General features: G+C 67.9%; 80 protein-coding genes. 55 read left to right on the plus strand and 25 right to left on the minus strand.

Annotated features, from left to right (window positions below; all coding sequences use genetic code 11):
• Positions 1 to 619: 619 nt before the first annotated feature.
• The 6 genes from wecB (at position 620) to E9536_RS13850 (ending at position 9128) form a co-directional block, all read left to right on the plus strand.
• The gene (gene wecB / locus E9536_RS13825) at positions 620 to 1837 is read left to right on the plus strand and encodes a UDP-N-acetylglucosamine 2-epimerase (non-hydrolyzing) (RefSeq protein ID WP_059695625.1); all 1218 of its coding nucleotides are present in this window, start codon (positions 620 to 622) and stop codon (positions 1835 to 1837) included.
• 605 nt (positions 1838 to 2442) lie between these two features.
• Positions 2443 to 2904, plus strand: a complete 462-nt coding sequence (locus E9536_RS13830) for a (2Fe-2S)-binding protein (RefSeq protein WP_021157241.1) — start codon at positions 2443 to 2445, stop codon at positions 2902 to 2904.
• A complete protein-coding gene (locus E9536_RS13835; protein WP_136469984.1) occupies positions 2901 to 5225 on the plus strand; it encodes a xanthine dehydrogenase family protein molybdopterin-binding subunit in 2325 nt (774 codons plus the stop codon). Before E9536_RS13830 ends, E9536_RS13835 begins: the two co-directional genes overlap by 4 nt.
• A gap of 68 nt (positions 5226 to 5293) precedes the next feature.
• On the plus strand, positions 5294 to 6061 hold the full coding sequence (locus E9536_RS13840; protein WP_136469985.1) for a class II aldolase/adducin family protein: 768 nt from the start codon (positions 5294 to 5296) through the stop codon (positions 6059 to 6061).
• 108 nt (positions 6062 to 6169) lie between these two features.
• Positions 6170 to 7999, plus strand: coding sequence for an acyl-CoA dehydrogenase (locus tag E9536_RS13845; protein ID WP_136469986.1), 1830 nt, complete (start codon positions 6170 to 6172; stop codon positions 7997 to 7999).
• A 148-nt stretch (positions 8000 to 8147) separates the two neighbouring features.
• Entirely contained in the window at positions 8148 to 9128 is a 981-nt protein-coding gene (locus E9536_RS13850; RefSeq protein ID WP_059695633.1) for an NADPH:quinone oxidoreductase family protein, read from the plus strand.
• 100 nt (positions 9129 to 9228) lie between these two features.
• On the opposite strand, the gene E9536_RS13855 is transcribed toward E9536_RS13850, so the two are convergent.
• A complete protein-coding gene (locus E9536_RS13855; RefSeq protein WP_021157238.1) occupies positions 9229 to 9765 on the minus strand; it encodes a PadR family transcriptional regulator in 537 nt (178 codons plus the stop codon).
• Between the two features lie 150 nt (positions 9766 to 9915).
• Between E9536_RS13855 and E9536_RS13860 the strand changes: the two genes are divergently transcribed.
• Together E9536_RS13860 and E9536_RS13865 are read left to right on the plus strand one after the other, a co-directional pair.
• Entirely contained in the window at positions 9916 to 11940 is a 2025-nt protein-coding gene (locus E9536_RS13860) for an NADPH-dependent 2,4-dienoyl-CoA reductase (protein WP_136469987.1), read from the plus strand.
• 44 nt (positions 11941 to 11984) lie between these two features.
• Positions 11985 to 12425 carry a nuclear transport factor 2 family protein gene (locus E9536_RS13865; RefSeq protein ID WP_136469988.1) on the plus strand — a complete coding sequence of 147 codons (441 nt, stop codon included), beginning with the start codon at positions 11985 to 11987 and terminating at the stop codon, positions 12423 to 12425.
• Between the two features lie 183 nt (positions 12426 to 12608).
• Here the strand turns inward: E9536_RS13865 and E9536_RS13870 are convergent, their stop codons facing one another.
• From E9536_RS13870 to E9536_RS13890, 5 genes are read right to left on the minus strand one after another with little or no spacing between them, the layout of a single operon-like run.
• Complete coding sequence (locus E9536_RS13870; protein ID WP_136469989.1) at positions 12609 to 13685, minus strand: alpha/beta hydrolase; 1077 nt, start codon at positions 13683 to 13685, stop codon at positions 12609 to 12611.
• 13 nt (positions 13686 to 13698) lie between these two features.
• Entirely contained in the window at positions 13699 to 15375 is a 1677-nt protein-coding gene (locus E9536_RS13875; RefSeq protein ID WP_136469990.1) for a bifunctional 3-(3-hydroxy-phenyl)propionate/3-hydroxycinnamic acid hydroxylase, read from the minus strand.
• A gap of 50 nt (positions 15376 to 15425) precedes the next feature.
• Entirely contained in the window at positions 15426 to 16493 is a 1068-nt protein-coding gene (locus E9536_RS13880; protein ID WP_136469991.1) for a maleylacetate reductase, read from the minus strand.
• Positions 16494 to 16500: 7 nt separating this feature from the next.
• Complete coding sequence (locus E9536_RS13885; RefSeq protein ID WP_136469992.1) at positions 16501 to 16803, minus strand: Dabb family protein; 303 nt, start codon at positions 16801 to 16803, stop codon at positions 16501 to 16503.
• The gene (locus E9536_RS13890; protein ID WP_027787833.1) at positions 16800 to 17681 is read right to left on the minus strand and encodes an intradiol ring-cleavage dioxygenase; all 882 of its coding nucleotides are present in this window, start codon (positions 17679 to 17681) and stop codon (positions 16800 to 16802) included. The genes E9536_RS13885 and E9536_RS13890 overlap by 4 nt, the downstream gene beginning before the upstream one ends.
• A 117-nt stretch (positions 17682 to 17798) precedes the next feature.
• Between E9536_RS13890 and E9536_RS13895 the strand changes: the two genes are divergently transcribed.
• The 6 genes from E9536_RS13895 (at position 17799) to E9536_RS13920 (ending at position 25438) form a co-directional block, all read left to right on the plus strand.
• The gene (locus E9536_RS13895) at positions 17799 to 18722 is read left to right on the plus strand and encodes a LysR family transcriptional regulator (protein WP_136469993.1); all 924 of its coding nucleotides are present in this window, start codon (positions 17799 to 17801) and stop codon (positions 18720 to 18722) included.
• A gap of 162 nt (positions 18723 to 18884) precedes the next feature.
• Entirely contained in the window at positions 18885 to 19793 is a 909-nt protein-coding gene (locus E9536_RS13900; RefSeq protein ID WP_136469994.1) for a transporter, read from the plus strand.
• A 713-nt stretch (positions 19794 to 20506) separates the two neighbouring features.
• Positions 20507 to 22591, plus strand: coding sequence for a TonB-dependent receptor (locus E9536_RS13905; protein ID WP_136469995.1), 2085 nt, complete (start codon positions 20507 to 20509; stop codon positions 22589 to 22591).
• 29 nt (positions 22592 to 22620) lie between these two features.
• On the plus strand, positions 22621 to 23388 hold the full coding sequence (locus E9536_RS13910; protein ID WP_081080575.1) for an ABC transporter ATP-binding protein: 768 nt from the start codon (positions 22621 to 22623) through the stop codon (positions 23386 to 23388).
• Positions 23385 to 24401: an ABC transporter substrate-binding protein gene (locus tag E9536_RS13915; RefSeq protein WP_136469996.1), complete on the plus strand. Its 1017-nt coding sequence runs from the start codon at positions 23385 to 23387 to the stop codon at positions 24399 to 24401. The genes E9536_RS13910 and E9536_RS13915 overlap by 4 nt, the downstream gene beginning before the upstream one ends.
• The gene (locus E9536_RS13920; RefSeq protein ID WP_168799525.1) at positions 24398 to 25438 is read left to right on the plus strand and encodes an iron ABC transporter permease; all 1041 of its coding nucleotides are present in this window, start codon (positions 24398 to 24400) and stop codon (positions 25436 to 25438) included. The genes E9536_RS13915 and E9536_RS13920 overlap by 4 nt, the downstream gene beginning before the upstream one ends.
• A 54-nt stretch (positions 25439 to 25492) precedes the next feature.
• Here the strand turns inward: E9536_RS13920 and E9536_RS13925 are convergent, their stop codons facing one another.
• Together E9536_RS13925 and E9536_RS13930 are read right to left on the minus strand one after the other, a co-directional pair.
• Entirely contained in the window at positions 25493 to 26869 is a 1377-nt protein-coding gene (locus E9536_RS13925) for an ATP-binding protein (protein WP_136469997.1), read from the minus strand.
• A complete protein-coding gene (locus E9536_RS13930; RefSeq protein WP_136469998.1) occupies positions 26870 to 27595 on the minus strand; it encodes a response regulator in 726 nt (241 codons plus the stop codon). It abuts the gene before it with no gap.
• Between the two features lie 246 nt (positions 27596 to 27841).
• On the opposite strand from E9536_RS13930, the gene E9536_RS13935 reads away from it, so the two are divergent.
• From E9536_RS13935 to E9536_RS13945, 3 genes are all read left to right on the plus strand, one after another.
• Positions 27842 to 28588: a MipA/OmpV family protein gene (locus E9536_RS13935; protein WP_060173834.1), complete on the plus strand. Its 747-nt coding sequence runs from the start codon at positions 27842 to 27844 to the stop codon at positions 28586 to 28588.
• Positions 28589 to 28863: 275 nt separating this feature from the next.
• Positions 28864 to 29199, plus strand: coding sequence for a hypothetical protein (locus E9536_RS13940; RefSeq protein WP_119336608.1), 336 nt, complete (start codon positions 28864 to 28866; stop codon positions 29197 to 29199).
• 47 nt (positions 29200 to 29246) lie between these two features.
• Positions 29247 to 29774, plus strand: a complete 528-nt coding sequence (locus tag E9536_RS13945) for a hypothetical protein (RefSeq protein WP_247873438.1) — start codon at positions 29247 to 29249, stop codon at positions 29772 to 29774.
• Positions 29775 to 29805: 31 nt separating this feature from the next.
• Here E9536_RS13945 and E9536_RS13950 read toward each other — a convergent pair whose 3' ends face one another.
• The 3 genes from E9536_RS13950 to E9536_RS13955 form a co-directional block, all read right to left on the minus strand.
• Positions 29806 to 31029 carry a transglycosylase SLT domain-containing protein gene (locus E9536_RS13950; protein ID WP_136469999.1) on the minus strand — a complete coding sequence of 408 codons (1224 nt, stop codon included), beginning with the start codon at positions 31027 to 31029 and terminating at the stop codon, positions 29806 to 29808.
• Between the two features lie 237 nt (positions 31030 to 31266).
• Positions 31267 to 31443, minus strand: coding sequence for a hypothetical protein (locus tag E9536_RS41415; protein ID WP_155647913.1), 177 nt, complete (start codon positions 31441 to 31443; stop codon positions 31267 to 31269).
• Entirely contained in the window at positions 31443 to 32603 is a 1161-nt protein-coding gene (locus tag E9536_RS13955) for a porin (RefSeq protein ID WP_136470000.1), read from the minus strand. The genes E9536_RS41415 and E9536_RS13955 overlap by 1 nt, the downstream gene beginning before the upstream one ends.
• Before the next feature lie 473 nt (positions 32604 to 33076).
• On the opposite strand from E9536_RS13955, the gene E9536_RS13960 reads away from it, so the two are divergent.
• The 4 genes from E9536_RS13960 to E9536_RS13975 are packed head-to-tail and all read left to right on the plus strand — an operon-like array spanning position 33077 to position 38051.
• Complete coding sequence (locus E9536_RS13960; protein ID WP_136470001.1) at positions 33077 to 33586, plus strand: sigma-70 family RNA polymerase sigma factor; 510 nt, start codon at positions 33077 to 33079, stop codon at positions 33584 to 33586.
• 3 nt (positions 33587 to 33589) lie between these two features.
• Positions 33590 to 34576, plus strand: a complete 987-nt coding sequence (locus E9536_RS13965; RefSeq protein ID WP_136470002.1) for a FecR domain-containing protein — start codon at positions 33590 to 33592, stop codon at positions 34574 to 34576.
• A gap of 54 nt (positions 34577 to 34630) precedes the next feature.
• Positions 34631 to 37207: a TonB-dependent receptor gene (locus E9536_RS13970; RefSeq protein WP_136470003.1), complete on the plus strand. Its 2577-nt coding sequence runs from the start codon at positions 34631 to 34633 to the stop codon at positions 37205 to 37207.
• A gap of 55 nt (positions 37208 to 37262) precedes the next feature.
• Entirely contained in the window at positions 37263 to 38051 is a 789-nt protein-coding gene (locus E9536_RS13975; protein WP_060372213.1) for a hypothetical protein, read from the plus strand.
• Positions 38052 to 38066: 15 nt separating this feature from the next.
• On the opposite strand, the gene E9536_RS13980 is transcribed toward E9536_RS13975, so the two are convergent.
• The gene (locus E9536_RS13980; protein WP_136470004.1) at positions 38067 to 38957 is read right to left on the minus strand and encodes a LysR family transcriptional regulator; all 891 of its coding nucleotides are present in this window, start codon (positions 38955 to 38957) and stop codon (positions 38067 to 38069) included.
• A 112-nt stretch (positions 38958 to 39069) separates the two neighbouring features.
• Between E9536_RS13980 and E9536_RS13985 the strand changes: the two genes are divergently transcribed.
• Positions 39070 to 39495, plus strand: coding sequence for a VOC family protein (locus E9536_RS13985; RefSeq protein WP_059695678.1), 426 nt, complete (start codon positions 39070 to 39072; stop codon positions 39493 to 39495).
• Between the two features lie 134 nt (positions 39496 to 39629).
• Positions 39630 to 40214 carry a flavin reductase family protein gene (locus E9536_RS13990; protein WP_027787800.1) on the plus strand — a complete coding sequence of 195 codons (585 nt, stop codon included), beginning with the start codon at positions 39630 to 39632 and terminating at the stop codon, positions 40212 to 40214.
• Positions 40215 to 40263: 49 nt separating this feature from the next.
• On the opposite strand, the gene E9536_RS13995 is transcribed toward E9536_RS13990, so the two are convergent.
• A complete protein-coding gene (locus tag E9536_RS13995) occupies positions 40264 to 41160 on the minus strand; it encodes a LysR family transcriptional regulator (RefSeq protein ID WP_027787799.1) in 897 nt (298 codons plus the stop codon).
• Positions 41161 to 41257: 97 nt separating this feature from the next.
• Here E9536_RS13995 and E9536_RS14000 point away from each other — a divergent pair, with 97 nt between their 5' ends.
• The 3 genes from E9536_RS14000 to E9536_RS14010 are packed head-to-tail and all read left to right on the plus strand — an operon-like array spanning position 41258 to position 44268.
• A complete protein-coding gene (locus E9536_RS14000; RefSeq protein ID WP_136470005.1) occupies positions 41258 to 42556 on the plus strand; it encodes a citrate:proton symporter in 1299 nt (432 codons plus the stop codon).
• A 42-nt stretch (positions 42557 to 42598) separates the two neighbouring features.
• On the plus strand, positions 42599 to 43957 hold the full coding sequence (locus E9536_RS14005) for an acyclic terpene utilization AtuA family protein (protein ID WP_136470006.1): 1359 nt from the start codon (positions 42599 to 42601) through the stop codon (positions 43955 to 43957).
• Complete coding sequence (locus E9536_RS14010) at positions 43957 to 44268, plus strand: hypothetical protein (RefSeq protein WP_027787796.1); 312 nt, start codon at positions 43957 to 43959, stop codon at positions 44266 to 44268. Before E9536_RS14005 ends, E9536_RS14010 begins: the two co-directional genes overlap by 1 nt.
• Positions 44269 to 44307: 39 nt before the next feature.
• Here E9536_RS14010 and E9536_RS14015 read toward each other — a convergent pair whose 3' ends face one another.
• Entirely contained in the window at positions 44308 to 45129 is an 822-nt protein-coding gene (locus tag E9536_RS14015) for a carbon-nitrogen hydrolase family protein (protein ID WP_136470007.1), read from the minus strand.
• A 273-nt stretch (positions 45130 to 45402) separates the two neighbouring features.
• On the opposite strand from E9536_RS14015, the gene E9536_RS14020 reads away from it, so the two are divergent.
• The gene (locus tag E9536_RS14020) at positions 45403 to 47238 is read left to right on the plus strand and encodes a methyl-accepting chemotaxis protein (RefSeq protein ID WP_124815657.1); all 1836 of its coding nucleotides are present in this window, start codon (positions 45403 to 45405) and stop codon (positions 47236 to 47238) included.
• A gap of 71 nt (positions 47239 to 47309) precedes the next feature.
• Here E9536_RS14020 and E9536_RS14025 read toward each other — a convergent pair whose 3' ends face one another.
• Positions 47310 to 48101, minus strand: coding sequence for a LuxR C-terminal-related transcriptional regulator (locus tag E9536_RS14025; protein WP_136470008.1), 792 nt, complete (start codon positions 48099 to 48101; stop codon positions 47310 to 47312).
• A 72-nt stretch (positions 48102 to 48173) separates the two neighbouring features.
• Between E9536_RS14025 and E9536_RS14030 the strand changes: the two genes are divergently transcribed.
• From E9536_RS14030 to E9536_RS14045, 4 genes are read left to right on the plus strand one after another with little or no spacing between them, the layout of a single operon-like run.
• Positions 48174 to 50672 (plus strand): hypothetical protein, encoded by a 2499-nt coding sequence (locus tag E9536_RS14030; protein WP_136470009.1) that lies wholly within the window; start codon positions 48174 to 48176, stop codon positions 50670 to 50672.
• The gene (locus E9536_RS14035; RefSeq protein ID WP_136470010.1) at positions 50669 to 51889 is read left to right on the plus strand and encodes a hypothetical protein; all 1221 of its coding nucleotides are present in this window, start codon (positions 50669 to 50671) and stop codon (positions 51887 to 51889) included. The genes E9536_RS14030 and E9536_RS14035 overlap by 4 nt, the downstream gene beginning before the upstream one ends.
• Before the next feature lie 13 nt (positions 51890 to 51902).
• Positions 51903 to 52574: a DUF1266 domain-containing protein gene (locus E9536_RS14040; RefSeq protein ID WP_136470011.1), complete on the plus strand. Its 672-nt coding sequence runs from the start codon at positions 51903 to 51905 to the stop codon at positions 52572 to 52574.
• A 60-nt stretch (positions 52575 to 52634) separates the two neighbouring features.
• Positions 52635 to 53441: a topoisomerase IV gene (locus E9536_RS14045; protein ID WP_136470012.1), complete on the plus strand. Its 807-nt coding sequence runs from the start codon at positions 52635 to 52637 to the stop codon at positions 53439 to 53441.
• Between the two features lie 42 nt (positions 53442 to 53483).
• Here E9536_RS14045 and E9536_RS14050 read toward each other — a convergent pair whose 3' ends face one another.
• The 3 genes from E9536_RS14050 to E9536_RS41420 form a co-directional block, all read right to left on the minus strand.
• Positions 53484 to 54413 (minus strand): phosphatidate cytidylyltransferase, encoded by a 930-nt coding sequence (locus tag E9536_RS14050; protein ID WP_059695701.1) that lies wholly within the window; start codon positions 54411 to 54413, stop codon positions 53484 to 53486.
• Between the two features lie 37 nt (positions 54414 to 54450).
• A complete protein-coding gene (locus E9536_RS14055; protein ID WP_059682194.1) occupies positions 54451 to 55083 on the minus strand; it encodes a lysophospholipid acyltransferase family protein in 633 nt (210 codons plus the stop codon).
• Positions 55084 to 55185: 102 nt separating this feature from the next.
• Positions 55186 to 55416 (minus strand): hypothetical protein, encoded by a 231-nt coding sequence (locus E9536_RS41420; RefSeq protein WP_155253126.1) that lies wholly within the window; start codon positions 55414 to 55416, stop codon positions 55186 to 55188.
• 134 nt (positions 55417 to 55550) lie between these two features.
• On the opposite strand from E9536_RS41420, the gene E9536_RS14065 reads away from it, so the two are divergent.
• The 11 genes from E9536_RS14065 to E9536_RS14115 all read left to right on the plus strand — a co-directional run bounded on the left by E9536_RS14065 (position 55551) and on the right by E9536_RS14115 (position 69013).
• Entirely contained in the window at positions 55551 to 56156 is a 606-nt protein-coding gene (locus E9536_RS14065) for a CDP-alcohol phosphatidyltransferase family protein (RefSeq protein ID WP_027787786.1), read from the plus strand.
• 91 nt (positions 56157 to 56247) lie between these two features.
• On the plus strand, positions 56248 to 58017 hold the full coding sequence (locus E9536_RS14070; protein WP_059682197.1) for a bifunctional alpha/beta hydrolase/class I SAM-dependent methyltransferase: 1770 nt from the start codon (positions 56248 to 56250) through the stop codon (positions 58015 to 58017).
• Positions 58014 to 59420 (plus strand): phosphatase PAP2/dual specificity phosphatase family protein, encoded by a 1407-nt coding sequence (locus tag E9536_RS14075; protein WP_060357300.1) that lies wholly within the window; start codon positions 58014 to 58016, stop codon positions 59418 to 59420. The genes E9536_RS14070 and E9536_RS14075 overlap by 4 nt, the downstream gene beginning before the upstream one ends.
• A complete protein-coding gene (locus E9536_RS14080) occupies positions 59420 to 59872 on the plus strand; it encodes a hypothetical protein (RefSeq protein WP_060173851.1) in 453 nt (150 codons plus the stop codon). Before E9536_RS14075 ends, E9536_RS14080 begins: the two co-directional genes overlap by 1 nt.
• Positions 59873 to 60109: 237 nt before the next feature.
• A complete protein-coding gene (locus E9536_RS14085) occupies positions 60110 to 62641 on the plus strand; it encodes a type VI secretion system Vgr family protein (protein ID WP_060173852.1) in 2532 nt (843 codons plus the stop codon).
• Positions 62642 to 62646: 5 nt separating this feature from the next.
• Positions 62647 to 63666: a DUF4123 domain-containing protein gene (locus tag E9536_RS14090; protein WP_060372241.1), complete on the plus strand. Its 1020-nt coding sequence runs from the start codon at positions 62647 to 62649 to the stop codon at positions 63664 to 63666.
• A 5-nt stretch (positions 63667 to 63671) separates the two neighbouring features.
• Positions 63672 to 66503 carry a T6SS effector BTH_I2691 family protein gene (locus E9536_RS14095; RefSeq protein ID WP_136470013.1) on the plus strand — a complete coding sequence of 944 codons (2832 nt, stop codon included), beginning with the start codon at positions 63672 to 63674 and terminating at the stop codon, positions 66501 to 66503.
• Positions 66504 to 66508: 5 nt separating this feature from the next.
• Positions 66509 to 67240, plus strand: coding sequence for a putative type VI secretion system effector (locus tag E9536_RS14100; RefSeq protein WP_136470035.1), 732 nt, complete (start codon positions 66509 to 66511; stop codon positions 67238 to 67240).
• A 10-nt stretch (positions 67241 to 67250) separates the two neighbouring features.
• Entirely contained in the window at positions 67251 to 67979 is a 729-nt protein-coding gene (locus E9536_RS14105; RefSeq protein WP_136470014.1) for a putative type VI secretion system effector, read from the plus strand.
• Between the two features lie 10 nt (positions 67980 to 67989).
• Positions 67990 to 68718, plus strand: coding sequence for a putative type VI secretion system effector (locus E9536_RS14110; protein WP_136470036.1), 729 nt, complete (start codon positions 67990 to 67992; stop codon positions 68716 to 68718).
• A 43-nt stretch (positions 68719 to 68761) separates the two neighbouring features.
• Positions 68762 to 69013, plus strand: coding sequence for a PAAR domain-containing protein (locus E9536_RS14115; protein ID WP_048025910.1), 252 nt, complete (start codon positions 68762 to 68764; stop codon positions 69011 to 69013).
• A gap of 52 nt (positions 69014 to 69065) precedes the next feature.
• Here the strand turns inward: E9536_RS14115 and tssF are convergent, their stop codons facing one another.
• The gene (tssF, locus tag E9536_RS14120; protein WP_136470015.1) at positions 69066 to 70877 is read right to left on the minus strand and encodes a type VI secretion system baseplate subunit TssF; all 1812 of its coding nucleotides are present in this window, start codon (positions 70875 to 70877) and stop codon (positions 69066 to 69068) included.
• Between the two features lie 194 nt (positions 70878 to 71071).
• The gene (locus E9536_RS14125) at positions 71072 to 72268 is read right to left on the minus strand and encodes a sensor domain-containing diguanylate cyclase (protein WP_136470016.1); all 1197 of its coding nucleotides are present in this window, start codon (positions 72266 to 72268) and stop codon (positions 71072 to 71074) included.
• A 307-nt stretch (positions 72269 to 72575) separates the two neighbouring features.
• Between E9536_RS14125 and bcsB the strand changes: the two genes are divergently transcribed.
• Genes bcsB through E9536_RS14170 form a run of 9 tightly spaced genes read left to right on the plus strand, consistent with a single transcriptional unit; the run spans position 72576 to position 87283 of the window.
• Positions 72576 to 74900, plus strand: a complete 2325-nt coding sequence (gene bcsB, locus E9536_RS14130) for a cellulose biosynthesis cyclic di-GMP-binding regulatory protein BcsB (protein WP_124840085.1) — start codon at positions 72576 to 72578, stop codon at positions 74898 to 74900.
• Positions 74901 to 74903: 3 nt separating this feature from the next.
• Complete coding sequence (gene bcsZ, locus E9536_RS14135; RefSeq protein ID WP_059695715.1) at positions 74904 to 76127, plus strand: cellulose synthase complex periplasmic endoglucanase BcsZ; 1224 nt, start codon at positions 74904 to 74906, stop codon at positions 76125 to 76127.
• A complete protein-coding gene (locus E9536_RS14140; RefSeq protein ID WP_136470017.1) occupies positions 76112 to 79993 on the plus strand; it encodes a cellulose synthase subunit BcsC-related outer membrane protein in 3882 nt (1293 codons plus the stop codon). The genes bcsZ and E9536_RS14140 overlap by 16 nt, the downstream gene beginning before the upstream one ends.
• Positions 79994 to 80004: 11 nt before the next feature.
• On the plus strand, positions 80005 to 81978 hold the full coding sequence (gene bcsE / locus E9536_RS14145; protein WP_136470018.1) for a cellulose biosynthesis protein BcsE: 1974 nt from the start codon (positions 80005 to 80007) through the stop codon (positions 81976 to 81978).
• A complete protein-coding gene (locus E9536_RS14150; protein WP_027787777.1) occupies positions 81975 to 82208 on the plus strand; it encodes a hypothetical protein in 234 nt (77 codons plus the stop codon). Before bcsE ends, E9536_RS14150 begins: the two co-directional genes overlap by 4 nt.
• Complete coding sequence (gene bcsQ / locus E9536_RS14155) at positions 82205 to 82981, plus strand: cellulose biosynthesis protein BcsQ (RefSeq protein ID WP_027787776.1); 777 nt, start codon at positions 82205 to 82207, stop codon at positions 82979 to 82981. Before E9536_RS14150 ends, bcsQ begins: the two co-directional genes overlap by 4 nt.
• Positions 82978 to 85515 carry a UDP-forming cellulose synthase catalytic subunit gene (bcsA, locus tag E9536_RS14160; protein WP_136470019.1) on the plus strand — a complete coding sequence of 846 codons (2538 nt, stop codon included), beginning with the start codon at positions 82978 to 82980 and terminating at the stop codon, positions 85513 to 85515. The genes bcsQ and bcsA overlap by 4 nt, the downstream gene beginning before the upstream one ends.
• Before the next feature lie 26 nt (positions 85516 to 85541).
• A complete protein-coding gene (gene bcsG / locus E9536_RS14165; protein ID WP_136470020.1) occupies positions 85542 to 87098 on the plus strand; it encodes a cellulose biosynthesis protein BcsG in 1557 nt (518 codons plus the stop codon).
• Positions 87080 to 87283, plus strand: a complete 204-nt coding sequence (locus E9536_RS14170) for a hypothetical protein (RefSeq protein ID WP_027787773.1) — start codon at positions 87080 to 87082, stop codon at positions 87281 to 87283. The genes bcsG and E9536_RS14170 overlap by 19 nt, the downstream gene beginning before the upstream one ends.
• Before the next feature lie 60 nt (positions 87284 to 87343).
• On the opposite strand, the gene E9536_RS14175 is transcribed toward E9536_RS14170, so the two are convergent.
• The 4 genes from E9536_RS14175 to E9536_RS14190 are packed head-to-tail and all read right to left on the minus strand — an operon-like array spanning position 87344 to position 90560.
• On the minus strand, positions 87344 to 88237 hold the full coding sequence (locus tag E9536_RS14175; RefSeq protein ID WP_027787772.1) for a pirin family protein: 894 nt from the start codon (positions 88235 to 88237) through the stop codon (positions 87344 to 87346).
• A gap of 32 nt (positions 88238 to 88269) precedes the next feature.
• Positions 88270 to 88662 carry an OsmC family protein gene (locus E9536_RS14180; protein ID WP_021160831.1) on the minus strand — a complete coding sequence of 131 codons (393 nt, stop codon included), beginning with the start codon at positions 88660 to 88662 and terminating at the stop codon, positions 88270 to 88272.
• Between the two features lie 46 nt (positions 88663 to 88708).
• Complete coding sequence (locus E9536_RS14185) at positions 88709 to 90289, minus strand: sodium:proton antiporter (RefSeq protein ID WP_136470021.1); 1581 nt, start codon at positions 90287 to 90289, stop codon at positions 88709 to 88711.
• A 10-nt stretch (positions 90290 to 90299) separates the two neighbouring features.
• A complete protein-coding gene (locus E9536_RS14190) occupies positions 90300 to 90560 on the minus strand; it encodes a DUF1427 family protein (protein WP_027787770.1) in 261 nt (86 codons plus the stop codon).
• On the opposite strand from E9536_RS14190, the gene E9536_RS14195 reads away from it, so the two are divergent.
• Entirely contained in the window at positions 90559 to 90834 is a 276-nt protein-coding gene (locus E9536_RS14195; protein ID WP_124546985.1) for a hypothetical protein, read from the plus strand. The genes E9536_RS14190 and E9536_RS14195 overlap by 2 nt on opposite strands.
• Before the next feature lie 8 nt (positions 90835 to 90842).
• Positions 90843 to 91529, plus strand: coding sequence for a hydrolase (locus E9536_RS14200; RefSeq protein WP_060193818.1), 687 nt, complete (start codon positions 90843 to 90845; stop codon positions 91527 to 91529).
• Between the two features lie 22 nt (positions 91530 to 91551).
• Here E9536_RS14200 and E9536_RS14205 read toward each other — a convergent pair whose 3' ends face one another.
• The gene (locus E9536_RS14205) at positions 91552 to 92475 is read right to left on the minus strand and encodes a LysR family transcriptional regulator (protein ID WP_027787768.1); all 924 of its coding nucleotides are present in this window, start codon (positions 92473 to 92475) and stop codon (positions 91552 to 91554) included.
• A gap of 117 nt (positions 92476 to 92592) precedes the next feature.
• Between E9536_RS14205 and E9536_RS14210 the strand changes: the two genes are divergently transcribed.
• Entirely contained in the window at positions 92593 to 92760 is a 168-nt protein-coding gene (locus E9536_RS14210) for a DUF1427 family protein (RefSeq protein ID WP_136470022.1), read from the plus strand.
• 19 nt (positions 92761 to 92779) lie between these two features.
• Positions 92780 to 93635: amidohydrolase (locus tag E9536_RS14215; RefSeq protein ID WP_136470023.1), on the plus strand; the 856-nt coding region annotated here is incomplete at its 3' end.

The following is a 93635-nucleotide window of genomic DNA, read 5'->3' on the forward strand; positions in this document are numbered from 1 at the left end:
CATGCATCGATTCGTGCGACGTGAACGACGTTGCATGTCGGGTAAATCCCTCGTGCGGGATCGCGGCCGAGCGGCCGATTGCGCCGCCCGCTGCACAGACAAAAGTGGCGGATCGAGTAAACGCAACGCGCTTCGACAGATCCGCGAGATCCGATGCGAAACGAATGCGCGACACGCGTCCGCGATTCGTCGGACGACGCCGCTGAAGGGGCCATGAAACTGCCCGGATTTTTGCCTGTATCGCGCTTGACCGGCGATGCGGCACGCGTAGCAGTTGTGAAACATTTCATCGTGCACCGCGTGTGCACGGTGCATGCGGTGTGAACCGGACACGGCCGCAGTGCGACTGGTTTGAATATTGCTGTAGTGGAGGGGGACGTGACGAACGGACGTGACGCCTGGCCAAGCGAGGAACGACTCATGACGTGACTGATCAAGTGCAACGAGACGCCGGTAGTACGACGATTCGCGTGGCGCAGACCACGTGGACAGGGCGGCGCGCTCGCTCCGCGACACTGCAGCGTGTCGATCGCGTGCGAGTACGGAAGGTGCCGTCTGATTACATGCTTCGCGCCACGAGCAGGGTCATTCAGCGCGATATGGGTCAACGAGGATAACGATGAAAAAGATTTTGCTTGTGTTCGGGACTCGGCCGGAGGCCATCAAGATGGCACCGCTGGTGCGTGCATTAAAAGCACAGGCGGGTGTCGACGCCAGGGTATGCGTGACCGCGCAGCACCGCGAAATGCTCGATCAGGTGCTGACGCTTTTCGACATCAAGCCCGACTACGATCTCAACGTGATGCGGCAAAGCCAGACGCTGACCGACGTGACGACCGGCATTCTGCAGGCAATCGGCGTCGTCTTCGACGAGTTGCGCCCGGACGTCGTGCTGGTGCACGGCGATACGACGACCACGCTCGCGGTCAGTCTTGCGGCGTTCTACCGCTATTTGCCGGTCGGGCATGTGGAGGCCGGCTTGCGCAGCGGCGACATCTGGTCGCCGTGGCCGGAGGAGTTGAACCGCCGCGTGACCGACGCGGTATCGTCGTGGCATTTCGCGCCGACCGGGCAGGCACGCGACAACCTGCTCAGCGAGGGCGTGCCGGGCGCGGCGGTCGTGCTGACCGGCAATACCGTGATCGATGCGCTGCACGAGGTCAAGCGCATGCTGGATTGCACGACGGCGCTGACGGAGAAGGTCGCGGGACAGTTTCCGTTTCTCGAGCCGTCGCGGCGCATGGTGCTGATCACGGGCCATCGCCGCGAAAGTTTCGGCGAGCCGTTCCAGAATTTCTGCGATGCGCTGTGCGCGCTCGCGAAGCGCTATCCCGACGCCCAGTTCGTCTATCCGCTGCACATGAATCCGAACGTGCGGGAGCCGGCGCGCGCCCGGCTCGGTAACCTGCCGAACATCTACCTGATCGAGCCGCAGGAATATCTGTCGTTCGTATTCCTGATGTCGCGTGCGCATTTCATCATCACCGATTCGGGCGGCATTCAGGAAGAAGGGCCCGCGTTGGGCAAGCCGGTGCTCGTCACGCGCGAGACAACGGAGCGGCCCGAGGCGATCCAGGCCGGTACCGCGCGGCTCGTCGGTACCGATCAGGAGCGGATCGTGTGGGAAGCGTCGCGGCTGTTCGACAGCGAGAGCGCTTACGGGGAGATGGCGCGCGCGAGCAATCCGTACGGCGACGGTCATGCGAGCGAGCGGATCGTTCACGCGCTGATGCGGAACTCGGGCGTACCCACGAAGGCGACGAGCTTTTCGATGGGGGCGGCGGAAATGCCGTTCAACGCGCTCACGCTGGGGTTGCAGGCGTTGAGGTCGCGGTGAGCATCGCGGCGCGCTAGCGTCCGAACCGCTCGTTGCAATCGCGGGATGATCCGGTCCGGCCGGGAGGCCGGCCGGACGTTTGCGTTTGCGCGATCGATCATTTCCGGTTTCTCGGCCCGCTGATTGCACAGGGCGGGTCTGGTCGTTCGGCTTTGCTACCGCGGCACCGCAGCGCCCGGCGAACGTGGCCAGTCGCCGTGCAAGAACGAGAGCGAACCACCTGCGGTCGTGCATCGAAACATCGAAATCTGAATCGCCAGCCCACCTTTCCGGCAAGCGTGACCGGTCGCGGCACGCCATCTCCGGGCAAATTTCCCGCTCCGATTATCTGAAACGCCCGAATCCCCCCGATCCGACGGCAAATCCGAAATGGTTCGATAATGCGGATCGGCGATCCATGCGGACGAGCGAGCGGCCGGGAAATCGTTGCCATGTTGCGCAGGCAACCGGGCCGCAGCATCGTTTGCAGCATCTGCCGGGCCGTGCCTGCAGGCAACGCGGCCTACGACACGGCGCCCTGCCTGGTTGTTCGGAATGTGCGCCGCGCCGTTCGAATCCCCACCCGATGCCTGCCCGAAGCGGGCATCGCAACCAGGAGGTGAACGATGATCACGCTGACCGTCAACGGTAGCGAGCAACACTTCGACGGCAATCCCGACATGCCGTTGCTCTGGTATCTGCGCGATGTTCTCGGCCACACCGGCACCAAGTTCGGCTGCGGGATGGCACTGTGCGGCGCGTGCACCGTGCACGTCGACGGCGTCGCGATCCGGTCGTGCATCACCCCGGTCGCGGCTGCTTCCGGCAAGCGCGTGACGACGATCGAGGGACTGTCGACCGATCTGACCCATCCGCTGCAGCAGGCGTGGCAGGAACTGAACGTCGCGCAGTGCGGCTATTGCCAGTCCGGGCAGATCATGCAGGCCGCGTCGTTGCTGAAGACGAATCCCCATCCGACCGACGCCGACATCGACGATGCGATGTCCGGCAACATCTGCCGCTGCGGCACCTACACGCGCATACGCGCGGCGATCCGTCTGGCCGTGCGCCGCGGAGGTGCCGCATGAGTGCGCCCGAACTCTCCGTCCATAACGAAAGCCGTCGCGCGCTGCTGCTCGGCTTCGCGTCCGGCGGGTTGCTGCTCGCGTTCGGCGTGCCGTCGCTCGTGCGCGCGGCCGTGCCGAGCCAGCCGCCCGTCAGTGCCGATCCGCGATATGGCGGCGCGGGAATGCCGCACGGGTTGCGAGACGATCCGCACCTGTTCGTCGCGATCGCACCCGATGGCGCGGTCACCGTGACCTGCATCCGCTCCGAGATGGGGCAGGGGGTGCGCACGAGCGTCGCGCTCGTGGTGGCGGACGAGCTGGGCGCGGACTGGGCGCGCGTGAAGGTCGCACAGGCCGTCGGCGACGAGCCGCGCTACGGCAACCAGAATACAGACGGCTCGCGCAGCTTGCGCCAGAGCTTCGCCGCGTTGCGTCGCGCGGGCGCGGCGGCGCGCACGATGCTCGAACAGGCTGCCGCCGCGGCGTGGGGCGTCGACGCGCGGCAGGTCAAGGCAACCGTGCATGAGGTCGTCGACACGAAGAGCGGACGCAAGCTCGGCTTCGGCGAACTGGCGGCGAAAGCGGCCGCGTTGCCGGTACCCGATCCGGCAACCGTACCGCTGAAAGCGCCAGCCGAATTCCGCTATATCGGCAAGGGCCAAACGGCATTGATCGACGGACGCGACATCGTCGCGGGCCGTGCGCACTACGGGATCGACACGCGGCTCGACGGCATGCTGTACGCGGTCGTCGCGCGCCCGCCGGCCTACGGGGACACGGTGGCGTCGTTCGACGCGTCGGCGGCGGAGAAGCTGCCGGGTGTCGTCAAGGTCGTGCCGCTTACGCCGACGCCGCTGCCGTCCGGCTTCCAGCCGCTCGGCGGCGTGGCCGTCGTCGCGCGCGACACGTGGACGGCGATCCAGGCGCGCGCGCAACTGAAGATCGACTGGAAGCACGGGCCCAATGCGAACTATGACTCGGCCGCGTATCGGAAGACGCTCGAAGCGGCTGCCGCGCAACCGGGCGACGTGATCCGCAACGACGGCGACGCGGCGGCGGCGCTGGCCGGCGCGGCGAAACGCGTGCGTGCGACCTACTACATCCCGCATCTCGCGCACGCGACGATGGAGCCGCCCGCGGCCGTCGCGCGCGTGGCGGACGGCCAATGCGAAGTGTGGACCTGCACGCAGGCGCCGCAGACCACGCGCGACGAGGTCGCGAAGGCGCTCGGGTTGCCGGGCGAGCGCGTGACGGTCAACGTGACGCTGCTCGGCGGCGGTTTCGGCCGCAAGTCGAAGCCCGACTACGTGGTGGAGGCGGCGCTGCTGTCGAAGGCGGTCGGCGCGCCCGTCAAGCTGACGTTCACGCGCGAGGACGACCTCGCGCACGACTACTTCCATGCCGTGTCGCTCGAAGCGTTCGACGGCGGGATCGATGCGTCGGGGAAAGTGGTCGCGTGGCAGCATCGCACGGTTGCGCCGTCGATCCAGTCGACCTTCAGGGCCGGCATCGTGCACGAGCAGCCGGGCGAGCTCGCGCAGGGGATCGCGGACCTGCCGTTCGCGATCCCGAACGTGCGGATCGAGAACCCGGCCGCGCAGGCGCACACGCGGATCGGCTGGTTCCGCTCGGTCTACAACATCCCGCATGCGTTCGGAATCCAGAGTTTCGTGTCGGAGCTGGCGCACGCGGCCGGCCGCGACCCGAAGGATTTCCTGCTCGAGCTGATCGGGCCCGCGCGGCGTTTCGAGCCGCACATCACGGTGAAGAACGTGAACTACGGCGAGGATCCGGCGCTGTATCCGGTCGACACCGGGCGGCTGCGGCGCGTGGTCGAGACGGTCGCGCGCGAGGCGGGCTGGGGGCGCAAGCTGCCGAAGGGGCACGGGCTCGGGATCGCCGCGCATCGCAGCTTCGTGTCGTATACGGCGGCGGTGTGCGAGGTGCAGGTCGATGCCGACGGCAAGATCACGGTGCCGCGGGTCGACATCGCGATCGATTGCGGGCCGCAGGTCAATCCGGAGCGCGTACGCTCGCAGCTCGAGGGAGCGGTGGTGATGGGGCTCGGCATTGCGCTGCACGGCGAGATCACGTTCAAGGACGGCCATCCGGAGCAGAGCAACTTCAACGGGTTCCAGGTGCTGAGAATGAACGAGGCGCCGCGTGAAATCCGCGTGCATCTCGTCGCGCCCGACGATTTCGCGACACCGCTCGGCGGCGTGGGCGAGCCGGGCCTGCCGCCCGTCGCGCCCGCGCTGACCAATGCGATCTTCGCGGCGACCGGCACGCGCATCCGCAGCCTGCCGGTTGCCGATCAGCTCGCGAAGCCCCGCGCGGGGTGATGCAGTCCCCAGGCCGGGCCGTATCGTGCGGCCCGGTACGCATCCATCCTTGAACAAGGAGTGTCGACATGGCCTCGTCCGATGTCAGCGTGAAGCAGGCGGTTTCCCCCACCGAATGGGACGCGCGAGTCAACCTGGCGGCGGCTTACCGCCTCACCGCGCTGTTCGGCTGGGACGATCTCGTGTTCACCCATATTTCCGCGCGCATCCCCGGCCCGGAGCATCATTTCCTGATCAACCCGTACGGCATGATGTTCGACGAGATCACGGCATCGTCGCTGGTGAAGGTGGATCTCGAAGGACGCAAGGTGTCCGAATCGCCGTACGAGATCAACCCGGCCGGCTTCACCATCCACAGCGCGGTGCACGCGGCCCGCGACGACGCGCTGTGCGTGATGCATACGCATTCGATCAACGGCGTCGCCGTGTCGGCGCAGGAGGGCGGGTTGCTGCCGCTGTCGCAGCAGTCGCTCGGCGTGCTGGCGTCGCTCGGCTATCACGACTACGAGGGCATTGCGCTCAACGAAGGCGAAAAGGCGCGCCTCGTGCGCGACCTCGGCGCCCACACGAACCTGATGCTGCGCAACCACGGCCTGCTGACCGTCGGAGCGACGCCGGCAGACGCGTTCGTCGCGATGTACTTCTTCGAAGCGGCCTGCATGATCCAGGTGCGCGCGCAGGCCGGCGGCACTGCGCTGTTGCCGGTCGCACAGCCGATTCTCGACGGCATCAAGCAGCAGATCGCCGCGGTGACCCGCGGCATGGGGGCCGGCGCGCTCGTCTGGCCCGGGCTGCTGCGCCGGCTCGATCGACGCAATCCGGGGTACGCCGACTAGCTCATCGGTCGTTGTTGTTTGCGAACGACCGTGCTAAATTCCTGCCAGCATTCGCAATCACGGAACCCTTCATTCGGCTGACGAAGCCGGCCCCCGGGAGGCAGCACGATGAGCTTGTTGATGTCGCGACGCGATCTCGCGTTCCTGTTGTACGACTGGCTCGATGCGGAGGCGCTCGTCGCGCTGCCGCGCTACGCGGAGCACAGTCGCGAGACCTTCGACGCGGTGCTCGATACCAGCGAGCGGATTGCCGAAGACCTGTTCGCGCCGCATGCGGCACGAGGCGATCGCGAGGAACCGCACTTCGACGGCGAGCGCGTGACGCTGATCCCCGACGTCGAACCGGCCGTGCGCACCTTCGCGGACGCCGGGCTGATCGCCGCGGGCCACGACGAAGCGCTCGGCGGCATGCGCTTGCCGAAGCTGGTCGAAGCCGCGTCGTTCCTGTTCTTCCAGGCCGCGAACATCGCGACCGCCGCCTATCCGTTCCTGACCGTCGCCAACGCGAACCTGCTCGTCGCGCATGGCACCCCCGCGCAGATCGACGCGTTCGCGCGCCCGGAGCTGGAAGGGCGCTACTTCGGCACCATGTGCCTGTCCGAGCCGCAAGCCGGGTCGTCGCTGTCCGACATCGCGACGCGCGCGGATTTCGAGTGCGACTCGCCGCTCGGCCCGCGCTACCGGCTGACCGGCAACAAGATGTGGATCTCGGGCGGCGAACACGAGTTGACGGAGAACATCGTCCACCTCGTGCTCGCGAAGATTCCCGACGAACACGGCCGGCTGCTGCCCGGCACGCGCGGCATCTCGCTGTTCATCGTGCCCAAGTACCTGCCCGGTACCGACGGCGCCGCGCAGGGCGAGCACAACGACGTGGTGCTCGCCGGGCTGAACCACAAGATGGGCTACCGCGGCACCACCAACTGCCTGCTGAACTTCGGCGAAGGCACGCGCTACCGGCCGGAAGGGCGGGAGGGTGCGATCGGTTATCTGGTCGGCCGGCCGAACCACGGCCTCGCGTACATGTTCCACATGATGAACGAGGCGCGCATCGGTGTCGGCGCGGGCGCGGTGGCGCTCGGCTACACCGGTTATCTGCATGCGCTCGACTACGCGCGGAACCGGCCTCAAGGGCGTCCGCTGGGGCCGGCGGGCAAGGATGCCGCCGCGCCGCAGGCGCCGATCGTCGAGCATCCGGACGTGCGGCGCATGCTGCTCGCGCAGAAGGCCTATGTCGAAGGCGGTCTTGCGCTGATCCTGTACTGCGCGAAGCTGGTCGACGAAGCGCGCGCGCACGACGACGCGACCGTGCGCGCCCAGGCCGAGCGGCTACTCGACATCCTGACGCCGATCGCGAAAAGCTGGCCGTCGCAGTGGTGTCTCGCGGCGAACGACCTCGCGATCCAGGTGCACGGCGGCTACGGCTACACGCGCGATTACGCGGTCGAGCGGCTCTATCGCGACAATCGGCTCAACCCGATACACGAAGGCACGCACGGAATCCAGGCGCTCGACCTGCTGGGCCGCAAGGTCGCACAGGACGACGGCGCACTGCTGCACGCGCTCGACGGGAGAATCGGTGCGAGCGTCGAACGCGCGCGGGCGCTCGACGCGGGCCTGCGAGAGCAGGCCGATGCGCTGGCGCAGCGCTGGTCGCGGCTGCTCGACGTCACTCGACAGCTCGGCGCGATCGGCGATCAGCAGGCGCGGCTCGCGAACGCGAGTGTCTATCTGGAAGCGTTCGGCCATCTCGTCGTCGCGTGGCTGTGGCTCGACGTGACGCTCGCCGCGCACGGGCAAACCGGCGATTTCCACGACGGCAAGCGTGCGGCCGCCCGCTACTTCTTCCGCTGGGAATTGCCGAAAGTGGACGCACAGCTCGATCTGCTGTCGAGCGTCGACACGACGACGCTCGACATGCGCGACGCGTGGTTCTGAACGTAGCCGTACCAACATCCTGGAATACTGACGATGTCGCGAAGGCCGGCTCGGATGGCCATCGCACATGCGTCTTGAACCGGCCGCGCGGGAGTACCCCGCAGGCCGCATCGATGCGCGGTCGCGCCGCGCAAGGAGAGAGAAGCGCATGAAAGCCCTGTTGTGCACCGCATTTGGCCCGATCGACAGCCTGCGCATCGAAGACGTCGAGATTCCCGAACCGGCGGCCGGCCAGGTCCGGGTCCGGGTGAAGGCCGCGTCGCTCAATTTCCCCGACGCGCTGATCGTCCAGGGGTTGTATCAGGTGAAGCCGGCACTGCCGTTTTCGCCGGGCGCCGAGTTTGCCGGCGTGATCGACGCGGTCGGCGAGGGCGTTACCGCGTGGCGGCCCGGCGATTCGGTGGTCGCGTTCACGGGGCACGGCGGGTTCGCGCAGCAGTGTGTGGCCGATGCGCACCAGATCGCTCCGTTGCCGCCGGGGATGACGTTCGAGCAGGGCGCGGCGCTCGTGCTCGCATACGGCACGTCGCTGCATGCGTTGCAGCAGCGCGCGCGGCTGCAGGCGGGCGAGACGCTGCTCGTCCTGGGCGCGGCGGGCGGGGTCGGGCTCGCCGCGATCGAGATCGCGAAGGCGCTCGGCGCGCGCGTGATCGCGGCGGCGTCGAGCGCGGACAAGCTCGCGCTGTGCCGTGATGCCGGCGCGGACGAGACGATCGACTATGCGACCGAAGACCTGCGCCGCCGTGTGGACGAGCTGACCGGCGGGCGCGGCGCCGACGTCGTCTACGATCCGGTGGGCGGCGCATACAGCGAGGCGGCGCTGCGCGCGACCGCGTGGCGCGGCCGGTTCCTCGTCGTTGGGTTCGCGGCCGGCGAGATTCCGAAGATCGCGCTGAACCTCGCGCTGCTCAAGGAGCGCGACATCCTCGGCGTGTTCTGGGGCGACGCGGTGCGCCGCGACCCGGCGCAGCATGTCGCGAACATGCGCTTGCTGGCCGAATGGTTCGCGGCCGGCAAGGTGCGGCCCGCGATCACCGAGCGCGTGTCGCTGGCCGGCGCGACCGATGCGATCGCGCGGATGGCAAACCGGCAGGTGAAGGGCAAGGTGGTGATTCTGCCGGACGCGTGACTACGGTATGGCGCGTCGCGGCGCAATGCGCGCCGCGACGGCCGCGTGCGCCGGTGCGACGCTGGTGCAGCCGTGCCGGTGGCCGCCGCGCGAACCCGGTTCAGTCCTTCGGCAGGCGCAGCGTGTCGAGCGCATGCTGCGAAAACTCGACCCAGAACCGCTCGTTCGCAATGCCGGCCTGCAGCACCAGATGCTGCAGGCGCTTCGTGCGTGAATCGTCGGGCGTCGAAAAATCGCGCGCCTCGATCTGCAGATACAGGTCGAGCTTTTCCTGGTGAAGCGCGATGCGCCGCCTGATTTCGTCCTCGAGGCCGGCCGGCCCGAGCACCGCTTCCGCGCGCAGGCGCACCATCAACGCTTCGCGCAGCGGCGTCGGATCTTCCGGTTCGGCGATCCAGCGCCGAAGTTCCTTTTTGCCGGCCGGCAGGATCCGGTACGCGCGCTTGCGGCCGCGCCCCGATTCGGCGGGCAGCGATTCGATCCAGCCCGTTTCCTCGAGGCGCCCCAGTTCGCGGTAGATCTGCTGGTGCGTGGCCTGCCAGAAATAGCCGATCGAGCGATCGAAGCGGTCGGCGAGCTCGGACCCCGAACCGGGACGTTCGGCGAGCGCGGTGAGGAGTGCGTGAGGCAGGGACATGTCGGATCGGCGGAGGCTGCGGAATGAACCGCATCTTGCCATATCGGGGCCACAGTACAAGCCACGGGTCATGTTTATGCAACTTGTTGCGTAAACGAACGCGCTGAACTACCATCTGTGCAACTTGTTGCATAAAAATGGAGACACTCGATGGCATCCCGCTATCCGCATTTGACGACCCCGCTCGAACTGGGCTTCACGTCGCTCAGGAACCGCGTCCTGATGGGGTCGATGCACGTCGGCCTCGAGGAAGCGCCGCACGGATTCGAGCGAATGGCGGCGTTCTATGCGGAGCGCGCGCGAGGCGAGGCCGGCCTGATCGTCACGGGTGGCTTCGCGCCGAACGAACGCGGCCGCCCGGCGCCGGGCGGCGCGATGCTGACGACCGAAGCGGAAGCCGAACGCCATCGCGTCGTGACGCGCGCGGTGCATGCGGAGGGCGGCAGGATCGCGCTGCAGATCCTCCACTTCGGGCGCTACGCATATCACCCGGCGCTCGCCGCGCCCAGTGCGCTGAAAGCGCCGATCAACCGGTTCACGCCGCATGCGTTGAGTGGCGACGAAGTCGACGAGACGATCGCCGATTTCGTCCGATGCGCGGCGCTTGCGCAGCATGCGGGCTACGACGGTGTCGAGATCATGGGGTCCGAGGGCTACCTGATCAACGAGTTCATTGCCGCGCGCACGAACCACCGCGACGACGCGTGGGGCGGCGCCTACGAGAATCGCATCCGTTTCGCGGTCGAGATCGTGCGGCGCGTGCGTGAGCGGGTGGGCACGAACTTCATCGTCATCTACCGGCTGTCGATGCTCGATCTCGTCGAAGGCGGCTCGACGCTCGACGAGGTGATCCGGCTCGCGCAGGCGATCGAGGCGGCCGGTGCGACGATCCTCAATACCGGCATCGGCTGGCACGAGGCGCGTATTCCGACGATCGCGACCAAGGTGCCGCGCGCCGCGTACGCATGGGTCACGCGGCAATTGATGGGCAAGGTCGGCATCCCGCTCGTGGCGACCAACCGGATCAACACGCCGGAAGTCGCCGAACAGCTGCTCGCCGACGGCTATTGCGACATGGTGTCGATGGCGCGGCCATTCCTCGCCGACGCCGAATTCGTGCGCAAGGCGCGGGAAGGGCGCGCGGACGAAATCAACACGTGCATCGGCTGCAACCAGGCGTGCCTCGACCATACGTTCAGCGGCAGGATCACGTCTTGCCTCGTGAATCCGCGCGCCTGCCACGAAACCGAGCTCGTAATCCGCCCCGCACGGCAGCGCAAGCGTATCGCGGTGGTCGGCGCCGGTCCGGCGGGCCTCGGTTTCGCGGTCACGGCGGCCGAGCGCGGTCACGCGGTGACGCTGTACGAAGCGGGTGCCGAGATCGGCGGCCAGTTCAACATCGCGAAGAAGGTGCCCGGCAAGGAGGAGTTCAACGAAACGCTGCGTTACTTCCGCCGGCAGATCGAGTTGCGCGGGATCACACTGCATGTCAATACGCGCGCGAGCGCCGAGATGCTGCTGCGGGGCGAATTCGACGAGGTGGTGATCGCGACGGGCATTGTGCCGCGCACGCCGCCGATCGACGGCGTCGGGCATCCGAAGACGCTCGGTTATCTCGACGTGCTGCGCGACGACAAGGCCGTGGGTCGCAGCGTTGCGATCGTCGGCGCCGGCGGCATCGGTTTCGACGTCGCGGAATATCTGGTTCATCGCGATGGCGGCGAACAGGTGGACGCGGACCGGTTCTTCAACGAATGGGGCGTCGATCGATCGTATGCGGGTGCCGGCGGGCTGGGCCGTGCGCAACCCGAGCCGGCCGCGCGGCAGGTGCATCTGCTGCAGCGCAAGGCATCGAAGATCGGCGACGGGCTCGGCAAGACCACCGGGTGGATCCACCGCACGGCGCTGAAGGCGCGCGGCGTCGGCATGTCGTCGGCGGTGACGTACCGTCGCATCGACGACGAAGGATTGCACGTGACGATCGACGGCGTCGAACAGACGCTGCCGGTGGACAACGTGGTGATCTGCGCGGGGCAGGAGCCGTCGCGCGAACTGGCGGAGCAACTGCAGGCCGCCGGATGCCGCGTGCATCTGATCGGCGGCGCACACGAGGCCGCCGAACTCGATGCGAAGCGCGCGATTCACCAGGGCACGACGCTGGCCGCGACGCTTTGACGCCGATTCGTTTCTTTTCCGTCCGATGAGTCAGGAGACTTCTGATGACACACTCACCGCTGCAAGTTCATCCCACTGTCGCGAAATCGCTCGACGTGTGGCACGCGATGATCGACAACAAGGATTTCAGTGCGCTCGAATCGATCGTTCACCCGGATGCGGTGTTCCGTTCGCCGATGGCGTTCAAGCCGTACGGGCCGGCGCCCGCGCTGTTGATGGCGCTGCGCACGGTGATCACGATCCTCGAGAATTTCGTCTATTACCGCCAGTTCGTCACCGACGACGGCCTGAGCGTGGTGCTGGAATTCAGCGCGAGCGTCGGCGACAAGGCGCTGAAGGGGATCGACATGATCCGCTTCGACGAAGAAGGGCGGATCGTGGAATTCGAAGTGATGGTCCGGCCGTTCAATGCGCTGCAGGCGCTCGGTACGGAAATGGGGGCGCGGCTCGGGCAGCAGTTGCCGGCGTTCAAGGTTGGCGGTTGAAGCGAACGATGACCGCGCAACTGCGCGCGTGTCCCGGTTCGGCCGGCCATCGTGAGCGGATGGCGAAGTACGGCTTCACGCACGTGGAAATCGACGGCGTCGCGGCAGGCGGCGGTGCGACGTCGTCATGCCTGATGCCACGCGCGGTGTCGACCGTCGGCACGGCCGGCACCGCATGCGTGTTCACACAGCTGCCGCTCGCGCCAGCCGCTCGGCGAACCAGTCGCAGACGAGCGCGGTGCGCTCGGACGCGTGGTTGTAGATCGTGTGCTCGCCGTCCGGCCAGACCTTGAGCGTCGCATCGCCGGACGTCGCGGCATCGAGAAACGGCTGTTGATCGTCGATCCGGATCAGCGGATCTTCGCCGCCGTGCAGCACCAGCAGCGGACACGCGATACGGTTGCGTTCGGACGAGAAACGCATCCGCGCGAAGTTCGCCGCCACGGCATCGGGATCGTCGTTGCCGAGCATCGCCGCGGCCTGCTCGACGAACGTGCGGAACGGCAGCAGCGTCGGCGCCGCGAGCGCGCCGTTCACGCAACAGGCCGCGATCCGTCGGTCACTCGCGGCAGTCGACGCCGCCCACAACCCGCCGATGCTGTTCCCCCAGATACCGATCGGCCCGGGCACACGATCGGCGACGTGATCGACGAAGCGCCGATAGGCGGCGCTCATGTCGACATCGACGAAGATCCGCTGTTCGAGCCGCGTCTCGCCCTGGCCCGGCCCCTCGGCGAGCAGCGTGGCGAGGCCGCGTGCCGCGAGTGCGCGCGCGATCGGCCAGTACGCGAAGCCCCAGCCGCTCTGGCCGCCGAACACGATCACGGTGCCGCGTACGCGCTCCGCCGGCGGCCGCACCAGCCAGCCGATCAGGCGCGCATCGCCGAACGGCACTTCGACGCGTTCGATGCGCTTGTCGGACCAGCGCGCGAGGCCGTGCGACGCGTCGACGAGCCGCGCATAGAGCGCGCGCTTGCGCGGCACGTCGTGGTTGAACGCCATCTGCGCGAACAGCAGGTTCGCGATGGCCATCGCCTGCGCGTCGGCGGCCGTGACCAGGTGGCCGGCATCCGCCGCCTGCGCGGCGCGCGCGAGCTGCGCGTCGGCCAGCGCTTCGGCCGCGACGTCCCACGGCTCGCCGTTGGACGTGCGGGCGTGCAGCGCGGTTGCGTCCGCGTAGTCCATCCCGCAATCGAGCAGGCGCGTGACGGGCATCGCGCGCTGCAGCGACAGCGCGAACGGTGACAGTTCGGTCGTCATGCGTCGGTCTCCTTCACGAAGCGTGGGTGACGGCTGCCGAAGCCGCCGAAGCTGCCGAAGCCGCGGCAGGCTCGTTCGAAACGGCGGACCAGTGCAGTGCGGCGCGCAGCGCGTCGACGAGCGCGCCGAGATCGCGCAGGTCCGTCACCGAACCGAACACGATGAAATCGGGCCGCTTGATATACGCGGCGATGCCGTGCGCGTGCATGAACGCGTGCTGCTCGCCGTCGAGATCGACCACGGCATCCGGCGCGCACACGTCGTCGGCCAGCACGGCCACGTGACAGCCGAGCTGCGCGAGGAATGCGCGCTGCGCGTCGTCGAGATGGCGGGCAGGGTGCTCGCGCGTGACGAGCTGGAAACCCTGGCCGACCACGTCGTCGAAACGGCCCTCGGCCGCGCCGCGCCGTGCGCGGCCTTGCGGGGCCGGTGCGCCCGTCGACGGCAGCAGCGTGCCGTCGGCTTGCGCGTGCACGATGCCGTGGCCGAGCTTCGGGAACGGCGGCATCGGCGGCATGTTGCCGGAGCGGAACGCCGCGTCGCGCTCGGCGACCTTGCGCGGATCGTCCTCGTTGACGACCTGCCCGAGAAACAGCGACATCTGCGTGATCGCCGTCACGTGCGGGCGGCGCTCGGCTTCATAGGTGTCGAGCAGGTCGGCGGACGCGCGCCCGGTCAGCACCAGGTCGAGCTTCCACGCGAGGTTGATGCCGTCGCGCATGCCGGAGCACGCGCCTTGTCCCATGTACGGCATCATCGTGTGCGCCGCGTCGCCCGCGAGCAGCACGCGGCCGTCGCGCCAGCGTTCGGCCATGCGCGTCTCGAACGTGTAGACGACGTGCCGCAGCAGCTTCAGGTCGTCCGGGCCGTAGCCGTAGTGGTCGTTGAGCCACTTCCAGCCGGCTTCTTCCGTTTCCCATTCGGCCGTCGATTCGTTCGGCAGCACGCGCAGCTCGAAACGCGTGCGCTTCGTGCCGATCGGCATGTGCATGTACGCTCGCGCCGGATCGCAGTAGATCGTCGTGTGCGCGCAGCCGTCGCCGAGATCGCGCTTGTTTTCCGAATCGAGATTGAGCCAGCGTTCGTTGCAGCCGAAATCGGAGCGTTCGATGCCGAGCGTGCGGCGCACGAGGCTGTTCGCGCCGTCGGCGCCGATCACGTAGCGCGCGCGAATGACGCGCGGCCTGTCGGTCCATTGCGCGTCCTGGCCGCAGCGGGACGGATGCGCGGTCAGCGTCACGCCGTCGTCGTCCTGCCGCAGCGCGTCGACTTCCCAGCCGCGCAGGATCGTCACGTTCCTGAAGGCACTGGCGCGCGCATCGATCGCGTCCTCGATGTCGGGCTGGTAGATCGAGATGTGCGCGGGATAGCCGCATGCGCGGCCGGTCCAGTTCAGTTCGAGCAGCAGGTCGCCGTTCGCGTCGCAGTAATGGTAGGTGTCGACGGCCTTCGCGTTGCGCAGCGCGTGATCGACGTCGGCACTGGCCTGCACGATGCGCGCGGTTTCGCCGTCGATGTGCGTGAGGCGCGGCAGGCCGTAGGGCGTCGGCCAGCGTTCGAGGACGATCACGCGATGGCCGGCGCGGCCCAGCATCGATGCTGCGACGAGGCCGGTCGGGCCGTAGCCGACGATCGCGACGTCGCAGTGTTCGGCGGTGCTGTCGCCGTGCGCGCTCGATTCGGTATTCATGTGGGGTGTCTCCATGACGGTGGTATTTGTTGGTTTGTCGTGTGTTCGATTCAGCGCGCGGTCGAGCCGGGCAGGTTGCCGTCGAACGCGTCCTGCAGCAGCGCGCGCAGGCCGTCGCGTTCGATCGGGCGAGGGTTCCAGTACGGATTGGCGGCCGCGAGATCGGCCGCGCGATCGAGGTCGGCTTCCTGCATGCCGATCGCCTTCAACGAGACGGGCGCGCCGTTGTCGAGCGCCAGTGCGTAGAGGCCGCGCGCCGCGTCGTTCGTGCCGATCGCGCGGGCGATGCGCTGCATCGCGTCCGGCGCATGCGCCGCGTTGTACGCGAGCGCATGCGGCAGCACGACCGTATGGGTCGGCGCGTGCGGCAGGTTGAAGCTGCCGCCGAGCGTATGACAGAGCTTGTGATGCAGCGCCATGCCGACATTGCCGAGCACCATCCCGCACAGCCATGCGCCGTAAAGCGCGTCGCTGCGTGCGCCGAGATCGGCGGTGTTGCGGCGCACGCCGGGCAGGCCGCGCGCCAGCGCGCGAATCCCTTCTTCGGCGACGAGGCTCATCACCGGGTTCGCGTTGTTCGCGTAGAGGCCTTCCGCGGCGTGCGCGATCGCATTGAGCCCGCTCGTCACGGACAGCTCGACGGGCAGCGTGACGGTGAGCGCGGGATCGTAGATCACCGTTTTCGGCAGGACGCGCGCGTCGGAGCCCGTGCGCTTGATGCCGCCTTCCGTCAGGCCGTAGATCGGGGTCATCTCGCTGCCCGCATACGTCGTCGGGATGGCGAGGATAGGCAGGCTGCTTTCGAGCGCGATCGCCTTGCCGAGGCCGATCGTGGAGCCGCCGCCGATCGCGATCGCGCAATCCGCACCGCACGACCGGGCGAACGCCTGCGCATCGCGGGCGATTTCGATCGGCACGTGCATCGTCGCGCGATCGTACAACCCGGCCGCGCGCGCGCCGAGCCGCTCGACGATGTGTTGCGCGAGGTCGCGCTGCTCCGGCGTGCAGAGCACGAACGCACGCTGCGCGCCCAGTTCCAGCACTTCGCGTTCGAGATGGTCGAGGCTGCCTGCGCCGAAGATCACGCGTGCGGGGCGTGCCTGGTAAATGAAATTCATGTCGTCGTCACTCCATTGCGTAGTCGACCTGGTGGCGCGCGATGCGCAGGCCGGCCAATGAGTCGCGTACGCGTGCGTGTTCAGGATGCGTCGCGTATCCGTCGAGCGCTTCGCGCGACTCGAATTCGGCGATGAGAATCAGGTCGCACGCGTAATCGGCCGCGCTGAAATCCGCGCCGACCTCGAGGTGCGTCATGCCTGGAATCCGGCCGCGCAGGCTTTCGAATGCACGCTTCACGCTGGCGCGTGCCGCCGCGCGTTCGCTGTCGGTTTCGCCTGCGACGTTCCACATCACGACGTGCCGGATCACGCGCCGCGCCCTGCGGGATTGAGCACGAAGTCGTAATCGAGCGTGTAGAACGGCGTGTCCATGCGCGAACCGTCCGGCGCGATGCCGGGCGCGTGCCGCACCCAGTCGGCGACGAGCGTCGACCGTACGCCGAATACCGCGTCGGAGTCGAGATAACGGTCGCCGTCGCGAAACACGTGCGTGATCAGCGTTTCGTAACCGCGCGCCGCGATCATGAAATGCAGGTGAGCGGGGCGCCACGGATGGCGGCCGAGCGCGTCGAGCATGGCGCCGACGGGGCCGTCGTGCGGAATCGGATACGGTTCGGCGAGGATCGAGCGGAACGCGTAACGGCCGTCGGCGCCGGTGCGCAGCCGGCCGCGCGCGCGATGCGTGACCGAACCGTCGTCGGCCGGAAGCTGGACGTCGTAGTGCCCGTCCTCGTCGGCTTGCCAGACTTCCAGCGACGCGTGCGCGACCGGCATGCCGTCGATGCCGCGCACGTGGCCGGATACGAAACAGGGCTCGCCGCATGCGCCGTTCGCGATGTCGTCGAACATCGCGAACTCGGGGCTGCCGTCGACATAGAACGGGCCGAATACGGTCGCTTCCGTGCAGCCGGCCGGTTTCGCATGGTTCTGCGCGGTGACGAGGGTCGACAGCCCGAGCACGTCGGAAAGCAGGATGAATTCCTGGCGCTTGTCGTCGGTGATGTGCCCGACCGCGGTCAGGAAGCCGATCGCGGCCTGCCATTCGGCCTCGGTGAGTCGGGTCTCCCGCGCAAACGAATGCAGGTGCTGGACGAGACTGGTCATGACCGTGCGCAGCCGCTCGTCGCGACAGCCGGAGAGCGATGCGATCACGGCCTGCGTGATGGTGTCTTCGTTGAGATTGCGCATGGGGTTGTCTCCTGATGTCGTTGGATGGCGCGTTGACGTAACATTAATTCCTCCCCGGATCGTAAAAAAGATGGTTTGGAGGAGTTTTGTTCTCCGCCAAGTGGAAGAATCCAACGCATGGACAAGTGGACGCAGATCGAATTTTTCGTGCAGGTCGCCGAGTTGGGGGGCCTGTCGAAGGCCGCCGAGCGGCTCGGCATGTCGAGCGCGGCGGCGAGCCGCTGCCTGAATGCGCTGGAGGAACGGCTGGGGGCGCGGCTCGTCGAGCGGACCACGCGCCGCCTGTGGCTGACCGACGCGGGGCACGAATACCACCGGCGCTGCGTCGCGATCCTGACGGAGCTGTCGGAGGCCGATGCGGCGGTCAACGAAACGAGCGTCAATCCGGCCGGCACGCTGCGCGTGACCGCTTCCGTATCGTTCGCGTCGATCTATATCGCGCCGGCGTTGCCGGAGTTTCACCGGCGCTATCCGAACCTGAACGTGCAGATCATCGCGGCGAACCGCTACCCGGATTTCATCGAGGCGGGCATCGACGTGGCGATCCGCACGCGCGAGCATGAAGCGGATTCGGGCATCACTGTGCGCAAGCTCGCCGAGACACGGCGCGTGCTGGCCGCGTCGCCCGGGTATCTGGCGAAGCACGGCGCGCCGGCGACGCCCGATGCGCTGTGCGACCACCGGATGCTGGTCTACAACCTCGCGAACGATCCGTACGTGCTGCATTTCCGCCGCGGCGCGAAGAAGCAGTCGGTCACGATCAGGAGCGTGCTCGATGCGAACGAAGGGCAGGTGATCCGCGCGGCGGCGCTTGCCGGGCTCGGCATCCTGATCCAGCCGCTCTACATCATCCACGAGGATATCGTCGCGGGAAAGCTGGTGCCGGTGCTCACCGACTGGCAACTGCCGGCGCTCACCGTCAACATCGCGTACCAGAGCCGTCGTCACCAGCCGGCGAAGATCCGCGTCTTCACCGAGTTCCTGATCGAGCGTTTCGAACGCCTCGGGCTCGCGCGCAAATGGAAGGAGGTCGGCCGCTGATCGCGGGCCGTCGCCGCACCGCCGCGCATTTCTCCGTGTAACGAAGAACTGTTCTCCTGAAGGTCGTCTTTTTCGCCGCTGTCGTGCGCTTTACATTGCGTCTCCCCGGGCCTGCGATGCCCGGCACGCGATGACACGATAACAATCCGGTCTGGAGACGACATGAAATTCACCTTGCGACGGGTACCCTTGGCATTCCTGATCGCCGGCGCCATGCAGGTTCCGGCGTCGGCCACGGAGAACGGGCAGGTCAGCTATCCGTTCGGCGTCAACACCGTGCTGAACGGGCTGCTTCCGCCGCCCGGCAACACGCAGTACTTCAACTACGCGCTGTACTCGGTATCGAACCGGTTTGCCGGGCCGGACGGCGGCAGCGCGGTGCCGGGGTTTCACCTGAGCGTCGTCGCGGAAACGCCGCGCGTGGTCCATACCTGGGGCGCGACGTTCGGGCCGTTCTCGCTGTCGAGCAGCGCGATCGTGCCGATCGTGCACCTGCATCTGTCGACGCCGGGCGGTACGGGAAACCGCACGTCGCTCGGTGACGTGATCCTCGAGCCGTTCATGATCAACTACGCGAACGCATCGAAGACCTTCTTCGCGTTCTTCTCGCCGTCGTTCGCGGTGCCGAGCGGCGCGTATGCGGCGAACCGGATCGCGAACACGGGATTGAACACGTATGCGTTCCTGCCGTACGTCAGCACGACCTGGTTTCCGGGCCGCGACTGGGAGATCTCGACGACCACGCTGCTGGAGCTGAATTCGCCGAACCATGCGACGCGGTACCACTCGGGTGCGGTGGCCGTGCTCGATTACCTGGTCGGCTATTCGATCGACCGGCGCGTGCAGGTCGGCGTGCAGGGCACGTTCCTGAAGCAGTTCACCGACGATACGCAGGACGGCATCAAGGTCGCGTCGGACGGTTTTCGCGGGCAGTCGGTCGCGATCGGCCCGCAGCTGCGTTACATGTGGGGGCCGGCGTCGGGCGTGGTCGTGAAATACCAGCACGAGTTCGCGGTGCGCAACCGGCCGCAGGGCGACAAGCTGTGGGTGCAGTTCAGTTTTCCGATCTAGGCGGCGAAGTTGCGCCGGCCGGTCGCGGCGCGCGTCATGGGCGCGGCGGCGGGTCGTAGCGGTCGTCTGCGTGTGCGAAGTCGCAATCCCGACGGAGACGCTTGGCACTCGGCGTGGCCGCGATCCGGCGGATGTCGGCGCGACCGCCGGCCAGGATATCGGCCAGGGCGCCACGATCGAATGCGAACAGCGCATCGGCCGATAGCCGTTTCCCCAGTGCGACCGGGACGTAATGCAACGGGACGGTTGTCGCGTATTCGCGAGTGGCAGGTCGACGAGGGCCGGTGTGCTTTTGCGATTGCGTTTGCACCGCGGCGTCGAAAGCGACATGCCTCGGGCGGACTGGCTTCCCGGGGGCCGACGCGGTCGTATCGTCGACACGTGAGCCGGAGTACCGGCCGATTTATTGAGGGATGCTGCCGCGGCGACCCGTCGCGGGTTCCAGCCGCGAGCCGGGCGTACTGACCCACGAATCCTGACAAAACCCTGACGGGATAAATTGATATAACGTATCATCCGACGTTTGGATCGACGGCCGTCCGACGCTGTTGGGCAAGCCACGTGCGACGACACCACACGAAGACCGATACGAAGTGACGAAGACGAAACACAGGCGGGCGCGCGACGCGCGGCTGCACGCCGGCTCGCGCCGGTACGACGGGGGATGGCGCTCGCGTGCCGCGTATGGTTGCGCAACCTGGGTGGGGTGCGCGATGGCGACGTCCGCCGCGCTTGCCTCAGAAGCGGCCGCACCCGACGACCGCCATGCGCTGCCGGCGATCAACGTCAGCGCGCGATCCGCACCGGCCGCCCCGCTGACGCAACCGCTCGAAACGGGCTCGCGGCTCGGGCTCGCGAGTCTCGACACCCCCGCGAGCGTCGAGTCGGTCACGGCCGGCACGATCGAGGCGCGCGGCGATCGCACGGTGCTCGATGCGGTGACGCGCACCGCGGGGTTCGCGAGCGCGATGGCGCCCGGCACCGGCGGCACCGCATTGAGCGTGCGCGGCTTCAGCGGGCAGGAATCGGTGATGACGCTGCTCGACGGCGTGCGGCTGATGCCGGCGGCCGGCACGATCACCTTCCCGTTCGACACGTGGTCGGTCGAGCGCATTGAGGTGCTGCGCGGCCCGGCGTCGGTGCTGTATGGCGAGGGGGCGATCGGCGGCGTCGTCAACGTGGTGCCGAAGCGGCCGCAGCGTGTGCGAGAGACGACGCTGCAGGCCGGTGTCGGCGCCGACGGCGCGAAGCGCTTTGCGTTCGATACGACGGGCGCGCTCGGCCCGAGGCTGTCGTATCGCTTCTACGCGAGCGATGCACGCGCGAACGGCCTCGCCGAGCGGGCCGATACGCATACGACGGCCGTCGGCGGCGCGCTGAAGTTCGATGTGAGCCCGAAGCTCACGCTGACGCTCGACTTCGACTACGGTCGCCAGATGCCGGCGACCTACCATGGCGTGCCGGCACCGAACGGCGTGCTCGATCCGTCGCTGCGCAAGCTCAACTACAACGTCGGCGATGCGACGATTGCCTACTACGACCAGTGGACGCGCCTGTCGGCCCGCTACCGGCCGACGGCCGGCGTGACGATCGACAACCAGCTCTACTACCTGACGTCGAACCGCCACTGGCGCAATGCCGAATCGTATGCGCTCGACACCGCGACGGGTCTCGTCACGCGCGGCGACTATCTGGACATCGGCCATCACCAGCGGCAGATCGGCGATCGGCTGAGCGCACGCTTCGACGGTACGCTGTTCGGCCGCGCGAACCGCTTCGTCGTCGGCACGGAATTCAGCCAGGTCACGTTCAGTGGTACCAACAATTCGCCGTATGGTGGCGAATCGACGGTGCCCGCGCACGGTTTCGATCCCGGCGTGTTCACGAGCCCCGACCCGACGGTGCCGCAGTTCAGCACGCGGGCACGGCAGGCGGCGGTGTTCGCCGAGAACCGGCTCGACGTGCTGCCGCGGCTCGCGTGGGTGAGCGGCCTGCGCTACGACCACATCGCGTTCAGCCGCGAGCAGGCGGCGAGCGGCGCCGGCTTCGACAAGCGCTTCGCGAACGTCGGCTGGCGCACGGGCTTCGTGTTCGAAGTCGCGCCGACGCTCAGCGCGTATGCGCAGTACACGACGGGCGCGGAAGGGCTCGGCTCGCTCGTGACGCTGTCCGCGTCGCAGGCGAACTACCGGCTCGCCACCGGCGAACAGTGGGAGGCCGGCGTCAAGCAGACGCTGGTCGACGGCCGCGCCTACTGGACCTTCGCGGTGTACGACATCACGAAGCGCAACCTGCTCAGCACCGATCCGTTCAATCCTGCGCTGCGCCGGCAGGTCGGCCGGCAATCGTCGCGCGGCATCGAGCTGACGGGCGGCGCGCGGCTGCCGCACGGCTGGACGGTCGACGCGAACGTCGCGCTGCTGCGCGCGCGCTATGACGAGTTCAACGAGAAGGTCGGCAGCGCGACGGTGTCGCGCGCCGGCAATGCGCCGGCCAACGTCCCGCAGCAGACGGCGAACCTGTGGCTCGGCTGGGCGTTTGCCGAGCGCTGGCAGGCGAATGCGGGCATGCGTTACGTCGGCGCGACGTACGGCGACGACGCGAACCGCATACAGGTGCCGTCGTACACGGTGTTCGATGCGTCGCTGCGCTGGCAGCCGACGTCGCGCACCGAGCTCGCGCTGTACCTGCGCAATCTCGCGAACCGCACGTACGCGGTGACGACGTCGAACGGCGGCGAGCAATGGCTGCTCGGCCCGTCGCGCTCGGCGGAGCTCGTCGCGACGATGCGCTTCTAGTGCGGCGCGGCGAGCCTCCCGTGGCGCACATGCTCGACATCGAACGCGTGAGCTGGTCTCCCGGCGGCGCGATCGCCGTGCTCGATTCGGTGACGCTGAGCGTGGCCGACGGCGAGTTCGTCGGGCTGGTCGGCCCGAACGGCAGCGGCAAGACGAGCCTGCTGCGCTGCGTGTTCCGTTACGCGCGGCCCGATGCGGGCCGTGTCGCGCTCGACGCGCAGGACGTGTGGCGCATGCGGCCGCGCGCGGTCGCGCAGCGCATCGCGGTGCTGCAGCAGGAGACGCCCGACGATTTCGGGCTGACGGTCGACGAACTGGTCGGCATGGGGCGCACGCCGCACAAGCGGCCGTTCGACGCGGAGACGGCGGACGATCGCCGGATCGTCGAATCCGCACTGCACGACGTCGGCCTCGTCGAGCGCCGCGCGCAACGCTTCGCGTCGCTGTCGGGCGGCGAGAAGCAACGCGCGCTGCTGGCTCGTGCGCTTGCGCAGCAGCCCGAACTGCTGCTGCTCGACGAACCCACCAACCATCTCGACCTGCGCCATCAGCTCGAACTGCTCGCGCGCGTGCGGCGCCTCGGCATCGCGACGCTCGCCACGATTCACGATCTCAATCTCGCGGCCGCGTATTGCGACCGGCTCCACGTGCTCGCGCGCGGCAGGGTCGTCGCATCGGGCGCGCCGGCCGACGTGCTGACCGAAGCGCTGCTGCGCGACGTGTTCGGCGTCGTCGCGCTCGTCGATCGCCATCCGGTCACGGGCCGGCCGCGCATCACGCCGCTTCATCCGGAATGACCGCCATGCCGTTTCCTGTCCTGCCCTCCGTGTTGCAGTCTGCGTCGTCGTCCGCATTCCGCCGGCTGGTTGCCGCGATCCTGCTCGGCTGCGCGGCCGCGCATGCGGGTGCCTATCCCGTCACCGTGCGCAGTTGCGATCGCGACGTGACGTTCGACCGCGCGCCGACGCGCGCGGTGAGCAACGACGTGAACCTGACCGAGATGATGCTCGTGCTCGGCCTGAAGGACCGGCTCGTCGGCTACACCGGCATCGGCGGCTGGAAGACGGGCACCGCGCGCGTGCGCGACGCGCTGCGCGGCGTGCCCGAACTCGCGAGCCAGTATCCGTCGCTCGAGGTGCTGGCGGCCGCGCGTGCCGACTTCTATCTCGCGGGCTGGAACTACGGGATGCATGTCGGTGGCGCGGTGACGCCGGCAACCCTCGCGCCGTTCGGTATCCGGACGTACGAGCTGACCGAATCGTGCTCGCACGTGATGAAGCAGACGGCCGCGTCGTTCGACGACGTGTTCCGCGACCTGAACAATCTCGGCCGGATCTTCGGTGTCGACGCGCGCGCCGCGCAGGTCGTGGCTGCGATGCGCGCGCGTCTCGCGGCGGTGTCGAGCGCGATCGGGCGTCCGGCGCCGCTGCGCGTGTTCGTCTACGACAGCGGCACCGACAAGCCGATGACGGCCGGCGCGCTCGCGATGCCGACCGCGCTGCTGACGGCGGCCGGGGCGCGCAACGTGATGGCCGACCTGCCGCGCAGCTGGACACAGGTGAGCTGGGAAAGCGTGGTCGCGCGCGATCCGCAGGTGATCGTGATCGTCGACTATTCGGCCGTGACGGCCGCGCAGAAGCAGCAGTTCCTGCTGAGCCAGCCGTCGCTCGCGCGCGTGGCCGCCATTCGCGACCGGCGCTTCGTCGTGATTCCCTACGATGCGGCGACGCCGGGCCCCGAGAACGTCGCGGCCGTCGAGACGCTGGCGCGCGCGCTGTATCCGGCCGCGTTCGCCGGGCCAGCGCGATGAGCGGGCACGTGCGTGCGTCGCGGCCCGGCATGCGCACGGTGCTGCCGGCGCTGGCGCTGCTGCTGGTCGTGTCGATCGTCGTATCGGCCGCGTTCGGTCCGGCGCCGATCGCGATGCCGGCGGCGGTGCGGATCGTCGCCACGCACATCGTGCCGGCGTTCGGCGAGGCCGGCGCGTTCGCGGCGGGGGCGGGCGACGACAGCATCGTCTGGCTGATCCGGATGCCGCGCGCGCTGCTCGCCGCGATCGTTGGCGCGACGCTGGCAGCGGTCGGCGTCGCGTTGCAGGCGGCGACCGCGAACCGCCTGGCCGATCCGCACCTGCTCGGCGTGAGCGCGGGCGCGATGCTCGGCGCCGTCGCGGTCACCGTGCTGGCCGGCGCGGCACTCGGCCCGTTCACGCTGTCGGCTGCCGCCTTCGCGGGCGCGCTTGCGGCGACGGCCTGCGTCATCGCGCTCGCTTACCGGCGCGGCCGGCTCGAATCGGACCGGCTGCTGCTCGCGGGCGTATCGGTGTCGTTCATGATGGCCGCGTTCGGCAACCTGCTGCTGTATCTCGGCGATCAGCGCGCCGCGTCGTCGGTGCTGTTCTGGATGCTCGGCGGCGTCGGGCTCGCGCGCTGGGATCTGCTGCCGGTGCCGGCCGCATGCGCGGTGCTTGCCGGCGGCGCGCTGTACGCGCGCCGGCGCGAACTGAATGCGCTGATGTCGGGCGACGTGGCCGCGGCCGCGCTCGGGGTGCCGAGCGCGCGGATGCGGCGCGAGGTGTTCGTCGTCGCGTCGTTCGCGACCGGTGCGATGGTGGCGGTGAGCGGGGCGATCGGCTTCGTCGGGCTCGTGACGCCGCATCTGTGCCGCCGCGTCGTCGGTGCCGAGCACGGCAGGCTGCTGCCGGTTTCCGCGCTGACCGGCGCGATCCTGCTCGTGTGGGCCGATGTGGCCGCCCGCACGCTCGCGGCGCCGGAGGATCTGCCGATCGGGATCGTGACCGCGATGTTCGGCAGCCTGTTCTTCGTCGCGCTGTTGCGCCGCCGCTGAGCGACGCGTGTGCACCGGCGGCGGGCGCTCAGGCGAGGGCGCCTGCCGCGCGCGTCATTGCCGCGGGATGGCCATGCCCGTGCCGCGGCCGAATGCGTCGCCCTGCGCGAGGGTATCCGGCACGTCGAACAGGTTGTCCGGCAGCGTTCGCACGGGCAGCGTGATCACGAAGCGTGCGCCGCCGAGCGGTGAATCCTCGAGCCGCACGTCGCCGCCGTGCACCTGCGCGACGCGCCTCACGATCGCGAGCCCGAGCCCGAAGCCGCCGGTTTGCCGGTCGCGGCTGGAGTCGAGCCGCTGGAACGGTTCGAACACGCGGGCGCGTTCGGCGGCCGGAATGCCGGGGCCGTCGTCGTCGACGCTCAGCACGAGTGCGCCGGACGCGTCGCGTGCGGCGGCGAGCAGCACGGTGCGCGATGCATAGCGTGCGCCGTTGCGGATCAGGTTAAGCAACGCGCGGGCAACCAGCTTCGGGTCGCACACGTGGGTCGTGGGGGCACCGAGCGTCGATACGTCGAGCGAGATGCCGCGATCGGCTATATCGTTCGAGACGTTGCCGGCCACGCTGTCGATCAACGCGTCGACGACGACTTCCATCGGCGCGAGCTGGCTCGCGCCCTGTTCGAGCCGGCCGATCGTCAGCAGCTCGGTGACGAGCTCGTCGAGTTCGCGCACGTCGCGGCGCAGCGCGTCGCGGCGTTCGCGCATCCGGCCCGTTTCATCCGGCTCGGCGAGCAGCGCGAGCCCGAACTCGAGCCGCGCGAGCGGCGTCTTCAGTTCGTGCGAGATGCCGTGCATCATTTCGCGCTGCTGCTTGATCGATGCCTCGATGCGCTCGGCCATGTCGTTGAACTGTTGCGACAGTTCGTCGATGTTCGACTTGCCCGACAGCTTCACGCGCGTCGACAGCGTGCCGGCGCCGAATGCGCGTGCGGCGTCCTGCAGCTTGCGCAGGTCGCGCCAGTGATAGTGAACCCACAGCACCACCGCGAGCAGTGCGCTGAGCGCGAGCAGCATGTATGCATAGATCTTGATGTCGAGGCTGAATGCTTCGATCGGCCGCGCATGCAGTACCGAACCATCTGCAAGCGGCATGTAGTAATCCTTGTGGTCGTAGCTGATCGAGATTCGGCCGGCGTCGAGATCGCGCAGCGGCTCGCCGCTCAATTGCGCGCGGGCGGTGGCCATCGGCATGAAGTCGAACCTTTCGTTGCCGTGTTTCGCGAGCTCGCGCAGCGCGAACTTGCGCTGCTCGCCCGGGTGGCGTTCGAGGTAATCGTTGAGCACGAACGCGTAGGTCGTCAACGACTCCCGCTCCGCCTGCGCGGTGCGATCGTAGAAGATCCGGTCGAACGACAGCTGGACGAAGATGATCGACGCGGCGACGAACAGGATCACGACGAGGTACAGCCTGATCAACGGGCGCAGCATTTATTCGTCCCACGCAGAAGGGCTGAACAGGTAGCCGCGGCCCCAGATCGTCTTGATCTTGTGCGGCTCCGACGACGCATCCTCGAAGCGGCGGCGCAGCTTCGAGATGCCGGAATCGACCGAGCGGTCGAGTCCGTCGAACTCGATCCCGCGCAGCTGCTTCAGGATGTCGTCGCGGCTCAGCACGGTGCCGGCCGCGCGCGCGAGAATCAGCAGCAGGTTGAACTCGGCAGTCTTGAGGTCGACCGGCTCGCCGCGCCAGGTCACGGTGCGGTTCGGCGGCGAGATCGCCAGCTCGCCGAATACGAGCGCTTCGGGTGCGGCCACGGGCGCGTCGGCGGCGGCCGGCTGCGCACGGCGCAGCAGCGCGCGGGCGCGCGCGACCAGCACGCGCGGCTCGATCGGCTTCGTCACGTAGTCGTCGGCGCCCGTCTCGAGGCCCGCGACCTGGTCGTAGACGTCCAGGCGCGCGGTCAGGATCAGCACGGGGACGTTGGTGAACGCGCGGATGCGCCGGCAGACTTCCATCCCGTCGAGGTTCGGCAGCATCAGGTCGAGTATCACGAGGGCCGGCTGGTGCTCGCGCACCGCCGCGACGGCGAGGTCGCCGCGTCGGACGACCGTCACCGCGAATTCATAGCTGTCGAGGTATTCGCGGACGAGCTGCGCGAGGCGGTCGTCGTCCTCGATCAGCAGTACGCGGTATTTGAGCGGATCTTCGTTCATGGTCTCCTCAGGATGCGCGCGCCATCTCACGCCGTGGCAAGCCGGGGTGCGGCGCGGCCCGCAGATTCTATCCGGCGCACCGAACGCCGGGGGAGCCGTACGACAATCTCGAACAATCAAACACAATTGAGCACAGATTCTCCGAAGATTCAGGACAGTCTCGGCGCAGGGCGGCACCTAGACTGCGGGCTCCGTCACTTTTATCTCAATATTGTGCGCCCAATACTTCGCCGCTACCGCTATTGCATGCCGCTCGCCGGCCTGACCCTCGCCGCCGCCGCCCACGCGGAAAACCAGTATTCGCTGTCGCTTGGCGGCGGTTTCGCACCGCGCTACCCGGGCAGCAACCAGTACCGCGGCGTCGTTGCGCCGGGGCTTTCCGCGAAGTTCGGTAACGGCTTCTTCATCGACAGCACCGAGGGCGCCGGCTACCGGCTCGACCTGCCGCACGGTGTGTTCCTGTCGGCGGCCGTGAGCTACGACGCGGGCCGTGCGGACGAGAACCGCTTCGACATGCCGGGCTCCGACTACCTGAAGGGCATGGGCCGGATTCCGGGCTCGGTGCTCGTGGGCGTGCGCGCGGGCGTGACGCTCTTCAACGCGGCGGAGCTGAGCGTCACGATCGACACCCCGGTGACGCACACGTCGCGCGGCGTGTCGGGGCACGTGGATCTCGCGGTGCCCGTGTTCAAGACCTCGCAGCACGAGATCATCGTGACGGGAACCGTGCACGGGGGCTCGGGGCGCTACACGCAGACGTTCTACGGCGTGACCGACGCACAGTCGATGACGAGCCGGTTCCGGCCGTATTCGACGAGCGGCGGGATCGACAGCGCGTCGATGGCGATCGCGTGGAACTGGACGCTGTCGCAGCACTGGTCTGTGCTCGCGACGGGTGGCGTGACGCGCTTGCTTGGCCGCTACGGTGACAGTCCAATCGTCCAGTCGCGCAGCAACTATTACGGCATCGCGGGCGTGACCTACAAGTTCTGAGTGAGTTGCCGGCGCGCGCATGCCGCACGCGTCGGCGTCGGTGTTGCAGCCGTCGCGGCGAATCGCGTGCGGTAACATGCAGGCGGGTCCGGCGCCGTGCCGGACTTGCGACCCGGTTCGCCGCCACGGCCGGACCGTATCGCGTCACCGCCGACATGCGCCGGCCGGCCTTCGTCGAGGAACGGTCGGCGGCGCGCGTCACCGATCATTCATGCGACGCCGGGCCGTGCACGAAGGCCGTACACGGCGCACCGGGGCGCGACAGGGAGAAACCGATGAAGAACACGATCGCGATACTCGTTGCACTCGTTGCGAGCGCAACCTTTGCAGGATGTGCGGACATGAACACGAAGCACCCCAACGCCACCGCCGGCGGCGCGGTGATGAACCCCGCGCCGTCGGGCGCCACGAGCGCGTGCAAGGCGGACGCCGCGCCGGACGACGCGCTGGTCGGAAAAACCGAGGCCGATGCGGCCGCGCTGCTCGACGGCTGCCTGTGGCGCGTGCTCGAGCGCGACGGCAAATCGCTGCCGGGCACGATGGACTATCGCCAGGAGCGACGCGACCTCGGCATTCGTGACGGCAAGGTGATCTGGGTGCGGCGCGGGTGAGGGGGCTTGCCGGTGGCGATAGGGGTGCGCGAGCGTGGGTCGTCGGCATGCGTGCCGTGCCCGGGATCGCCGCGTCTGCGAGGCTGTCGATGATGGCCCGGGCAGGGGCCCGCGCGCTGACACTGGCGGCGCTGGGTGTGCTGGCCGGATGCGGACGACATGATGGCACTGCATCCGGGCCGCGCACCGTATGCATCACCGGCTATAACGAGTACACGCGAAAGCTTCACGAGTTCTGGCTCGACAACGAGCACAAGTCGGGATGCTTCGGCAATCCTTCGGCACGCGAGGCGGGCGAGGCGGGCGAGGCCTTCGGCGGCGGCGGCGGGTTTGCGTGCGGCTGCCGGGTCACGCCGGGGAAAACGGCGAAGCTCACATGGGTGTTCGCGCAACCGCTGGCCGAGATCCGGCGTGGCGCCCAGGCGGAACACAAGGCGATCGACGTGACGATTCCGCAGCCGGAATCGTCGACGTCGCGCTATCTGCGCGTGTATTTCAGGAAGAACGGCACGGCCGAACTGCAATGGGTGGACGACATGAACGCGCCCGAACTGCCGCCGACCGTGGAGAAATGATCGCCGTGCTACGCGGGCGATCCCGGATGCGTTACTTCGAGATGTACCACAGCGCATCCGTGCTGACGCGCGAAGGCTGAGCGGCCGCAGCCGGCACCTGGGCCGGCGCGGGCGGCGGCGTGTTCGACGTGATGGCCGTCGGCAGCGTGGCCGGAATGTTCGCGGTGGACGGCGACGCTGCCGTCGTTCCCGACGTCGAAGGCGTATTCACGTACCAGAGCGCATCGGCCGATGCCGTGCGTTTTGTCGTCGCTGCCGCCGCCGGACCGGCTGCCGTATTCGTCGCGGCATTCGCCGGCTTCTTCGAGGATACGGCCGTCGTCGCCGGGCTCGCCGTACCGGCCTGCGCAGTCATGCCTGCGCCGCCGGCTCCGCCACGCTGCGCACGCGCCTCGAACGGCCCGAGCTGGAAGATTAACGTTTGCGCGGGACGCGTCAGGACGGCATACGGGAACTGCAGCTCCCACGACATCAGCACGCGGCCCGACGACGTTTCGGTGAAGATCGCCGGCAGGTGCTTCATGTCGCTGAACTGCACGTAGACCCGCGCGCCGTCGTCGAACACCTGGGTCGGCTTGGCCTGGTCCGCCCCGGTGACCGTCCAGCCGAAGTTGTACGTGCCGGCCGGGCCGGCGGGGCCGCCCTGCGGGGGCGCTGGCGGCGGAGCCGACGAGATCGTGCGCGGGCGCGTGACCTGCTGCGGGGCGGACACGCTCAGGCTCGCGAACGGGTTGTACGCCTGGGCCTGTTGCGGCGGCGTAAAGGACGGTGGAAGGATGGGCATGGGAGTATCCGGCGAATCCGGCATGGTCCGGATTGCATCATAGACCTTGCGCGCATACGCGAGGCGCTTGTCGGGCGACGCGGAGTTGTACGCGCCGATCGCGTTCCAGTTGGCGCCGAGCTGGCGGATGTTCTGCGACAGGATCCACGCGCCGACATACGCGTTCGTGCACGCATCGAACAGGCTCTCCCGCGTGATGCCTTCGCGTGCGAGCGTCGGCAGCCAGGTGCTGTTGATCTGCATCAGCCCGATGTCGACCGTGCCGTTCGTGTTGGTGTTGACGGCGTTCGGGTTCATGCCCGACTCGACCTGCGCGATGCCGCGCATCAGGCTGACGCTCACGTGCTGGAACGCGGCCGCGTCGTCGAGGCAATCGGCCCGCGCGACACCGTGCAGCGCGCACGACAGCGCAATCGTCGAGGCGATTTTCAGCGTTTCTCGGCTGATCGAACGGGTGGTCTGACGCGGCATGGCAGGATGGGGCGGAATCCGGGCGCCCGGTGCAAGGAAATTACGCGAGACGCGAAGTGTGCCATAGCGAGCAGGCAAATGGCTCGCGTCAAACTTTCCTTTGCATTTGCCCATGCGCCCGACACGCCTTTTTATCGTGTCCGATCGCGGCGTGCGGCGAAGCATTATCGGTAAATATGGCCGGATTTCACGGTGAATGCCGGGGCAATGGCGGCGCCGGAATACTGACGCATCGCGTCATTCGTTCCAGGAAATCGGTGCTGAATCAAACCGGATGAAAATCGGCAGGCAGCCGATATCCGGGGTGAAATGGGCGATGAAAAGGCGATCGGGAAACACGCCGGCGGCCGGTGCCGCCGTATCGGTCGATGCGGATTCGGCCGGCCGCACGGCGGACAGCCGGCCGTTTTGCATCAGAAGCGGTGACGCAGGCCGAGGTTGACCATCGTCTGCGAGCTCGTGCCCGCGTAGCCGTACGAACCGATCGACGCCTGCGCGCCCATCGAGCCGCCGTTGCCGTCGCCGGTCTGGCCGCTTGCGTGCTGGTACGCGGCGGTCAGGTAGACGTCGGTGCGCTTCGACAGGTTGTAGTCCGCGCCGGCCGATACCTGGTGATAGGTGGCCGACGTGTCGCCGCCCGAGCGCGTATAGCTGTAGCCGACGCCGACCAGCAGCGCGTTCGTCGCCTGGTAGTTCACGAAGCCTTGCCCGGTGTTGTAGTGCTCGTTCGAGTTGAATACCGAGCTCGCATCGCGGCGGTACTGCGCGTTGCTGTAGCCGAGGCCGAACGTGAACGGGCCGGCGACGTACTGGCCCGCAATGCGTGCGATGCCGATCGAATGCGCGCTCGCATAGCCGTTGTTGATCGGGCCGTCGAAGGTGCCGTCCGACGAGCTGGTCCAGCCGTTGCGCAGCCCGTTCGACGCAGGGCTGTTGGTCGCGTGGAAGTACCCGCCCGCGACGCCGAACGGCCCGTTGTTGTACGACACGGCGGCCGAATACGATTGCGCGGCGCCGGTGCTGCCGGCGATGCCGCCGAACGAATACATCGCGGAGAACTGCAGGCCCGCATAGACGGCCGACGTGTACTTCACCGCGTTGTCGACGCGGAAGCTGTTGTCGTAGTTGTCGACGTCGCCGGGCGTCGCGAACACGCTGCCGAGATAATTGTCGGCGGTGATGCCCTGCACGAGATCGACGAGCGGATCGTACTGGCGGCCGAACGTGAGCGTGCCGTAGCGATCGCTCGTCAGGCCGACGAACGCCTGCCGGCCGAACATGCGGCCGCCCTGGCCCTGCCGGCCGTTGCTCGGGTCGAAGCCGTTCTCGAGCTGGAACAGCGCCTTCAGCCCACCGCCGAGATCCTCGGTGCCTTTCACGCCGAAGCGGCTGCCGGCCAGGTTGCCCGCGCTGCTGTTGCCGAGCATCCACGCGTTGTCCTTGCCCTGCGCATGGTTCACGTAGGTGATCGACGTGTCGATCACGCCATACAGCGTGACGCTCGACTGCGCGTGCGCGACGGGTATCGCCGCGAATGACGCGATGGAAATCAGCGAGAGGGTCGTGCGTTTCATTTCATCTCCTTGCGCATTGGCTTGTATTCGTGATCCGGAATGGCAGGAGACTACCGAGTGCGATTAAAACGGAAAAACGGAATTCTCTTTTGTGGCTTGAGGCAGACAGGGATGTGCTCCAGTCTCGACGATCGAGGGATTTGAATTATTGAAAATTGCGTATCAATTGATTGTCATTTCGCAATTTGGCCATTCCGGCTTGCATATCTCGCGATAATCTCGATCGATTTGACGGGGCGTCGAGGCGGCCCGGATATTGTTATCGATCCGTCAAATAACTATTTAATGAATCGATTTGGCCGCGGTGTAATGAATGTGTTAACGACGCGTCGGGCGACGGCATCGCGGCGGCGTCTCCCTTCCTGTCGCGTTGTCGTTGCGCGCGTGGCACGCCGGTCGTCGATCCGGTCTTGTATATAATAATCATTCTCATTTACAAGATCGTTGACGCCTGCGCACCCCGGAACCCGGCCATGTCTGCTGACCAGCTGTCCCTCCATCGAGAAATCGACGCCCTCTATACCGGCCACCACGCGTGGCTGCGCGGCTGGTTGAGCCGGAAGCTCGGTTGCGCGCACCGCGCGGCCGATCTGGCGCACGACACCTTCATGCGCCTGCTCGCACGCGACGAGCCGATCGCCGCCGACGAGCCGCGCGCGTTCCTCACCACGGTCGCGCAGCGCGTGCTGAGCAACCACTGGCGGCGCGAGCAGATCGAGCGCGCGTATCTCGATGCGCTCGCGCAGCGCCCCGAAGCGCATGCGCCGTCGCCGGAGGAGCGGGCCGTCGTGTTCGAGACGCTGCTCGAAATCGACCGGCTGCTCGACGGCCTGCCGCTCGCGGCGAAGCGTGCGTTCCTGCTCGCGCAACTCGACGGGCTCACGCAGGCCGAGATCGCGCGCGAACTCGGCGTGTCGCTCGCGACGGTGAAGCGTTATCTCGTGAAGGCCGGCACGCAGTGTTTCTTCGCGATGGCGGCCTGACCGATGGCCGCCCCGGGAGCGCCGGCGGTGCCGCCGCAGGTTGCGCGTCGCGCGGTCGAATGGTGGGTTGACCGGCAGGCCGGCCGCACCGGCGAAGCGTTCGACGCCGCGCTCGCGCGCTGGCGCGCGGAGGATCCGGCGCACGACGCGGCATGGCGCCATATCGAAACGATGCAGCACAGGTTGGGCGGGCTCACGGCCGGGCTCGACCCGCAGGCCGCGCACGCGGCGCTGCTGTCGCCGCGTGCGGGCCGCCGCCGCGCGGCCGTGAAGGCGCTGGCCGTCCTGCTGTTCGCGGGCGGCGCCGCATGGATGGCCGAGCCCGCGCGGCGCGCGGCGATCTGGCCGGCAGACCTGCGAACGGCGGTCGGCGAGCGGCGCACGGTGACGCTCGCGGATCGCACGGTCGTCGTCCTCGATACCGACACGGCGCTCGACGTGCGCTTCGACGCCGCCGCGCGCGGCCTGCGCCTGCTGCGCGGCACGATCATGGTGACGAGCGGCCACGACGATCGCGTGCCCGCGCGGCCGCTCGTCGTCGCGACCGCGCAAGGCGAGTTGCGGCCGCTCGGTACACGCTTCGCGGTGCGGCAGCGCGAAGGCGCGACGCGGGTCGAAGTGTTCGCCGGTGCCGTGCGCGTGCAACCGGACGATGCGGCGGCAGGCGCGCGCGTGATCGCGGCCGGGGAGGGCGCGGATTTCACGCGCGATGCGATCGGCGTGCAGGCACCGCTCGATGCGTATGCGTCCGCGTGGACGGGCGGCATGCTGGTCGCGTCGCGCATGCGGCTGGCCGACCTCGTCGCCGAGCTCGACCGTTATCGCCGCGGCAGCCTGCGCTGCGATGCGGCCGTGGCCGACCTGCGCGTGTCGGGCACCTATCCGCTCGACGATCCCGCGCGTGTGCTCGACACGTTGAAGGCGACATTGCCGATCGATGTGCACTACCTGACGCGCTACTGGGCGACGGTCGTGCCGGCCCGTTCCTGAGCGTGTCGAAAAAAATTTCCGCCGACCTGAGCTGTTTCTCGATGTTCGCGTGACATGGGTAATGAAAGCAGCACTGGCTCATCGTCCACCGACTTCCCGATCATGGTTTCCATCCGTCTCACGTATCGGCGCCGTCCGGCGCCCGACCGACATCTGCCGCGCGCCGCGCGCCCGGCCGCACCTGCCGCGCCCGGGCACCTCGCGCGCCGGCTCGCCGGTGCCGTCCTGGTGTCCGCGCTGCTGCCGCTGCCCGCGCTGGCCGACACCGGCACCGATGCGGCGCCGGCCGCGCAGCGCGCGGCACGCCGTGCGTTCGACATTCCGGCCGGGCCGCTCGAAGCGGCGCTGAACCGGTTCGGCCGCGACGCGGGCATCCTGCTCGCGTTTCCGGCCGAGCTGACGGCCGGCCTGACGAGCGGCGGCGTGCAGGGCCGCTTCGACGTCGACGGGGCGCTCGACCGCCTGCTGGCAGGCACGGGGCTCGTCGCGTTGCGGCAGTCCGGCGGCGGCTACACGCTGAAGCGCGCGGACGGCACGGTCGCACGACCCGTGGCGGCCGGCGTGGCCGCGGGCGCCGAGTTGCCGGCGATCACGGTGCGCGACAGCGCGCTGCGCGCCGAAAGCTATCGCGCGCCGAAGGAGGCGGGCGTGCTGCGTTCCGACATCCCGCTGCTCGACACCGCGCAGGCCGTCAACATCGTGCCGGCGCAGGTGCTGCGCGACCAGCGTCCGCGCAATCTGGACGACGCGCTCGGCAACGTCAGCGGCATCACGCAGGGCAACACGCTCGCGGGCACGCAGGACACGATCATGAAGCGCGGCTTCGGCGGCAATCGCGACGGCTCGGTCATGCAGAACGGGATGCCGCTCGTGCAGGGGCGCGCGTTCAACGCGGCGGTCGACAGCGTCGAGGTGCTGAAGGGGCCGACGTCGCTGCTGTACGGGCTGATGGATCCGGGCGGCGTGGTCAACGTCGTCACGAAACAGCCGCAGCTCGTGCGCTACAACGCGATCTCGCTCGGCGCGTCGACGTTCGGGCACGGCAAGAACGGCGGCAGCGCGACCTTCGATTCGACGGGGCCGCTCGGCGATTCGCGGCTCGCGTACCGGCTGATCGTCGATCAATCGAACGAGCAGTACTGGCGCAACTTCGGCGAATACCGGCAGACCTTCGTCGCCCCCTCGCTCGCGTGGTACGGCCGCGATACGCAGGTCGTGGTGTCCTACCAGTACCGGACCTTCCATTCGCCGTTCGATCGCGGCACGGCGCTCGATCCGCGTACCAACGCGCCGCTCGACATCCCCGCGCGGCGGCGCCTCGACGAGCCGTTCAACAACATGGACGGCGAATCGCACCTCGCGCAGCTGAGCGTCGATCACCAGTTCAACGCGGACTGGAGCGCGCATCTCGGCTACAGCTACAACCGCGAGACCTACGACGCGAACCAGTTGCGCACGACGGGCGTCGATCCGGTGAAGGGCACGCTGTCGCGCAGCAACGATGCGACGCACGGCTCGCTCAGCACCGACAGCTACGGGATCGGCTACGTGAACGGCAAGCTGGTGCTCGGCGGGATGCGGCACGACGTGCAGGTCGGCTTCGATACCGAATACCGTCGCATCTACCGCAAGGACATGCTGCGGCAGGCCGTGAAGACGCCGTTCAGCTATGTCGATCCCGTCTACGGGCTGCTGCCGCCGTCGAGCACGGTGTCCGCGAGCGACAGCGACCAGACCGACACGCTGCACGATGCGTCCGCGTTCGTGCAGGACACGATCCACCTGACCGACAAGTGGATCGTGTCGGGCGGGCTGCGCTACATCACGTACAACCAGGTCGCGGGGCGCGGCCGGCCGTTCACCGCGAACACCGATCTCAGCGGCTCGAAGTGGCTGCCGCGCGCGGGCGTCGTCTACAAGTGGACCGATACGTTCTCGCTGTACGGCAGCTATTCGCAGTCGCTGAAGCCGTCTTCGTCGATCGCGCCGATGACGGGCTACATCATCGACGGCGCGACGCCGCCCGAGGAAGCGACCGCGTGGGAAGTGGGCGGCAAGCTCGACCTGCCGGGCGGGATGACGGGCACGCTGGCACTCTTCAACATCGACAAGAAGAACGTGCTCGTGTCGCAATACAACGACGCGACCAAGCTGACCGACTGGCGCACGTCGGGCAAGGCGCGCTCGCGCGGGATCGAGCTCGACGTGTCGGGCCGGATCGGCGAGCGCGTGAACGTGATCGCGAGCTACGCGTACATCGACGCGAAGACGACCGAGGATCCGCTTTACGCGGGCAACCAGCTGTGGAACGTCGCGCGCCATACGGCGTCGCTCGCGGCCGTCTACGATGTCGGCACGCTGGCCGGCGGCGACAACCTGCGCATCGGCGCGGACGTGCGCTACGTCGGCGCGCGGCCCGGCGATTCGGCGAACAGCTTCACGCTGCCGTCGTACGTGCTCGCCGACGCGTTCGCGACCTACGACACGCGGATCGGCAAGCAGAAGCTGTCGTTCCAGCTCAACGTGAAGAACCTCTTCAACCGCACCTATTACCCGTCGAGCGCGAACCGCTATTTCGTCGCGATCGGCGATGCGCGACAGGTGTCGCTGCTCACCACGCTGCAGTTCTGACCACGCAATCGCCGCGCGGCCGTCACGGCGGCGCGCGGCTTCGGAGAAGATCCAGATGAACCGGAACATGAAGGCCGGCGCCGTGCGCGCCATTGCCACCGGTGCCGCCGGTGCGCGGCGCCGCGCCTTGCGCGCGATCGCGGGCTCGGTGCTCGCGATCGGCGCGGGCCTGGGCCTCGGGGCAGGGGTGGCTGCGCCCGCGCGGGCGGCCGATGCACCGCAGGCCGTCACGCGCGTCGCGATGCTCGTGCAGCTGCGCGGCCCGAACCTGAAGGTCGACGAACGCATCGGCCAGCATCTCGGCGAACGCGGCTACGCGGTGCGCCTGATCGACGAGTCCTCGACGCCCGACGCGGCGCGCGACGCCGACCTCGTCGTGATCTCGTCGACGGTGTCGTCGAAGAACGTGCGGCCCGGCTGGCGCACGCTCGACAAGCCGCTCGTCACGTGGGAAAACGACCTGCTCGACGATCTCGCGATGACGGGCAAGCGTCACGACGTCGACTTCGGCGAAACGGGCAAGGAACGCTACCTGTGGCTCGTCAATGCGCCGCACCCGATCTCGGCCGGGCTGCCGGCCGGCGCGACCAGCGTGTACGGCAAGCAGGCGCCGATGAGCTGGGGCAAGCCGGGGCTCGGCGCGATCACGATCGCGACCGTGTACGGCCAACCCGACAAGGCCGCGATCTTCGCGTACGAGAAGGGCGCGACGATGGACTATGAAGCGCTCGCGCCGGCGCGCCGCGTGATGTTCTTCCTCGACAACGACACGTTCGCGAACTTGTCGCCGGCCGGCGTCGCGCTGTTCGATGCGGCGGTCGACTGGGCGGCCGGGCGGCGCTGACCGACGACGTCGGCGCTATGCCGCCTGCGGCGGCGCGCGCCGTCGTGACGCCGCTTCGATCAGTTGCGCGAGCTGCTGCGCCGGCTCCGACATCGTCCGCCGCGCGCGGTGCACGAGCCCGATGTCGCGGTGGAATGTATGGTGCCCGAGGTCGATCGCGCGCACGCCGGCCGGCCAGCGGCGATAGACGGCGGTCTGCGGGACGATCGCGACGCCGACGCCGTTCCCGACCAGCTTGACGATCGCGTCGAGTTCGTCGAGCTCACACGTGTCGCGCACCGCGAGGTGCATCTTTTTCAGGAAACGATCGACCTGGCGTCCGCCGAACGATGCGCGGTCGTAGCGCACGAACGGTTCGCGCGCGAGCAGTTCGGCCCAGTCCTTGCCTTTCACGCCACGCGGCACGATCAGCCGGAACGGCTCCTGCGCGAGCGTCGTCCAGTGCAGGTCGCTCTGCAGCGAAAACGGCGGCCGGATGATCGCGGCCATGTCGATCTCGCCCGCGTCGACCCGGTTGACCAGCTCGATCGACAGCCCCGGTATCACGCGCGTGCGGCACGCGGGATGCCGGCGATGGAAATCGGCGAGCGCGGCCGGCAGCAGCGCGCTCTGCACCGACGCGATCGCGCCGATCGTCACGCGCACCGCGGCCGGCGAGCCGGGGGCCGTCGAGCTCAGGTTCTCATACATGCCGAGCAGCGCCTGCGCCTGGCCGAGCACGTGATGGCCCATTTCGTTGAGCCGCGCCGACCGGCCCTGCCGGTCGAACAGCGCGAAGCCGAGCTCGGCTTCGAGACGCTGCATCTGCGCGCTGACGGCCGCCTGCGTGAGCCCGATACGGTGGCCTGCCGCGGCGAACGTGCCTTCCCGGGCGACGGCGACGAGGGTTCTCAGTTCGCGGATCATTCATCAATTCCGTTTGTGAATGACGAAACTATATATTGATTTGATTTTCGATCGACCTTGACTACCATGGTGCCGTCCTCGCGCCACGCGAGCGTTCCATCACGAGGCAACCATGAGTCTTTCCCCGTTTCACCTGGCGATCCCGGTCTACGACCTGGCGGCCGCGCGCGATTTCTACGGCCGTGTGTTCGGGCTGGCGGAGGGGCGGTCGAGCGCGCAGTGGGTCGACTTCGACTTCTACGGGCATCAGCTCGTGATCCACGCGCATCCGAAGACCGCATCGCAGGAAAGCGCGCATACGAACGCGGTCGACGGTCACGACGTGCCGGTGCCGCATTTCGGGATCGTGCTCGACTGGGCGAGCTGGGAAGCGCTGGCCGAGCGGCTGAGATCGTTCGGCGTGACCTTCGTGATCGAGCCGTATGTGCGCTTCCAGGGGCAGGTCGGCGAACAGGCGACGATGTTCCTGTTCGATCCGTGCGGCAATGCACTCGAATTCAAGGCGTTCCGCGATATCGGCCAGTTGTTCGCGAAGTGACCGGCGGCGTTGTCGGCACCGATTGAAATTGGGTGCGAGAATGCGGCCTTCGGCGCGGCTGCGCACCTGCGCACCGGCCGGCGCCGCGCGCCGCACGGCATCCGTCCGTGCGCGCCGTTCTCCAGGGAATCCGTATGGACAGTCACATCGCTCCGGTGGAGCTGAAGAAAGCCTACCGTCTCCTCAACCACGGCCCGACCGTGCTCGTGTCGGCCCGCCACGACGGCGTCGACAACGTGATGGCCGCCGCGTGGGCGTGCGCGCTGGACTTCCTGCCGCCGAAGCTGACGGTCGTGCTCGACAAGTCCGCGAAGACGCGCGAGCTCGTCGAGCGCAGCGGCACGTTCGTGATCCAGGTGCCGACGGCCGCGCAACTGCAGCTCACGCACGCGGTCGGCAGCCACAGTCTCGCGGAGCGTCCGGACAAGCTGCGCGAGGCGGGCGTCACGCTGTTCGACGTAGAAGGCCACGACTTGCCGTTCGTCGCCGGCTGCTCGGGCTGGCTCGCGTGCAGGCTGGTTCCCGAGCCGCACAATCAGCAGACCTACGACCTGTTCATCGGCGAGGTGGTCGCGGCGTGGTCCGACACGCGCGTGTTCCGCGACGGTCACTGGTATTTCGAATCGGCCGATCCGGCACTGCGCAGCCTGCACTACATCGCGGGCGGCAATTTCTATGCGATCGGCGAATCGCTGCACGTCGATCCGGACGTGAAGTAAGCCGAACCCGGCATCACCCGGGCGGGCTGTCCCGATCCGGGCGCGCGGTTCACGCGCGCTTTTTCAATTCCGTCAGCATGGTTTCCGCGAACGCCTGCGCGACGCGCGGCAGCGTGCGGCCGCGCTTCGTGACGAGCGCGATTGGCCGCACGAACGCGGGATCGTCGATCGGCTTCGCCACCAGCTCGGGCTCGGCGCGCACCTCGCGCGCGGTCGCCGGCAGGATCGTCACGCCGAGCCCGCCGCGCACCATCGCGACGGCCGTCATCATGTAGGTCGGCTCGCACGCGATGTCGGGCGTGCAGCCGGCCGCGTCCAGCGCGGCATCGACGACGCTGCGCACGCTCGTGCCCTGCGCGGTGAGCACGAGCGGCACGGCCGCGACATCGGCGGTGCTCACGCGGCGCTTGCGCGCGAGCGGATGATCCTTCGGGCACACGGCGACGAGCCGGTCGGCGCCCGCATACAGTACCTCCAGCGACGCATCGAACGTGTCGCCGCCCGTCAGTCCGAGATCGGCTTCCTCGTTGCGCACGAGCGCGGTGACGAGGCTCGCGACGCCGTCGCGGATCTCGAAGCCCGCGCGCGGCACGTCGCGCCGGAACGACTGGATCAGCTCCGGCAGCACGCTGGACGCGAAGGTCGGCAGGCACGCGAGCCGCACCGTGCCGCTCGTGCCTTCGCCGAGCGCGCGCGCGTCGCGCAGCACGCGCTCCATGTCGTCGAGCGAACGCTGCAGCAGCGGCAGCAGCTCGCGCCCGGTCTGCGTGAGCGCGACGCTGCGGCTGTTGCGGTCGAACAGGCGCGCGCCGACGATTTCCTCGAGCCGGCGGATCTGCACGGTCAGCGCCGGCTGCGACAGGTGCAGCCGCGCGGCGGCGCGCGTGAAGTTGCCGGCGTGCGCGACGGTGACGAACGCGCGAATGTCGCGAAGATTCAGATCCATAACGGTTCGTGATTGCTGCGATCAAATCATTTCAATTGTGCTATCGCTGCGCCGACCTTACGCTCGTCTCCAACAAAAGACAAGGTAGGAGACACGGATGCTGCCGTTACTCGGGCTTGGCACGATCGTCGTGCTGCTGGCCGCGATTCTGTCGAAGCGGATGTCGCCGCTCGTCGCGCTGATCATCGTGCCGATCGCCGCATCGCTGATCGGCGGCTTCGGGCTGCACACCAGCAAGTTCGTCGTCGACGGGCTGAAGGGCCTCGCGCCCGTGGTCGGCATGTTCGTGTTCGCGATCCTCTATTTCGGCACGATCACCGACGCCGGCACGCTCGACCCGATCATCGACCGGATCCTGCGCGCGGTCGGCACGCGGCCGACGCGCATCGTGATGGGCACGACGCTGCTCGCGCTGCTGATCCACCTCGACGGCTCGGGCGCCGTGTGTTTCCTCGTGACGATTCCGGCCGTGCTGCCGCTGTACGACCGGCTGAAGATGGACCGGCGCGTGCTGGCCGCCGCGGTGTCGATGGCCGCGGGCATCAACTTCCTGCCGTGGACGGGGCCGATGATCCGCGCGTCCGCTTCGCTGCATCTGCCCGTGTCGGCGCTGTTCAATCCGCTGATCCCGGTGCAGGCGATCGGGCTCGTGTTCGTGTTCGGCGTCGCGTACTGGCTCGGGCGGCGCGAGGAGACGCGGCTCGGCCTGTCGCGCGACGATGCGACGATTCCGTTGCCGACCCGCGAGCTGACGCCCGACGAGCAGGCGCTGCGCCGGCCGCACCTGTTCTGGTTCAACCTCGTGCTGACGCTCGTCGTGCTCGGCACGATGGTCGTGATGGGCGAGAAGATCCCGCCGGCGATCATGTTCATGGTCGGGCTGTGCATCGCGCTGATGGTGAACTACCCGGACGTCGACATGCAGAGGAAGCGCATCGACGCGCATGCGCGCGCGGCGCTGATGATGGCCGGCATCCTGCTCGCGGCCGGCGTGTTCACGGGGATCATGCAGGGCAGCGGGATGCTGAAGGCGATGGCGCAGGCGGCGGTCGGCTTCGTGCCGCCGTCGATGGCCGGCCACATCCCGGTCGCGCTCGGCCTCGCGTCGATGCCGCTCAGCATGCTGTTCGATCCCGATTCGTTCTACTTCGGCGTGCTGCCCGTGATCGCGGAGGTGGCCGGCCAGCTCGGCGTACCGGCCGTGCAGGTCGGGCAGGCCGCGCTGCTCGGCCAGATGACCACCGGTTTCCCGGTCAGCCCGCTGACGCCGGCGACCTTCCTCGTCGTCGGCCTGTGCGGCATCGAGCTGGCCGAGCACCAGAAGTTCACGTTTCCGCTGCTGTTCGGCGCGTCGATCGTGATGACGATCGCGTGCGTCGTGCTGGGCATCTTTTGATTTTCACCGGCGGCGCACCCGCCGGACGACGACGGTATGGACATGACAGCAAAGCAACCTGAACGGCGCGTGCGCATCGGCGCGGGCGCCGGCTACTCGGGCGACCGGATCGAGCCCGCGGTCGAGCTGGCCGAACACGGGCAGCTCGACTATCTCGTCTTCGAATGCCTGGCCGAGCGCACGATCGCGATCGCGCAGCAGGCGCGGCGCCAGGACCCGTCGCTCGGCTACGACCCGCTGCTGGAGGCGCGGATGCGCGCCGTGCTGCCGGTTGCCGTGCCGAACGGCGTGCGCATCGTGTCGAACATGGGCGCGGCGAATCCGCGGGCGGCCGCACGGCGCACCGCACGGATCGCGCAATCGCTCGGCGTCGCCGGGCTGAAGGTCGCGGCCGTCGAAGGCGACGACGTGCTCGACGTCGTACTGCGCGGCGCGTTTCGCTTCGAGGAATCGGGCGACGACGTCGCCGCGTATCGCGACCGCATCGTGTCCGCGAACGCGTATCTCGGCGCCGCGCCGATCGTCGACGCGCTCGCGGCCGGCGCGGACGTCGTGCTGACCGGGCGCGTCGCCGATCCGTCGCTGTTCGCCGCACCGCTGATCCACGCGTTCGGCTGGCGGATGGACGACTGGGACACGCTCGGGGCGGCGACGGTCGTCGGCCACCTGCTCGAATGCGCGGGGCAGGTGACGGGCGGTTATTTCGCCGACCCCGGCTATAAGGACGTGCCGAACCTCGAGCGGCTCGGGTTTCCGATCGGCGAAGTCGCGGCGGACGGCTCGGTCGTGATCACCAAGGTGCCGCACGCGGGCGGCCGCGTGAGCGCGGCGACCTGCAAGGAACAGCTGCTCTACGAGATACACGATCCGGCGCGGTACCTGCAGCCCGACGTCGTCGCGGATTTCACGCACGTCACCGTCGCCGAGGAGGCGGCGGACCGCGTGCGCGTGACGGGCGGGCGCGGCACGGCGCGGCCCGACACGCTCAAGGTGTCGGTGGCGTATGTCGACGGCTGGATCGGCGAAGGCCAGATCTCGTACGGCGGCCCGGGCGCGCTCGAACGCGCGCGTCTCGCGCTCGGGATCGTCCGCGAGCGGCTGGCGTTGACCGGCGTCGCCGCGACCGAGCTGCGCTTCGACCTGATCGGCGTCGATGCGCTGTATGGCGACGCGACGCCGGCCGTGCGCGGCGAGCCGGCCGAGGTGCGTGTGCGGGTGGCCGGCCGCGCGGCGAGCGCCGGCGAAGCGGCGCGGATCGGCAATGAAGTCGAGACGCTCTATACGAACGGGCCGGCCGGCGGCGGCGGGGCGTTCAAGTCGACGCGCGAGGTGATCGCCGTGCAGTCGGTGCTGCTGCCGCGCGCGGCCGTGACGCCGTCGTTTTCATTCGTGGAGGCATGATGCAACTGCGTGAACTGGCGCATGCGCGCACCGGCGACAAGGGCAATACGCTGAACGTGTCGGTGATTTGCCGCGATCCGCGCCATTACGATCATCTGCGCACGCATCTGGGTGCCGATGCGGTGAAGGCGTGGCTCGCGGGTATCGTGCACGGCGACGTCGTGCGGTACGAACTGCCGGCGCTCGGGGCATTCAATTTCGTGCTGCGCGATGCGCTCGGTGGCGGCGTCACGCGCTCGCTCGCGCTCGACGCGCACGGCAAGTCGGTCAGTTCGGCGCTGCTGGCGATCGAGGTGCCGGAGCCGGCGTGACGGGCGTGACGGACGGCGCCGCCCGGGCGGGCAGCCCCGTCACGGAATCAGCAACTCGCGAAGCCCGTCCGCATGCTCGATACGTTCGCCGGCGATATGCAGGCGCTGGTCCCTGCGATAGTCGTAAACCGCGCGCGACGCGGCGAGCTGGTCGAAATCGAGCTCGATCGCGTGGCGCGATTCGCCGTTGCCGGCCTCGAAGATCAGGTTGCCGAACGGATCGGCCGCGAGGCTGCCCCCCGCGAACACGACGTCGTGCGTGCTGCCGCCGACGCGGTTGGCGACCACCGTGAACACCTGGTTCTCCATCGCCCGTGCCGTTGCCGACGTGCGGTGGACCGGGCGGTACGGTTCCATGTTGCCGTCGGTGATGAGGATCAGCTCGGCGCCGAGTTCGGCGAGCGCGCGGCCGGTTTCGGGGAATTCGTTGTCGTAGCAGATCAGCAGACCGATCCGCACGCCGTGCCATTCGATCGTCGCGTAGCGGTCGCCGGGCAGCACGACGCCGTGCTCGCTCACCCACAGGTGCGTCTTGCGGTAGCGCAGCGCGATGCCGTCCGGCGTGACGAACACGGTGGTGTTGTAGAAGCGGCCGCCGTCGTTCTCGATCAGCCCGACCACGACGGCAACGTCGCGCGCGCGTGCGGCCGCGATGACCGCGCCGACGCTCGGGCCGTCGAGCGGCTCGGCGCATTCGGCCAGGTTCGACGGATCGAGGAAGCCGGTGATCTGCGCTTCCGGAAACATCACGATGTCGGTGCCCGGCGCGCAGGTCGCGATCGCGTCGAGCGTGCGCTGCAGGTTGTAGTGCGTGTCGCCGTCGCGACCGGCGAGCTGGACGATGTCGAGCTTCAGTTTCATGGGCGATTTCGGTGGGCGGGGCCGGCGCGGCCGGCTCCGCAACGTTGGACGTCGGAACGCCCGAGTATGCGCCGAACCGCCGGTTTTCCCATCCCGCCGGCGTGTTAACCCGTCAGGGGTATTGATCCCGCGTACTGTCGCCGGCCTGGGCTCAACTTTTTTTGCCGGTCTGACCAGTCGAACCTCAAGTTGCATCGCGTGCGGTCGTTAAGGACGGTTGAGTGCCCATTTGACCAACCGAAAACAACGCGGCAACCGGAGATCAACGTCATCATGCTGTCATCGATTCGCGCCCGGATTCTGGCGACCTGCGTCGCCATCGTGGTCACGGCCCTGGCCGTGACAGGCGGCCTTGTGTACTACGTCGTCAAGCAGCACAACGACACGACCATCGACCAGAACCTGCAGTCCGTCCTGACCGGCCACGCGCTCGCGCTCGACGAGTGGGTCGCGAGCCGCGCGCAGCAGACCCAGGCGCTCGCGGACACGCTGACGCCGGGCGAAGGCGATCCGCTGCCGGCGCTGACGCTGCTCGGCAAATCGGGCGGATTCCAGGTGCTCACGCTCGGCCTGCCGGATCGCACCGCGTATTCGAACGTCCCGCTCGCGGCCGGCTACGATCCGACCGCACGCCCGTGGTTCAGGCAGGCGGTCGACGCAGGCCGGCTCGTCGTCACGGCGTTGTACCGCGACGCGTCGACCGGCAAGCCCGCGTTCGCGTTCGCCGCCCCGATCGTTCGCGGCGGCACGCTGAAGGGCGTGCTCGCGGCGAGCCTCTACATGGAGCGCGCGAGCGCGATCGTGGCGTCGATGCATCCGACGCCGTCGAGCTTCGCGTTCCTGGTCGACAAGAGCGGGCGCCTGATCGCGGGCGCGAAGACCGATCTGATCATGAAGCCGGCCGCCGAGCTGTCGCCCGAACTGACGCCGGAGCGTCTCGCCGGCCTGCAGAAGGCGACCGAACCGGTGGCGATCGACGTGGACGGCGTGACCAAGCTGCTCCGCGCGCGCCCGATCGCCGGGACGGACTGGTCGCTCGTCATGGCGCTCGACCGGTCGGACGTGACGGCCGGCATGCGCGCCGTCGCGACGACGACGCTCATTGCGATCCTCGTCGTCGCCTGCGTCGCGGCGGCGCTCGTCGGCGCGTTGACGAACGCGGCATTCAAGCGCGTGCTGCTCGTGCGCGACGCGCTGACCGACGTCGCGAGCGGGAGCGGGGATCTGACGAAGCGGCTGCCGGCCGACGGCGGCGACGAGGCCGCGCAGATCGCGCGGGCCTTCAACCTGTTCGCCGAAAAGATCAGCGCGATCCTGCTGCAGATACGCGGATTCAGCGAATCCGTGAGCGTGGCGAGCGCGGAGATCGCGCAGGGCAACCAGGACCTGTCGAGCCGCACCGAACATGCGGCATCGAGCCTGCAGGAGACCGCGGCGGCGCTCGAGGAGATCGCCGGCACGGCGCGCAACTCGGCCGATGCGGCCACGCAGGTGAGCCGGCTGGCGGAATCGGCGTCGGGCGTTGCCGTACGCGGCGGCGAGGTGGTGAGCGAGGTGGTCGCGACGATGGATGAGATCACGAAGGCGTCGGCCGAGATCTCGAACATCATCGGCGTGATCGACGGCATCGCGTTCCAGACCAACATCCTCGCGCTGAACGCGGCCGTCGAGGCGGCGCGCGCGCACGAGCACGGGCGAGGCTTCGCGGTCGTCGCGGGCGAGGTGCGCACGCTCGCGCAACGCAGCGCGGTGGCCGCCAGGGAAATCAAGCAGTTGATCCAGTCGTCCGTCGAGAAGATCGAAGGCGGATCGGGGCTCGTGAAGACGGCCGGCACGACGATGGACGAGATCGTCGAGGGCGTGCGCGGCATCACGAGCGTGATCGCGGAAATGACGGTCGCGGCGAACGAGCAGAGCACCGGGATCGCGCAGGTGAACCAGGCCGTGTCGCAGCTCGATCACTCGACGCAGCAGAACGCTGCCCTCGTCGAGGAGTCGGCTGCGGCCGCCGCGCTGTTGCGCGAGCAGGCGGCTCAGCTCGCGCAGACGGTCGGCGAATTCAAGCTCGCGGGTTCGCACCGGGCCGCGACGGCATCGGCATCGGCATGATCCGGCCGCGGCCGTCGAAGGCCGCCGCAAAGATGCAGGCAGGGGAGCGAAAACGGGCGCGACGGAGCGCGCTATCCGTCGGTCTGCGCCTTCAGGAACAGTGAAAACAGTTCCGATTGCGAATTGATCGCGAGCTTCCCGTAGATGTTGCGCCGATGCACCTTGACCGTTTCGGCGGAAATCGACAGCTTGTTCGCGACTTCCTTGTTCGAGCAGCCGCTGAGGATCAGCCGGATCACGTCGAGTTCGCGCGCGGTGAGCGGCGTGCCGAGCCGCGCCATCGCCTGCTCGAAGCCATCGTGCGTGCCGGCCCGGCGCGGCGGCGCCTGCTCCGCGGAGGCGGGCTCGAACGCAAGCCGCTGCCGCATCAGCCCGGCCACCCACGGCCGGATCAGGTCGAGCAGCGCAACCTGCCCGGGGCTGAAGCGCCGCTTGCTGCCAAGCGACAGGCACAGCGTGCGCGCGTCGTCGAGCACGACGTTGAACTGCACCTCGTCCTCGACGACGTTGTGCGTGAAATAGAGCGTGTAGTACTCGGTATCGCGAAAGCATTCGGGCGCGACGTCCGACAGCCGGAACAGGCCGCTCCTCGGCGCGTCGCGGTTCGCGATGTAGAACGGGTCGAGCTGGTACAGGCCCTGCACGTAGTCGCGGAACAGCGGGTCGGGGCCGCCGCCTTCGTACGGGCATTCGGCGAACACCTGCGGGCGGCCGTCGCCGAAGGTCAGCACGACCCAGCTGTCGACCGCGACGTATTCCTCGATCAGCCGGATCAGCGCCAGCCAGAAGCCCGGCTGGTCGAGCGACTCGATGAGCCGCCCGACCGAACGATGCCACGCGACATCCTGCAAGGTGAGGTTCATGCGGTTTCCGGATCGGCGGGACCGGTCGGCGCGCGTCGCGCCGTCGCATCGTGCGCATCGACCTGTCCGGGGATGAAGAACGAGATCGTAACGCCGGGCGACGCGAATGGCGAGGCCGCGCACGGTCGCCGTCTCCTGATAAGCTATCGCGATTCCGAGATGGAGAAGTCGATGACTCCCAGCGCCAATACAACTACAAACGCCCATTCCAATATCGATATGACGACGATGCCCCTGACGGGCCAGCCGCTCGACACACTGATGAACCGGCTCGAAGCCGATCTCGAGGAAAGCGATTCGAGCCGCGAGAGCGACCTTGCGGCACGACTGCGTGCGCAGCCGTTGCGTGCCGATTCGCTCGACGCGATCGCGCGCCTGCACACGCTGTGGATGCACGCCGGCGATCCGGCCGCCGCGCGCGCCGTGCTCGACGAGGACGGCGCGGGCGTGCACGACGCGGCGCCGCCCGAGGCGCGGCCCGACATCCGCATGCAACTCGCGCTATACCGGCTGCAGGTCGCCCGGCACCTGGGCGAGAACGACGCCGTCACCGAGGCGATCGGCCAGATGCACGACGTCTTGCGCACGTCGCCGACGCTCGATGCCGATCGCTACGTCCGCGCGCGCATTCTCGATACGCTCGAATTCGACCACGCGGAGCATGCGCTCGACGCGATCGAACTGCGGCATGCGCTGAACCGCGCGATTGCCGACCGCGCCACGTTTCGCGCGTGGGACGAGGCGAACCGGCAATGCCTGCGCGCGTGGGCACTGCGGCGTCTCGACCGGGACGACGACGCGCGTGCGGCGGCCGAGGCCGCGGTGGCTGCGATGGCATCGGCAGCGGCGGACCAGGACATCGACGCCGACGACTGGCTGCGGATCGGCCGGGCGATGATCGAGATCGCGCCGCTGCAGTTCGACACCATTCGCCAGGCCGTCGAGTCGCGCATTGCCGACTGGGCGCTGCCGCCTCGCCGTGAGGCCGAGGTGAGGCTGGCGCGGCTCGCCGCGCGGGCGGCACACGCGCAAGGCGATCTCGCGGGCGCGCTGGCCCGTTGCGAGATGGCGCGCCACAGCCTCGAATCGGACGGCGGAGACGACTTCATCGAATACGAACTGCCGTGGCTGCTCGAGGCGGGCCGTTTCGACGAGGCAGGGCGCAGGGCGTTCTTCCACGTGTACCAGATCGAAAGCAGCATGCTCGACCGGGTCGGGCAGATCATCCATGCGCGCCTGGCCGAGCCGACCGACACGTCGGTCTGGTGGCCGCTGTGCGCAATGCGCGCAGCGGGTTTTCAGCCGACGCTCGAGCGGCTCGTCGAACTCGGCGCGGAAGGGCCCGACGCGCTGGCCGCGCGTTCGCCGACGCATGGCGAGATTTTTGCTGCGTTCGGCTCGCTCGAAGGCGACGCGTTGCGCTACGCGATCGCCGACGCCGCGCGCGAGGTCGCACTGCGGCGCGCGCCCGGCCATCCGTGGATCGCGCGGCTCGCGGCCGTCTACGACGGCGAAACCGGCCGCATCGACGCGACGACCCAGGCCGCGCGCCTGCTCGCGTCCGCGCAGGAAGGCGAGATGTACGACAACCGCACCGGGTTCATGCTGACCGATGCGCGCATTCGAGCGTTGGGTGTCGCCGCCGCGATGAAGCTGCCGCCGCCGCCGCTGCGCAGCGGCTTGTGGAGCTACGGCTACGCGTGCTCGATCGAGGACAGGGCCGAGGAGGCGATCGACGCGCTGCCGGCCGCGGAACAGGCGCCGGTACGCGCCGATCTCGAGCGCCTGAAGATCGCCGCGTACGAGCAGGGCCGCGCCTGCATGGAGCGCTTCTTCGAGACGGGCAACGGCCATCCGTACGATGCGTGCGCGCACCTGTATTCGATGCTCTGCAACAACCTCGCGATCCTCTATCGCGGCGAGGAGCGCTACGACGAAGCGCTGGTCCTGCATCGCAGCGGGATCGCGGCGAGTTCGTTTGCCGAGCATTACGACGGCGTGCGCTACGTGCTCGCGTGCCAGGAGAAGGATGAAGAGATGCTCGAAGCCGCCGAGCAGCTGTGGCACTACGCCGCCGAATACGGTTACAGCCGGCACGAGCCGAACTGGTACGTGCGCGACGTGGTGCGCGCGCTGTACCGCGTCGATCGCTGCAACGAATTGCCGATCTGGCTCGAGCGCCTCGTCGGCTGGCAGCGCGAGCACGACCAGCTCGACGGCAGGTTGCCCGACGAGGCACTGATTGCCCGCCTCGTGTTCGCGGCCCACATGTCGGAGTCGCATCCGGACCAGGCATCGGCGCTGTACGACGCCGCGCGTGCGCAGGCCGACGCGTCGCGCGATCTGAACGTGCTGCTCCGGGCCGCCGACGCGGCGTACGAACTGGGCCGCCAGCCGGACGCGAAATATTTCTACGAACGGGTGCTCGCCGGCAACCGGCACGCCGCCGAACCGCTCGACCTGAAGATGGACGTGATCGAGCGGCGGATCAGCGAGGCCGGTGCGCCGCCTGCGGCGCCGGGCCTGGCGACGGCCGCGCCGGGCAAGCGCTGGTGGAAGTTCTGGCAATGACGGCCGTCGGTCGGCGGGCCGGCTATGCGCCGCGCAACGCGCTGAACGCCGATGCGCTGAAAGCGGCGATCGCCGCGCGCAGCACCGCGCGAGGCGATGCCGACGCGGTGCGCGCGTGGCTGCTCAACCATTTCTACCGGCACGTCGTCGCGAACTTCGAGCCGGCACGCACGATCGGGTCGCTCGACGACGCGCGGCAGGCGCTCGGTAACGCCGCGCCGCCGGCGTGGGTCGCGCGGCGCTTCGGTGCGGACGCGAAGACGATCGCCGAGGCCGACGCCGGCAGGCTGGCGCCCGTCGTCTGGGTCGACCCGGGCGATCCGCAGCTTCTCGCGCTCGAAACCACGCTCGTCGAGTTCCTCGAGTCGCGCAAGGGGACCGGGCTCGACGGCAAGCTCGACCGTGTCAATTGCCCGCAGGCGCTCGCGATGTGGGAACGCGAGCATGCGGAGATGGCGGCCCGGATTGCGCGCGGCTGGCGCGAGAGCCAGCCCGATGCGCTGCGCACCTGGTGTGAAACCGCGAACGGCCGCTTCGTCGAATTCCTGCCCGACAGCGCGCTGCTGCGCGCCGAAATGGCGTTCGAGAGTTACGTGATGCGCCATTGCCTCGGCCAGTTCGCCGACCGGCAGGCGCTGACGGGCGGCTACGGCGGGCGCTACGCGGAAGCGATCGAGGCGCGCACGCTGCGGCTGCTGAGCTTCCGGGACGCGAGCGGCCAGCCGCACATCACGATCAGTGTCGCGATGCGCGCGGACGGCGGCCTCGACGTCGATCAGGTCAAGGGCAAGCAGAACCGGCCGCCGGTCGAGCGCTATGTCGACGACGTGCTGGCATGCCTGAATACGCTGGGGACGACGGATAACACGCCGCCCGACTGCATCGCGCTCGGCGTGGTCCATACGGCGTGGGGGTGGTGCAGGATCGAGGACGTGACGGATGCCGCGTCGCAAGCACGGCTCGTCGCGCGCCATCCGCAATTGTTCGGGCGGCTCGCCGAGCCGACGCCGACCGTCGAGTGGCTGGTCGCCGCGCGGCAGCCCGAACTGCTGCAGGCGCGGCCGCCGCGTGCCGGCTCGGTGCGTTACGCGGTGCGCGCGACGCTGGCGCCCGCGGTGCCGTCCGCGCAACGGGACGACGCACGTCCCGCCTTTGCGACCGAGAACGTGCGCTGGCCCGGCTACGACGCGCCGCACGGCGCCAGTGCCGGCGAATGACGGGGCGAAGACCATGACATTCAAGCTGATCGTCGCGTTGTTCGTGCTGTGGCGTATCGTGCGCTACCTCCGCCGGCGCGGTGCGCGCCATTCGATCTTGTCCGCCCGCAAGCACTGGGCGCTGCTGCTCGCGCATCCGTACGTGGAGGCGACCGGGTTCTCGGGTTTCGACGATGCGGATACGAGCCACCTGAACGACACGTCGCGGAAGTTCCTGCGCGCGCAGATGCTGCATCAGATGGAGTTGCGCACCGACGCGACGGACGACGATGCGCGCGCGCACCTCGCACGCGTGCTCGAGACGCAATGGTTTCGGGCCGACCTGCATGCGCTGCAGCCGACCGACGACCCGCGTGCCGCACTCGCGTTCGCCTGTGCGCGGATGGCGTTCCTCGCGCGCGTGGCGATGCTGATGGGCTGGACCGAGCCGGACACCGCGTGGCGTGTGCTGTTGCTCAACGCGCAGCGCGCGCAGGATTGTTTCGGCAGCTGGACGGATTTCGGTAGCGCGTATATCGCGGGCCGCAAGCAGTGGGTGGCCGGGTTTCGCGCCGACCCGTTCGGCAAGGCGTTCGACGACGCCACGCTGCAGCGCTGGCTTGCACCGGGTGACGGTGTGTGGGGGCGGGCGGCATGGCCGGGGCTGGCGGCGTTCGATCCCGAACCGGTCGCGCAACCGCGGTGACGCGTTGATGCCGCCAGCCGTTCACTTCGCGTACCGCTTTCCGTTCCTGCCGACGCCGACATGATTTCATCGGTTCATCCCCTGTTGCGACGCCTGGCGCTGTCCGTTGCGTGTGCGGTGCCGGCGTCGGTGCTGCCGGCGACGGCGCAGGCGGTCGAGCCGGTCGCGGCCGACCGTCTGCTGCGCACGTTCCTCCACAACAACTACGGTAACTGGCGCGCGGACCGCAAGGGCTGGCAGTCGGACGCGGGCGATTTCATTTATTCGCCGTGCGGGTCGCTGCGCGTCGCGACCGCCGACGGCCCGCGGTATCTGCTCGCGGTGTGCGGCGAGACCGAGGCCGCCGTGCAGGACGGCATGCCGGGGATGGATTCGGACGGCACGACGGGCACCATCGACCTGTACGTGCTGAAGCCCGCGGCGGACGGCAAGACGCTCGAGCCGGTGGTGAAGAAGACGGATATTGCGTCCGGCAAGCGCGGCGAGCCGGGTACGGTGCGCATCGAGCGGTACGGCCCGCACCTGTTCGGCTTCACGATCGGCGACGGCGTCACGCTGCAGGGCTATACGATGGCGATGCGATCGATCTGGCTGCCGGTCGGCAACGCGATCGTCGAGGCGGCGCCGCGCATCGACGAAGCGCTCGACAACACGGGGTCGCTCGATTGCGGGAACGCGAAGTCGCATTGCGAGAGCCGCACGTTTTCGATCGTGCCCGACACGACCGGCACCGGCGACGTCTATCCGTTGACGGTCACGGAAACGGGCTCCCGCGGCGGCAAGGCGATTCACGCGCGCTACACGGTGACGTTCGACGCGGCACGCGGCCGCTACGTGGTGCCGAAGGCGTTGCGCGCAGGATACTGACCGTTCGCGCGAAGGAACGGGCGGCGCGGTGCCGCCCGCGCGTCACACGTACAGATACCGCACGAGGTGGAAGAACACCGGCGCGGCGAAGCAGATCGAGTCGACGCGATCGAGCATCCCGCCGTGGCCCGCGATCATCGAACCCCAGTCCTTGGTGCCGAGCGAGCGCTTGACGGCCGACAGCACGAGGCCGCCGACGAAGCCCGCGATCACGATCGCGAGCGAGATCCCGAACGCGGCGCCGAAACTGAACGGCGTCACGCGATACAGCGACGCGCCGCACAGCGTCGCGAGCAGCCCGCCGCCGACGAACCCCTCGATCGTCTTGGACGGCGACAGCTGCGGCGCGATCTTGCGGCGCCCGAACAGCTTGCCGACGACATACTGCAGCACGTCGCTGATCTGCACGACGAGCAGGAAGAAGAACAGCAGCAGCGCGTTCTGTCCCGTGTAGCGCGGAATGTCGAGGATCAGCACGGCCGGCGCGTGGCTCAGCCCGTACACGCACACCATCAGCGCCCAGTTGATCTTCGCGTTGCGGCTCAGGAATTCGCGCGTGTCCTGCGTGAGCGCCGACACGAGCGACATCGCGAAGAACAGGTGCACAGGCACGAAGATCGAGTACATCCCGTACCAGTTGATCCCGAGCAGCAGGTATTGCACGGGGATCGCGACGAAGAACGCGATGAACAGCGTCGTGTGGTCGCTCGCGGTCGTCGGCGTGAGCGTGATGAATTCGCGCAGCGTCAGGTAGGACAGCACCGCGAACACGAGATACGTGACGTTGTTGCCGAGGCTGATCGCGATGACCATGATCGCGATCATCGCCCACCACGCACGGATGCGCTGGTTCAGGTTGACGATGGTCGCGCTCGTGCCGCCGCTGCGCGCGCCGAGGATCGCGCCGATCACGGTGGCGATGACGAGCACGCCCGTGACGCCCGCGACCAGTTCCCAGAAGAGAGTTCGCATGGGGGATATCCGGAAAAGGGAAAGGAGGGGGCGGTGTTCAGCCGGCCGGCCGCTGCGGAGGCGCGAGCGCGACGACCGCGTCGCGCATGCGGGCGAGGAACGTCGGCTTGTCTTCCTGGGCACCGAGCGCATCGTTCGCGCCGAAGTGCACCTTGCAGATCAGCGGCACCGGCCAGATCGCACCCTTCGGCATGATCCGTTGCAGGTTCTCGAGATAGACGGGCGCGAGCGCGACGTCCGGAAACTCGGTCGCGAGGTGGAACAGCCCGCTCTTGAACGGTTGCGGCAGGATTTCGGCGCCGCGCGTGCCTTCCGGGAAGATGATGATCGAATGGCCCTGCCGGAGCGCGTCGCGCACGGGGTCGAGCGGGTCGCCCCCGGATTCCCGGTGGCGATCGATCAGCACGACGTTCAGCAGCTTCTGCGCGATGTGGCGCTTCGCGTCGCTGCTGTCCCAGTAGTCGCGCGCGGCGACGGGCCGCACGACCGCGCGCACGTCGCGCGGCAGCGCGGCGAGGATCGCGAGCGTATCGATGTGGCTCGTGTGGTTCGAGAAGTAGATCTTCTGCGTGGGGGACGGCGGCGCCTGATGCCAGACCGGATACGCGCCGGCGACGAGCCGCACGATGGACAGCAGGAAGTCGCGCTGCCAGACGTTGAGTATGTTCATCGGCGTCGTGCCTCCTGCCTGCCTGCATGGCCCGCGGCGCTTGCGCGGCGGGCGGGACCCCGGAATGCCGGCGCGGCAGGATGCGCGCCGGACGGCCCTTGTTTAAATTTTTTCAAATTCGTGGCTGCCTGTCGCAGGTCCGCGATAATCGGACGATTCGCCGCCACACGCTGTTGCGTCGCGGCGAATGCGCCGGTCGGCGGCGTGATAATCGGCTGTTGCACGAGTGCCCGTTTGCAGTTCGAATGGATCGTGCTGCGCTCGGGCCAGCGGATTATCGCGAGTTTCCGTCAAAAACGCCAGATTGGCGCCGCGCTTGCGCGCCGGGCGCATGCTTGACGCATCGAGGCCGCTCGGCGACGATTAGGGCCGTCCATGGAAGGCCGTCCAGGGCCGTTTCGCCGCCCGGGGCATGGCGGCGGGAAAGGTGTCCGACTGTGCCGCGCGAATAGAACGAATACGAAACGATGAGCCTCTACGCACTCAAACCCAAATTCCAGAACCGCCTGCGCCCGTTCGCGAACTCGCTCGCCGAGCGCGGCGTCACGGCCAACCAGGTCACGCTGTTCGCGGCCGGCGGCTCGATCGTCGTCGGCGCGCTCGCCGGGCTCGGCGTGTTTGCCCGCGCGCTGTTCCTGCTGATCCCGCTGTGGCTGTTCGTGCGGATGGCGCTCAATGCGATCGACGGGATGCTCGCGCGCGAGCACAACCAGAAAAGCACGCTCGGCGCGTACCTGAACGAACTCGGCGACGTCGTGTCCGATGTTGCGCTGGTGCTGCCGTTTCTCGCGATTCCGGCGTTCGCTCCGGCAGACGTCTGGCTGTTCGCGCTGACGGCGGTGATCGTCGAATGCGCGGGGCTGATCGGCCCGCTGGTCGGCGTGAGCCGCCGCTACGACGGCCCGTTCGGCAAGAGCGACCGCGCGCTCGCCCTCGGCGCGTTCGCGCTGTGGATCGGGCTCGGGTTTCCGGTCGGCGGCGTCGCCGCATGGCTGTGGCGGCTGCTGATCGTGCTGTCGATCGTGACCGTGGTCCGGCGCGTGCAGGCCGGCATCGCGGAAAAGGGCGGTTGAAAGGGTAGTCAAGGCAGTCAAAGGCAGTGGCGGTACCGGGCGCCGGAGGGCGGCGCACCATGATTCGAATAACGAAACGAGAGAAAAACGCATGAGCGCACGCCTGGCCCGCGAGGCCGACTTCATCACGCACGACGGCGAAACGCTGTTCTATCGTCACTGGCCCGCAACGGGCCCGCGCTGCCGCGGCGCCATCGTGCTGCTGCATCGCGGCCACGAACATTCGGCACGCGTCGCGCATCTCGTCGACGAGCTCGACCTGCCGGATTTCGCGTTCTTCGCGTGGGATGCGCGCGGCCACGGCCGCTCGCCCGGCGCACGCGGCTACAGCCCGAGCGCGGCCGCGTCGGTACGCGACCTGCAGACCTTCGTCGAACATATCCGCGACACGCACGGCATCGCGATCGAGGACATGGCCGTGGTCGGCCAGAGCGTCGGCGCGGTGCTCGCGGCCACCTGGGTGCACGACTACGCGCCGCCGATCCGCGCGCTCGTCGTCGCGTCGCCGGCGTTTCACATCAAGCTCTACGTGCCGTTCGCGCGGCCGGGCCTGCGGCTGATGCACAAGCTGCGCGGGCTGTTCTACGTGAACAGCTACGTGAAACCGAAATTCCTCACGCACGATCCCGAGCGGATCGCGAGTTATGCGTCCGATCCGCTGATCACGCGGCCGATCGCGGTCAACATGCTGCTCGACCTGCACGACACCGCGCAGCGGATCGTCGCCGATGCGGCCGCGATCACCGTGCCGACGCAACTGCTGATCTCGGGCGCCGACTGGGTCGTGCATCGCGGCCCGCAAGACCGCTTCTTCGAACGCCTCGGCGCCGCGCGCAAGGAGCGCATCGTGCTGCCGGGCTTCTATCACGACACGCTCGGCGAACGCGATCGCGCGCAGGCGCTCGCGCCGCTGCGCGCATTCGTGCTGCGCGAATTCGATGCGCCGAGCCCGCGCGTGTCGCTCGCCGATGCCGACCGGCGCGGTGCGTTCCACGATGAATACGCGGCGCTCGGCCGCCCGCCCGCGAATGCGTTCGCACGTGCGTACTGGGCGCTCACGCGAGCCGGCCTGAAGGCCGGCGGCGCGCTGTCGGACGGTATCGCGCTCGGGCTGCGGCTCGGTTTCGATTCGGGCTCGACGCTCGATTACGTGTACCGCAACCGCGCGCAGGGGCGGCTCGGCGTCGGCGCGTTGATCGATCGCACGTATCTCGATTCGCCGGGCTGGGTCGGCATCCGCCAGCGCAAGGTGCATCTGCAGGAGCTGATCGGCGCGGCGATCGGCCGCCTGCGCGGCCACGGCACGCCGGTGCGGATCGTCGACATCGCGGCCGGGCACGGGCGCTACGTGCTCGACGCGATCGCGTCGGCCGCCGAGCGCGACGGCGCGGCGCCCGACGACATCACGCTGCGCGACTACAGCCCGCCGAACGTCGAGGCCGGGCGCGTGCTGATCGCGCAGCGCGGCCTCGAGCCGATCGCGCGCTTCGAGCGCGGCGACGCGTTCGACGAGGCGTCGCTCGCGACGCTCGAGCCGCGTCCGACGCTCGCGATCGTGTCGGGCCTCTACGAACTGTTCGGCGAGAACGCGCTGATCGAGCGCTCGCTGCGCGGGCTCGCGCAGGCCGTGCCGCCGGGCGGTTATCTCGTCTATACGGGGCAGCCGTGGCATCCGCAGCTCGAATTCATCGCACGCGCACTGAACAATCACCGCGGCGAGGCGACCTGGGTGATGCGCCGCCGCTCGCAGGCCGAAATGGACGAACTCGTCGCGCGCGCGGGGTTCCGCAAGCTCGACCAGCGGATCGACGAAATGGGCATTTTCACGGTCAGCCTCGCGCAGCGGGTCGACGCGTCATGAGCGAATTCGGCGGCGACGCGCGCGGCCTGGCGGCGCAGGCGTCGGCGGCCGGCGCACGCGACGCGTCGTTCGCGCTGCGTCTCGGCTGGCTCGCGGTGATGGGCGCCGTGTTCTTCTCGACCTACGGCTTCGCGAACTGGCTCGCCGCGCGCCGCGTGGCGGTGCCGACCTTCGCGTTCGGCTGGGAGCACGCGATCCCGTTCGTGCCGTGGACGATCGTGCCGTACTGGTCGATCGACCTGCTGTATGCGCTGTCGTTCTTCTTCTGGACGCGCCGCGCCGACCTGCTCGATCACGTGAAACGGCTGTTGACCGTGCAACTGGTATCGGTCGCGTGCTTCATCGCGTGGCCGCTGCGCTTCGGGTTCGAGCGGCCCGACGCGGGCGGCGTGGCCGGTGCGCTGTTCACGCTGCTGATGGGGTTCGACAAGCCGTTCAACCAGGCGCCGTCGCTGCACATCGGGCTGCTCGTCGTGCTGTGGGCCGTCTATGCGAAGCACGTGCGCGGCACGCTCGCGCGCGTCGTGCTCCATCTGTGGTTCGCGGCGATCGGCGTGTCGGTGTTGACGACCTACCAGCATCACGCGATCGACGTGCCGACCGGTGCGGCCGTTGGCTGTCTCGCGCTGTTCCTGTTCCCGCTGCGCGATGCCGCGGGCCGGCTGCCGGGCGCCGATGCGTCGCCGGGCGCGGCCGGCCGCGCGCTCGCGCGTCGTTATGCGCTCGGCGCGGCGGCGGTCGCGCTCGTGGCGCTCTGGTGCGTGCCGCGCGCGCCCGGCTGGGCGCTGGCGGCCGGGTGGGTCGCGCTGGCGCTCGCGTGTGTCGCGTGGATCTACCGGCGCGGCGCACCCGGCGCGTTCCAGAAGGATGCGCACGGGCGTTTCCCGGTCGTCATCCGCTGGCTGCTCGCGCCGACGATCGCCGGCGCATTCGTCAATTCGCGGCTGTGGACGTTCCGGCAGCCGGCGCCGGTGCGGATCGACGAACGCGTGTCGCTCGGCCGCACGCCGACCACATCCGACGTGCGCCGCCACGGTTTCACGGCACTGGTCGACCTGACGGCCGAAATGCCGCGCTGGGCGGCGGCCGATGCATCGCTCGCCTATGCGAGCGTGCCGCAGCTCGACCTCGTCGCGCCGACGGCCGCGCAACTTGCGCAGGCCGTCGCGGCGCTCGAACGCCTGCACGGGGAAGGGCACGACGTGCTGGTCTGCTGCGCGCTCGGCTACGGGCGCAGCGTGCTGTGCGCGGCCGCGTGGCTGGCGGCGCGACGCGGGTTCGGCGATGCGCGCGACGCGCTGGCCGCGGTGCGCGCGGTGCGGCCGCATGCGGTGTGGTCGGACGACGGCGTGGCCGTGCTGCAGCACTGGATCGATGGCCGCCGCGGCGCGGGAGGTGTGTGATGCGCGACCCGTCCGCGCCATTCAGGATTGCCGCCGCGCGCGGCGCGCTCGATGCAGGCGCGTGGGCGATCGCGGCCGCACTGGCCGCGGCCGGCGCGGGCTGGTGGATCGCATCGGGCTGGGCGCCGGCGACGGTCGCGCGCGTGCTGCTGGCCGTCGTCAGCACCGGGTCGGGGATCGCGGCGCTGTGGGTTGCGGTGCGGATCGAGATCGACCGCCGGCTGTTCGCCGCGCTTGCGCGCGCGGCGGCCGGCGACGCATCGGTCGACGATGCCCTCGCCGCGCTCGACCGCGCGCTCGCCGATCTCGGCTGGATCGACGCGTCGAAGGCCGGACGTGCGCTCGACGCACGCGTGCGCGGCGCGGTCGGGCTGTGCCGGGCCGGTGTGCTCGTCGCGATCGTGCAGTGGCTCGTGGTCGGGCTCGCGATTGCCGTTTCGCAGGTGGGTTAGCGTACGGATGGCATTTTTGCGAAATGATGTTCAGTCGGGTAATTATTTCTCGTCTAGCTTCGCGAGATAAGTAATATTTACTGGATTTTTTGGGGGCTTATTGCAGTAAGAGTGTTGCGCGGTAATCTTCGATTTGACGAAACCATACGTTTTCCTGTCTATCGAATTGCGGTGAAAGGCATTTATAATCTTCGCTCGGCAGAAATCCCGCCTGAATAACAACCGAGGGCATGCTGCGTGAGCAACACCGCACTTTATAAGGCGTTGCGTCTCGGCGACGCGCAATACAATCGACTGATCAAACTCGATACGCCGCTCGGCGTTGACTGGTTGCTGCCGCTTTACGTCAAGGGCACCGCCAGGCTGGGGCGCGATTATGAGTTCGTGATCGACGTCGTATCGGCCCGCGGCGGGCAGATCGAACTCAAAGCACTGCTCGCCAAGCCAGTCACACTGTGGATTCAGCAGGTCGACGGTTCATACATGCCGATCCACGGCTATGTCCACCGGTTCAGCCGGTTGGGGGCGGACGGCCCGCTCACCTATTACAAGCTCGCTTTTTCCTCGTGGCTTTATTTTCTGTGCCTGCGTCGCGACATGCGGGACTGGCAGGAGCAGAACGGTGAGCAGATTCTGACCGACGTCTTCAACGAACACCCGCAGGCGCGTGGCGCATTCCGTTTCGACGTGCACAAGCCGCTGCCGTCGTATTCGAATCGCGTGCAATGGGAATACGACCTCAATTTTGTTCACCGCAGCATGGAAGAAGCAGGCGTGTTTCCCTACTTCGAGCAGGCGGAGAACGGCCGTTCCCACATGATGGTTGTCACGGACGACGCCTATTTCGTCCCGACGCTGAGGCAATCCGTTGTCCAGTTCGGTCGTATGGACATTGGCGGCGAATTGGACGGATTCGCGCAATGGAAGGAGCAGCTCCAGATCGAGAGCGCACAACTGACGTCACGCTCGTTCGACTACAAGCGGCCCGATCTTCCCCGGCAGGTCCAGGGGGTGACCGATGTGCACGGCAATCTGCCGACGGATGGCGAGATCTACGACTACCCCGGTGCGTACATGTGGTCGGATCGGGAGCAGGGTGAGCGTCTCGCACGGATCCGCCTCGAGGAGAGGATGTCGCGGATGAAGCGCTTTCATGGCGTTGGCGCTTTACGCTGTGCGATGCCTGGAAGGCGTTTCGAGCTTCGTGGCCATCCGGTCCATGACGCGGGGAGCCAACCGGATCGCGAATTCGTGTTGCTCGGTGTCGACTGGCTGATCAGCAACAATCTGCCCGGTCTGGACGGGGTCGAGGCATTCCCCGACGGGCTGGCCGCGGAAATCGCAAAGGCGAAGACCGGTGCAACGGTGCACCACGCCGATGGCAGCGAGGGCTTCTTTCAGGTGCAGGTCGAGGCGCAACCGCGCAATGTGCCGTTTCGCAGTTCGTTCGATCACAAGAAGCCGGTCATGCAGTTACAGAACGCGATCGTTGCCGGGCCGGGCGGCGAAGAGGTCTACACCGACTCGCTGAACCGGGTGAAGGTGTGGTTTCACTGGAACCGCCGCAACGGTCAGGACGAGCGTGCGTCATGCTGGGTTCGTCCGACGTTTCTCGACGCGGGCGCCAATCGCGGCGGCATTCAGCCGCTGCGCAAGGGGGATGAAGTTGTCGTCGGTTTCATGGAAGGCGACTGCGACAGGCCCGTCATTATCGCGAGGATGTACGGCGGCGCAACGCAACCGGTGTGGCATACGAACGGCCTGCTGTCGGGCTATCGGTCGCGCGAGTACGGCGGCACCGGCTATAACCAGCTCGTGATGGACGATTCGACGCAGCAGAATCGCGTTCATCTTTATTCGAGCAGCTATCAGTCGCATCTGCACCTCGGCTACCTGATCCAGCATACGGAGAATACGCGCGGCGCATTTCTCGGCAGCGGCTTCGACCTCAAGTCGGACGCTTATGGCGCCATTCGCGCGGGGCAAGGGCTGTTCGTCTCGACACATTCTGCGACGGTCAACCAGCCGCTGAACGTAACCGCGGCGTCCGAGCAACTGGCAAGCGCGGAAAGCGTGGTGGAACTGACGTCTCAGGCGAGCGCCGCAAATCAGGCCGAAAGCCTGGAGGAAGGGCACGACGCACTGAAGCGATTTACCGATGCCACGCAATACAACGTGGCGGGAGGCGCGGGCAGCGGCGGGCGGACGGGCGGTGGCGGCACCGGTAGCGCAAACGGGTTCTCGACGCCGATCATGCTGATCGCAAGTCCGGCCGGCGTGGGCGTGTCGACGCAGGATTCGGCGCAGCTCACGGCAAACCAGCAAGTCAATATCGTGAGCGGCAGGAGTACGCACGTTGCCGCCGGCAAATCGCTGATCGCGAGTGTGATGGAAAAGATCAGCCTGTTCGCGCAGAACGCGGGGATCAAGCTGTTCGCGTCCAAGGGCAAGGTCGAGATTCAGGCGCAGAGCGACGAGATGAAACTCACCGCGCTCAACGACGTGACGGTCACCAGTTCGAGTGGACGTGTCGTTATCTCTGCCGAAAAGGAGATCTGGATCGGCGCTGGGGGGTCGTATATCAAGATCACGCCCGACTTGATCGAGAACGGAACCAGTGGCCAGATTCTCGAAAAATGCGCATCGTGGGACAAGCCGGGTGCGTCATCGATGCGTCTGCCTTCGCCGATTGCGAGTGTGCAGAAAGGATGTGCGTGGAAGACGGCGTCGGCATCGGCCGACAGCGCGTCGAGCGTCGTGTTGGAGTAGTCGTCATGAGTCGTCCGAACCACCGCGACGCAGAGCGTCAGGAAGGCGTGGATTTGTCGAGCGAGGCAGCGGCAATCGATACGACGGTGAGTGTGCTGCGTGCTTATTTTGACAAGCAACCGGACATGCACTGCCTGTTGGTCGTCGACCCGGCCCAGCGCGATTTGCCGAGCGAGGAGGGCTCGGTGTTCAGCGAGTTGACGCGCACGGTCGTCACGATCGCGCACGACGCCTATCCGGATGAACACCGGCCCTACCTCGTTGAACTGGATCTGTCTTCGCCAGCTGGCACCGCGCTTCTGAAAGAAAGTGTGCGACTCGCGTTCGAAGACAGGCGTCCCGCGTCGATGGCACAGGGCCTCGGGCAGCGGATCGGCGGATGGTTGGCAAGTTCTGCGTCGCCTGACAAAGTCGCCGAGCACTGGTCGAGGCAGGTGCTGCAGTATGACGAGCGAGGGCGCCTATGTGCGCTGCGTTTTTACGACACGCGTGCGCTGGGCCTGATCTGGCCAGTGTTGACCGAACGGCAGCAGCAGGATCTGCTCGGGCCGGCCAAGGTCTGGCATGCGCTTGATGCATGTGCGAAGCCGCGCGCGTATGGCCGGGACGCGGAATCGAGTCGGGCATTTTCGCTCGCGAAGGCGCAATGGCCGGGCGTGCATCGTCATGGTCTCGTCAACCGCGCACTCGCGTTGCATGCATTGGCGGCAGGCCGTCAGCCTGTACCCGCGGAAGTGGATGCAGCCGTTGCTGCCGCCGCGCGTGCGGAGCAATACGGGCTGCATGATCGCGACGACCTGGTTGCATTCATCGGACATGCGCTTGACTGGCATCCCTGGTTCGACCGGCATCCCGAGGTTGCGAAGGCGTTGCAGCAGTGTTCGCCCGACGATTTTTATACCGCAGCGATCGGCCACCTCCAGCCTGGCGAAATCGACGAAATTCGACGCGGTGCGTGGTATGACGAGAGGGCGTTGTCTTCGGCCGAGTCAAGCCGGTCGACGACTGACACGAGATACGAATAACGGAAATGGCGACTACTGAACAAGAATGCGCGAATTGCCAGAAGACCGGGCTGGCGATCCTTCCCGTCCGCTATACGGTTTTGCCGAACACCGTTCCTGCAAGATTGCCGGACGGCATTGGGGGGAAAGGTGTCACGGATGTTCCGTTGACGACGCATCGTTATGGGTTGCGCACGCTCCGGGACGGGTGGTTGTACCTCTACTATGTCCAGAGTGCGAGAGGTCCCAAACGGTGGGAGGTATACAAGGTGACGGGAGACGGCCGCTTGTGGAAGCAGTCGCGCCCACTGCCCGACAAGCCTTCCACGCATCCTGCGTGCGCCCAATGCGCGATCGCGGTACCGATGGACGTGATCGCGATCGAGCGTCCGGAGAAATGCACGGGCCGTGTCTACATCGCGTTCTCGGAACACGCATGGATCGAGGATACGTTCAAGCGGTACGAGGCAAATCCTGCCTTGCTCGAACAGCGCATGCAGTGGATCGAGCCGTCGAAATGGATCAACGGCGGCAACGATCCGCAAAGGCATGCAGTCGTCGCAACCCGAAAAAGTATCGATGATGTCGTCGAGTACATGCCGGGTCTGGATCCCAAGCTGCTCGATCCGAAGGATCAGCCGTTGACCGACAAGGCCGGCGCCTACGATCCGAAACTGATGGGCCGGGAGTCGACCCGGTATCCGTTGCATATCCGTCAGGCCTCTCCGCTGTCCACGAGCGAAGCGTTGGTCAAGTTGATGAACTCGATCGGCTCGACCGGCAAGGGGCAATCTCATCCGCCGATGATGCTGGCCTTGTGGGATGGTATCGGCAACGCGCACGAACTGAACGATTTTCGCAACGACGCAGGCAGCATGTTGTCCTTGTATGTCAAGGAGCAGGGCACGCAGATCGACGCGATGCTGTCGATCGATGCGGCGGAAGTCGCCGTGCGCAACGGCGCGGTTGCGTTCAAGAGCCGCATGCGGTCCGCGCTGCGGGCGGGCTGGGAAGGCATGTTGAACAATCCCGGCGCGATGGACGGGATTCCGAGTTATGCCGTCATCTCGCCGGAGCAGCAGGCGGCGTCGGACAGGCGGATTCAGGAAGCGGGCGTTATCAGCCCCGAAGAAGCGAAGACGATCGGCGACGCCGAGTGGCCGAAGTACCAGGACAAACTGAATCTTCGAAAGCTCGGGGATTTCCGGCCGTGGTTCAAGTCCGTTCAGGACGCGGTCAAGGCGATTCAGGCCCGGCGTACGCCCGACGTGAAGGCGTGGCTGAAGGCGCCCACGTTCATCGCGGCGTTGCACGATTATCACGACGAGAACGCGGACGACGGTCGGGCATTCGAGAAGGTCATCGTTCAGGCGATCAACGGGTTGCCGTCGGAAGATCGCGGCGCGGCCGTCGTCTACGATCTGGTCAACAACATGGATCCGACATTGCCGACCAGCCTCGTGTGGCGTGCGTTCGCCTACAACCAGAAGCATCCGAAGGCCGAGATCAAGGAACTACTGGCACAGGCGATCGCGAACAAGACGACCAAGGCGGATCCGGTCAGCGATATTGCCGACAAGATCGGCAAGGTGCTGGAGCAACTGAAGAACTTCGTCGATTTTCGGGAGAAGATGACCGAGGTTCATGAGCATCAGAACCCGATATCGGTGTCGGAAAAGTACTTGAAGAGTATTCAAGGTGACGGCCTCGTCATCACGATGGGCAACGCGCTGTTCAAGTGGACGGGGCTGGGCGTGCTGGGGGACTGTGCGGGCACTTTCATGATTCGCGGTGCGCTGATGTTGCGCGTCGGCATCAGCAAGGCGGACACGATCGATCTCGTCAGGCAGGCGGTCAAGGTCGAGCCTGACTTGCGCCTGAAGTTGCAGCAGGGATATCGGGCGTTGCGCGGCCAGGGCATTGCGGCGCAGGACGCGTTCGTGAGGACGATGCAGTCGCTCGCGGAACACGAAGGCGGGCAGCTCTATCGTGCGAAGTGGAATGCGGTCAAGCTGACGCAGGAAGGCAAGGCCGTCAATCTAGGCGTGCGGATCGGCGGTACCTTGGCCGTGATCGAATTGCTGAGCTTCGGGTGTGCGCTTGCGAAAGCGGACAAGAAGGGCGAGGACTACGCGATGCTGGTGGCGGGAGGGTTCTCGTCGATGTCCGCGTGTCTGCAGGCGTCGACAAAGCTGATGACGGGGCTGGCGAAGGATGCGGCGCGGACGTTGACCAATCTGAAGGCGATTACGGGGTATTTTGGTGGGGCGTCGTCGATGATTGGGATGGTGCTGGATACCGGGAAATTCCTTGAAAGCGCTGGCAAGAATCAGTACTCCATGGCGGCAGCTTACTTTTTCAAGGCGTCAATTGGTTTTGGGGCGACGACAGCAAATTTTCTTACTGCATTGACATCGTCTGCACCACTAGTCGCTCGGATTACCGGAGGGCGTGGCGTGGTATTTATCGGGAAGGTAGGCGCTGGCATTGCAGGCGCTACCGCTCGGTCGAGCGCAATAGCTGCAGGCACGGCTACAGGACGGCAAGCGGCTAACGAAATTGGTAAGAGGGCAATCGGAGTGGCAGCCGAGGAGGCCGGAATTATCATCACTGAACGCGTTGGCCTTTTGGCGATTGGTCGTGTGGTTTTGTTCCTTGCGGGTTGGGAGGTTGCCGTGGCGCTGGTGGTGCTGCAGCTTTTGATTGCATATTTCTCGGATAACGAACTGCAGACATGGTTCGAGAAATGTGCGTTTGGTAAGAGCCCGGATAGCCCGCCATGGGCGATCGATAAGCAACATGAAGAATTTGATAAGGCCCTTGCTAGTGTCGGTTTGAAATCCGATAACGGTGTCTGATGGATATGGATAAAAATAAAGTATCTTCTGTAATCCTGCTTCGCGGGGTTATTAAAAATTTTCGAAAAACGCGCTGCAATCATGATTTCCTATTCAGTGACGCTGATCGCGCAAAAATGGGGGCGACGGCCGTTGCGGCAGGTTTAGTTGGTTTGGGTGGAATTGCTGTCGGGTTGAGTGGTATGGCAATGGATACCACAGAAGAAGCCGATTTGCTCGAGTTTGAGCTTGAGGGGAAATCGGTGAGAGCTTGGGTTTGGTCGTCGGTGTTTACGGAAGGCGACGAGGTAGAAGTTGTTGCTGAACGCTGGGGTGAAACCTGGCAGGCATTCGGTATTCGACGACTTTCGGATAAGATCGTTGCACTCCATCCGCATTGTAGTCGCGGTCGCTTCGCGCACTATCGGGCGTCATTTAAATGGGGTGGGATATTTTTTGTATCGGCCATGGTTGTTTTGTATTTTATATCGGCGTGTTTTTTGATATTTAGAGGTGGTATCCCTGTTGAGAACTTGGTTATAGCACTTTTGCTTGGAACTTCGGTGTCAGCGCTGGGCTATGGATTCATTACCTACCGTGTTGCACGGAAGATGATGGGCTTTGTTCGTCTTGCTGAAGGGATTTTTGAAGGGTTCGGCTGGAAAGATGTGAAGAACATCGATCTTCCTGCCATCACGAAGAAGGGAAAGAAGCCGGGTGACCCGGGTGCATTGGGTGTGCTGTATTTCCGCTACTGATTGTTCGTCGATGAGTATGTTGTCCGATCAAATGCAGTTGCTCCGTGGACGTATTGGCAATCTACGGAAGTCGCGTTGCAGCCAGGATTTCTTCTTTACCGATGCTGATCGCGCCAAGATGGGCACGACGGCGATTGCGGCAGGCGTGGTCGGTTTGGGCGGTGTTGCAGTCGGGTTGAGCGGCATGGCAATGGACACCACCGAAGAGGCCGATCTGATCGAGTTCGAACTCGACGGCAAGCCCGTTAAAGCATGGGTTTGGTGGTCGGTGTTTTCGGAAGGCGATGAGGTAGAGGTTGTTGCTGAGCGTTGGGGCGAGACGTGGCAGGCATTCGGTGTTCGGCGACTCTCTGACAAAATTGTCGCACTTCATCCGCATTGTAGTCGCGGTCGCTTCGCACACTATCGGGCATCGTTCAAGTGGGGTGGGGTGTTTTTCGCAGCGGCGATGATAACGGCATATTTTATAATTGCATGCTTCGCTGTTTTTAAGGGTGGCGTCCCGATTGAAAATTTAATCATAACTTGTGCGTTGGGAACTTTAGTGTCTGCACTGGGTTATGGATTCGTTACCTACCGAGTCGCACGAAAGATGATGGGCTTCGTCCGCCTTGCTGAAGGGATTTTTGAAGGGTTCGGCTGGAAGGATGTGAAGAACATCGATCTCCCTGCCATCACGAAGAAAGGAAAGAAGCCGGGTGACCCTGGTGCATTGGGTGTGCTGTATTTCCGCTACTGATTGTTCGTCGATGAGTATGTTGTCCGATCAAATGCAGTTGCTCCGTGGACGCATTGGCAATCTACGGAAGTCGCGTTGCAGCCAGGATTTCTTCTTTACCGATGCTGATCGCGCCAAGATAGGCACGACGGCGATTGCGGCAGGCGTGGTCGGTCTGGGCGGTGTTGCAGTCGGGTTGAGTAGTATGGCGACGGATACCACTGAAGAGGCCGATTTGCTCGAGTTTGAGCTTGAGGGGAAATCGGTGAAGGCGTGGGTGTGGTGGTCGGTGTTCACAGAGGGCGATGAGGTGGAGATCGTTGCTGAACGATGGGGTGATATTTGGCACGCCTTTGGTATTCGGCGAATTTCAGACAAAATTGTCGCACTTCATCCACATTGTAGTCGGGGGCGTTATGCACACTATCGAGCATCGTTTAGGTGGGGTGGGATGTTTCTTGCGGTGGCACTAGCGGTAGCGTATTTCATCATTGCTTGCTTTGCCGTATTCAAAGGTGAAGCTCCGATTGATAGTTTGCTTATAGGTTGTGCGATGGGAACTTTGGGTTCGGCCGCGATTTTCTCTATTATTACTTATCGAATTTCACGAAAGATGATGGGCTTCGTCCGCCTTGCTGAAGGGATTTTTGAAGGGTTCGGCTGGAAGGACGTGAAGAACATCGATCTCCCCGCCATCACGAAGAAGGGAAAGAAACCAGGGGAGCCTGACGCACTCGGCATCCTGTATTTCCGTTACTGAGCACGCTCGGCTCAGGTTACCAACACAACAAGGCATCCCATTCATGATGAACCTCATCCGTGTCGGTGACGACACCGACCATGGCGGCAAAGTCATCACCGGTTCGTCGAAGATGCGTTTCGACGGCCGTTTCGTGGCGCGCAAAGGCGACGAAGTGTCGTGTCCTCAGCATCCGGAAATCAAGCCGAACCTGATCGTGGAGGGCGACGAATCGATGACCGACGACGGCGTCCCGATCGCGCGGCACGGTCATCGTGCGACTTGCGGATGTTGCTTGATTTCAAGCCTTGTCTGAGTGATACGGGGGCACGAAACAGCCGTTCTTCGAGGCTGGTCGCACCCGATAGTCAGACAAGTGCGACCGTCCCCGGTCGCGGAGTGCATCGTTGAATTTCCCGACCGGTGTTGGCCGACATGACGACAAGCTGGACGAAGTTCGTTGCCGACATATGCATTGTGAAAAAGCGTTCCATTACGCCGACGAATGCAGTCAGGCAGGTTGCGGCGAACGCCTGTTCATCAACAGTCAAGGTCACCTCCAGCCCCCGTACGAAGCTCGGCATCGGCTCTCTCGACAGCCAGAGCTGCTTGACGCGATGACCCAGATCCGTCAATCCGTCGATCAGGTTCATATGATTCCCGGACCGCGGAGCGAATTGACGGAGGAGGCGTTTCAATTCCACAAGCCCTGTACGGGTCAGGTCACTCGAGTGTGGCGCGAGTTGTGCGATAAGCCGCCATACGGCGTCCCCTTGTTGCGGCAATTGTGCGACCGCGGTGGGCGTATCGAGCATCACGATGCGCGACGCCATTGCGCCTTGTTCATTCACGAGATCGCCATTCTCCGCACTTGCTCGCATCCTGCGCGGGAGATCGCCGTTCGAGCAGGTCAGGTTCGCCGTGATCTGCTCGATCCCGGTGTCGACGGCAGGGCGGCCATCGAGTCCGATCAGGCTGAGTGCGGCGTCAATCTTTCCTGACGGTGTGGCTGCCGTGCCTTGGACGAGAACCCAATAGGGGCCGGCGAGACCGCCTGCGCCGCCGTGCATGAGCGACGTGAACGGTTGAATGGTCTTCGCTCCGGGTACGCCAGCCGTGGCGCGGACCGTGTCGACCGACCAGATCGTGACTTCGGCCGCGTCGGTGTTCTGGGATTGAACCGGATACGTGTCGGTCAGCGGGTCGCGCTTGAGCGGCACGGACGTGAGCCGGAACAGATTGACGATCGGCGTGCAGAAGAGTTTCAGGTGCTCCGCCGACAGATCCTTCAATTGCTGCGCTTCTCGCGAATCCGGATGCACGTCGCGGATGGCGAGGTGCAGCGTCAACTGCGGGCCGGGTCCTGCAGTACGCACGAGCGCGGCGAGATCGACGTCGACGAAATCGAATTTCTTCGAATACGCAAGGTATTCGCCGAGCAGCCTCAAAGCCGGTGGTCCGTCGTCTTCTTCGATCAGTTTCTCGGTATCGTCATAGCCCACCGACGCAAGCGGCGGAGCGCGCAGTGCGGTCCAGCGCCGTTCGGCATCTTCGACGAAAGCTGCTGCCGTGCGCATCGTCATGGCATCCATTGCCGCGGCGACAACTTCGTCGGCGCCGTCGATATGGATGCGCAAGGGACTCGGGATGGACTCGATACGAAAGCCGGGCCGGGTAACCGCGAGGGTGACGGAGAGGAGGCCGGATGTGTGCGGCGGCAATATGACGTCGGACGGAACGGCGGTTGCCGATGCGTAGCGCGCATTCGCAATGCGTATGGGCGCAAGCGTGACGTCGTACACGGTCCGGAACCGGCAGGCCTCCGCCGTGCTCAGGAGTTCCGTGCCGCGGGGAATCAATGACGGCTCGGCGAGCTTGTCGAGCATGTCCGAAACGTCGAACCGGGCAACGGTACATGCCGGCAGCGGTCGGCCATACTGGGGATGCAGCATGCCGAGGAGGGCGTCGGCAAACTCCGTGTAGTTGTCGTCGAGCCGATCGTCGATATTCGCGGCGAGAAGGGCGAATGATTGCAGCATTCGCTCGATATGCGGATCTTCGGAGCGGTCTCCGTTGATTCCGAGGCGGACTGCAATTTTGGGGTAGCGCGCCGAGAAGGAGGCAATCGATTGGCGCAGTAGGGCAAGTTCTCTTTCGTAGTGCGGAAGCAGATGATCCATTGCGTGAAGTGGCGAACCGATCAAGCGTCAAAAACACGAATTCGCTGTTTGTCCGTTCGCACTGAATGATGTCGGGCGCGTCAGCGCTGGCATCGCAATGATAACCGTGAAATTACAAAATGCTGTCTACGCGTGTCGATCGGCTTTCATGTCTGCCGGTTTCAGAATCGGATTGGCGACGCGGGATGCCCATGTCACGCGTCGCGTGCCCGCTGCGACCGCGTGCGCTTCACCTCATACATCGCCTGGTCCGCATGCTCGATCAGCGCGGTCATGTCGGTGCCGTCGTCGGGCAGCAGCGCGATTCCGACGCTGACGCCGAGCCGCAGCGGGCGCCCCTCGAATTCGAACGGTTCGCTCACCTGGCGCGCGAGCCGCGTGCTTTGCGCATGCGCGTCGTCGCGGTTGCCGATGTTCGGCAGGATCACCGCGAATTCGTCGCCGCCGATGCGCGCGACCGTATCCGAGCGCCGCACCGCGCCCTGCATCCGCGTGGCGATCTCGCGCAGCGCCGCGTCGCCCGCGCGGTGGCCGAACCCGTCGTTGATCGGCTTCAGCCCGTCCATGTCGATGTTGAGGATGCCGAGCCGGCCGTTCGCGCGCAGCGTCGTGTGCATCGACTGCCGCAGGCGGTCGTAGAACAGCGCGCGGTTCGGCAGGCCCGTGAGCGCATCGTGCGTCGCGCGCATGTAGAGTTCGTTCGCCTCGTTGCGCGCCGCGTAGAACATCGCGGCGGCGATCAGGTCGGCCGTCAGCCGCAGCGTGCCGGCATCGGCTGGCGAAAAGCCGTCGACTTCCGGCGACATCACCTTCAGCACGCCGACCGTCGTGTCGGCATGGGTGAGCGGCATCACGAGCATCGAGCGCAGGCCGACACGCCGGCATGCGTCGCGATCGACGCGCGGGTCGGTTTCCGAATCGATGCAGTGCAGCAGCTCGCCTTGCTGCACGCACAGGCCGGACAGGCTGCCCGAGCGCCGCAGCCGCAGGCCGAGCATCCCGGCCGCGGTGCCCGACGCGGCGCGGTACACCATGTCGTCACCCTCGGCGAATTCGACCGCGGCGGCGCTCGCACCGGTGAGCTGCGGCACCTGCTCGGCCACATAGGCCATCACGCTGCCGAGGTCGAGGCCGAGCTTCGCGATCTCGGTCTGGGCGGCAATGATTCGCAGCAGGGTATCGGGGGACGGAGTGGCGGTGTCGGCGATTTGATTCAAGTCAGTTTTCCGTGAAAGAAAGCACGTCCGGCGGCACGGGATTGCGGTAGCATACGCGCCGCTTCGCGGCGGCGCGTTCCGGGGCGGTCTGCAACGGACCGCCGCCGGCCGGCCGAACCGCGCCGGCAGTATGCCGTTCGACCCGTCGGGCGACAACGGCGCAATTCTTACCATTCATCCCTCTCGCGCAGCATTTTCGACTGGATTGAGGTTTTTTTCGCTTCATCGTCGCGAATCGGGGTAAGTTTTGTCCTATTTTTGAGATAGTGTGACGAATGGGCGCGTGCCGGTGCCAGGCGCGCGCGCAGCACGATGACAGGCGATTAAAGAAATCGCCGCATCGTTTCGATAAATGAATCAGGCCAGTTGGATAGATATGAGGGGAAGCAGTGGGATTGTTCACTCACGGGCATAGCTGCTTTGCGCGCATCGGTTCCGATGCAACGAATGACCTGACGATCCTGACGAAACGGAGCGGCGCATGAAGCCGGCCGTGTCGCTGTTCGTCCTGTCGGCCGCCATGGTCGGCGCGTTTCACGCCGCCGCGCTGTCGGCCGCACCGATGCCGGCCGTGCCGGCCGCCGCCGCAGCAGCAGCCTCGGGCGCGATGCCGGCGCCGGTGCTCGCGGCCGCGGCCGCGCCCGCGGCGGCCAGTGCGCCGTCCGCCGGCTTGCCGGCGACGACGGTGCACCTGCCGTTCGCGTCGCTCGGTGCGTTCGATCCGCTGCGCCTGCGCGGCGCCGACGACGCGCGCACGATCAACGCGGGCGTACGGCTCGACCGCGTGGTCACCGGCGCGCGGCTGCGCCTGACCTACGCCTATTCACCGTCGCTGGTGTTCCCGATGTCGCACCTGAAGGTGTCGGTGAACGGCGAGGTGATCGCGACCGTTCCGTTCGACGCCGCGCAGGCGGGCCGGACGGTCACGCAGGAAATCCCGATCGATCCGCGCTACTTCTCGGATTTCAACCAGATCGGCCTGCGCCTGATCGCGCACTACACGCTCGACCATTGCGAGGATCCGTCGAACTCGGCGCTGTGGGCCGACGTGAGCCCGAAGAGCGAGCTGATCCTCGACGAGTCGCCGGTGCGCCTGCCGAACGATCTCGCGCTGCTGCCCGCGCCGTTCTTCGACCGGCGCGACAACGGCCGCGTGCGGTTGCCGTTCGTGCTGCCGGCGTCGCCGGATTCGGCGACGCTGCGCAGCGCGGGCGTGCTCGCGTCGTGGTTCGGCGCGCTGGCCGATTACCGGCATGCGCGGTTCCCGGTGTCGTCCGGGCTGCCGACGGACGACCAGGCGGTGGTGATCGGCACGGCCGCGACGCTGCCGGCCGGCCTCGCGCTGCCGTCGATCAACGGCCCGCTGCTCGCGGTGGCGGACAACCCGGCCGCGCCGGGGCGCAAGCTGCTCGTCGTCACAGGCCGCACGGCGGCCGAGGTCGACGATGCGGTCGCGACGCTCGTGCTGGGCCGCGCGGCGCTGTCGGGGCCGGCGGCGACGGTCGCGCACGTCGATCCCGGCGCGCCGCGCAAGCCGTACGACGCGCCGCGCTGGCTGCCCGTGAACCGGCCGATCGCGTTCCGCGAGCTCGTATCCGATACGCGCCAGCTGGAAGTGCGCGGCACGACACCCGACGCTATCCGCCTGAACCTGCGCGTGCCGGCCGATCTGCATTCGTGGAACGGCGCGGGCGTGCCGATCACGCTGCGCTACCGCTACACGGCGCCGACCGTGCAGGACAACTCGACGCTCGCCGTCGAGATCAACGAGCAGCTCGTGAAGTCGTACCGGCTCGGGCCGGCCCAAGCCGAGGACGCGCACGGCCGCATGCAGCTGCCGCTGCTGTCGGTGCCCGAAGGGCGCGTGACGAGCGACGTCGACATCCCGGCGTTCCGGGTCGGCAGCGGCAACCAGCTGCAGTTCCGCTTCACGCTCGACTCGCAGAAGACGGGCCTGTGCTCGAGCACGGCGACCGAGCCGCAGCGCGCGGCGATCGATCCCGATTCGACGATCGACTTCTCGCACTTCGTCCATTACGCGCAATTGCCGAACCTCGCGTTCTTCGCGAACAGCGGCTTCCCGTTCACGCGCTTCGCCGACCTGTCGCAGACGGCCGTCGTGATGCCCGACCGGCCGTCGCCGCAGGAGCTCGAGGCCTACCTGACGATGCTCGGCCACATGGGCGAATGGACCGGGTTTCCGGCCCTGCGCGTGCAGGTCGCGCGGCCCGGCGACGTCGCCGCGCTGTCGGGCAGCAAGGACCTGCTCGTGATCGACGGCTCGCCCGCGTCGCCGCTGCTCGCGCACTGGCGCTCGGCGCTGCCGCTCGTGATCGGCGAGCAGGGCAGCGCGGGCGGCGAAGGCACCGCGCGCATCGCGTTCTCGGTGAAGGAGCGCTGGCGCAACGGCGTCGGCCTGGCCGAAGGCGGCGCGCACATCGAGCAGACCGGCTCGCTCGCGGCGCTTGCCGGGTTCGAGCTGCCGGGCAGCCGGGGGCGCAGCGTGGTCGCGCTGACGGCGACCGACCAGCCGCGCCTCGGCGATCTGCTCGACGTGTTCGAGAACGCCGGGCTCGTGTCGCAGCTGCAGGGCGACCTCGCGCTGGTGCGGCCGGGGCAGGTCGACAGCCTGCGCGTCGGCGAGCCTTACGTGGTCGGCTTCGTGCCGTGGTATGCGCGCGTGTGGACGGAAGCGGCGCGGCATCCGGTCGTGCTCGGCGCGGTCGGCGTGGTCGCGGGGCTGCTGCTCGCGCTCGGCGTGTTCAGCGTGCTGCAGAGAATCGCCGCGCGTCGACGGGGGATGTAACGGATGGCGCGGGTTATGGCGAAGCGACGGGCATCGCGGCCGGCGCGGCGCGTCGGCGCGGCACTCGCGCTGGCGGTGGCGATGACGTGCACGGCAGCCGGCGTGGCCTCGCGCGCGCACGCCGCGGGTGCGGCTGACGCGGCCGACGCGGGATGCGGCGCGGCGTGGCCGCGCTGGGACGCGTTCAAGCGCGATTTCATCTCGGCCGACGGCCGCGTGATCGACGTCGGCTCGGCCGATTCACGCACGGTGTCGGAGGGGCAGGCGTATGGACTCTTCTTCGCGCTGGTCGCGAACGACCGGCGCATGTTCGACACGATCCTCGCATGGACCGAGAACAATCTCGCGCAGGGCGACCTGAGCGCGCACCTGCCGGCGTGGCTGTGGGGCCGTGCGCCCGACGGCGCGTGGCGCGTGCTCGACGCGAACGCGGCGTCGGACGCCGACCTGTGGATCGCGTATGCACTCGTCGAGGCCGGACGGCTGTGGCACGAGCGCAGCTACACGGCGCGCGGCGCGCTGCTCGCGAAGCGCGTGCTCGACGACGAGACCGCGACCGTGCCGGGCCTCGGCCTCACGCTGCTGCCGGGGCCGACGGGGTTCAAGCTGGCCGACGGTCAGTGGCGTTTGAACCCGAGCTATTCGCCGCCGCAGGTGATCCGCGCGCTCGGCGCGCGCCTGCCCGACGACCGGCGCTGGGCCGCGCTCGCCGCCAGCACCGGCCGCGTGCTGCTCGACACGGCACCGAAGGGCTTTTCTCCCGACTGGGCGCTGTATCGCGCGGGCACGGGTTTCGGGCCCGATCGCGACACGCATGCGCAGAGCGCGTACAACGCGATCCGCGTGTACCTGTGGGCCGGCATGCTCGACCGCGCCGATCCGCTCGCCGCGCCGCTGCTCGCACGCTTTGCGCCGTTCGCCGACTACATCGCCGCGCATGGCGCGCCGCCGGAGAAGGTCGATACGACGACGGGCGTCGCGGGGCCGAACGACGGCAACGGCGGGTTTTCGGCGGCCGCCGTGCCGTTCCTCGACGCGCGCGGCCAGCGCGCGCTCGCCGATGCGCAGGCGGCGCGTGTCGATACGCTCGCGCGCCAGTCGGCGCCCGGTTACTACACGAGCGTGCTGACGCTGTTCGGGCTCGGCTGGCGCGACGGACGCTACCGGTTCGGCGCGGACGGCACGCTCGACGCCCGCTGGGGAGGCCGCTCGTGCGCCGCCCGCTGAAGCGCGCCGCGCCGCACGTCGCGGGATTCGCGTGGCTCGCGTCGTCGGTGTGCGCGGCGGCGCCGGGCACCGCGCCGGGCACGACGATGGCATCTTCCGCGACGCCGGCGGCCGCCGCGTCCGCCGATGCGCAGCGCCAGCTCGAAACCGCGCGGATGTGGGGCGTCAAGCATCGCGACGACCTGGCGCGCGACGCGCTGCGCAAGGGGCTGCTGATCGCGCCGGGCGATCCCGAGCTGCTGGCCGAACAGGTTCGCGTGCTGTTGCGGCTCGGCGACGCGAAAGGCGCGCAGGCCTCGCTCGCGCGCCTGCAGGCACAGTCGCCGAATGCGCCCGCCACGCGGCGGGTCGCCGACGAATATCGCGTCGCGACGAGCGGGCGCGGCGAGATGGCGCAGATCCGTCTGCTCGCGCGCAGCGGCCGTGCCGACGAGGCGGCACGGCGGATCGTCGCGCTGTTTCCGAACGGTGCGCCGGAGGGCGCGCTCGGCGCCGAGTACTACCAGATCGTGTCGAATGCGCCGGGCGGGCGCGAGCCGGCGATCGCCGCGCTGCGCCGCGCGGTCGCGGCCGATCCGCAGGACACGAGCGCGGCGATGGCGCTCGTGCGGCTCCTGAACCAGCGTGCCGACACGCGGCCGGAGGCGAACCGGCTCGCGTGGGCGCTCGCGAAGCGCGCCGACGCCGACCATACGGAGGCAATGGCGCAGTGGCGGCGCGTGCTGCAGTCGGCCGGCAGCGATCCCGCGTACCTCGATGCGCTGCATGCGTACCTCGTGCTCGTGCCGGACGACACCGAATTCGTCGATCGCGCGGCGGCACTGGATCGCCAGCGCGACGCGCAGCGCCGGCTCGAGCGCAATCCCGACTACATCGCGCAGCAGCGCGGCCTGCAGGCGCTCGCGCGCGGCGACCTGGCCGGCGCCGATCCGCTGCTGACGCGCGCCGCGCGCGCACGCGCGGACGACGCCGACGCGGTCGGCGGGCTCGGTCTGCTGCGCCTGCGCGAAGGGCGGCACGACGAGGCGCGCGCGCTGTTCACGCGCGCCGCGACGCTCGCGACCGACCAGCGCGGCAAATGGCAGGGCCTCGCGCGCACCGCGCAGTTCTGGGGGCTGCTCGCGCAAGGCCGCGCGGCGGCGGCCGCGGGACGTCCGCAGGACGCGGAGCGCGCGGCGCGTGCGGCACTCGCGATGCAGCCGGACAGTCCGGACGCGAAGCTGCAGCTTGCCGATGCGTTGCTCGCGCAGCGCGACTGGGCGCGCGCGGAGCCGTTGCTGCGCGAGCTGCTGGCCGCGCGTTCGCCGAGCCTCGCGGCCGTGCGCGATACGGCCACGCTGTATCAGAACACCAGCCGCGCGGATCGGATCGGCCCGCTGCTCGACGCGCTGCAAGGCCGCGTGACGGGCCGCGACGGCCAGCACGCGCTCGACGGCTTGCGTGCCGACCTGCTCGCGGACCAGGCGCGCGCGCTGGCGGACAAGGGCGAACGCGGGCCCGCCGCGCAGCGTTACGAGGCGGCCGTGCGTGCGGCGCCCGACGCGCCGTGGACGCGCTTCGCGCTCGCGCGCCTCTATCGCGACATGGGGCTGCCGCAACTCGGCCGCACGGTGATGGACGACGGGCTCGCGCAAGGCGCGACGCCCGAGATGCGCTACGCGACCGCGCTGTATCGCAATTCGCTCGACGACGTGGCGGGCGCGCAGGCCGCGCTCGCGCCGGTCGACGACGCGCACCGTACGGACGGAATGCGCGCGCTCGCGCGCAAGCTCGATGCGCAACGCGCGCTGGCCGACGCCCGCGATGCGCTCGCGCGCGGCGACCGCACGGCGTTCGCCGCGTCGCTCGCGCAGGCCCAGGCGAGCGCGCCGGACGATCCCGACATGCTCGCCGCGATCGGCGCGCAATGGATCGACGCGGGCGAACCGGATCGCGGCCTCGCGCCGTTGCACGACTGGATCGCCGCGCATCCGCGTGAAGCCGATACGGACGTGCGGCTGCGCTATGGCGATCTGCTCGGCAGCGCGGGGCGCGACGACGCGCTTGCCGCGTGGCTCGACACGCTGCGTGGGGAACCGTCGCTGACGCCCGCGCAGACGGCGCGGATCGAGGATCAGTCGCTGCGGCTCGTGTTGCGGCAGACCGACGATGCGATTGCGCGGCAGGACTACGCGCAGGCGCGCAAGCTGCTCGATCGTGCGAGCCCGGCCGGCCGCGCGGACAAGCGTCATGCGCTCGAACGGGCCGATCTCGAACGCGCGCAAGGCCGTTACGACGCGGCGCGCGATGCGCTCGCGCCGGTCGTCGCGCGCACGCCGGACGATGCCGATACGCAGCTCGCGCTGGCACGCATCGACGAGGACAGCGGCAACCGTGCCGCCGCGCTGGCGCGCGTGCAGGCGGTGCTCGCGCGCACGCCGGACGACGACGTCGACACGCAACTGTCGGCCGTGCGCCGCCTGAACGCGCTGCGCCGCGCGGACGAAGCCGCGCAGGTGACCGACCGGCTGCATGCCGCGTATCCGGCGCGCGCCGACGTGACGGTCGCGGCCGGGCGCGTGGCCGAGGCGCAGGGCCGCTATGACGACGCGGCGTCGCTGTACCGGTTGTCGCAGTCGCAGGAGCGCGCGACGGGCGTGAGCCCGGGCCGTGACGGCCTGACGCCCGCGCAGGCCGCGTTCGCGGATCTCGCGCAGCGGCGCAATCCCGAGATCGAGACCGGCTGGACGCCGGCCTACAAGTCGGGCGACGAAGGCATCTCTTCGTATCGCGCGCAGCAGGTGCCGATCTACATGCAGATGCCGGTCCGCTACGACGGTCACGTGTTCGCGCAGATCGACACCGTGCATCTCGATCCGGGCATGCTCGATACGAGCAACCCGAATGCGTATTCGCTCAAGACGTTCGGCACGTTCGCGGCGCTCAGGGCGCAGAACGCGCTGACGCCCGCATCGATCGCGAATCCGCCGGGTTCGCTGCACCAGTCGACGACGGGCGTCGCGCTCGGCGCCGGCTATCTGTCGGACGCATGGCGCGTCGACCTCGGCACGTCGCCGCTCGGTTTTCCCGTGCATTACCTCGTCGGCGGCGTGCGCTATCGCTTCGACGCGGGCCCGGCCAGCTTCTCGGTGAACGCGTCGCGGCGGCCGGAAACGAGCAGCGTGCTGTCGTACGCGGGGATGCGCGACCCGTGGACGGGCGCGGTCTGGGGCGGCGTGCGCCGCGACGGCGTGAACCTGCGCGCGTCGGTCGACGTCGGCCGCACGAACCTGTTCGCGGAACTCGGCGCGGGCGTGCTGTCCGGCCGAAACGTCGAGCGCAACGCGGAAGTCACGTTGCGCACGGGCTTCACGGTGCCCGTGTACGAGCGCGCGACGATGAAGGTCAGCACGGGGCTCGTCGGCAACGCGTGGCACTACGCGCAGAACCTGCGCTACTACACGTACGGGCAGGGCGGTTACTACAGCCCGCAGCGCTACCTGTCGCTCGGCGTGCCGATCGAATGGGCGGGGCGGCACGATGCGCTGTCGTGGGACCTGACCGTCACGGGCGGGATCTCGAACAGCTACGAGAAGGATTCGCTGTATTACCCGACGTTCTCGGACCAGCGGGCCGCGCAGGTGGCGGCCGGGTTCGTGTACGCGGGCAGCTCGACGCGCGGCGTGTCGTTCTCGTACGGCGTCAACGGGATCGTCGAGTATCGCGTGAACCCGCACCTGAGCGTCGGCGCGCAGCTGCACGTCGACCGGTCGCACGACTACGCGCCGAGTTCGGCGCTCGTGTACCTGCGCTATGCGTTCGACGCCCGTGCGCAACGCAGCTGGCTCGTCACGCCGACACCCGTGCGGCTTTATTCGGATTACTAGGGGAACGCGCCGTGAATACGGAAATCGATGCCACCCGTCCCGCGCTCGGCGCCGCCGGCCTGCTGGGCCGCCTGCGTGCGCTGCTGGGCGCGGGGCCGGCCGGCGGCCGCGCCGGCACGGTGAGCCGGCTCGCGATCGACGGCTTGCCCGACGCGTGGACACAGCTGGAAGCCGGCGGCCTGTACGCGATCTACGCGGCCGGCGGCACGCCGGCCTGCGATGCGCTCGTGTGGGAGAGCGCACGGCAGGCGCGAACGCGCGACGTGACGGTCGTGCTCGCGCGCGACGCGGCGCACGTTGCCGGGCAGATGCGGGCGCTCGGCTTCGCGGACGGCGCGCATCCGGCCGGCTGGCCGCGCAACCTGAACGTGCTCGCGATGCCGCCCGCGCCCGCGGCCGATCCGGCCGGCGGTGACGGCGCCGGCACGGGCGCGACGGCCGACGCACCGCGTCGCGCGGCACCGGGCCCGTTCGCGCGGTTGACCGGCGGCCTGCGCGCGATGAAGCGTTATGGCTTTCGTGCACGCTCGCTGTATTTCGTCGAGGGCGCGCAGCGCTGGTTCAGCTGGGACGACCCGATCGCGCTCGCCGACGAGGCGCACGCACTCGCCGACTGGTGCCGCACGCGCCGGATCGCGCTCGTGCTGCTGCTCGATCCCGAAGCGACCCGCGCGGACGACGCGGCACGCACCGACGATGCACCGCTCGTGCGCGACGCGGATCGCACGCCGCGCAGCGGTTTCCACGGTATCTGCTCGGGCGTCGCGCAGTTGCAGCGCACCCATGGCGAGCTGCTGTGGATCGTCGATTTCTGGCGCGCGGGCGATACGCTCGCGGCCGGCGAGGTACGGCCGCTGCGTTTTGCGCCGGGCGGCCGGCTGTCGGCGAGCATCGACGGCGGCGCGACCGAGCCGGCGAACCGGATGAAGCTCGCGAGCGACGAGGATCGCGTCGTCGTCAGCCGCGCGGTGCTCGACGGCACGAACCGCGCGCCGCAGGGCTGGGAAATCGTCGAGGACAACGCGGCCGTCGTTGCCGCCTGCGCGCGTGCCCAGGCCGCGACCGCGGTGCTCGCGTTCCGTTCGCATGCGCAGCTCGAAGCGCTGTGCGCGGACGTGCACACGCTGCGCCGGCAGTGCGGCGGTGCGCTGAAGATCGCGGTCGTCGAGCGCGGCGAAGTGCTGCGCCAGCAGTTCGAGATGCTCGTGCTGAGCGTCGGCGCGAGCCGCGTCATCGCACGCGACCTGCCGGTATCGCGACTGCAGGGGGCCGTGCACGCACTGCGCGGCCAGCTTTATGCGCGGCCCGTCGCGGCCGACTATCGTGCGGCGCTCGCGGCCGCGCTCGGCGATTCGGTGCTCGGTTATCTGCCGGTCGGCGCGTTCTGCCTGCGGATTCGCGCGGTGCTCGATCGCGGCGCCGTGCTCGCGCTGCCGCATACGCTCGCGAAGATCGCGCTGCTGCCCGGCGTGTCGCACGTCGACGCGCTGCGGCATTGTCGCCCGCGCCGCGCGGGCGACGTCGTGACGGCCGATGCCGCGCACCTGTACGTGTTCCTGTTCGCGTGCGAACCGGCGGACGCGGAGGACGCGCTCGCGCGCATCTTCGACGTGCCGGTCGACACGCTGTCCGACCGCGTCGTGTGTCTCGGGCAGGGCAGCATCGATACCGAACTCAACGCGCTGAAGGCCGAGAACCGGCGTGCGCCGATCGCCGACTACAGCGATTTGTTCGGGGCCGCGCAGCCGGCGGGCGCCAGTCGCGCCCCGCTCGCGCGCACCGGGCCCGGCGACGCGTTGCCCGACGCAAGCGAAGTGAGCGGTGCGATCGACGCGATCGATACGATCGTCGCGCTCGAGGCGATCGGTGCGACGCCGGCCGCCGCGGCCGCCGACGCTGCGGCGCCGGAACCCGTCATTCTCGCCGCGCGCAAGCGCAGCGCCATCCGCAGCGCGATGCCGCTGCGCAAGGAGGGGGTCGCATGATCGCCGAACTCGTTATCGGATTCATCGTCGGCATCGCGATCGCGGTGCCCGTGTGGATCGTCGCGCAGCATCTCGGCATCGGCCGCGGCTTTCACGCGCCGCGCGGGATCGACCGGCGTGACGCGGTGCCGTGCGAACTCGTGCCGGTCGCGCTGCGCGGGCGGCTGCTGCCCGACGCCGGGCGCGAGCGTGGCGAGCATGACGAACGTCACGGCGAGGCGGCCCGATGAAGACGATCGCGATTACGTCGACGACCGGGGGCGCGGGCCGCACGACGCTCACGGCCGCGCTCGCGGTGCTGCTGGCGCGCCGCGGCAGGCCGGTCGTCGCCGTCGAATTCGATGCGCAGAACCTGATGGGCGCGACGCTCGGCCTCGACACGCTGGCCGAGCACGGCCTCGCGCAGAGCGTGCTCGGCGGCGCCGAGCCGTGGCATGCGCACACGTGGCGCAACGCCGATGGCGTGCTGTTCGTGCCTTACGGGCAGGTCGACGCGGCCGGCGCGGCCGCATGCGATGCGCGGCTCGCGGCGGATCCGGCGTGGCTGTCGCGCGCGCTCGACGAGATCGCGTTGCCGGCCGACGGCGTCGTGCTGATCGACACCGCGCGCTATCCGTCGACGCAGGCCGAGCAGGCGATTCGCCGCGCGGACCTGACGCTCGTCGTCGTGCCGCCCGAGCCGGCCGCCTGCGCGACGACGGCCGCGCGGCTCGATGCGCTCGGGGCGGGCGGCGAACTGCACATCGTCGTGAACCGGCTGAATCCGGCGCGCGACATGCAGCGCGACGCGCTCGCGATGCTGCGTGCGGTCGCGGGACCGGCGTCGATGCTCGAGCAGCGCATCCACGTCGATGCGGCCGTGCCCGAAGCGCTCGCGCGCGGCAGCTGGATCTTCGACGACGCACCGTATTCGCAGGCGTCGCACGACCTGAACGGCGTCGCGAACTGGGTCGATACATGGCTGGCGGCACGCGCGGCCGTTCGCCGCGGAGCGGCGCGATGAACGCGCGCATCGCGCCGCGCCTGCGCGCGTTCGGACGCCGCACGGCCGACTGGATCGCGCGCGGCATCGGCTTGCCCGCGCAACGCACGCTGGTCGACTGGCTCGTGCGGCTGTTCTTCCACGCCCCGCCGCCCGGCCGGCCCGATCACGTGCGCCGCTGGGTGCGTGTCGCGTCGCTGCGGCTCGCGCAGGAGTGGGGCGTGCTGCAGCCGCTCAGCCCGCGCGAATGGCTGTGGCGTGCGATCGTGCGGGCGCCGCGCGCGGCCGACGGCCGCCCCGCGCGCGATCCGCTCGCCTGGTTCGACAAGACCGTCGTGCCCGTCTACGTGGCCGGGCGCGCGGTCGGCCGGCGCATCAACGCGTTGCTCGAGCGTCTGCCATGGGTGCGCTGGGGCGGCTGGCTCGATGCGCGCGCGAACGGCGTCGGCCGGCGCCGCTGGCTCGCGCCGCTGCTGCTGGTGGCCGGCGCACTGCTGTGGGCCGCGGCCGGGATGTCGCCGCTGATGCCGGGCGCGCAGTTCGCGTTCTTCGCGATCGTCGCGGTGCTGGCGCTCATGCTGCGCCGCCTGCCGGGCCATCTGCCGACGCTCGCGCTCGCGTCGCTCGCGCTGCTCGCGACGGTGCGCTACGTGTGGTGGCGCACCACGCAGACGCTCGATTTCCGCAGCCCCGTCGAGGCCATCGCGGGCTACCTGCTGTACGGCGCGGAAGCCTATACGTGGATGATCCTGCTGCTCGGCTTCGTGCAGACCGCGTGGCCGCTCGACCGGCCGATCGTGCCGCTGCCCGACGATCCCGACACCTGGCCGACCGTCGACATCTACATCCCGACCTACAACGAGCCGCTGTCGGTCGTGAAGCCGACGGTATTCGCCGCGCAGAGCATCGACTGGCCGAGCGCGAAGCTGCGCGTGTACCTGCTCGACGACGGCCGGCGCCCCGAGTTCGCGGCGTTCGCGGCCGAGGCCGGCATCGACTACCTGACGCGCGACGACAACCGCCACGCGAAGGCCGGCAACATCAACCGCGCACTGCCGAAGACGCACGGCGAATACATCGCGATCTTCGACTGCGATCACGTGCCGACGCGCTCGTTCCTGCAGACGACGATGGGCGTGTTCCTGCGCGACCCGAAGTGCGCGCTGGTGCAGACGCCGCACCATTTCTTCTCGCCCGATCCGTTCGAGCGCAACCTCGGCACGTTCCGCGAGATCCCGAACGAGGGCAACCTGTTCTACGGCCTGGTGCAGTCGGGCAACGACCTGTGGAACGCGACGTTCTTCTGCGGCTCGTGCGCGGTGCTCAAGCGCAGCGCGCTGGAAGAGGTGGGCGGCGTCGCGGTCGAGACGGTGACCGAGGATGCGCACACGGCGCTCAAGCTGCACCGGCGCGGCTATACGTCGGCGTACCTGCCGACCGTGCAGGCGGCCGGCCTCGCGACCGAAAGCCTCGCGGGCCACGTGAAGCAGCGCACGCGCTGGGCGCGCGGGATGGCGCAGATCTTCCGCATCGACAATCCGTTCCTCGGGCGCGGGCTCGGCCTGATCCAGCGGATCTGCTACGGCAACGCGATGCTGCACTTCTTCTACGGGATTCCGCGGCTCGTGTTCCTGACGATCCCGCTCGCGTACCTGTTCTTCCATCTGTACTTCATCAACGCGTCGTCGCTCGCGCTCGCGAGTTACGTGATCCCGTACCTCGTGCTCGCGAACGTCGCGAACTCGCGGATGCAGGGGCGCTACCGTCATTCGTTCTGGGCCGAGGTCTACGAGTCGGTGCTCGCGTGGTACATCGCGCTGCCCACCACCGTCGCGTTCTTCAGCCCGAAGCACGGCAAGTTCAACGTGACCGACAAGGGCGGCAAGATCGACGAAGGCTACATCGACTGGTCGACGTCGAAGCCGTATCTCGTGCTGTTCGGGCTGAACGTGCTCGCGATCCTCGCCGGCATCTGGCGGCTCGTGGCCGACCAGGGCGACGAGGCGTCGACGATCCTGATCACGCTCGGCTGGACCGTGTACAACCTCGCGATGCTCGGCGCCGCGCTCGCTGTCGCGCGCGAGACCAAACAGGTGCGCGTCACGCACCGGATCGCGATGCGCGTGCCGGCCACGCTGCTGCTCGCCGACGGCTCGACGGCCGCATGCTTCACGAGCGACTACTCGACCGGCGGCCTCGGCCTCGAAGCGGTGCCGGGGCTCCCGGTCGCCGTCGGCGACACGCTGACGGTGTGCGTGACGCGCGGCGACCGGCCGTTCCCGTTCCCGGTGCGCGTGAGCCGCGTGACGCCGACCCATGTCGGCGTGAGCTTCGAGGAACTGACGCTCGAACAGGAGCGCCAGCTCGTGCAATGCACGTTCGGGCGCGCGGACGCGTGGCTCGACTGGCACGAAGGCCAGCGCGTCGACACGCCGCTCCGCGGGCTGAAGGAAGTGCTGCGCATCGGCCTGGACGGCTATGTACGGATGTGGAAGGGTGCGGCGCGCGGCCTGCAGGCCATGCTGGCGCCGAAACTCGATCGGGCGCGCGACTGACGCGCGCTCATCATGGAGTGGGTTAGATGACGTTCTGGAATCTGTATTTCATCCTGAAGTTCGCGCTGTTCGCGACCGGGCACCTGCAGCCGTTCTGGCTCGCGAACCTCGCGTTCGCGGTGGCGCTCGCGATGAGCGCGCCGATCCGGCGGCGTGCGTGGCGCATCGCCCGGCAGGTCGTCGCGATCGCGATCGCGGTGCCGCTGCTCGCGCGCGAGCTGCATGCGCCGCCGCTTGCCCGTCTCGCCGAGGCCGCGCGGGAAGTCAGCACGTTCCGCCTCGACTACTGGATGGAGCTGCTGCCGCGCCTGCTGCCGCCCGTGCTGGTGCTGACGGTGGCCGGTGTGCTGATCGTCTACTTCATCGTCAACCGCTGGCTGCGCGTCGCGACCTTCGTGCTGGCCGTGCTGGTCGTGATGCCGCTGTGGCAGGCCGGCAGCGGGCTGATGGCGCGCGTCGTCGCGCCGCTTCCGCAGCAGGCGAACGCGGCGGGCACGACGCTCGCCGGCCAGCCCGAGGACCACAACGCCGCGCTCGCGACGTTCCGCACGCAGGAGTCGCAGCGACAGGTCGCGTTCGGCCACCTCGGCAGCGATCCGGCCACACAGTTCGACGTGATCGTGCTGCACATCTGCTCGCTGTCGTGGGACGACCTCGATGCCGCGAAGGCACGCAACCATCCGATGCTGAGCCATTTCGACTACCTGTTCTCGAACTTCAGCACGGCCGCGAGCTACAGCGGCCCGGCGGCGATCCGCGTGCTGCGCGCGAGCTGCGGGCAGGAAGCGCACGCCGACCTGTACAAACCCGCGCCGCAGCAGTGCCACCTGTTCTCGCAACTGGCGAGCGCCGGTTACTCGGTGCAGTCGCTGCTGAACCACGACGGCCACTTCGACAATTTCCTGCAGGTGATCCACGACAACATCGGCGTGGCCGACGCGCCGATGATCTCGAACGCGGCCGCGCCCGTTGCGATGCACGCGTTCGACGGCTCGGCGATCAAGGACGACTACACGACGCTCGCGAACTGGTATGCGCAGCGCGCGTCGGTGCAAGGCCCGGTCGCGCTGTACTACAACACGATCAGCCTGCACGACGGCAACCGGATCGTCGGCAGTTCGCTGACGAGCATCGACTCGTATCCGCAGCGCGTGACGAAGATGATGAACGACTTCGACCGCCTCGCCGACCTGATCGCGCAATCCGGCCGCCGTGCGGTGATCGTGTTCGTGCCCGAGCACGGCGCCGCGCTGCGCGGCGACAAGTACCAGGTCGCGGGCCTGCGCGAAATCCCGACGCCGCGCATCGTGCACGGGCCGGTGGGCGTGCGGCTCGTCGGCTTTGCCGGCAATCACGGCGCGACGACCGTGATCGACCAGCCGACCAGCTTCCTCGCGCTCGCGCAACTGCTGTCGAACCTCGTGTCGAACAGCCCGTTCAAGCCGGGCACGACGCTCGCGCAATACGCGGCCGACCTGCCGCGCACGCGGATGGTCGGCGAGAACGAGGGCACGGTGACGATGCAGACGGCCGAGGGTTACTCGGTGAAAACTCCGGATGGCGTATGGATCGACGAACAGTAATGCTGCACGGTGACGGCGACGACGATCGCCTGTCGCAACCGAACGACGTGCTCGGCCTCGCGCGGCATCTGCCCGCGCTCGATCCCGGGCGATATGTCGACGAGCAGGCGCGCCGTGCGTTCATCGAGTCGCTCGACCGCTGGCCGACACTGGCGAAGCTGATGGGATTGAAACCGTCGACGTAACGCGGACGGGGCGACGGCCGGCATGCGTGCCGGCCGTCGGTTGCCTGCGGGCGATCCTGCCTATTGCGCCTGTTGCGCCTTGCGTTCCGGCTGGCGCGTCCATTCGTTTTCTTCGCCCGGCACCTTGCCGAAGGTCTGATCGGCCCACGCGGCGCGGGCCGCGTCGATCTTCGCGCGCGTGCTCGACACGAAATTCCATTCGATGAAACGCTCGCCCGGCAGGTGCGCACCGCCGAGCAGCATCACGCGTGCGCCGCTTGCGCTGGCGAGCGCCACGGTCGCGCCGGGTTCGAGCACGGCCATCGTCGCGGGGGCGAGCGGCGTGCCGTCGATGGCGAGGTCGCCGTCGACCAGGTACACACCGCGTTCCTCATGTTCGGCATCGAGCGCGAGCGTGCCGCCTGCCGCGAATTCCGCATACGCATAGAGCGTCGGCGAGAACACGGCGACCGGCGACGCGAGCCCGAACGCGGTACCCGCGATCACGCGCACGGTCGTGCCGTCACGCGTGAACGACGGCAGCGTGTCGGCCGGATGATGGACGAACGCGGGCGTGGTGTCTTCATGCTCGACCGGCAGCGCGACCCAGGTCTGGATCCCGTGCACCGGCTGCTCGCGCGGCCGGTCTTCGTCGGGCGAGCGCTCCGAATGCACGATGCCGCGGCCGGCCGTCATCCAGTTCACGTCGCCCGGCACGATCTTCTGCCGGAAGCCGAGGCTGTCGTGATGCATCAGCGAGCCGTCGAACAGGTAGGTGACGGTCGCGAGGCCGATGTGCGGATGCGGCAGCACGTCGATGCCGCGGCCGGCCGGCAGCACGGCCGGCCCCATCTCGTCGAAGAAGATGAACGGGCCGACGAGGCGTGCGGCGCGCGCGGGCAGCACGCGGCGCACGACGAGGTTGCCGATGTCGCTTTCGCGCGGCGTGAGCAGGGTCTTGATCGAGGCGGACATGGTGGGGATTCTCGTGGTCGGTGCGGGGCGCGTCAGGCGATCGCCGTGTCGATGGTGATCGGATGCGAGAGGATCTTGTGCACCGGGCATGCGTTCGCGATCTGCAGCAGGCGTTCGCGCTGTTCGCCGGACAGGTCGCCGTCGAGCGTGATGCGACGCACGATCGTGCTGCCCGCGCTGCCCGATTCGTGCGCGAGCTTCACGTGCACTTCGGCGAGCGGCCAGCCCTTGCGTTGCGCATACATCTTCAGCGTGATCGCGGTGCATGCGCCGAGGCTCGACAGCAGCAGCGCGACGGGCGTCGGCGCGGTGTCGCCGCCGCCGAGCGGCGTGGGCTCGTCGGCGCGCCACTGGTGGACGCCGTCGGTGAAGTGGACGAGGTAATCGACGGCGCCGATGCTTGCTTCGACGGACAGTTCGCTCATTGCGGTTCCATAAGGAGAAAAGGGGAGGCGGCGGCTTGGCCGGGCTTCAGGGTTCGAGCAGGCGCTGCAGGCGCAGCTCCTCGAAATCGAGTTCCGATTCGATCCGGTGCAGCACCGTGTCGTCGACCTTGCCGTCGCGATGCAGGTCGAGCAGCGCGCGGCGCGACACGCCGACGAGGTCGAGTTCGACGCGCAGCATGCGTGCCCGCACGTTGGCCGGTTCGGTGCCATGACGATGCGCGCGTTCGTTGAAGGTCACGCGGTTCCGGTATTCGGCGAGCAGGCGGTCGAGCGAAGGGCGTTCGAGGCTCGACCCGCGCTGTTCGAGCGCGTCGAGTTCGGCGAGCGCCGCGCCGAACGTGTGCGCGCGCACGGCGTGTTCGGACATCGTGTGCCGCGCGGCCGGGCGCAGCTTCAGTACGCGGATCAGCGGCGCGAGCGTGCCGCCCTGCACGACGAGCGTCGCGATGATCAGCAGGAACGTGCTGAACAGGATCAGGTCGCGGCCGGGGAAGGTGGCCGGCAGTGCGATCGCGGCCGCGAGGCTCACGACACCGCGCATGCCCGACCAGCCGAGCACGACGGCTTCGCGCCACGACCACGGAGCGTGGCCCGCGCGCGGCGCGCGCAGGCGGCCCGGCAGCCACATCGCGATGAACACCCACACGAGGCGCGCGCCGATCGCGGCGGCGGTGGCGGGCAGCGCGACGCGCAGGCCGGCCATCAGCACCGCGCCTTCGTGGTTCACGCGTGCGAGGATCGCGTGCAGCGCGAGGCCGATCAGGATGAACACGAGCGCGTCGAGCACGAACACGATCGCTTCCCAGGTCGCCTTCGCCTTGATCCGCATGTCGGCGTCGAACACGCGATGCTGGCGCACGCCGAGCACGAGGCCGCAGGTCACCACCGACAGCACGCCCGAACCGTCGACGGCTTCCGCGATCCCGTAGCTGCCCCACGCCATCGCGAAGGTCACGACGATGCCGAGCATCGGGTCGCGCAGGCGCGGCAGCACCCAGCACATCGCATGGCCGCACGCGAGGCCGACCGCGATGCCGATCAGCGTCAGCGAGAAGAACAGGCCGGTGGCGCTGGCGGCCGTGATCGATACCGCCAGCGCGGCCGACACGGCCATCTGGTACAGCAGCAGACCCGACGCATCGTTGACGAGGCTCTCGCCTTCGAGCACCGCGACGAGCCGCGCGGGCAGCGGGTGGCGCTGCAGGATCGCCTTCGCGGCAACCGCGTCGGGCGGCGACACGATCGCGCCGAGCGTGAAGCAGGCGGCCCACGGCAGCGCCGGGTTCACGGCATGCACGGCGAGCGCGACCGCGACGGTGGTGAACACCACCGCGCCGAGCGCGAGCGACGCGATCGATGCGAGCTCCTGCCGGAATTCCTTCCACGCGGTGTAGAACCCGCTCGACATCAGCAGCGGCGGCAGCACGGCCACGAGCAGCAGCGCCGGGTCCATGTCGGGCACACGCTTGCCGGCGACCGCGACCACGCAGCCGCCGAGCAGCAGCACGACGGCCGGCGGAATCGAGATGCGTTCGGCGAGCCACGTGAGCGCGCCCGCGCCGCAGATCAACAGCAGCAGGTAATGAAACAGTTCGACGTTGGTCATGAGCCTGGCGTCACGACGGCTTGCGGTCGTTGGCGGCGCCGCCCGGCAGCGTACCGAACATGTGCTGGCTGCATTGTGCGTCGCGCCATGCGGTATTGAGCCGGTGGCCGGACAGCATCCGGCGCGCGAGCGGGAGGATCTGCTCGCCGGCCAGCATGCCGAGCAGGCCGAGGAGCGCGATGATCGGCGGCGCCGGTGAATTCACGCCGAGCGCGCCGTAGATGACACCGGCGAGGATGCCGGCGAACAGCGACAGAAAATACGGTTTCATGATGAAAACCTCTCGTGATAGGCTGATCGGGCGCGAAGGCGGTGCCTTCAATGTGCTGGAAGCGTATCGGGTTTACGTGCGGAAAAAAAGGGCGGACAGCCCTCGGAGACCCCCTCTTTCGGAATTCGATCGATTCCATTTCTTGGATGTTCGAGCCGCGACTTTTCCGATTAAATGGCTGCAACCGGAACACGCCAACCCGGGGCAACGCACAGCCGGCTCCTCCGCCATCCCGGTCGAGGCAAGCCTTGAACGTTTCCAGACCAAAGGATGATTCGCGCCATGAGCAACGCCAAACTTGAAGTCCTCACTCCCCACAATAGCCAGATCATCTTCATCGACCAGCAGCCGCAGATGGCGTTCGGCGTGCAGTCGATCGATCGCCAGACGCTGAAGAACAACGTCGTCGGGCTCGCCAAGGCCGCGAAGGCATTCAACATCCCCACCACGATCACGACGGTCGAAAGCGACAGCTTCTCGGGTTACACCTACCCCGAACTGCTCGACGTGTTCCCGAACCAGAAGACGCTCGAACGCACGTCGATGAACTCGTGGGACGACCAGAAGGTGCGCGACGCGCTGGCCGCGAACGGCCGCAAGAAGGTGGTCGTGTCAGGCCTGTGGACGGAGGTCTGCAACACGACGTTCGCGCTCTGCGCGATGCTCGAAGGCGACTACGAGATCTACATGGTCGCCGATGCGTCGGGCGGCACGTCGAAGGACGCGCACGACTTCGCGATGCAGCGGATGATCCAGGCCGGCGTCGTGCCGGTCACCTGGCAGCAGGTCGCGCTCGAATGGCAGCGCGACTGGGCGCGCCGCGACACCTACGACGCTGTGATGGCGATCGCGAAGGAACACTCGGGCGCGTACGGGATGGGCGTCGACTACGCGTACACGATGGTCCACAAGGCCGCCCAGCGCACCGCGACGCCGCACGAGTCGATTCCGGCCGTGCCGGCGAAGTAACCGGCCGCATGCGGCCGCCCGGTCAGACGGGCGGCAGCGCCCACGGCGCGTGCGACAGGTGTTCGACGAGAAAATCGAGCAACGCCGTCACGCGCGCGGCGCGCAGCATGCCGGGCGGCGTGACGAGGTTGACGTTGATATCGGGAATTTTCCAGTCATGCATCACTTCCTCGAGCGCGCCGCTTTGCAACTCGTTCCACACCAGGAACGACGGCTGCAGCGCGAGGCCCTGGCCGGCGATCAGCGCGGGGCAGAGCACGTCGGCGTTGTTCGCGCGAATGCGCCCGCGCACCGGCACGCCGAATTCCTCGCCCGACGTCTTGTGGCGGAAGCGCCAGTATTCGGGTGTCGGAATGTTCGTGTAGGTCAGGCATACGTGCTGGTCGAGTTCGCTCGGATGAGTCGGCCGGCCGTGCCGGTCGAGATACGCGGGCGACGCGACGAGCGGCCGGCGCACCGCGCACAGGCGGCGCGCACGCAGCGACGAATCGTTCAGTTCGGCGATCCGGATCGCGACGTCGAAGCCGCCGGACACGATGTCGACGAAGTGATCGGTCAGCACGAGGTCGACGTCGACGCGCGGATAGCGTTCGAGAAACGCGGGCAACAGCGGCGCGAGATTGCACAGGCCGTAGGACATCGGCGCGTTCACGCGCACGAGGCCGTGCGGTTCGAGCGCATGCGCGGAGGCTTCGCCTTCGATCAGCTCGGCATCGGCGAGCAGCCGGATCGCGCGATCGCGCAGCAGCTCGCCGGTCGGCGTGAGCGACAGCTTGCGCGACGTGCGGTACAGCAGCATCGCGCCGAGGCGCTTTTCCAGGCGGGCGATCGCTTTAGACACGGTGGGTTGCGATACGCCGAGCAGGTCGGCGGCCTTGGCGAACGAACCGGTCTCGGCGACGCGCGCGAAGATGGCCCAGGCTTCGAGATCGGGAAGATGTTGCATGGCTGGAAGGCGTGGCGGGCAAGCGAAGCGGGTGGGGCGGCAGCGGATCGCGCCGCGTGCGCATGGCGCCCGTGCGGGCGGAAATGCGGGTCATTCTAATCCAGTCGTGAGGAGCGTATGGAATCGTATGTCGTTTCATTGGGTGCCGGCATGCTGGTCGGCGTCATGTACAGCGTGGTCAAGGTGCGCTCGCCCGCACCGCCGCTGATTGCCCTGGTCGGGCTGGCCGGCATGCTGGCCGGCGTCGCGGCCGTCGCACCGGTCCGTCACTGGCTCGGTTTGTGACTGGATCGAGGACACATTGATGAACGCACCCGCCACTCAACCGGATCTGATCCTTCACAACGGAAGGTTCACGACCCTCGACCGCGCGAACCCCGTCGCGACCGCCGTCGCAATCAAGGACGGCCGCTTCGTCGCGGTCGGCCACGACGCGGACGTGATGCCGCTCGCGGGCCGCGCGACGAAGGTCGTCGATCTCGAGGGCCGCGGCGCGCTGCCGGGCCTGATCGACAACCACTGCCACGTGATTCGCGGCGGCCTGAACTACAACATGGAACTGCGTTGGGACGGCGTGCCGTCGCTCGCGGTTGCAATGGACATGCTCAAGCGGCAGGTGGCGATCACGCCCGCGCCGCAATGGGTGCGCGTGGTCGGCGGCTTCACCGAGCACCAGTTCGCCGAGAAGCGCCTGCCGACGATCGACGAACTCAACGCGGCCGCGCCCGATACGCCGGTGTTCATCCTGCACCTGTACGATCGCGCGCTGCTGAACGCGGCCGCGCTGCGCGTGGTCGGCTACACGAAGGACACGCCGGAGCCGCCGGGCGGCACGATCCTGCGCGATGCCGCGGGCAACCCGACCGGGCTGCTGCTCGCGAACCCGAACGCGACGATCCTGTACGCGACGCTCGCGAAGGGGCCGAAGCTGCCGTTCGAATACCAGTACAACTCGACGCGCCACTTCATGCGCGAACTGAACCGTCTCGGCGTGACCGGCGTGATCGACGCGGGCGGCGGTTCGCAGAATTACCCGGACGACTACGAGGTGATCCGCAAGCTGCACGACGCGGGCGAGATGACGATCCGGATCGCGTACAACCTGTTCACGCAGAAGCCGAACGCCGAGAAGGAAGACTTCGTGAACTGGACGAAGAGCA

Origin of the sequence: Burkholderia sp. LS-044, from assembly GCF_004803625.1 — a bacterium.
In the GTDB taxonomy this organism is placed as follows: domain Bacteria; phylum Pseudomonadota; class Gammaproteobacteria; order Burkholderiales; family Burkholderiaceae; genus Burkholderia; species Burkholderia cepacia.

Coding starts and splice junctions, on each gene's coding strand:
- wecB (WP_059695625.1), top strand. CDS start 620: ATGAAAAAGATTTTGCTTGTGTTCGGGACTCGGCCGGAGGCCATCAAG.
- E9536_RS13830 (WP_021157241.1), top strand. CDS start 2,443: ATGATCACGCTGACCGTCAACGGTAGCGAGCAACACTTCGACGGCAAT.
- E9536_RS13835 (WP_136469984.1), top strand. CDS start 2,901: ATGAGTGCGCCCGAACTCTCCGTCCATAACGAAAGCCGTCGCGCGCTG.
- E9536_RS13840 (WP_136469985.1), top strand. CDS start 5,294: ATGGCCTCGTCCGATGTCAGCGTGAAGCAGGCGGTTTCCCCCACCGAA.
- E9536_RS13845 (WP_136469986.1), top strand. CDS start 6,170: ATGAGCTTGTTGATGTCGCGACGCGATCTCGCGTTCCTGTTGTACGAC.
- E9536_RS13850 (WP_059695633.1), top strand. CDS start 8,148: ATGAAAGCCCTGTTGTGCACCGCATTTGGCCCGATCGACAGCCTGCGC.
- E9536_RS13855 (WP_021157238.1), bottom strand. CDS start 9,765: ATGTCCCTGCCTCACGCACTCCTCACCGCGCTCGCCGAACGTCCCGGT.
- E9536_RS13860 (WP_136469987.1), top strand. CDS start 9,916: ATGGCATCCCGCTATCCGCATTTGACGACCCCGCTCGAACTGGGCTTC.
- E9536_RS13865 (WP_136469988.1), top strand. CDS start 11,985: ATGACACACTCACCGCTGCAAGTTCATCCCACTGTCGCGAAATCGCTC.
- E9536_RS13870 (WP_136469989.1), bottom strand. CDS start 13,685: ATGACGACCGAACTGTCACCGTTCGCGCTGTCGCTGCAGCGCGCGATG.
- E9536_RS13875 (WP_136469990.1), bottom strand. CDS start 15,375: ATGAATACCGAATCGAGCGCGCACGGCGACAGCACCGCCGAACACTGC.
- E9536_RS13880 (WP_136469991.1), bottom strand. CDS start 16,493: ATGAATTTCATTTACCAGGCACGCCCCGCACGCGTGATCTTCGGCGCA.
- E9536_RS13890 (WP_027787833.1), bottom strand. CDS start 17,681: ATGCGCAATCTCAACGAAGACACCATCACGCAGGCCGTGATCGCATCG.
- E9536_RS13895 (WP_136469993.1), top strand. CDS start 17,799: ATGGACAAGTGGACGCAGATCGAATTTTTCGTGCAGGTCGCCGAGTTG.
- E9536_RS13900 (WP_136469994.1), top strand. CDS start 18,885: ATGAAATTCACCTTGCGACGGGTACCCTTGGCATTCCTGATCGCCGGC.
- E9536_RS13905 (WP_136469995.1), top strand. CDS start 20,507: ATGGCGACGTCCGCCGCGCTTGCCTCAGAAGCGGCCGCACCCGACGAC.
- E9536_RS13910 (WP_081080575.1), top strand. CDS start 22,621: ATGCTCGACATCGAACGCGTGAGCTGGTCTCCCGGCGGCGCGATCGCC.
- E9536_RS13915 (WP_136469996.1), top strand. CDS start 23,385: ATGACCGCCATGCCGTTTCCTGTCCTGCCCTCCGTGTTGCAGTCTGCG.
- E9536_RS13920 (WP_168799525.1), top strand. CDS start 24,398: ATGAGCGGGCACGTGCGTGCGTCGCGGCCCGGCATGCGCACGGTGCTG.
- E9536_RS13925 (WP_136469997.1), bottom strand. CDS start 26,869: ATGCTGCGCCCGTTGATCAGGCTGTACCTCGTCGTGATCCTGTTCGTC.
- E9536_RS13930 (WP_136469998.1), bottom strand. CDS start 27,595: ATGAACGAAGATCCGCTCAAATACCGCGTACTGCTGATCGAGGACGAC.
- E9536_RS13935 (WP_060173834.1), top strand. CDS start 27,842: ATGCCGCTCGCCGGCCTGACCCTCGCCGCCGCCGCCCACGCGGAAAAC.
- E9536_RS13940 (WP_119336608.1), top strand. CDS start 28,864: ATGAAGAACACGATCGCGATACTCGTTGCACTCGTTGCGAGCGCAACC.
- E9536_RS13945 (WP_247873438.1), top strand. CDS start 29,247: ATGCGTGCCGTGCCCGGGATCGCCGCGTCTGCGAGGCTGTCGATGATG.
- E9536_RS13950 (WP_136469999.1), bottom strand. CDS start 31,029: ATGCCGCGTCAGACCACCCGTTCGATCAGCCGAGAAACGCTGAAAATC.
- E9536_RS41415 (WP_155647913.1), bottom strand. CDS start 31,443: ATGCAAAACGGCCGGCTGTCCGCCGTGCGGCCGGCCGAATCCGCATCG.
- E9536_RS13955 (WP_136470000.1), bottom strand. CDS start 32,603: ATGAAACGCACGACCCTCTCGCTGATTTCCATCGCGTCATTCGCGGCG.
- E9536_RS13960 (WP_136470001.1), top strand. CDS start 33,077: ATGTCTGCTGACCAGCTGTCCCTCCATCGAGAAATCGACGCCCTCTAT.
- E9536_RS13965 (WP_136470002.1), top strand. CDS start 33,590: ATGGCCGCCCCGGGAGCGCCGGCGGTGCCGCCGCAGGTTGCGCGTCGC.
- E9536_RS13970 (WP_136470003.1), top strand. CDS start 34,631: ATGGGTAATGAAAGCAGCACTGGCTCATCGTCCACCGACTTCCCGATC.
- E9536_RS13975 (WP_060372213.1), top strand. CDS start 37,263: ATGAACCGGAACATGAAGGCCGGCGCCGTGCGCGCCATTGCCACCGGT.
- E9536_RS13980 (WP_136470004.1), bottom strand. CDS start 38,957: ATGATCCGCGAACTGAGAACCCTCGTCGCCGTCGCCCGGGAAGGCACG.
- E9536_RS13985 (WP_059695678.1), top strand. CDS start 39,070: ATGAGTCTTTCCCCGTTTCACCTGGCGATCCCGGTCTACGACCTGGCG.
- E9536_RS13990 (WP_027787800.1), top strand. CDS start 39,630: ATGGACAGTCACATCGCTCCGGTGGAGCTGAAGAAAGCCTACCGTCTC.
- E9536_RS13995 (WP_027787799.1), bottom strand. CDS start 41,160: ATGGATCTGAATCTTCGCGACATTCGCGCGTTCGTCACCGTCGCGCAC.
- E9536_RS14000 (WP_136470005.1), top strand. CDS start 41,258: ATGCTGCCGTTACTCGGGCTTGGCACGATCGTCGTGCTGCTGGCCGCG.
- E9536_RS14005 (WP_136470006.1), top strand. CDS start 42,599: ATGACAGCAAAGCAACCTGAACGGCGCGTGCGCATCGGCGCGGGCGCC.
- E9536_RS14010 (WP_027787796.1), top strand. CDS start 43,957: ATGCAACTGCGTGAACTGGCGCATGCGCGCACCGGCGACAAGGGCAAT.
- E9536_RS14015 (WP_136470007.1), bottom strand. CDS start 45,129: ATGAAACTGAAGCTCGACATCGTCCAGCTCGCCGGTCGCGACGGCGAC.
- E9536_RS14020 (WP_124815657.1), top strand. CDS start 45,403: ATGCTGTCATCGATTCGCGCCCGGATTCTGGCGACCTGCGTCGCCATC.
- E9536_RS14025 (WP_136470008.1), bottom strand. CDS start 48,101: ATGAACCTCACCTTGCAGGATGTCGCGTGGCATCGTTCGGTCGGGCGG.
- E9536_RS14030 (WP_136470009.1), top strand. CDS start 48,174: ATGAAGAACGAGATCGTAACGCCGGGCGACGCGAATGGCGAGGCCGCG.
- E9536_RS14035 (WP_136470010.1), top strand. CDS start 50,669: ATGACGGCCGTCGGTCGGCGGGCCGGCTATGCGCCGCGCAACGCGCTG.
- E9536_RS14040 (WP_136470011.1), top strand. CDS start 51,903: ATGACATTCAAGCTGATCGTCGCGTTGTTCGTGCTGTGGCGTATCGTG.
- E9536_RS14045 (WP_136470012.1), top strand. CDS start 52,635: ATGATTTCATCGGTTCATCCCCTGTTGCGACGCCTGGCGCTGTCCGTT.
- E9536_RS14050 (WP_059695701.1), bottom strand. CDS start 54,413: ATGCGAACTCTCTTCTGGGAACTGGTCGCGGGCGTCACGGGCGTGCTC.
- E9536_RS14055 (WP_059682194.1), bottom strand. CDS start 55,083: ATGAACATACTCAACGTCTGGCAGCGCGACTTCCTGCTGTCCATCGTG.
- E9536_RS41420 (WP_155253126.1), bottom strand. CDS start 55,416: ATGCGCCCGGCGCGCAAGCGCGGCGCCAATCTGGCGTTTTTGACGGAA.
- E9536_RS14065 (WP_027787786.1), top strand. CDS start 55,551: ATGAGCCTCTACGCACTCAAACCCAAATTCCAGAACCGCCTGCGCCCG.
- E9536_RS14070 (WP_059682197.1), top strand. CDS start 56,248: ATGAGCGCACGCCTGGCCCGCGAGGCCGACTTCATCACGCACGACGGC.
- E9536_RS14075 (WP_060357300.1), top strand. CDS start 58,014: ATGAGCGAATTCGGCGGCGACGCGCGCGGCCTGGCGGCGCAGGCGTCG.
- E9536_RS14080 (WP_060173851.1), top strand. CDS start 59,420: ATGCGCGACCCGTCCGCGCCATTCAGGATTGCCGCCGCGCGCGGCGCG.
- E9536_RS14090 (WP_060372241.1), top strand. CDS start 62,647: ATGAGTCGTCCGAACCACCGCGACGCAGAGCGTCAGGAAGGCGTGGAT.
- E9536_RS14095 (WP_136470013.1), top strand. CDS start 63,672: ATGGCGACTACTGAACAAGAATGCGCGAATTGCCAGAAGACCGGGCTG.
- E9536_RS14100 (WP_136470035.1), top strand. CDS start 66,509: ATGGATAAAAATAAAGTATCTTCTGTAATCCTGCTTCGCGGGGTTATT.
- E9536_RS14105 (WP_136470014.1), top strand. CDS start 67,251: ATGAGTATGTTGTCCGATCAAATGCAGTTGCTCCGTGGACGTATTGGC.
- E9536_RS14110 (WP_136470036.1), top strand. CDS start 67,990: ATGAGTATGTTGTCCGATCAAATGCAGTTGCTCCGTGGACGCATTGGC.
- E9536_RS14115 (WP_048025910.1), top strand. CDS start 68,762: ATGATGAACCTCATCCGTGTCGGTGACGACACCGACCATGGCGGCAAA.
- tssF (WP_136470015.1), bottom strand. CDS start 70,877: ATGGATCATCTGCTTCCGCACTACGAAAGAGAACTTGCCCTACTGCGC.
- E9536_RS14125 (WP_136470016.1), bottom strand. CDS start 72,268: ATGGTAAGAATTGCGCCGTTGTCGCCCGACGGGTCGAACGGCATACTG.
- bcsB (WP_124840085.1), top strand. CDS start 72,576: ATGAAGCCGGCCGTGTCGCTGTTCGTCCTGTCGGCCGCCATGGTCGGC.
- bcsZ (WP_059695715.1), top strand. CDS start 74,904: ATGGCGCGGGTTATGGCGAAGCGACGGGCATCGCGGCCGGCGCGGCGC.
- E9536_RS14150 (WP_027787777.1), top strand. CDS start 81,975: ATGATCGCCGAACTCGTTATCGGATTCATCGTCGGCATCGCGATCGCG.
- bcsQ (WP_027787776.1), top strand. CDS start 82,205: ATGAAGACGATCGCGATTACGTCGACGACCGGGGGCGCGGGCCGCACG.
- bcsA (WP_136470019.1), top strand. CDS start 82,978: ATGAACGCGCGCATCGCGCCGCGCCTGCGCGCGTTCGGACGCCGCACG.
- bcsG (WP_136470020.1), top strand. CDS start 85,542: ATGACGTTCTGGAATCTGTATTTCATCCTGAAGTTCGCGCTGTTCGCG.
- E9536_RS14170 (WP_027787773.1), top strand. CDS start 87,080: ATGGATCGACGAACAGTAATGCTGCACGGTGACGGCGACGACGATCGC.
- E9536_RS14175 (WP_027787772.1), bottom strand. CDS start 88,237: ATGTCCGCCTCGATCAAGACCCTGCTCACGCCGCGCGAAAGCGACATC.
- E9536_RS14180 (WP_021160831.1), bottom strand. CDS start 88,662: ATGAGCGAACTGTCCGTCGAAGCAAGCATCGGCGCCGTCGATTACCTC.
- E9536_RS14185 (WP_136470021.1), bottom strand. CDS start 90,289: ATGACCAACGTCGAACTGTTTCATTACCTGCTGCTGTTGATCTGCGGC.
- E9536_RS14195 (WP_124546985.1), top strand. CDS start 90,559: ATGATGAAAACCTCTCGTGATAGGCTGATCGGGCGCGAAGGCGGTGCC.
- E9536_RS14190 (WP_027787770.1), bottom strand. CDS start 90,560: ATGAAACCGTATTTTCTGTCGCTGTTCGCCGGCATCCTCGCCGGTGTC.
- E9536_RS14200 (WP_060193818.1), top strand. CDS start 90,843: ATGAGCAACGCCAAACTTGAAGTCCTCACTCCCCACAATAGCCAGATC.
- E9536_RS14205 (WP_027787768.1), bottom strand. CDS start 92,475: ATGCAACATCTTCCCGATCTCGAAGCCTGGGCCATCTTCGCGCGCGTC.
- E9536_RS14210 (WP_136470022.1), top strand. CDS start 92,593: ATGGAATCGTATGTCGTTTCATTGGGTGCCGGCATGCTGGTCGGCGTC.